General features: G+C 36.3%; 113 protein-coding genes and 1 other RNA gene (1 of these 114 running past the window's edge). 42 read left to right on the plus strand and 72 right to left on the minus strand.

What is annotated here, in order from left to right; all coding sequences use genetic code 11:
- The 21 genes from LIV57_RS15585 to LIV57_RS15685 form a co-directional block, all read right to left on the minus strand.
- Positions 1-223 (minus strand): hypothetical protein (locus LIV57_RS15585; protein ID WP_227943370.1); only part of this gene is annotated, 223 nt, incomplete at its 3' end.
- On the minus strand, positions 224-1,762 hold the full coding sequence (locus tag LIV57_RS15590) for an amino acid adenylation domain-containing protein (RefSeq protein WP_227943371.1): 1,539 nt from the start codon (positions 1,760-1,762) through the stop codon (positions 224-226).
- A 9-nt stretch (positions 1,763-1,771) separates the two neighbouring features.
- Positions 1,772-2,674, minus strand: a complete 903-nt coding sequence (locus tag LIV57_RS15595) for an AAC(3) family N-acetyltransferase (RefSeq protein ID WP_227943372.1) — start codon at positions 2,672-2,674, stop codon at positions 1,772-1,774.
- Between the two features lie 6 nt (positions 2,675-2,680).
- Positions 2,681-3,973, minus strand: a complete 1,293-nt coding sequence (locus LIV57_RS15600; protein ID WP_317259041.1) for a lipopolysaccharide biosynthesis protein — start codon at positions 3,971-3,973, stop codon at positions 2,681-2,683.
- Entirely contained in the window at positions 3,960-4,970 is a 1,011-nt protein-coding gene (locus tag LIV57_RS15605; RefSeq protein WP_227943373.1) for a Gfo/Idh/MocA family protein, read from the minus strand. Before LIV57_RS15605 ends, LIV57_RS15600 begins: the two co-directional genes overlap by 14 nt.
- 8 nt (positions 4,971-4,978) lie before the next feature.
- A complete protein-coding gene (locus LIV57_RS15610) occupies positions 4,979-5,551 on the minus strand; it encodes an acyltransferase (RefSeq protein WP_227943374.1) in 573 nt (190 codons plus the stop codon).
- Between the two features lie 12 nt (positions 5,552-5,563).
- Entirely contained in the window at positions 5,564-6,688 is a 1,125-nt protein-coding gene (locus tag LIV57_RS15615; protein ID WP_227943375.1) for a DegT/DnrJ/EryC1/StrS family aminotransferase, read from the minus strand.
- A gap of 34 nt (positions 6,689-6,722) precedes the next feature.
- Entirely contained in the window at positions 6,723-7,913 is a 1,191-nt protein-coding gene (gene lhgO, locus LIV57_RS15620) for an L-2-hydroxyglutarate oxidase (protein WP_227943376.1), read from the minus strand.
- A gap of 6 nt (positions 7,914-7,919) precedes the next feature.
- A complete protein-coding gene (locus tag LIV57_RS15625; RefSeq protein WP_227943377.1) occupies positions 7,920-9,215 on the minus strand; it encodes a nucleotide sugar dehydrogenase in 1,296 nt (431 codons plus the stop codon).
- A complete protein-coding gene (locus LIV57_RS15630) occupies positions 9,215-11,605 on the minus strand; it encodes a GumC family protein (protein WP_227943378.1) in 2,391 nt (796 codons plus the stop codon). The genes LIV57_RS15625 and LIV57_RS15630 overlap by 1 nt, the downstream gene beginning before the upstream one ends.
- Positions 11,606-11,613: 8 nt before the next feature.
- Complete coding sequence (locus LIV57_RS15635; protein ID WP_227943379.1) at positions 11,614-12,435, minus strand: polysaccharide biosynthesis/export family protein; 822 nt, start codon at positions 12,433-12,435, stop codon at positions 11,614-11,616.
- A 39-nt stretch (positions 12,436-12,474) separates the two neighbouring features.
- Positions 12,475-14,403, minus strand: a complete 1,929-nt coding sequence (locus LIV57_RS15640; protein WP_227943380.1) for a polysaccharide biosynthesis protein — start codon at positions 14,401-14,403, stop codon at positions 12,475-12,477.
- A gap of 355 nt (positions 14,404-14,758) precedes the next feature.
- Complete coding sequence (locus tag LIV57_RS15645; RefSeq protein ID WP_410673945.1) at positions 14,759-15,223, minus strand: regulatory protein RecX; 465 nt, start codon at positions 15,221-15,223, stop codon at positions 14,759-14,761.
- Positions 15,224-15,274: 51 nt separating this feature from the next.
- On the minus strand, positions 15,275-16,540 hold the full coding sequence (gene glyA, locus LIV57_RS15650) for a serine hydroxymethyltransferase (RefSeq protein WP_227943382.1): 1,266 nt from the start codon (positions 16,538-16,540) through the stop codon (positions 15,275-15,277).
- A 150-nt stretch (positions 16,541-16,690) separates the two neighbouring features.
- Positions 16,691-17,593 (minus strand): NAD(P)/FAD-dependent oxidoreductase, encoded by a 903-nt coding sequence (locus LIV57_RS15655; protein WP_227943383.1) that lies wholly within the window; start codon positions 17,591-17,593, stop codon positions 16,691-16,693.
- A gap of 135 nt (positions 17,594-17,728) precedes the next feature.
- Entirely contained in the window at positions 17,729-19,255 is a 1,527-nt protein-coding gene (locus LIV57_RS15660) for a glycosyltransferase family 39 protein (RefSeq protein ID WP_227943384.1), read from the minus strand.
- A 50-nt stretch (positions 19,256-19,305) separates the two neighbouring features.
- The gene (locus LIV57_RS15665) at positions 19,306-19,872 is read right to left on the minus strand and encodes a hypothetical protein (protein ID WP_227943385.1); all 567 of its coding nucleotides are present in this window, start codon (positions 19,870-19,872) and stop codon (positions 19,306-19,308) included.
- Between the two features lie 126 nt (positions 19,873-19,998).
- On the minus strand, positions 19,999-21,210 hold the full coding sequence (locus LIV57_RS15670; RefSeq protein ID WP_171006293.1) for an efflux RND transporter periplasmic adaptor subunit: 1,212 nt from the start codon (positions 21,208-21,210) through the stop codon (positions 19,999-20,001).
- Between the two features lie 100 nt (positions 21,211-21,310).
- Positions 21,311-22,582 carry an ABC transporter permease gene (locus tag LIV57_RS15675; RefSeq protein WP_110010041.1) on the minus strand — a complete coding sequence of 424 codons (1,272 nt, stop codon included), beginning with the start codon at positions 22,580-22,582 and terminating at the stop codon, positions 21,311-21,313.
- An 80-nt stretch (positions 22,583-22,662) separates the two neighbouring features.
- Positions 22,663-23,892: an ABC transporter permease gene (locus tag LIV57_RS15680; protein ID WP_202841049.1), complete on the minus strand. Its 1,230-nt coding sequence runs from the start codon at positions 23,890-23,892 to the stop codon at positions 22,663-22,665.
- Between the two features lie 91 nt (positions 23,893-23,983).
- The gene (locus LIV57_RS15685; RefSeq protein WP_034699055.1) at positions 23,984-24,673 is read right to left on the minus strand and encodes an ABC transporter ATP-binding protein; all 690 of its coding nucleotides are present in this window, start codon (positions 24,671-24,673) and stop codon (positions 23,984-23,986) included.
- A gap of 423 nt (positions 24,674-25,096) precedes the next feature.
- Between LIV57_RS15685 and LIV57_RS15690 the strand changes: the two genes are divergently transcribed.
- From LIV57_RS15690 to LIV57_RS15710, 5 genes are all read left to right on the plus strand, one after another.
- Positions 25,097-26,071: a ribonucleotide-diphosphate reductase subunit beta gene (locus tag LIV57_RS15690; RefSeq protein ID WP_062674779.1), complete on the plus strand. Its 975-nt coding sequence runs from the start codon at positions 25,097-25,099 to the stop codon at positions 26,069-26,071.
- Positions 26,072-26,179: 108 nt separating this feature from the next.
- Positions 26,180-26,470 (plus strand): hypothetical protein, encoded by a 291-nt coding sequence (locus tag LIV57_RS15695; protein ID WP_110010043.1) that lies wholly within the window; start codon positions 26,180-26,182, stop codon positions 26,468-26,470.
- 55 nt (positions 26,471-26,525) lie between these two features.
- Positions 26,526-28,184, plus strand: coding sequence for a ribonucleoside-diphosphate reductase subunit alpha (locus LIV57_RS15700; RefSeq protein WP_062673967.1), 1,659 nt, complete (start codon positions 26,526-26,528; stop codon positions 28,182-28,184).
- A 162-nt stretch (positions 28,185-28,346) separates the two neighbouring features.
- On the plus strand, positions 28,347-29,237 hold the full coding sequence (locus LIV57_RS15705; RefSeq protein WP_202841052.1) for a DUF72 domain-containing protein: 891 nt from the start codon (positions 28,347-28,349) through the stop codon (positions 29,235-29,237).
- Between the two features lie 114 nt (positions 29,238-29,351).
- A complete protein-coding gene (locus tag LIV57_RS15710) occupies positions 29,352-29,582 on the plus strand; it encodes a hypothetical protein (RefSeq protein ID WP_137905090.1) in 231 nt (76 codons plus the stop codon).
- 44 nt (positions 29,583-29,626) lie between these two features.
- On the opposite strand, the gene LIV57_RS15715 is transcribed toward LIV57_RS15710, so the two are convergent.
- Positions 29,627-30,220: a hypothetical protein gene (locus LIV57_RS15715; protein WP_227943386.1), complete on the minus strand. Its 594-nt coding sequence runs from the start codon at positions 30,218-30,220 to the stop codon at positions 29,627-29,629.
- Positions 30,221-30,288: 68 nt separating this feature from the next.
- On the opposite strand from LIV57_RS15715, the gene LIV57_RS15720 reads away from it, so the two are divergent.
- On the plus strand, positions 30,289-31,536 hold the full coding sequence (locus LIV57_RS15720) for an outer membrane beta-barrel protein (RefSeq protein WP_227943387.1): 1,248 nt from the start codon (positions 30,289-30,291) through the stop codon (positions 31,534-31,536).
- On the opposite strand, the gene LIV57_RS15725 is transcribed toward LIV57_RS15720, so the two are convergent.
- The 5 genes from LIV57_RS15725 to LIV57_RS15745 form a co-directional block, all read right to left on the minus strand.
- Positions 31,533-32,177, minus strand: a complete 645-nt coding sequence (locus tag LIV57_RS15725) for an HD domain-containing protein (protein WP_227943388.1) — start codon at positions 32,175-32,177, stop codon at positions 31,533-31,535. The genes LIV57_RS15720 and LIV57_RS15725 overlap by 4 nt on opposite strands.
- Positions 32,174-33,019 carry a serine aminopeptidase domain-containing protein gene (locus LIV57_RS15730; protein ID WP_227943389.1) on the minus strand — a complete coding sequence of 282 codons (846 nt, stop codon included), beginning with the start codon at positions 33,017-33,019 and terminating at the stop codon, positions 32,174-32,176. Before LIV57_RS15730 ends, LIV57_RS15725 begins: the two co-directional genes overlap by 4 nt.
- Before the next feature lie 90 nt (positions 33,020-33,109).
- Positions 33,110-34,000 carry a PfkB family carbohydrate kinase gene (locus LIV57_RS15735; RefSeq protein ID WP_110010050.1) on the minus strand — a complete coding sequence of 297 codons (891 nt, stop codon included), beginning with the start codon at positions 33,998-34,000 and terminating at the stop codon, positions 33,110-33,112.
- 67 nt (positions 34,001-34,067) lie between these two features.
- Positions 34,068-34,703 carry a DUF4241 domain-containing protein gene (locus LIV57_RS15740; protein WP_202841056.1) on the minus strand — a complete coding sequence of 212 codons (636 nt, stop codon included), beginning with the start codon at positions 34,701-34,703 and terminating at the stop codon, positions 34,068-34,070.
- Between the two features lie 86 nt (positions 34,704-34,789).
- On the minus strand, positions 34,790-37,405 hold the full coding sequence (locus LIV57_RS15745) for a valine--tRNA ligase (RefSeq protein WP_227943390.1): 2,616 nt from the start codon (positions 37,403-37,405) through the stop codon (positions 34,790-34,792).
- A gap of 128 nt (positions 37,406-37,533) precedes the next feature.
- Between LIV57_RS15745 and LIV57_RS15750 the strand changes: the two genes are divergently transcribed.
- Positions 37,534-37,998, plus strand: a complete 465-nt coding sequence (locus tag LIV57_RS15750; protein ID WP_110010053.1) for a DUF1573 domain-containing protein — start codon at positions 37,534-37,536, stop codon at positions 37,996-37,998.
- 257 nt (positions 37,999-38,255) lie between these two features.
- Positions 38,256-39,125 carry a polyphosphate kinase 2 family protein gene (locus LIV57_RS15755; RefSeq protein ID WP_227943391.1) on the plus strand — a complete coding sequence of 290 codons (870 nt, stop codon included), beginning with the start codon at positions 38,256-38,258 and terminating at the stop codon, positions 39,123-39,125.
- Between the two features lie 81 nt (positions 39,126-39,206).
- Here LIV57_RS15755 and rnpB read toward each other — a convergent pair.
- An RNA gene (rnpB, locus tag LIV57_RS15760) (RNase P RNA component class A) lies at positions 39,207-39,530 on the minus strand.
- Between the two features lie 188 nt (positions 39,531-39,718).
- Here rnpB and LIV57_RS15765 point away from each other — a divergent pair.
- The 3 genes from LIV57_RS15765 to LIV57_RS15775 are packed head-to-tail and all read left to right on the plus strand — an operon-like array spanning position 39,719 to position 42,561.
- Positions 39,719-40,210 (plus strand): RNA polymerase sigma factor, encoded by a 492-nt coding sequence (locus tag LIV57_RS15765; protein WP_002976998.1) that lies wholly within the window; start codon positions 39,719-39,721, stop codon positions 40,208-40,210.
- Positions 40,203-40,877, plus strand: coding sequence for a beta-carotene 15,15'-monooxygenase (locus tag LIV57_RS15770; protein ID WP_202841062.1), 675 nt, complete (start codon positions 40,203-40,205; stop codon positions 40,875-40,877). Before LIV57_RS15765 ends, LIV57_RS15770 begins: the two co-directional genes overlap by 8 nt.
- Positions 40,878-40,935: 58 nt before the next feature.
- Positions 40,936-42,561 (plus strand): AMP-binding protein, encoded by a 1,626-nt coding sequence (locus tag LIV57_RS15775; RefSeq protein WP_227943392.1) that lies wholly within the window; start codon positions 40,936-40,938, stop codon positions 42,559-42,561.
- Positions 42,562-42,607: 46 nt separating this feature from the next.
- Here LIV57_RS15775 and rpoN read toward each other — a convergent pair whose 3' ends face one another.
- From rpoN to LIV57_RS15800, 5 genes are all read right to left on the minus strand, one after another.
- On the minus strand, positions 42,608-44,071 hold the full coding sequence (gene rpoN, locus LIV57_RS15780) for an RNA polymerase factor sigma-54 (RefSeq protein ID WP_110010057.1): 1,464 nt from the start codon (positions 44,069-44,071) through the stop codon (positions 42,608-42,610).
- A gap of 160 nt (positions 44,072-44,231) precedes the next feature.
- On the minus strand, positions 44,232-45,680 hold the full coding sequence (gene asnS, locus LIV57_RS15785) for an asparagine--tRNA ligase (RefSeq protein ID WP_047420790.1): 1,449 nt from the start codon (positions 45,678-45,680) through the stop codon (positions 44,232-44,234).
- 741 nt (positions 45,681-46,421) lie between these two features.
- Complete coding sequence (locus tag LIV57_RS15790) at positions 46,422-48,125, minus strand: helix-turn-helix domain-containing protein (protein WP_227943393.1); 1,704 nt, start codon at positions 48,123-48,125, stop codon at positions 46,422-46,424.
- A 177-nt stretch (positions 48,126-48,302) separates the two neighbouring features.
- A complete protein-coding gene (locus tag LIV57_RS15795; protein WP_227943394.1) occupies positions 48,303-48,932 on the minus strand; it encodes a hypothetical protein in 630 nt (209 codons plus the stop codon).
- Positions 48,933-48,962: 30 nt separating this feature from the next.
- Positions 48,963-49,625, minus strand: a complete 663-nt coding sequence (locus LIV57_RS15800; protein ID WP_227943395.1) for a hypothetical protein — start codon at positions 49,623-49,625, stop codon at positions 48,963-48,965.
- A 304-nt stretch (positions 49,626-49,929) separates the two neighbouring features.
- On the opposite strand from LIV57_RS15800, the gene LIV57_RS15805 reads away from it, so the two are divergent.
- From LIV57_RS15805 to LIV57_RS15830, 5 genes are all read left to right on the plus strand, one after another.
- Entirely contained in the window at positions 49,930-50,859 is a 930-nt protein-coding gene (locus LIV57_RS15805; RefSeq protein ID WP_227943396.1) for a helix-turn-helix domain-containing protein, read from the plus strand.
- Positions 50,856-51,662: a helix-turn-helix domain-containing protein gene (locus tag LIV57_RS15810; protein WP_227943397.1), complete on the plus strand. Its 807-nt coding sequence runs from the start codon at positions 50,856-50,858 to the stop codon at positions 51,660-51,662. The genes LIV57_RS15805 and LIV57_RS15810 overlap by 4 nt, the downstream gene beginning before the upstream one ends.
- Positions 51,663-51,826: 164 nt before the next feature.
- Positions 51,827-52,666: an SDR family NAD(P)-dependent oxidoreductase gene (locus tag LIV57_RS22925; protein WP_262908362.1), complete on the plus strand. Its 840-nt coding sequence runs from the start codon at positions 51,827-51,829 to the stop codon at positions 52,664-52,666.
- A 169-nt stretch (positions 52,667-52,835) separates the two neighbouring features.
- Entirely contained in the window at positions 52,836-53,750 is a 915-nt protein-coding gene (locus LIV57_RS15825; RefSeq protein WP_227943398.1) for a helix-turn-helix domain-containing protein, read from the plus strand.
- 96 nt (positions 53,751-53,846) lie between these two features.
- A complete protein-coding gene (locus LIV57_RS15830) occupies positions 53,847-55,499 on the plus strand; it encodes a serine hydrolase domain-containing protein (RefSeq protein WP_227943399.1) in 1,653 nt (550 codons plus the stop codon).
- Between the two features lie 91 nt (positions 55,500-55,590).
- On the opposite strand, the gene rimM is transcribed toward LIV57_RS15830, so the two are convergent.
- From rimM to LIV57_RS15860, 6 genes are all read right to left on the minus strand, one after another.
- On the minus strand, positions 55,591-56,133 hold the full coding sequence (gene rimM / locus LIV57_RS15835; protein WP_227943400.1) for a ribosome maturation factor RimM: 543 nt from the start codon (positions 56,131-56,133) through the stop codon (positions 55,591-55,593).
- Positions 56,134-56,147: 14 nt separating this feature from the next.
- Positions 56,148-56,714, minus strand: coding sequence for a 30S ribosomal protein S16 (locus LIV57_RS15840; protein WP_089689918.1), 567 nt, complete (start codon positions 56,712-56,714; stop codon positions 56,148-56,150).
- A gap of 199 nt (positions 56,715-56,913) precedes the next feature.
- The gene (locus LIV57_RS15845) at positions 56,914-57,426 is read right to left on the minus strand and encodes a nitroreductase (RefSeq protein WP_227943401.1); all 513 of its coding nucleotides are present in this window, start codon (positions 57,424-57,426) and stop codon (positions 56,914-56,916) included.
- Positions 57,427-57,470: 44 nt separating this feature from the next.
- Positions 57,471-58,106 (minus strand): DoxX family membrane protein, encoded by a 636-nt coding sequence (locus tag LIV57_RS15850; protein ID WP_227943402.1) that lies wholly within the window; start codon positions 58,104-58,106, stop codon positions 57,471-57,473.
- 118 nt (positions 58,107-58,224) lie between these two features.
- Positions 58,225-58,674 (minus strand): hypothetical protein, encoded by a 450-nt coding sequence (locus LIV57_RS15855; RefSeq protein ID WP_110010070.1) that lies wholly within the window; start codon positions 58,672-58,674, stop codon positions 58,225-58,227.
- Between the two features lie 140 nt (positions 58,675-58,814).
- Entirely contained in the window at positions 58,815-59,339 is a 525-nt protein-coding gene (locus LIV57_RS15860) for an SRPBCC family protein (RefSeq protein WP_227943403.1), read from the minus strand.
- A gap of 214 nt (positions 59,340-59,553) precedes the next feature.
- On the opposite strand from LIV57_RS15860, the gene LIV57_RS15865 reads away from it, so the two are divergent.
- The 16 genes from LIV57_RS15865 (at position 59,554) to LIV57_RS15940 (ending at position 72,400) form a co-directional block, all read left to right on the plus strand.
- Complete coding sequence (locus tag LIV57_RS15865) at positions 59,554-61,572, plus strand: M3 family metallopeptidase (protein WP_227943404.1); 2,019 nt, start codon at positions 59,554-59,556, stop codon at positions 61,570-61,572.
- 17 nt (positions 61,573-61,589) lie between these two features.
- Complete coding sequence (locus LIV57_RS15870; protein ID WP_227943405.1) at positions 61,590-62,003, plus strand: hypothetical protein; 414 nt, start codon at positions 61,590-61,592, stop codon at positions 62,001-62,003.
- A gap of 86 nt (positions 62,004-62,089) precedes the next feature.
- Positions 62,090-62,512 (plus strand): DUF1801 domain-containing protein, encoded by a 423-nt coding sequence (locus tag LIV57_RS15875; protein ID WP_227943406.1) that lies wholly within the window; start codon positions 62,090-62,092, stop codon positions 62,510-62,512.
- Positions 62,513-62,675: 163 nt separating this feature from the next.
- The gene (locus tag LIV57_RS15880; protein WP_227943407.1) at positions 62,676-63,572 is read left to right on the plus strand and encodes a hypothetical protein; all 897 of its coding nucleotides are present in this window, start codon (positions 62,676-62,678) and stop codon (positions 63,570-63,572) included.
- 71 nt (positions 63,573-63,643) lie between these two features.
- The gene (locus tag LIV57_RS15885) at positions 63,644-64,027 is read left to right on the plus strand and encodes a tetratricopeptide repeat protein (protein ID WP_227943408.1); all 384 of its coding nucleotides are present in this window, start codon (positions 63,644-63,646) and stop codon (positions 64,025-64,027) included.
- Positions 64,028-64,055: 28 nt separating this feature from the next.
- A complete protein-coding gene (locus LIV57_RS15890; protein ID WP_227943409.1) occupies positions 64,056-64,256 on the plus strand; it encodes a YqaE/Pmp3 family membrane protein in 201 nt (66 codons plus the stop codon).
- 161 nt (positions 64,257-64,417) lie between these two features.
- Entirely contained in the window at positions 64,418-64,738 is a 321-nt protein-coding gene (locus tag LIV57_RS15895; protein ID WP_047378845.1) for an ArsR/SmtB family transcription factor, read from the plus strand.
- 65 nt (positions 64,739-64,803) lie between these two features.
- On the plus strand, positions 64,804-65,307 hold the full coding sequence (locus tag LIV57_RS15900; RefSeq protein ID WP_202841102.1) for an SRPBCC domain-containing protein: 504 nt from the start codon (positions 64,804-64,806) through the stop codon (positions 65,305-65,307).
- A 2-nt stretch (positions 65,308-65,309) separates the two neighbouring features.
- Positions 65,310-65,723, plus strand: a complete 414-nt coding sequence (locus LIV57_RS15905) for an SRPBCC family protein (RefSeq protein WP_227943410.1) — start codon at positions 65,310-65,312, stop codon at positions 65,721-65,723.
- Between the two features lie 218 nt (positions 65,724-65,941).
- Positions 65,942-66,673, plus strand: coding sequence for a class I SAM-dependent methyltransferase (locus LIV57_RS15910; protein WP_227943411.1), 732 nt, complete (start codon positions 65,942-65,944; stop codon positions 66,671-66,673).
- Between the two features lie 384 nt (positions 66,674-67,057).
- Positions 67,058-67,681, plus strand: a complete 624-nt coding sequence (locus LIV57_RS15915; protein ID WP_202841106.1) for a hypothetical protein — start codon at positions 67,058-67,060, stop codon at positions 67,679-67,681.
- A 164-nt stretch (positions 67,682-67,845) separates the two neighbouring features.
- Positions 67,846-68,340: a GNAT family N-acetyltransferase gene (locus LIV57_RS15920; RefSeq protein ID WP_227943412.1), complete on the plus strand. Its 495-nt coding sequence runs from the start codon at positions 67,846-67,848 to the stop codon at positions 68,338-68,340.
- A gap of 11 nt (positions 68,341-68,351) precedes the next feature.
- On the plus strand, positions 68,352-69,170 hold the full coding sequence (locus LIV57_RS15925; RefSeq protein WP_227943413.1) for a helix-turn-helix domain-containing protein: 819 nt from the start codon (positions 68,352-68,354) through the stop codon (positions 69,168-69,170).
- A 75-nt stretch (positions 69,171-69,245) separates the two neighbouring features.
- Complete coding sequence (locus LIV57_RS15930) at positions 69,246-69,836, plus strand: NAD(P)H-dependent oxidoreductase (protein ID WP_227943414.1); 591 nt, start codon at positions 69,246-69,248, stop codon at positions 69,834-69,836.
- 480 nt (positions 69,837-70,316) lie between these two features.
- Complete coding sequence (gene tyrS / locus LIV57_RS15935) at positions 70,317-71,516, plus strand: tyrosine--tRNA ligase (protein ID WP_227943415.1); 1,200 nt, start codon at positions 70,317-70,319, stop codon at positions 71,514-71,516.
- 443 nt (positions 71,517-71,959) lie between these two features.
- On the plus strand, positions 71,960-72,400 hold the full coding sequence (locus LIV57_RS15940; protein WP_227943416.1) for a GNAT family N-acetyltransferase: 441 nt from the start codon (positions 71,960-71,962) through the stop codon (positions 72,398-72,400).
- Positions 72,401-72,568: 168 nt separating this feature from the next.
- Here LIV57_RS15940 and LIV57_RS15945 read toward each other — a convergent pair whose 3' ends face one another.
- From LIV57_RS15945 to panD, 8 genes are all read right to left on the minus strand, one after another.
- Positions 72,569-74,080, minus strand: coding sequence for a helix-hairpin-helix domain-containing protein (locus tag LIV57_RS15945; protein WP_227943417.1), 1,512 nt, complete (start codon positions 74,078-74,080; stop codon positions 72,569-72,571).
- A gap of 5 nt (positions 74,081-74,085) precedes the next feature.
- Positions 74,086-75,363 (minus strand): PP2C family serine/threonine-protein phosphatase, encoded by a 1,278-nt coding sequence (locus tag LIV57_RS15950; RefSeq protein WP_227943418.1) that lies wholly within the window; start codon positions 75,361-75,363, stop codon positions 74,086-74,088.
- Complete coding sequence (locus LIV57_RS15955; RefSeq protein WP_227943419.1) at positions 75,363-76,406, minus strand: TerY-C metal binding domain-containing protein; 1,044 nt, start codon at positions 76,404-76,406, stop codon at positions 75,363-75,365. The genes LIV57_RS15950 and LIV57_RS15955 overlap by 1 nt, the downstream gene beginning before the upstream one ends.
- Positions 76,407-76,423: 17 nt before the next feature.
- Positions 76,424-77,062, minus strand: a complete 639-nt coding sequence (locus tag LIV57_RS15960) for a vWA domain-containing protein (RefSeq protein ID WP_227943420.1) — start codon at positions 77,060-77,062, stop codon at positions 76,424-76,426.
- Positions 77,063-77,149: 87 nt separating this feature from the next.
- Complete coding sequence (locus LIV57_RS15965; protein WP_227943421.1) at positions 77,150-77,827, minus strand: TerD family protein; 678 nt, start codon at positions 77,825-77,827, stop codon at positions 77,150-77,152.
- A gap of 27 nt (positions 77,828-77,854) precedes the next feature.
- The gene (locus LIV57_RS15970; protein WP_034698933.1) at positions 77,855-78,430 is read right to left on the minus strand and encodes a TerD family protein; all 576 of its coding nucleotides are present in this window, start codon (positions 78,428-78,430) and stop codon (positions 77,855-77,857) included.
- A gap of 179 nt (positions 78,431-78,609) precedes the next feature.
- Positions 78,610-79,638, minus strand: a complete 1,029-nt coding sequence (locus LIV57_RS15975; protein ID WP_227943422.1) for a lysylphosphatidylglycerol synthase transmembrane domain-containing protein — start codon at positions 79,636-79,638, stop codon at positions 78,610-78,612.
- A 3-nt stretch (positions 79,639-79,641) separates the two neighbouring features.
- Entirely contained in the window at positions 79,642-79,992 is a 351-nt protein-coding gene (gene panD / locus LIV57_RS15980; RefSeq protein ID WP_002976902.1) for an aspartate 1-decarboxylase, read from the minus strand.
- Between the two features lie 399 nt (positions 79,993-80,391).
- Between panD and LIV57_RS15985 the strand changes: the two genes are divergently transcribed.
- A complete protein-coding gene (locus LIV57_RS15985) occupies positions 80,392-80,682 on the plus strand; it encodes an HU family DNA-binding protein (protein WP_002976900.1) in 291 nt (96 codons plus the stop codon).
- Positions 80,683-80,938: 256 nt separating this feature from the next.
- On the opposite strand, the gene pdxH is transcribed toward LIV57_RS15985, so the two are convergent.
- On the minus strand, positions 80,939-81,580 hold the full coding sequence (gene pdxH / locus LIV57_RS15990; protein ID WP_227943423.1) for a pyridoxamine 5'-phosphate oxidase: 642 nt from the start codon (positions 81,578-81,580) through the stop codon (positions 80,939-80,941).
- A gap of 24 nt (positions 81,581-81,604) precedes the next feature.
- On the opposite strand from pdxH, the gene LIV57_RS15995 reads away from it, so the two are divergent.
- Entirely contained in the window at positions 81,605-82,153 is a 549-nt protein-coding gene (locus tag LIV57_RS15995) for a YqgE/AlgH family protein (RefSeq protein WP_110007966.1), read from the plus strand.
- Between the two features lie 103 nt (positions 82,154-82,256).
- Positions 82,257-82,841, plus strand: coding sequence for an N-acetylmuramoyl-L-alanine amidase (locus LIV57_RS16000; RefSeq protein WP_227943424.1), 585 nt, complete (start codon positions 82,257-82,259; stop codon positions 82,839-82,841).
- An 85-nt stretch (positions 82,842-82,926) separates the two neighbouring features.
- Here the strand turns inward: LIV57_RS16000 and LIV57_RS16005 are convergent, their stop codons facing one another.
- The 10 genes from LIV57_RS16005 to LIV57_RS16050 all read right to left on the minus strand — a co-directional run bounded on the left by LIV57_RS16005 (position 82,927) and on the right by LIV57_RS16050 (position 93,761).
- Positions 82,927-83,742: an aminotransferase class IV gene (locus LIV57_RS16005; protein WP_227943425.1), complete on the minus strand. Its 816-nt coding sequence runs from the start codon at positions 83,740-83,742 to the stop codon at positions 82,927-82,929.
- A gap of 78 nt (positions 83,743-83,820) precedes the next feature.
- On the minus strand, positions 83,821-84,207 hold the full coding sequence (locus LIV57_RS16010; protein WP_034696870.1) for an START-like domain-containing protein: 387 nt from the start codon (positions 84,205-84,207) through the stop codon (positions 83,821-83,823).
- A 188-nt stretch (positions 84,208-84,395) separates the two neighbouring features.
- Entirely contained in the window at positions 84,396-85,571 is a 1,176-nt protein-coding gene (locus tag LIV57_RS16015) for an aspartate aminotransferase family protein (protein ID WP_227943454.1), read from the minus strand.
- 97 nt (positions 85,572-85,668) lie between these two features.
- Entirely contained in the window at positions 85,669-87,408 is a 1,740-nt protein-coding gene (locus tag LIV57_RS16020; protein WP_227943426.1) for an OstA-like protein, read from the minus strand.
- 3 nt (positions 87,409-87,411) lie between these two features.
- Positions 87,412-87,885, minus strand: a complete 474-nt coding sequence (locus tag LIV57_RS16025) for a Fur family transcriptional regulator (protein ID WP_002976876.1) — start codon at positions 87,883-87,885, stop codon at positions 87,412-87,414.
- 64 nt (positions 87,886-87,949) lie between these two features.
- Positions 87,950-89,944: a KUP/HAK/KT family potassium transporter gene (locus tag LIV57_RS16030; RefSeq protein WP_110007970.1), complete on the minus strand. Its 1,995-nt coding sequence runs from the start codon at positions 89,942-89,944 to the stop codon at positions 87,950-87,952.
- A gap of 114 nt (positions 89,945-90,058) precedes the next feature.
- A complete protein-coding gene (locus LIV57_RS16035; RefSeq protein ID WP_110007971.1) occupies positions 90,059-91,039 on the minus strand; it encodes a pyruvate dehydrogenase complex E1 component subunit beta in 981 nt (326 codons plus the stop codon).
- A gap of 20 nt (positions 91,040-91,059) precedes the next feature.
- Positions 91,060-91,209: a hypothetical protein gene (locus tag LIV57_RS16040; protein WP_227943427.1), complete on the minus strand. Its 150-nt coding sequence runs from the start codon at positions 91,207-91,209 to the stop codon at positions 91,060-91,062.
- Between the two features lie 54 nt (positions 91,210-91,263).
- A complete protein-coding gene (locus LIV57_RS16045; protein WP_227943428.1) occupies positions 91,264-91,683 on the minus strand; it encodes a DUF2147 domain-containing protein in 420 nt (139 codons plus the stop codon).
- Positions 91,684-91,832: 149 nt separating this feature from the next.
- Complete coding sequence (locus tag LIV57_RS16050; RefSeq protein ID WP_227943429.1) at positions 91,833-93,761, minus strand: LTA synthase family protein; 1,929 nt, start codon at positions 93,759-93,761, stop codon at positions 91,833-91,835.
- Between the two features lie 89 nt (positions 93,762-93,850).
- Between LIV57_RS16050 and LIV57_RS16055 the strand changes: the two genes are divergently transcribed.
- The 5 genes from LIV57_RS16055 to LIV57_RS16075 all read left to right on the plus strand — a co-directional run bounded on the left by LIV57_RS16055 (position 93,851) and on the right by LIV57_RS16075 (position 96,960).
- Positions 93,851-94,564: a CDP-alcohol phosphatidyltransferase family protein gene (locus LIV57_RS16055; RefSeq protein WP_227943430.1), complete on the plus strand. Its 714-nt coding sequence runs from the start codon at positions 93,851-93,853 to the stop codon at positions 94,562-94,564.
- Positions 94,565-94,604: 40 nt separating this feature from the next.
- Positions 94,605-95,369, plus strand: a complete 765-nt coding sequence (locus tag LIV57_RS16060; RefSeq protein ID WP_131435691.1) for a 3'-5' exonuclease — start codon at positions 94,605-94,607, stop codon at positions 95,367-95,369.
- 2 nt (positions 95,370-95,371) lie between these two features.
- On the plus strand, positions 95,372-95,770 hold the full coding sequence (locus LIV57_RS16065) for a DUF2007 domain-containing protein (RefSeq protein ID WP_202841140.1): 399 nt from the start codon (positions 95,372-95,374) through the stop codon (positions 95,768-95,770).
- Positions 95,771-95,857: 87 nt separating this feature from the next.
- The gene (locus LIV57_RS16070; RefSeq protein WP_227943431.1) at positions 95,858-96,463 is read left to right on the plus strand and encodes a fumarylacetoacetate hydrolase family protein; all 606 of its coding nucleotides are present in this window, start codon (positions 95,858-95,860) and stop codon (positions 96,461-96,463) included.
- Between the two features lie 59 nt (positions 96,464-96,522).
- The gene (locus LIV57_RS16075; protein WP_062673831.1) at positions 96,523-96,960 is read left to right on the plus strand and encodes a universal stress protein; all 438 of its coding nucleotides are present in this window, start codon (positions 96,523-96,525) and stop codon (positions 96,958-96,960) included.
- An 84-nt stretch (positions 96,961-97,044) separates the two neighbouring features.
- On the opposite strand, the gene LIV57_RS16080 is transcribed toward LIV57_RS16075, so the two are convergent.
- On the minus strand, positions 97,045-97,278 hold the full coding sequence (locus LIV57_RS16080) for a DUF6341 family protein (RefSeq protein ID WP_002976854.1): 234 nt from the start codon (positions 97,276-97,278) through the stop codon (positions 97,045-97,047).
- Between the two features lie 42 nt (positions 97,279-97,320).
- Between LIV57_RS16080 and LIV57_RS16085 the strand changes: the two genes are divergently transcribed.
- Both LIV57_RS16085 and LIV57_RS16090 read left to right on the plus strand, forming a co-directional pair.
- Positions 97,321-98,226, plus strand: a complete 906-nt coding sequence (locus LIV57_RS16085; RefSeq protein ID WP_227943432.1) for a DUF6427 family protein — start codon at positions 97,321-97,323, stop codon at positions 98,224-98,226.
- 6 nt (positions 98,227-98,232) lie between these two features.
- Positions 98,233-98,817, plus strand: a complete 585-nt coding sequence (locus LIV57_RS16090) for a DUF3109 family protein (RefSeq protein WP_110007981.1) — start codon at positions 98,233-98,235, stop codon at positions 98,815-98,817.
- 78 nt (positions 98,818-98,895) lie between these two features.
- Here LIV57_RS16090 and LIV57_RS16095 read toward each other — a convergent pair whose 3' ends face one another.
- From LIV57_RS16095 to LIV57_RS16155, 13 genes are all read right to left on the minus strand, one after another.
- The gene (locus tag LIV57_RS16095; protein ID WP_227943433.1) at positions 98,896-101,739 is read right to left on the minus strand and encodes a M16 family metallopeptidase; all 2,844 of its coding nucleotides are present in this window, start codon (positions 101,737-101,739) and stop codon (positions 98,896-98,898) included.
- A gap of 428 nt (positions 101,740-102,167) precedes the next feature.
- The gene (locus tag LIV57_RS16100) at positions 102,168-102,854 is read right to left on the minus strand and encodes a hypothetical protein (protein WP_110007983.1); all 687 of its coding nucleotides are present in this window, start codon (positions 102,852-102,854) and stop codon (positions 102,168-102,170) included.
- Positions 102,855-103,083: 229 nt separating this feature from the next.
- Entirely contained in the window at positions 103,084-104,418 is a 1,335-nt protein-coding gene (locus LIV57_RS16105) for a trigger factor (protein WP_227943434.1), read from the minus strand.
- Between the two features lie 138 nt (positions 104,419-104,556).
- Positions 104,557-105,144 (minus strand): hypothetical protein, encoded by a 588-nt coding sequence (locus tag LIV57_RS16110; protein ID WP_227943435.1) that lies wholly within the window; start codon positions 105,142-105,144, stop codon positions 104,557-104,559.
- 18 nt (positions 105,145-105,162) lie between these two features.
- On the minus strand, positions 105,163-107,556 hold the full coding sequence (locus LIV57_RS16115; RefSeq protein ID WP_227943436.1) for a TonB-dependent receptor: 2,394 nt from the start codon (positions 107,554-107,556) through the stop codon (positions 105,163-105,165).
- A 257-nt stretch (positions 107,557-107,813) separates the two neighbouring features.
- Positions 107,814-108,170 (minus strand): hypothetical protein, encoded by a 357-nt coding sequence (locus LIV57_RS16120; RefSeq protein WP_227943437.1) that lies wholly within the window; start codon positions 108,168-108,170, stop codon positions 107,814-107,816.
- 147 nt (positions 108,171-108,317) lie between these two features.
- Positions 108,318-110,246, minus strand: a complete 1,929-nt coding sequence (locus tag LIV57_RS16125) for an ABC-F family ATP-binding cassette domain-containing protein (protein ID WP_227943438.1) — start codon at positions 110,244-110,246, stop codon at positions 108,318-108,320.
- A gap of 198 nt (positions 110,247-110,444) precedes the next feature.
- Positions 110,445-111,791, minus strand: a complete 1,347-nt coding sequence (locus LIV57_RS16130) for a T6SS phospholipase effector Tle1-like catalytic domain-containing protein (RefSeq protein WP_227943439.1) — start codon at positions 111,789-111,791, stop codon at positions 110,445-110,447.
- Between the two features lie 149 nt (positions 111,792-111,940).
- The gene (locus LIV57_RS16135) at positions 111,941-112,618 is read right to left on the minus strand and encodes a response regulator (RefSeq protein ID WP_227943440.1); all 678 of its coding nucleotides are present in this window, start codon (positions 112,616-112,618) and stop codon (positions 111,941-111,943) included.
- The gene (locus LIV57_RS16140) at positions 112,587-113,168 is read right to left on the minus strand and encodes a sensor histidine kinase (protein WP_227943441.1); all 582 of its coding nucleotides are present in this window, start codon (positions 113,166-113,168) and stop codon (positions 112,587-112,589) included. The genes LIV57_RS16135 and LIV57_RS16140 overlap by 32 nt, the downstream gene beginning before the upstream one ends.
- 200 nt (positions 113,169-113,368) lie before the next feature.
- Positions 113,369-113,992, minus strand: a complete 624-nt coding sequence (locus LIV57_RS16145; RefSeq protein WP_227943442.1) for a hypothetical protein — start codon at positions 113,990-113,992, stop codon at positions 113,369-113,371.
- Between the two features lie 16 nt (positions 113,993-114,008).
- Positions 114,009-114,788, minus strand: a complete 780-nt coding sequence (locus tag LIV57_RS16150) for a hypothetical protein (RefSeq protein WP_227943443.1) — start codon at positions 114,786-114,788, stop codon at positions 114,009-114,011.
- 62 nt (positions 114,789-114,850) lie between these two features.
- On the minus strand, positions 114,851-115,343 hold the 3' portion of the coding sequence (locus tag LIV57_RS16155; RefSeq protein WP_227943444.1) for a DUF5715 family protein. It continues 128 nt past the right edge of the window; the window shows 493 of its 621 coding nt (coding positions 129-621); its start codon lies off the right edge, out of view — the gene reads right to left on this strand; it ends in the stop codon at positions 114,851-114,853.

Below are 115,343 nucleotides of genomic sequence, written 5' to 3' on the forward strand. Positions count from 1 at the left end.
GATCATTAAGATCATTTGTGATAAAAAAAAATTTATAGAAGTTATCTTGTTCAATCAGGAAATACAATCCATTTTCAGAACGGTATGCAATTGTTTTTTTTCCATCAGTGAGGAAACCAAACTTTTCTTCAGACAAAAAGAAATTTGTACGAAATGTTTTACTTCTAAGTCTTACTTGATCTTCATTAATAAGATTAAAGCCAAGTGCTCCTGTTTCTTCCATTTAAGAATTGATTTGTTGATTTAATAGTGCTCTGTCTATTTTACCATTAGGATTTCTAGGCATTTCTTCAAGAAACTTATAAGAGGTTGGGATCATATATTTAGGAAGTACGTTTAAGATTTCTTTTCTGAAGACATTAGGCTCTACTTTTGTATCATTTTCATAAACCAGAACAATCTCTTTTCCTTGTCTGTCATAAACGCAACAAGCGTTTTTAACAAGCTTAAGAGTGTTTACAACAATATGCTCTATTTCGCCTAATTCAATTCTGTACCCCTGGTGTTTTACAAGGGTATCCTTTCTTCCTTTAAATATTATTTCTTCTCTTTCATTGACAGAGACAATATCTCCCGTTCTGTAAATTGTTTCAGGATAATGCTTATTAAGCGGATTGTTAACGAATGCTGCTGCTGTTTTTTCAGGAGCATTGTAGTATCCTAAAGCTAAAGAAGAACCTCTCACACATAATTCTCCCTCTTCACCTTTCTCTGCTAGTCTATTTTCATCAGTAATGATTAATACATCTGTATTTCTATAGGGAAACCCTATCGGTAATGGCTCATTATCACTAAACTCTCTGTCTATGATATAATAAGTACAGTCAAGTGTGATTTCTATAGGTCCATACAGGTTGGCAAATTTTGTATGGGACAAAGACTTGTACCAATAGTTAAATTGTTTTGTAGGGAATACTTCACCAGCAAACCAAACCAGCTTTAAAGAGGATAGGTCTATTGTTTTCAAAAGATCCATATTGGCAATATTCACCATAATGGTAGGTACCCAGAAGATAAAGCTTACCTTCTCCCTTTCAAGTACTTCGAGGATTTTTATAGGGAATGCCGCCATATGTTCCGGAAGTACTACTATTGTACTGGAATGCGCCATCAACATACATAATTCATAGCTGTAAATATCAAAAATCACAGGAGAAAGAGATCCTATAATTTCATTATCTGAAAACTTAAATATATCATTGGATATTTCAATGAAGTCTATAAAGCTTCTGTGATTCAGGGCTACACTTTTAGGTACTCCTGTTGATCCTGAAGTATTAATAATACAAGACATATCAGTGTCAATAGATCTATTCTCAAGCCTTAAATAGAGATCTTGAGGCTCTTTCTCTTGATCAAAAGCCTGGTCAAAATCAATATCATCAATGATGATCAGTTTCTCTTCGGGATAAATACTTTCAATATTCTTCTTAAAAGCATTTGTTGTAATTAAATATTCAGGTTCAACAAGATTTAAAATTGCGGAAACTCTTTGCAAAGGACTTTTAACATCCAGATTTAAATAGGCATTTCCAGAAAACATAATCCCAAGATCTGCTGTTACGCAGTGGATGGATTTGGGTAAATAAACTGCCACCGGCTTGTTTAAAATATCTTTTTTTGCCAGCAATAGCATTGCCAGAATAGCAGTTCTTTTATAAAGATTTTTAAAGCTGATTTTATCTTCATTTTCTACGACAGCTGTTTTATCAGGAAATCGCTTTGATGTGTTGATAAAATATTCAATCAGATTTTTTTTCATAAGTAATATTTATTTACTAAATGTATATTTTTTTGGATCCGGATCTGTATAAACAACAATTCCTTTTCTGCCTAATTCAATAGCACGATGAACAACATATTCAGCATCAAACATTGTGATATCAAGATTTGAAAGTTTATCTATTTTATATTTACCCGAGTCAAAATATTTTTTTACAACTCCCCAGTGCGATTTTTCGGTAAAATTATAATAAAAGTCATCTTCTTTAGTCAGATAATTTTTAGTAATGATTTCTCCATTCTCTTTTTTAATATTGATACTCGCGTTTTTTTTAAAAAAAAGATCAAAATATTCATACTCTCTCCTTAAAATACTGTCTGCACAGTGCATTATAGTTCCTACGTGATGTTTTCCTAATCCTAAAGAAAACACTTTTGCTTTTACTTCAGCAAGTTTATAATATGGAGAATTTTCATCCCAAGAAGATTCAGAATATACATGAGATTCTGTTATGTATCGGGCTAATTTTCCAAATGCAGCTACAGAGTGGTAATCAAGGCTTCTTTCTATTTTTTTATAATTTCTGAACACTTCCGGCAATAAACCTGCTAATGTAGGGGTTGTTTTAATACTAAACGTTCCCCCTTTCTTTCTTATCAATGGATATGACGGCATTAAAAGTGTTCCCTCTTCACCTATCAAATCTAGCAACATGTCTATAAAAGTTTCAGGAGTTCCATCATAATTATAAAATTCATCCCAAGAGCTATGAATAAAAACTACATTTCCTTTTTGGACACCCATTTTCCGGAATTTATCTGCTAATTCCTCAGATGTAATTTTTTTTCGATAAACTTTTTTATCGAACTTCCTTTTATATTTATTTCTTAGATGAGTTAATGATCTTACTTTCAGTTTATTCCTCAGAAGATCGAAAATTTTTCTTTTCATTGTTGTCTAAACTTTTCCAATTGCAAGTCTATACGTCATTACCATTTGAATCAAATACGTAATACTTCTTCCAACAGACAATAATAATAGTGTATAAACGACATCACTCTTAAATAAAATGTACCCTAATCCTAATGATGCTACAGTAAAAATAAGAAATAACATCTGCCATAAAAAATCAAATTTTTGTTTTTCTGCAATTACAAATAGCCATCCTGTAGGCATCGTTATAAAACTCAGTAGATACATTACACATAATATCTGTGCAAATATCCCGGAATCTTTCCATTGACTGCCAAAGAAAAACGCAAAAAGATCCGGAGCAAAAATAAAAAGAATGATGAATGGTGGTAAAGCACAGGCTATTAACAATAATGTTGTTTTTTTATATATTCCGGAACACTCTCCATTATTTCGATAATCCTCTGCAGCTTTCTGTTTAAATACATCCTTTACAGCATTTCCGATAAAGGATAACGGAACACCCAAAAATCGGTCAGTAAGTGCATAAAATCCCACTACTTTAAATCCAAATTGAGATGTTAAATAAAAAATAACAATTTGGACAGACAGTGTATTAATCAACTGGCCTGGTATATTAAATTTAGCAAAATTAATATACTTGAAAAAGAGTTTCTTCATCACTCTTTTGTCAATATTTTTGAAACTCGCTTTGTCTTTCTTTAAAACAATATAAAATCCTGAAACAACTGATAGTACCTGTCCAAAAATCTGACCTTTAATAAGTCCAAGACTTAAAATATTCACCTGAGGAAGTAATGCTGAAATTCCGGCAATTGAAGAGTTATTAATAATTTTATTCTTAATAAGGTTCTGAAAATATTTCTTCCTTACAAACCACTCATTTAAGAGGTTAAATGCTGAAAATAACAATCCTGCCAAGGGAATGTACACCAAAAAATTATTACGACTTTCAAAATTGAAAGCCAAATAAATAAATTTATCAAACAAATAAATAATTACAGAACTCAACGCAAAAAAGAAAACGCCTATTCCTAAACACAGCACGATTAAATTAGCTGCAACTGAGTCTTTTTTCGGAAGGATAACAGCCATTTCATATTTAAGCATCATAAACACCAATAAGAATGAAAGTACCGCTGAAAAATTAGAAAATACTCCAAAGTCTTCTGGAGTATATATTCTGGTTAATAGGAACGAAAAAAGAATAGGTATTAATTGTGCAAAGAAAGAACCTCCGATCATCACCAAGAGGTTTTTCCTGAAATCACTGCTAAGCATTTCTTTAAGCCGAAGAATAAGATTATTTATTGGCATAAATTCTTTCTATAATATCTACTATTTTCAACCCCTCCAAAGCATTGGTTGTAATAGTATTTCTTCCTTTTAATACGTCTACTACGTTTTCAATAATATAGTGATGATTGGCGGCAGAACCTTTATAAGCACCATAATCATTCCCAGGGTTTGTAGGTGGTAATTCTGGCATAACATAATCTTTCACATTACACACTTCAACTTTATCCATATATTGGCCTCCAATCTTTATAGCACCATTCTCTGCAATAATAGTCATTGAACTTTCAAGGTTCTGATTCCATACTGAAGTAGAATAATTTAATGCTCCCATCCCACCGTTTACGAAATCGAAACTAATAAATCCTGAGTCTTCAAAATCTGTAAGAGTCTGGTGATTAAAATCAGCAAATTTTGCCTGTATATTGGTAATATCACCGAACAACCAGTACATAATATCTATAAAATGAGAAAACTGTGTAAATAATGTTCCACCATCCAGATCTTTCTTTCCATGCCATGATTCCGGCTTATAATATCTATCATCACGATTCCAGTAGCAGTTAAGCTGAACCATATATATTTCACCCAATTTTCCACTTTCTACCATTTCTTTAACCCAGGCGGAAGGTGGAGAATAACGATTTTGCATGACAGCAAAAACCTGTTTGTGTTTGTGTAGAGCCTGAAAAATAAGTTTTTCCGCATCCTGCTTGTTCAAAGTCAGCGGTTTTTCTACAACAATATGCTTTCCGGCATCAATTGCTTTATAAGATTGTTCAAAGTGGAATCCATTGGGAGTAGCGATATTGATAACATCTGCTTCTATTCCTGATTTCAAAAATTCATCTAGTGATGCAAAGAAAGGAACCTCATAGCTTTCAATTCCTAAAGCAGATTTATCCTTTATGTCTATAAGAGCTACAAGCTCACATTCAGAATTTCTTGTGATCATCTCGGCATGTCTCTTGCCAATATGTCCGCAGCCCACTACTGCAAATTTTATTTTTTCACTCATTTGCATATTTAAATTTTTGAAACTTTATTATTTTCTAATTTGTATTTTTCTCCATTTTCTTCACAAACGGCAATATTGTCTGTGTCAAACTGAAGTTTATGCCCGAATTCGCTCATCCAACCCATTTGTCTGGCAGGGTTTCCCACTACCAATGCATAATCCGGAACTTCTTTTGTAACCACAGCTCCTGCTCCGATAAAAGCATACTGACCTATATTATGCCCACAAACAATCGTTGCATTGGCTCCTATGGAGGCTCCTTTTCCTACATGTGTTTTCAGATATTCATTCTTTCTGTTTACAGCACTTCTCGGATTTATTACATTAGTAAAAACCATTGAAGGTCCTAAAAAGACATCATCATCACATGTTACTCCTTCATAGATTGAAACATTATTCTGAACTTTTACATTCTTTCCCAAAACGACTTTAGGTGAAATGACAACATTCTGTCCAATATTGCATTTTTCGCCCAAAATGCAACCTGTCATAAGATGTGAAAAGTGCCAAATTTTGGTTCCGTTTCCTATTTGACATCCTTCGTCAATAACGGCCGTTTCGTGTGCAAAAAAATCCGACATATCTGCTTTATATTAATTAAAATAATTCTTAATCTCTGTAATAATAATATCCAGCACTTCCTGATCAAATTCTGTATGTACAGGAAGAGAGATCACTTCTTTGCAAAGCTGTTCTGTAACCGGAAGACTAAAACCTTCTTGCACATATTGAAGAAAAGCTTCCTGTTTGTAAAGAGGCAAAGGATAATATATCATACTTGGAATATTCTTTTCTGCCAGATATTTTTGTAATCCATCTCTTTTCCCATTTTTCACTCTAAGAGTATATTGATGAAATACATGGGTAGAATTCGCTGCTCTTTTAGGAGTTTGAATTTCTGATATATCTGCAAGATTTGCATCATAATAATCCGCCATTCTGTTTCGTGCAGCTGAATACTCATCCAGATGTTTAAGCTTAACTTTCAATACAGCAGCCTGAACGGTATCCAATCTTGAATTGCAGCCTAAGACTTTGTGATAGTATTTCTTTTCCTGACCATGGTTGGCAACCATTCTGATTTTCAAAGCTAATTCATCATCATTTGTCATCAAAGCGCCTCCATCACCATAGCATCCCAGATTTTTTGATGGGAAAAATGAAGTACATCCGATATGTCCGATAGTTCCTGTTTTTTTAACGGTTCCATCTGAAAACTTATAATCAGAGCCAATTGCCTGAGCATTATCTTCTATAACAAAAAGGTTGTGTTTTTCTGCAAATTTAAGAATTTGTTCCATATCAGCACTTTGGCCATATAAATGAACAGGAACAATTGCTTTGGTATTGGGGGTAATATATTTTTCAAGACCTTCCAGCTGTATATCAAAAGTATCTTTGTTTACATCTACCATTACAGGTTTTAACCCCAAAAGACCAATAACTTCAGCAGTTGCTACGTAAGTGAAAGCAGGGCAGATTATTTCATCGCCAGGCTGCAGATTAAGGGCCATCATGGCAATTTGAAGAGCATCTGTTCCATTGGCACATGGAATAACATGTTTTACTCCCAGATATTCTTCAAAATTTTGTTGAAATTCTTTTACAGCAGGGCCATTAATAAATGCTGTATTGTCTATGCATTCCTGAATACCAGCATCTATGTCTTCTTTTATTTTCAGGTATTGACCTTTAAGATCAACCATTTGAATTTTCATATTTTTAGTTTTTTGAGTGCATATAGTGGTGCGTTTAATTCATGATAAGTTCACTTATCTTCTTTCCAATAGAAAGACATGAAGTGGCTGCAGGAGAGGGAGCATTTCTAACGTGAATAATGTTTCCGTTTTTCACGATGTCAAAATCATCAATCAACCCTCCATTTCTATCGCAAGCCTGGGCTCTTACTCCTGAACCACCTGCCACAAGATCACTCTCCTGTATTTCCGGTAAAAGTTTTTGAAGCGCCTTAGTAAAAGCAGATTTAGAAAGTGAACGGTGCATTTCTCCCATTCCGGTTTTTCCATATTTTGCTACAATTTTTCTAAATCCCGGCCATAACATGGTTTGCATGGTTTCGTTGAAATTGAAATCGAAAAAGTGGTATCCTTCCTTTTTGAAAGCCAGAACTGCGTTGGGACCAGCCTCTATATTACCATCAATCATTCTGGTAAAGTGAACACCGAGAAACGGAAAACTGGGGTCAGGTACCGGATAAATAAGATGTTTTACAAGGTATTTTTTTTCATCCTTGATTTTATAATATTCTCCTCTGAAAGGAATAATGACCACATCGTTTTTTTCGTTGGTCATTTTGGTTATTTTGTCGGAATACAATCCTGCACAGGATATAAGCTTTTTGGTTTTAAATTCGGAAATATTGGTGTTTACAATAATTTCAGATCCTTTATCAATGATATTTTTTACTTCATTTTTGAATCTTACTTCACCTCCTGCTTGTTCAAAAAGTTCTTTTATTTTTTTGGCGATTCCCGGATAATCAATAATTCCGGTTTGTGGTACTTTTATTGCTTTTATTCCTTCACAGTGGGGTTCAATTTCGCGGAATTCTTCTCTTGAGAGATATTTTAAACTCTGTAGTCCGTTTTCAATACCTCTTTTATAAATATTATCTAAAAGTGGTAATTCTTTCTGTGAGGTGGCTACAATTATTTTTCCGCAAAGATCATATCGTATGCCATGTTTTTCGGCAAAGTCAATAACGGAATTATACCCTTCAATACAGTTGTTAGCTTTAAGACTTCCCGGTTTATAATAAATCCCGCTATGGATTACTCCACTGTTATGTCCCGATTGGTGCAATGCCACATCGTTTTCTTTTTCCAAAATAAGAATCTTAGAATCAGGATTTTTCAGCTTAAGCTGATAGGCTGTGGCCAATCCTACCAGACCTGCACCAATGATGATGATATCATAGCTCATGACCTTTTATAATCTTGCATCAACCAGATTTCTGTCTAAACATGCTTTGGTATCAAAAACCACAGCATTTTCTTTTTTAAGCAGATCCAGATCCATTTCCAGGAACTCATTATGAGATACTGCAATCACTAAAGAATCATACTTTTTACCTTCCTGAAGGGCATCCAGAATATCAATTCCATATTCATGTTTCACTTCATCCTTGCTTGCCCACGGATCATAAATATCAACATTTACTCCATAATCAGCAAGCTCTCTGTAGATATCTACGACTTTAGTATTTCTGACGTCCGGACAATTTTCTTTAAATGTAACTCCTAAGATCAAAGCGTTAGAGTTTTTGATAACTCCACCTTTTGCAATAAGAAGCTTCACTACTTTAGCAGCCACAAACTTTGCAATAGAATCGTTTACTCGTCTTCCGGATAAGATCACATCCGGATGATATCCCAGCTGTTCTGCTTTGTGTGCAAGGTAATAAGGATCTACGGAGATACAGTGTCCTCCCACCAATCCTGGTTTATATTTAAGGAAATTATATTTTGTTCCCGCAGCTTCCAATACATCATTTGTATCGATACCTACTCTATCAAAGATTAATGCTAGTTCGTTAACAAAAGAAATATTAACATCTCTCTGTGCATTTTCGATAGCTTTTGAGGCTTCTGCAACTTTAATGCTAGGTGCTTTGTGAGTTCCGGCTGTAATGATTTTCTTATATAGATTATCTACTTCTTCGGCAATCTTTTCCGTAGAACCTGAAGTTACTTTTTTAACACTGGTAAGCGTATTTACTTTATCTCCGGGATTAATTCTTTCCGGAGAATAACCTACAAAAAAGTCTTCGTTAAACTTAAGTCCAGAATATTTTTCAAGAACCGGCACACATTCTTCTTCTGTACACCCGGGAAAAACTGTAGATTCATAAATAACAATATCGCCTTTTTTGATAATTTCTCCTAACATTTTTGAGGCCGAAATCAGTGGATTAAGATCGGGAGCATTGTATTTATCAATAGGGGTAGGAACTGTTACAATGAAAACATTAGCTTCAGCAATATCAGATAACTGACTTGTTGCTTTATAACCTAAAGAACCATTAGATTCTCTATATTCTTTCAGTCCGGTATTTAATTTATCAACATCAGCTTCAAGCGTTATATCTTTTCCGTTATTAAGCTGATCAACACGCTGTGTATTGATATCAAATCCAAAAACAGGATAATGATCTGCAAATTCAAGAGATAAAGGAAGACCTACATAACCCTGGCCTATAACCGCTATTTTATATGTTGTTGCCATTAACTAAATTTATTTTTTATTTTTTGAAACCAAGATTGTTCTGTATGCTGGTTATAGCCATAACCGTATTTGTTACTGTATCCTAAATTTTCTCTGCTTACATCATTAAGAACAAATCCTACATTTCTGATTTTTTTCTGATCAATATTTCGGTTGGCAAATTCCAATAATGCCTTTTCTGTGTATTTAGATCTGGAAACGTAAATGGTTACATCAGAAAGTTCAGCAATAAGGAAAGTATCTGTTACAAGAAGCAATGGTGCAGTATCCAGAATAATATATTCATATTTTTCTTTCAATTCCGTCAGAAGGATCTCATAACGGCCGTTAGATAGCAATTCTGTAGGGTTCGGTGGAATCATTCCTGAATAAATTACATCCAGGTGAGGATTAAAAGATGATACATGAATGATATCTTCAAGTTTAGTCTCGTCATTATAAAGATACTCCGTAAGCCCTGCAAGTCCTTTTCTGGCTGGATTATATCTCTGAAGTTGTGGGTTTCTGATATCAGATCCTATAATAATTGCTTTTTTCTTAGGATTGGCCAATGTTAAAGCCAAGTTTACAGATGTGAATGTCTTTCCTTCTCCTTTTACCGTTGAAGTAACAAATACCACTTTTCCTTTTTTCTCTTTCGAAAGCATAAAATTCATATTGGTAATAAGAATTCTGAATGCTTCCGCCATAGGAGTAATATCATTCATTTTAACAATCTCAGAATCTCCTTTTTCAAGACTTGGTAGTTCTGCAATAATAGGTGCATGCACTAGCTTTTCAAGATCATGTTTTGTAACAACCTTGTTATTGAAAAGCATTCTTAAGTAAATAATAACAAAAGGAATTAGTAATCCCACTACCAAATAAACAATCAGAATAATATTCTTTTTGGGTGCAATAGGATTTGCTGATGCATACGCTGTATCTATTATTCTCGCTTTAGGAGCGGTAATAGATTCAGCAATTGCTGTTTCTTCTCTTTTTTGAAGTAACAACAAGTATAAATTTTCCTTGATCTGTTGTTGTCTTTCAATACTTCTGAACATTTTCTCAATAGAAGGAAGTTTAGATATTTTATCTGAAACCTTATTCTGTTCACCAAGATATTCATTTCTTGCCAGCTCAAGACCCGTTTTGTTTCTCTGCAAACTCTGCTCAATAGACTGGCGCATTGTGTTGATCTGCTTGGTAATATCTACCACTGTCGGGTTTTCTACAGTTGCAGATTCCAAAAACCTGTTTCTCTGAAGAATAAGTTGGTTATAAGTAGCAATTCCTGCAATAGCTTCAGGATTTTTTAGTCCTACATTGGAAGGTAGAGCCTGATACTGGCCCTGTTTATTTACAAAACTTATCAAAGCATTAGTAAGTTCAAGCTGTGCATCTACATCAAGCTGTTTTGCCCTTGCAGCGGCAGAACTTTCCAGATTAATTTTTGCTTCTGTTTCAAGATCTGTAAGGTTATTTTTAGATTTAAATATTTCTTTTTGACTTTCTACATCTCCCAGCTCTCCTGTAAGTCTTTTAATTCTGTCTTCAATAAAGTCCAGCGTCTTCCTAGATTCCGAATTCTTATCTAAAATGGCATCATTGTTATATGCTAAAACCAAAGCATTAAGTACGTCTTTCGCTTTTGTAATCTGTGGATAGTTCATATCCAGTTTTAATACGGTAGCATCTTTATTAATTAAGCTTACCGCCAACGTATTTTGCAGCATATCTACTTTAGCATCTACTGTTGAAATGTAAAGTTCAAGATCATTCAGATTTATTTCTTTTAAAGCGGCAGGATTATATTTATCATTTTTAGTAATGATAATATTAGCAAAAGGAAGTCCTATTGTCTTACCATAACCGGTAATAATTTCTTTTTGGGGCTTGTCTGTACTTACGATAAGTTTCTCCCCTTCTATTTTTAGCAGAACAGGAGTGGAAATCCCCCCCGGTTTCTCATTAATTACCCTTACTTCAATGGGTGAAGTATCCTTATAAAGTTCAATTTTTCTAAGTTTAGACTTTGCAAAAATATCGGTCTGAAGGTTTTTATTAATGACAACTTCTTTCATTAATCTTTTTGACTTCAGCATCTCAATTTCATTAGCAATACTGTTTGTTTTCAGCCCACCTAAATTCGAAAAGTCTGGTAAAACACCCAAATCATTATTTATGGGAGACGATGAGTTTTTAGCATCTTTTACAAGTACTGTTGTCTGTACATTGTAAACAGGAGTCATAAATTTCAATGCAACATAACCTATTACTAAAGCAATAAAGGCGCTTAGAGCAAACCATGGCCATTTTCTTAAATAGGGCTTTACTATTTCATTAATATCAATATTCCTTGAGCTATTTTCTACTTCTAAAAGTGCTGAAGACTGTTGGGTGTTCATTAATTTTTTTATTTCTTAAATAAACTTACTACTACGGCAACTGCTGTAACCGCAATAGAAATAGCGGTCAGATAAAGTCCAGTGTTGGGATTTTGTTTTGCTAAAACGTCTTTGGTATTGCTTGAGGAAACAATAATAGCATCCCCTTGTTTCAGATTGTAATAAGGAGAATTAATGAGATTAGCATCCTGAATATTAACACGGCCATGAGAAACAACACCATTTTCTGTTCTGATCACCAATATGTCTTCTCTTTTCCCATATTGTGTCAGGTCACCAGCCATACCTAATGCATTTAAAATAGTTGCCTGCCCGTTTGCTATAGTATAGTCTCCTTGCCTGTTGACTTCTCCAAGTACTGTAACTTTAAAATTCGAGAGCCTGATATTAATTGTTGGGTTAATAACATATCTCGTCATTTTTTCTCTAAGTTCGTCTTTAAAAGCGGTCAAACTTTTATCCGATGTATTCAGTTTACCTAATATAGGAAAGTCAATATCCCCATTTGCATCTACAATATAAGTTGGTCCTGACAGTATTGTAGCTCCTTGATTAGGAGTATTTCCACCGGCCATTGCATTTGTCTGGATAAGTTCTGAGGAAGAATAATTTTGATTAAAAGGCTTTACAACATCCATATCCTTCGCAGTAATCAGAATAACCAACTGATCCCCCACCTGGATCGTATTTGCTGAATTTTTAGCAGAGGCATTGATTGCAACCTGTTCTATATTCTGCATATAATTTAAATCATTCTTAGCATTAGGATTAACTTTACAGGAAATCACTAATGAAGATGCCAAAACTACTGCTAATATTTTTCCTTTCATTATCTTGTTAAATTATGCAAATATACATTTATATTTATTCTATTTATCCAGGGCCTCATAAATTGAATTATTACTTCTGAATTCAGGCACTATTGTTTTAAGAATCCTTACAACTTCCACCTTATCTCTTCTCAGTGAAGCTTTAGTAATTTGCTTGGTAAGTGTATCTATTTCTTCAAATCCCATAGAAGGGTCTTTAGAAATCATAATTTTGTCATTATGAGTAGGAAGTGTCTTTGCATCATCACTCAGGAGCTCTTCATACAGTTTTTCTCCCGGTCTCAATCCCGTATAGATGATCTTGATATCTATATTAGGTTCGAATCCTGATAACTTTATCATTCTTTTCGCAAGATCAATAATTTTTACAGGCTCACCCATATCAAAGACAAAGATCTCACCTCCTTCTCCCATTGTTCCGGCCTGAAGTACCAGTTCACATGCCTCAGGAATCGTCATGAAATATCTTACAATTTCCGGATGGGTAATCGTTACCGGTCCTCCGGCTTCAATCTGCTTTTTAAAGTGGGGAATTACAGAACCGTTGGAACCTAATACATTTCCAAATCTTGTTGTAATAAATTTGGTAACGTTACCTTCTACATTCTGTAGCGATTGTACAAAAAGTTCAGCGGCACGCTTTGAAGCTCCCATTACGTTGGTTGGATTTACAGCTTTATCTGTAGACACCATTACGAACCTGTTTACTTTATACTTGCTGGATAGTGTTGCAACAATCTTAGAACCTAATATATTAACAAAGATAGCTTCATGAGGATTTTCCTCTACTAGAGGTACATGCTTGTAAGCTGCCGCATGATATACCATTGAGAAATTATAGGTCTGGAAAAGAGATTCCATCCTGTGATGATTGGAAACATCTCCCAAAACAAATTTGAAAGCGATATGAGGAAACTTTTCTCTCATTTCAAGTTCAATTTCATAAAGCGGTGTTTCTGCCTGATCTAAAACGACAATCAATGAAGGATTGAAAAGAGCAACCTGTCTTACGATCTCGCTTCCAATGGAACCTGCTCCACCGGTTACTAATACTGTTCTATCAAAATGTCTGCTTTTAACTTTTTCGTTCTGGATTTTGATAGGTTTTCTATTTAACAAATCTTCAATCTGAAGATTTCTGATAGATCCACCCAGATCACTGTCTCTAAGTTTTTGTACTGATGGTGCTTTAAAGACATTAAGATCTTTCTCTAAAAATAGATTTACCCATGAATTCATCTCATCTCTGGCCATCATTTCTTTAACAATAAGAACGCCGTCAATAATAAGATCTTCTTTGGTGTTTTCTTCTATTTTTTCTTTTTCATAAATTGGCTTTCCTAGCAGAGATGCCCTTTTGGAGTCTGTTCTTTGTGTCAAAAAACCGACAACCTGATAAGGCAAACTCGGATTATCAAGAATAGCACGTGCAATGGCAATAGATTGTTCATCAATTCCCAATACCAGAATTCTTTTTTTCAGTGCGCTTCTTCTGTACTCCCTTACAATATGGAAAAATTCTTTTACATAAAGTCTGAAAAGAAATAATCCCATAAATGAAATTACAAAATAAAGCATCAGATAAGGAGTAAGGATAAACTTACTTCCTGTGATCCAGAAATAGCAGATGTTTATTGTTCCGATAGCCAGCATTGTGCAAAAACAGGATATCAGAAGCTTAAATAGGTCTATAAATGTGGAGTGGCGGATAATTCCGGCATAAGTCTTGAAGACATACATAAAAGCAGCATTCACAAGGATAATAAAAGCGAAAATCAGGCTTTTATCATCATGATATATAAATTCCTGCTTGGTAATTTTTGCGATAATGTAAGTGGAAAGAAATAAAGATATTACAAGAATAATAATGTCTATTACAAGAATTATCCATCTAGGAAGATATCTTACGTCTGAGAGATTGACAACATTATCCCCTCCAAATATTGTTTTTCTAAGAGAATTGTACATTGTCTGTATTGGTGTTCATATTTAATTAAGTATAATATCTGATTATCCAAATCAAAGATAATTCTGATACAATCATGCAAAAATAAATAAATTTATTTCAATATGTTGAAATCAAAAATAAATTTGATGTTATATTAATAAAATCTAACAATTTCATTTCGATACAGCTAAATCCAGAGACAAAAATCATACCATATAAACTCTTTATGAAGATGATATTTACCTGTATAAATTCCTGATATCAGCTGTTTTTCTTTAAAATAATTATTAAATGTTTATATATCAATATTTTTCAATGAACTGATTGTTTTTTTTCTATAAGTCATACTTCAAGTTTTTTTTATTTTATTAATATTTAGCCAAAAATATCGATTATTTTCTCATATTCAAAACCTTTACTCATCAAATATTTTATAGTTTTGGTTTTTTTTTGATATTCTTTCAAGCCAGTTTGTTTGGTATAATAATTATCATAAATTTTTCTGATTATTTTTTCATAATCAGCATCATCAATTTCATCAAAACAGGAATTTATCAACTTTTCAGAAATCTGTTTTTGTTTCAGATTGATTTTAATTTTGGTTTTCCCCCAATGTTTGATGTAAAATTTTCCCCGGATATAGCTTCGGGTAAATCTTTCTTCGTTGAGATAGTTTTCTTTTAGAAGAAATAAAATTATTTCTTCTTTCGCTTCATCAATAAGCAAAAACTCCCTCATCTTCTGTTCCACTTCGGCATGACAGCGATCCTGGTAAACACAGTAATTAACCAGTTTCTGTTTAATTTCGTCGAAGGTATACGATTTCTTTTCCATTTGAATAAAAAAAGAATGAGCAATCCGCCCATTCTTTATATGATATTGGAATGTCTGTTAGTAATTGAACAGAGCTTTACCTTCCATTAATTCGTTCACTTTCTTTCTTACAGATCCAAGAACCTCTTCATTTTTGATATTGTCTACCACTTCAGAAATCAATCCTGCAATAGTATCCATATCGTTTTCTTTCAATCCTCTTGTTGTAATCGCTGCAGTTCCCAATCTGATACCAGATGTTGTAAATGGTGATTTATCATCAAATGGAACCATATTTTTGTTACATGTAATATCAGCAAGTACCAATGCTTTTTCGGTTTCTTTACCGTTTACTCCTTTATTTCTAAGATCTACCAGCATCAGGTGATTATCTGTACCACCGCTTACAATATCAAAACCTCTGTCGATCATTGCTTTTGATAATGCCTGAGCATTAGCTTTAACCTGTTTTGCATAATTTTCGAACTGTACATCCAAAGCTTCCCCGAAAGCTACAGCCTTACCAGCAATCACGTGCTCAAGAGGTCCTCCCTGAATACCCGGGAATACAGCTCCGTCCAGCACCTGGCTCATCATTTTGATTTCTCCTTTTGGAGTTTTGTGACCGTATGTATTTTCAAAGTCTTTTCCCATCATGATCATACCTCCTCTTGGCCCTCTCAGGGTTTTGTGAGTAGTGGTAGTTACAACATGACAGTGTTCGAATGGTGAGTTTAATAATCCTTTTGCCACTAAACCAGCCGGGTGAGCGATATCTGCCCAAAGGGTAGCCCCAACTTCGTCTGCTACTTCTCTGAATTTAGCATAATCTAAATCTCTGGAATACGCTGAGAAACCTGCGATAAGCATTTTGGGTTTTTCTCTCAACGCTACTTCTCTCATTTGGTCATAATCAATAAGGCCTGTTTCCTTCTGAACTCCGTAAGAAACTACATTATATTGAATTCCTGAGAAGTTCACTGCAGAACCGTGAGTAAGGTGTCCTCCCATTGAAAGGTCCATCCCCATGATTTTATCGCCTGGTTTCAAAACTGCAAGATAAATGGCTGCATTCGCCTGAGAACCGGAATGTGGCTGAACATTCACGTAGTCAACTCCGAAAAGTTCCTTAGCTCTGTTGATGGCTAAAGTTTCAACCTCATCTACTACTTCACATCCTCCGTAATATCTTTTTCCGGGATATCCTTCAGCATATTTATTTGTCAGTACACTTCCCATTGCTTTCATTACATTTTCAGAAACAAAATTTTCTGATGCAATAAGCTCTAAACCATGGGTTTGTCTTTGTTTTTCCTTTTCAATCAGGTCGAAAATAATATCCATTTTACTTTTAGTTTTTGAAATTTCCACCCCAAATGTACGGAATTTTCATCGAGATTTCCCTATTGAAAAAATGATTTTTAAACACTAAAAAATGAAAAGACCCATGAATAAATCCTATATTATGATTGTCTTTATTGTACTAAAAAGCCTCTAAAATTCTTCATCTGACAGTTCCTTATTCACTACGGCTCCCGCAAAATTACCCTGTGCAACGGCATTGGCTACGGAGCGCATCATGGTTACATTATCTCCACAGGCAAAAACTCCGGGAACGGTTGTTTTCTGCATCATATCTACCTTAATAAATCTCTGTTCTGTTATTTCACAACCCAGATTATCAACATTGATATTTTGTTCAAAAGGAATTTTCGCATACAAAGCCTGTAAAGGAATTTCCTTTCCATTTTTGAAAACAATTTTTTGAATGAAGCCGTTCGTATGTTCTATACCTGCAATTTCATCTTCGTTAATAATGATTTTATTCTGCTTCAGTTTTTCAAGCTGTTCTTCGGTAAAAGCTGCTTTTCCATTTGTAAACAGCGTGAGATTTTTAGTCAGATTAAAAATCAGTTTCGAAAATTCATAAGCCATATCTCCGTTGGAAAGAATTCCTGTAACCTCGTTTTTCACTTCATAACCATGACAATATGGGCAGTGGATCACAGAAATTCCCCAGCATTCTGCGAACCCGGGAATATCCGGCATTTTATCTTTTACTCCTGAAGCCAGGATCAGTTTTTTAGCCTTAAATTTTTCACCCGAGGAAATTTCAACCTCAAAACCTCCAATCGTTTTTTGTGTTTTCGCTACAGTTCCGTTATAAAAATGCACTGTATTGTATTTTTCTACATCTTTTGTGGCAAGCTGTGCAATTTCTGATGGTGTTTTCCCATCGTGAGTGACAAAGTTATGAGAATGCGGAGTTTGTCTGTTGCAAGGTTTTCCGTTATCAATAATCAGGACATTTCTTAATGATCTTCCCAAAGCCATTGCTGCAGATAATCCTGAGTAGCTTCCTCCTGTTATGATGACATCAAAGTTTTTGTTTTCCATAGTTTAGTTGATAATTGATAATTGATAATTGATAATACAAAGTTAACCTAAAATCAATTAACGCAATAAAGTTGCAATAATATTTATCTATTAGCTTTATCCTATCTGCAAATCATCATTTACAACTATTAAAAATTATTTCCACTCATTTTTAACTTCGATAATTTCATCCTGAATTCTCTTATTGATATCTACTTTTGCACCCTGCAAACTGAAAATTGCAGTTCCTCTTTCTCTCGCGTAAGGATTGGTGATGGAATCTTTTAATGTTGCAACTTCGAAAAAAGAACCGGATTCTTTAAGTTCTTTTCCTGCTTCAGATGCCTCTTTAACCCTGATCACATTTTTATATTTTTTGCTTACATCTATCCAATTGATATAATCTGCATTAAATGACACCGCCACGACTCCCGCTTTTGAGTAATAATTAATAGCTCCGGTCTGTCCGTAATTATCACACAGTACCATGGTATTTCCGGTTTTTGACAATCTGGAATACTCTTTATCTACCTTTTGAGCCAGCTCTTTCCAACCCTGCATATCAGCAAAATCCTGTGGCAGCAGATGATCTTTTCCATCTTCCCAGCGAAGCAGTCCTAATTTTTTATACTGGCTTTGGTGGGATACGATACATTCAGGACTTTTATTTGGAAAAGCCACATTATACAAAGGCAGGAATAAAAGTATTGGAATAAGTATGCTAACCGGTTTCAAAAATCTTTTCCAGCCTTTTTCAAATACATTTCCGAGAAAAACAGCACCAAAAGCAATATAAACAGGATAAAGTCCTATCGCATAGTAATCTTTTGCTTTAAAAAACAAAAACAGAGTGATCGTGATGATATAGCTCCAAAAGAAAAACCTGTATTTTTCAAAAGGTTTGTATAACAGCAATGCTCCCCAGCCTGCAATAATCACAAAAATAACTCCGGCAAAAAATAAAATCTGGGATTTCATAAAATCCATTCTATCTACATGTACAAGCTGCCGTTCAGAAAGTTCTTTCATATGATGAACAACCGGGAACTGATTCTGATACTGCCAGAGGAGATTTGGAAAAATAATAATTAAAGCTAAAAGAGCTGCCCAATATACATTAGGCTGCATAAAAATCTTCCTTTGCTCCGTCAATAATAAGGCAGGAATAAGCCCTAATAATGAAAAGGCAATATTGTACTTATTTAATAATCCGATTCCGACAATGACGGCTCCTGTGTAAAGCCACTTTACTTTTTGGGAATTGAAATATCTGATCAGGCTGTAGTAAAGGAAAAGCCAGAGAAAGATCTCCAGAGATGTCGGCTGGAACAGCATATTGACCCGAAGAAGTACTGAAAATAGTATTCCTGTAGAAGCCAGTATTTTAGCAAACAGGCTTCCCTTGAGTTCTTCCACAACTTTCCATGTAAGGATAATCGTCAATGCTCCGAACAGGGCTGGAAAAAATTTAACCCAAAATATGGAATTCCCCAACATTTTAATGATCCAGGCTATCCAGGAATTGGCAGGCGGAACTGAAAGATATCCCCATGCAGGATGATTCGCCTGATCAAGATGCAGGTACTCATCCCGGTGAAGCTCATACTCGGGGCTTATAAGAGAGTATTGAAGGGCAAACTTTGCAACGATAAAAAGAAACAGAATCCAATAGTCTTTTTTCATGGGATATAGTTTGGAATTTTAAAGATAAGACAGTTTCAACTTCTTTTCCGTTACAATATTATTTCAAATCTGTTATCAATAATTTCAATTTTTATCTTCTGAATATTGTCAGACCAATACTTTATTTCGTCATTCTTCTCAGGACATTTATCTATAGGAGTCTTCTGGCAGGCAGCTAAATATTCCTGATATGTTTTTAATATATTATTCAGATACGTTTCATAGTCTTTAGGATTTTCAGGAATATACCCTATTCCATCACAGCCACATGAGTGAAAGCATTTCCCTGTTTTAAAAAGGCTTTCTATAATCTTCCATTCTTTGAGAGCTGTTTTTTTAGGGGCTTTAAAATCTTTCCCCATATCAGCCATCATACTGCTGCATTCAGGACATTTTACAGTCCGGTTTTCAATCTCTGAAACAATTTTTTCCAGCTCTTGTGTTCCTGCCTTTGTAAAAGCATATCCTACATTACGGACTGACTTCCCTGGTTCATGGTATACTTTTTCTTTTTCGATCCTTTTTATAATATCATAAGCATCCGGCTGTTTAAATGATTTCCGGCATTTGAAACAGACATAATGTGATTTATAAGTTTTCTGGGCGTAGCGACACATTTTTTCATGGATTTATATATTCAAATATAAGAATTTACACCTGCAAAAGATTTTGACGTAAAAAAGAATCCCCGAGAAAAAAAATTCCTCAGGGATTCACAGTTTAAAAGTGTATAGTGTAGTTTATTATTTTTTATTCGCTTTTTCTTTAAGCTCTTCTTTATCTTTATCAGATGGATTCCACACTTTAATTTCGGTGTCTTTTGTAATATTGGATCCCGGAAGAATCTGAACATTGATCCCATCACTTGCTCCCAGTTTTACATATACTTTTTTGAATTTCCCGTCTTTTTGTTTCACTTCCACGAAAGGAACATCTTTTCCTTGTTTCTTTTCATACTGAATTAAAGACTCATCCAATAATAATGCATTTTTCTGAGAACTTAAAACAATTTCACCGTTGGCAGAAAAACCTGCTCTAATATACTCATTATTAGGATTAGTTACATTACCTTCTACCGGAAATTTAATAGTTCCTGCATTATCCTTCCCTTTTGGAGCAATCATGGTTAGTTTTCCAGGGAATGTTTTATTCTGAAGAGCACCGATCACGATGTTCATATCCATACCTTCACTTAGCTTTCCGGCCTGGGCTTCATCAATTTCACCTTTAAAGATCAGAACATTCAGATCTGCCACTGAGCAGATGGTAGTTCCGGCATTAAAGTTATTGGCTTCAATCACCTGGCTTCCTGCTTTTACAGGGACTTCAAGTACAGTACCTGATGCTTTGGAACGGATTTCTGTAGTGGCCAAACCTTGTCCTTTAAGTTCAGGAGTTGCCCCTGTTTTAGCGATCTGCAATCTTTTTTGAGCGGTATTCAACTGCTGCTGGGCATTTTTCAAAGTCTGCTGCTGAGAATACAACTGCTGCTGAGCGTTCAGATACTCCTGTTTAGAAGCGACTCCCTGCTTGTATAGCTTATCCTGCATATCAAACTGCTTCTGCATGTTTCCTACATTCATCTGGGCATTACTGATCTGGATCTGTGCATTCTGAACTTCCTGCTGAGCGGCGTTTACTTCGGAGATGCTTGGAACAATTTTTACGGTAGCAATTAACTGCCCTACTTCTACCTTATCTCCTTCTTTTACTAAAATTTTATCTATAATCCCTGCAATGTTCGGTTTGATTTCAATTTCTTCTTTGGGAACGATTTTTCCTGTTGCCATTACTTTATCATCCATATTCTGAACGGTAGGCTTACGGGTAAGGAAAGCTTCTCCTTCTTTAGAGTTTGATTTGATAAGATAGCCAAGCCCTGAGAACAATGCCACTGCAAATAAAAGCCCTAATACTATATAAATGGCTTTTTTCCAGGTGAATTTCTTTTTCATATGTATAGTTTATTTTTTATTCAATAGATTGAAAGATTTAAAAAGACTGATTCTCTATATTCTCTTATTTAAATCTTAAAATTGTTTATTTTCAAATTAATTACTCTGTTCTTAATGCTTCAATAGGCCTGATCTTTACGGCTCTCTGTGCCGGAATCATCCCGATTATTAATCCCAGAATCACCATAACAGCCATTGCAGCAAATACGTTTCCGTAGTTCACTGTCGGATTATAGAAAGGAAATGAATCCTGACCCTGGGTAACCGCATTGAGAATCATTAATACAAAGATTCCAAACATGAAACCTATTAATCCCGAAGAGAGTGTAATGACAACACTTTCCAGAAGAATCTGATTTCTTACTTCCGCAGGTTTTGCCCCTAACGCTCTTCTGATCCCGATTTCTTTGGTTCTTTCTTTTACTGTAATCAAAAGGATATTTGAAATCGCGATGACTCCCGCAAGGATAGTCAGTGTACCTACAATGATTGTTAACAGCTGCATTCCCGTAAGGAAACCTGTGAGCTTTTTAAATTCTTTTCCAAGGTTGAAACTTCCGAAAGCATTGGTATCTTCAGGAGACACTTTATTTTTGCTTTTTAAAACCTGTTTTACATCTTCTTCTACGGAATTGACATTGGCATTCGGCTTACTGACAATGGCAAACATGTCTATCTGATCTCCTGCATTATACATTTTCGTATAAGTGGAAAGTGGAATGAAAGCTGTTTGGTCATTTTCAAATCCTCCTCCTTTTTTTACCCGGAAAACGCCGATAACATTGAAGAACAGCCCTTTAATATTGATTGATTTTCCTATTGGATTCTCTTTTTTCTTGGAATCAAAGAAGTTTTTGTAAATCTCTTCTCCAATAACAACTACATTTTTATTCCCGGAAACATCGGCATCATTGATATAACGTCCGAAGATCAGTTTCTTTTCTGAAATTTTATTTCCCACAGAGTAATCTCCGGTAAGCGAATAGGTTCCGTTCTTACCGTTTCTAGACATTGCTTCTCCGGGAGTTCCTGTAAAGCTTCCTCTCGCATTTTGCGGCGAGATATAATCTATGGCTGTTACTTTTCTTTTCAGCATTTCCATATCGTTTAAGTTCAGATGAACTTCTCTTCCTTTAGGAAATCCTTCATAGGGAATTGATGTTTTTTGTGCCCACAGGAAGATTGAATTGGTGGCAAAACCTGAAAATAATTTATCAAAACCATTCTCCATTCCTTTTGCGGCTCCAAGAAGGCTTACATACAAAAACATTCCCCATCCTACACCGATCATGGTAAGAAATGTCCGGAGTTTATTATTCCTCAATGAATAATAAATTTCCTGCCAAGTATCTTTTTTAAATATGATATTCACCTTGTTGAATTATGAGTTATAAATTAGTTATCAATTCCATCAATCTGCATTTTACCTTAGCAATTTGCCTTTTGTTTATATTATTCCGTCCTCAGTGCTTCAATAGGTTTGATTCTGGAAGCTCTGTATGCGGGTACAAATCCTGCGATCAGTCCAGAGAAAATCAGTGCAATGAATGCCATAATGATGGATCCCCAGCCTACACTTGGGTTTTTAATAAAAAACTCTTCAAGGCTGTTCCCGATAAGGTTTAAAGTCAAAACACCTATTCCCACTCCAACAAGTCCGGACACCACTGTAATCACAACACTTTCCTGAACAATAAGCCCTACAATTCCGCTTGGTTTTGCGCCAATAGCTTTTCGTACTCCGATTTCTTTGGTTCTTTCTTTTACGATATACACCATAATGTTACTGATCCCAATGATTCCGGCAAGCAGTGTTCCTAATCCGATAAACCCTACAATTGCTGTAAGTACCGCCATAAACATGAATGTGTCGTTCATATTTTTAGCATTATTCCAGACACGGACACCGTTTTCATCATCAGGAGAAACATTTTTCCTTGATTTCAGCTTATCTTTAAGTTCATCTCCGTATTTAATAGCTTCCTGAGGAGTCAGTTTATCACTGTATGAGATATAGGCAATATTCACCGTATCGGAACCTTTTTTCATCTGCTGCAAAGTGGTAATCGGCACCGTGATATGTCTTTCATCCCAGTCTCCACCATCATCTGAAAATACGCCCACCACTTTAAACATCGTTCCATTGATGTCCAGTTCTTTTCCTACAGGACTTCCGTTCTTGATCAAATCCCGCTGTACCATTCTTCCAATAACGGCCACATTTTGCTTTCCTTCCAGATCTCTTGGGGAAATATATCTGCCATCGATCATTTTGCGGTTCTCAATCACCTGCTCTCCGGGTTCTGCTCCATGGATCTGATAGATTCCGCTTTCTTTACCATATTTCACCATTAAACTGGCATTGTATCTCGGGCTGGAAGCTCCTACATTTTTTTTCTCAGCGTTAATAAGAAAATCATAGTCACCATTATTCAGTGTAACGGTTCGGTCTGACTGCAGTCCCTTATAGGCCAATGTCGTTTTTCCGGTAGTAATGGTGATCAGGTTTTTGGCATCACCTGAGAATCCTTCAGAAAAAGCATTCTGAAGACCTGTTCCAATTCCAAAAAGTACGATGAAAATAAACAGTCCCAAAGCTACTGTAAACCCTGAAAGCACCGTCCGAAGTACATTACTCCGGATAGAACTGAATATTTCCTGCCAACGATCTAGGTCAAACATTTTTATCGGTATTATAAAGATTGAAAAATTTAAAGATTAAAAACTGAATCAGTAAATTTTCAAATTATCTCATTTTCAAATTATCAAAATCCTAAAGCACAATCTGCTTAATAAACTCATCACTTTCAATAATCCCATCTTTCAGTACTACATTTCTTTTGGTCTGTGCAGCTACATCAGGTTCGTGGGTTACCACAATGATTGTTTTTCCTTCATTATTGATATCCTGAAGCAGTTTCATAATATCATGAGTGGTTTTGGAGTCTAATGCTCCCGTAGGCTCATCTGCCAGTACTACTTTAGGATCTGTAATCAATGCTCTTGCAATGGCTACTCTCTGCTTCTGCCCTCCGGAAAGTTCACTTGGAAGGTGGTTGGCCCACTGTGCCAATCCTACTTTCTCCAGATATTCCATAGCTTTCTGATTTCGCTCTTTTCTTGGTACATTCTGATAGTACAAAGGCAGGGCAACATTTTCCAAAGCTGTTTTATAATTGATAAGGTTAAAAGACTGGAAAATAAATCCCAGGAATCTGCTTCTGTATTCCGCAGCTTTTACTTCAGATAAATGTTCGATAGGAACTCCATCCAACTCATAGGTTCCGGAATCTTTTTCATCCAGAATTCCAATAATATTAAGAAGCGTAGATTTTCCGGAACCGGAACTTCCCATAATGGAAACAAACTCCCCTTCAGAAATATTCAGATTAATTCCTTTGAGAACATGAAGCTTGCTTTTGCCTGTATCGTATGACTTATTTAAATCCTGAATTACTAACATTAAGTGATGTATGTTTTATACCCAATAAGTAGATGATATTTTCAAATTGTTACAAGAATAAAAATTTATTCAAATATTTTTTTGTTTAAGACATGAATCCTTTATTAATAACACTTTACAAAATATTGTTTAACTGTAACTCCCTATTTGTATCTATTTATCCTCAAGATTGCTGTCCAGCCTATTATCCGAGCCAGTTTCATGTAAATGTGGAAAACTTTTCAGGCTAAAAGTCAGCCTATTAGTATTTACCTCTTTCAAAATCAGTTCTTTTTTTCGAACTTTGCTATTAGTTCTTTACAAGAAATATGAATTTGGGAAGTGAATAACTTTAATTCACAACTTCCAGATAAACAAAAAGTTAAGTATTTCCGGAACGTTATCCACAAGGATCTAAATTATTTAATTATAAAGATATTTAATATGGGAATTTTTGATAAAAGAGTAAGTTATAAGCCATTTGAATACCCGGAGGTTCTTCAATTTGTAGAAGCCATCAACAAATCGTTCTGGGTGCATTCGGAAGTGGACTTTACTGCAGATGTTCAGGATTTTCATTCGCAGTTGGAACCACATGAGAAGCATGCTGTGAAAAATGCGCTGTTAGCCATTGCACAGATCGAGGTGTCTGTAAAGACATTCTGGGGAAATTTATACAACCACCTACCAAAACCGGAGTTCAATGGATTAGGATCTACTTTTGCAGAATGCGAGTTTCGTCATTCTGAAGCATATTCCCGTTTATTAGAGGTATTAGGATATAATGACGAGTTCCTTAATGTTATCGAAATTCCTGCTGTAAAAGGGAGAATAGAGTTTCTTGGAAATGCTTTAAAACATGCTAATTCTGCAACACCTAAAGAGTATGTTTCTGCTTTATTGTTATTCAGTATTTTAGTAGAAAATGTTTCTCTTTTCTCGCAGTTTGCCATCATCCTTTCTTTCACAAGATTCAAAGGGTTTATGAAAAACGTTTCCAATATCATTGCATGGACTTCCGTAGATGAGCAGATTCACGCTAACGCAGGAATCTACCTGATCAACAAAATCCGTGAGGAACAGCCTGACTTGTTAACAGACAGCGATATCGAAGACATTTACACTTTGGTAGATGAGTCTATCGCAAGAGAAGGAGATATCCTTAGCTGGATCTTTGAACTGGGAGAAATCGACAACGTTTCTAAAGAAGATCTGTTAAACTTCATGAAATACCGTGTGGATGACAGCTTGAAGAAAATCAACATGAAAACAAAATACAACATTACTCCTGAACAATACAGACCAATGGTATGGTTCGAGGAAGAAGTTTTCGCCAATTCACTAGATGATTTCTTTGCTAAAAGACCTGTTGACTATACGAAACACGATAAAAGTATTACAGCAAACGACTTGTTCTAATATTGGGGCGCGAGCGAAGCGAGCGTCAAAGCGGTCAGTATCAGGACTACCCTTTTCTGATTAATAAGTGAAATCGTTGTTCATCAGTAAAGCACAAATACAAAAGAAATGATTAATGTAATAGTAACCTATACGGTAAACCCGGAATTTGTTCCAAACAATAAAACCAATATCCAAAAATTTCTGGAAGACTTCAAAAACTTAGATCCTTCCACTTTTGAATATAAGGTTTTTGTAAAGGAAGATGGTGTTACTTTTGTACATTATTCAAACTACATCAATGAAGAAGTTCAGCATGAGGTTTTGAATGTTCCGTCTTTTAAAGAATTTCAGAGATTAAGAGATGAAAGCGGGCTGAACGGTTCCCACAAAGTAGAAATTTTACAATCAATAATATAAAAAAACAAAATTCCGGAGTGATTCTCTCATTCCGGAATTCGAAAATATAACATCTATGGAAGAGCAAAATTCAAATATATGGTGGCTCAATGAAGAGTCTGAGCAAATGCTGAACAGAGGATATCTGTTGAAAGGTGAAACGGTAGACGGAGCTATCGACAGAATTACCACTGCCGCTGCAAAAAGGTTATACAAACCTGAACTTCAGCCGGCTTTCAAAGAGATGATCACGAAGGGATGGATCAGCTTCTCTTCTCCTGTATGGGCTAATATGGGAACGGAAAGAGGTCTTCCTATCTCATGTTTTAACGTTCATATTCCGGACAGCATTGAAGGAATTACCCACAAAATGGGTGAAGTTATCATGCAGACTAAAATCGGAGGTGGAACTTCAGGATATTTTGGAGAATTGAGAAACAGAGGAACCGCTGTAACGGATAACGGAAAATCTTCAGGAGCCGTTTCATTCATGAAGCTTTTCGATACGGCTATGGATGTTGTTTCTCAGGGAGGAGTAAGAAGAGGCGCTTTCGCAGCTTACCTGGATATTGACCACGGAGATATTGAAGAATTTTTATCCATTAAAGATATCGGCAGCCCGATTCAGAACCTGTTTACCGGAGTATGTGTACCGGATTACTGGATGCAGGATATGATCGATGGTGATATGGAAAAACGTAAAGTTTGGGCAAGAGTATTGGAAAGCCGCCAGCAAAAAGGACTTCCGTATATTTTCTTTACAGACAATGTGAACAGAAATAAGCCTCAGGTTTATAAAGACCTGGGAATGACGGTGAATGCAAGTAACCTTTGTTCTGAAATCATGCTTCCGTCTACTATGGAAGAATCTTTCATCTGCTGTCTGTCTTCCATGAACCTGGAATTGTATGATGAATGGAAAGATACAGACGCTGTAAAACTGGCAGTATACTTCCTTGACGCTGTATTATCAGAATTTATTGACAAAACTGAAGGAAACTATTACCTACAGGGAGCAAGAAACTTCGCGATGCGTCACAGAGCTCTTGGATTAGGAGTTTTAGGATACCACTCTTATTTACAGAAAAACATGATTCCGTTTGAAAGTTTTGAAGCGACTCAGTTCAACGCCAGAGCATTCAGACATATCAAAGAGCAGGCTGAGCAGGCTTCAAGAGAACTTGCCAACATCTATGGAGAACCTGAAGTATTGAAAGGTTACGGATTAAGAAATACCACAACAATGGCTATTGCTCCTACCACTTCAAGTTCTGCCATCTTAGGACAGACTTCTCCGGGAATCGAGCCTTTCTCTTCCAACTATTATAAAGCAGGTCTTGCGAAAGGAAACTTTATGCGTAAGAACAAATATCTTGCACAATTGTTGAAAGAAAAAGGGTTGGATAACGAAGAAACATGGAGAACAATCATGCTGAACCACGGATCTGTACAGCACCTGAACGAGCTTACTCCTGAAGAAAAAGCAGTATTCAAAACGTTTAAAGAAATCTCTCCAATGGAGATTATCTCCCAGGCAGCACAAAGACAGCAATATATTGACCAAGCACAGTCTCTGAATCTTCAGATTCCTTCTACAATGCCTGTAAAAGATGTCAACTACCTTTATATTGAAGCTTGGAAAAAAGGAGTGAAAACACTTTACTACCAAAGAAGTTCGTCTGTTTCAAAAGAAATGATGGTTAACTTCGTATCATGTTCAAGCTGCGAGGCATAGGACCAAGTAATAAACACGCTATATTTACAAAAGCATACCGAAAGGTGTGCTTTTGTCGTTTTTAATGCTGATTCTGCCTGATTACTTTCCAATAAAATCATGAAATGCTCTGGGATTTTTGGTTTATATTTGTGTTTATTGTTTAATACCAAAACTACAGATATGAAATTCGGACAAGTAGAAGACCCATCAAAAATAGATTTCACATTACCTAAAGATCATCCCAGAACGAAAGAAATACTGGCCCTTAATAAAAAAGGCCTGGAAAATATTTCTATCGGGTGTGCAAAATGGAATAAAACAGATCTCAAAGGATTCTATCCTAAAGGAACCAAGGATGAACTCACCTATTATGCTACTCAGTTTAATTCTATCGAATTGAATGCTACTTTCTATGGAATGCCCACTCCGGATCAGGTAAAGACCTGGAAAGAAAAAACGCCGGAAAATTTTAAATTCTTTCCTAAGATCACGAATACCGTTTCCCATTTCAGAAGACTGATTGATGTTACCGATCCTGTGACTCACTTTGCTTCCGCTGTTATCAATTTTGATGAAAAACTGGGAATGGCTTTCCTTCAGCTTCATGATAATTTTAAGCCTAAGGATTATGACAGACTGGAAAAGTTTGTAAAGGAATGGCCAAAAGAAGTTCCGTTAGCCATAGAACTCCGAAATACGGAATGGTTTACCGATGAAGAAATACTTAATACAACATGTGAACTCTTTGAAGCTCACAATATTACCAATATCATTGTAGATACTGCAGGAAGAAGAGATATGCTTCACATGCGTCTTACCACACCCAACGCATTTATCCGTTATGTGGGAGCCAATGCAGAAAGTGACTACGAAAGACTGGATGACTGGCTGAAGCACCTTACCAAATGGAAGAAAGAAGGTCTTCAGAATCTTTACTTCTTTGTACACCAGAATATTGAAAAAGCATCTCCTCTATTATCTGCTTATTTTATCAAAAAAGTGAATGAGGAATGGAAAACGGATATTCATATTCCGCAAATGGCAGCAGAAAGCACCGGAACCCTCTTTTAGTATGATATAAAGTCAATGTGGAGATAGACCGCAGCTTATTCCTTTCATAACGAAAAAATTCATATATTAGAGTATAATGTATTTCACTCAACATTATACTTTAAAACATAAATCATGGAAAAGGAAATTTGTACAATCAGTATTGCTACCAACTGGCTTGGTGATGATTATATTTTTTATGAAAATCATACGATAAAAAGAGTATACGATAATCACAGTCTTAATTTCAACAAGATTGAATGGCTTGAACCCAAAGAAATCAGTAAACAAAATAAGGATAGATTAATTAAAGCCTGTCCTGAAGAGTTTAAAGAGCGGATTATGCAGATTCTGGATTATCCTTAATAAAAACAAAAAAGGTAATGAGTATTTGAAACTCATTACCTTTTTTATTTATTTTTTCTAAGAAGCAATACGAGATTGAGAAACAGGAGCAGGAAGTCTAATGTAATCCAGATACCAAGCTTTGTATTCTCATAATTATAAGCATCCACCTGTTTTTTGGCAGCATCAGAAAGCTTCATACTTTGATTGATGTAGTTCTGCACTTCTACAATCTGGTCGATATTTTTATTGGGTACAGAATGTTGAGAAAAGTACACAAGATTTTTCTTTCCAAGATAGCCCACAATCCAATATTCGTCAGACTTATCCATTTTGAGGTACTCTATTCTGTAGTACTCCGGGCGTATTTTTCCGATATGTTTAGGTTCAAGAGTAGTGTTCTGATCTGTTTTATTTACTTTGATTAAATAAAAGTCTAATGCCTGCGGAAGCTTATTAATCACCTGGAGCCCCACAGAATTATCCACAAATGCCACAGCACTTTTCTTGATAAACCAATACGTAAAAACAGAAATTGAAAAAACTACCGTTACAATACGAAACAGCTTTGCCCATCTGGCCACGCTCCCTGATTTAACCTTAAAGAGAACTAAGGAAAGAACAGAAGCTAAAAATATTATGAAAATAATGAGTGTCATATTTTACAAAGATACTTCTTCTCTCTATTTTATCTATATTTGCGCCCATATTTTAACTTTAGATAACCATGAAAAAAACACTTTCTGGCCTTATTTTCTTTAGCATAGCTTCATTTTATGCACAAGTGAAGTTTGAAAAAGGGTATATTATAGACCAAAATAATACAAAAAAAGAGGTTCTGATCAAAAATAAAGGGTGGGTAAGCAATCCCGACAGCTTTGTTTTTAAAACAGATGAAAACTCTGCTGAAGATAAAGGTACAACCACTACAATTAAGGAATTCGGGATATATAATGATGTTAAATATGTTACTTATAATGGTGACATTGACTACTCATCAGATGATATTTCCAGTTTTTCTCATACCAAAGAGCCAAAGCTTGTAAAGAGTTCAGTATTCCTGAAAGAACTCGTTACCGGAAATAAAAAACTATATATTTATAAAGGCCATATCACAAGATATTTCTATTCTGAATCAGATGCGATCATCCATCCATTAATTTATAAAAAATATTTTTTTAATGGAAATAGTTCTCAGGTTGCTACCAATGATCAATATCTTGATCAGTTAAAAACTATTTTTTCTGATAACAGTGATGTCCAGACATTAGCAAACAGAACACAATATACAGCGTCTAGTTTAACAAAAATATTTAAGGCTTATAATAGTAAAAATTCTGATAGTTCAACAACTAATCAAATCAATGATCAAAATTTTACAGAAAATAAAAAGCAGACAAAATTCAATCTTGCTATCAGACCGGGAATTAATTTTTATGCACCGTTAAAATTAGAAGATTCTTACAACAACCCTGGTTTTTCTTCAAAATCAAATTTCAGAGTAGGGCTAGAAGCTGAATTGGTTTTACCGTTCAACAAAAATAAGTGGTCTATCATTCTTGAGCCAACGTACTCACAATATACTAATAAAAAAACAACTATCCGAACAGAGGACAATCTCTATAATATTACCATGGATAGTTATTCTTCTATTAATATTCCGGTAGGGATAAGGTATTCTATGTTTTTGAATGATAAATCAAAAATATATGTTAATGCTGCCATCAACATATTCAACATAAAAACAAGTTCCCCATCTTCTATAGATGTAGATTATGATGGAAAAGTATTTGATAATATAGCCCTAGCTTCTAATCAAAGTTTCAGAGGTTCTTCACTTGGCGCTGGATTTACTTACAATAATAAATTCAGTATAGAAGTAAGATTTAATAACCGTACCAACATTCTGTATAAGGATCTTCCTCATGCAGATCTTAAATCTTTTTCCTTAATTCTGGGATATAACATTTTCTAATCTACATTCCATTCTTTATAAAACTGGTCGAGGAAATTCAGCATATAATTATGTCTTTCTTCGGCCATTTTTTTTCCTTTTTCAGTATTCATCATATCTTTCAGAAGCAGTAACTTTTCATAGAAATGATTAATAGTGGTCCCGTTAGATTTTTTATACTCTTCTTTTGACATTCCCAGTTTGGGTTTCATATCCGGATGATACATCAGATTATTTTTAAAACCTCCAAAATTGAACGTCCTGGCAATTCCAATAGCGCCTATGGCATCAATACGGTCTGCATCCTGCACAATCTGAAGTTCAATGGGCGGGTTTACCGGCGCCTGATCTCTGTTTTTGAACGAAATATTTTCGATCACAAATAAAACCTTCTGAATGGTTTCTTCAGGTACATTTTGCCCTTCGAGAAATGCTCTCGATATTTTCGGAGCAATAGTTTCATCTCCGTTATGAAATTTAGGATCAGCAATATCATGAAGAAGGGCAGACAACTCTACAACCTCTTTGTTACAATCTTCTGTTTCTGCTATCTGAGCAGCCAGTTTCCAGACCCTTTCAATATGGAACCAGTCGTGCCCGGCTTCTGCCCCTTCTAATTTTTCTTTTACAAATGCTACAGTGTTATCAATCGTACTTTTCATTTATCTGTCAGTTCATTTAAAATAATATCCCAGAGTTTGCTGTTGTAACTTCTAAAAAAATTAATATGTCCGATTTCTTTTTTATCAGATTCTGAAGCAGCCACCAGTCTGTACGTAGGTTTAAGATTTGAATAGGTATTATTTAATAAACTTAATACCCCTTTTTCCGTTAACCATACATCATCTTCAGCCCGGATTACAAATACTTTCTGGGTTAAATTTTTAGAAAAATCATCAATTTTTTCCAACAGCTTGTTGGTTGATTTCTTGTTTAAAATTAAGGTTCTCCAGTCATATGCACAATTTTTTGGAAGACTTTCTCCCAATCCAAACCAATGCGCCGGAAAATATCCTAACAGTGAAGTAGTTAAAGGCTGCGCAATTCCAAAGCCTAAATACGCTTCAACTTTTGTTCTCCCTTTAAGGTTTCCTACAAAGGCATTTTGAGTTCCTACAAAAACAAATTCTTCAAAGATGTTGGAATCCTCATTCATTCCCAGAATCAATGCACCTACGGAGTGCCCTAAACAGTACTTTTTATAGTCTTTAAATTCTGATTTGATATATTGAGTTACCGTTTTATAATCTTTTGACCCCCAAAGTCTCATTGAGCCATGGAATCCTCTCATATTTTTCGGTTTGGAAAGTCCAATTCCCCTATAGTCATAGGTAATGACTGTAAATCCCTGTTCACAAAAGTAGCTGGCAAAAGAAAAATAGACCTGCTGCTTTACTCCTGTCGCTGAATTGATCAGTAATAATTTTCCATGGTCTCTTTCCGGTTTAAACAAATGGGCAGTTAGTGTGACATGGTCTTCTGTGGTTAATATTAGTTTTTCCATAGTATAAAAAGAAAAAATCCACTATAAAAGTGGACATTTTACTTATATTTTTATGTTAAGTTTCAGACTTTTGATATGTCGTAAATAGCTTTAGGAAAAGAAATCTGAGATTCTTGGCAATCCTGTCTGAGAGCCTTTACCTCCGGAAACCCTTGATGAAACTTCATTCCCGAATTTCACACAATCTTCAATAGAATTCCCATGGCATAATGCAATGGCAAATCCTGATGTAAATGCATCCCCCATTCCCATTTTATATACTTTTTCGTCTTTATCGTTTCTGTAATATTTCATTTCTGTACCATCAAAGTAAATGGTTGAATTGGTGTCATCCCTTACAAATACCTTATTGAAATATTTTTTAAGAACTTCTTCTCTTTTTTCTTCCCCAAAAATAACGTACAACTCATTACTTTTAGCCACAATAAAGTCAACCATTTCTAAAATTTCTTCACTGACTCTCATGGCAGGTGAGGCATATAATCCTACCTTTTTCCCATATTTTTTAGCTTTTTTAACGGTATGCTCTACAACATCCATAGAGACTTCAAGCTGTACAAGCACAAGATCGGTGGTGTTGAAATATTTCTCTGCTTCGTCTATATGCGATTTGCTGAGATATTTATTGGCTGCAGGTACTACAACAATTGCCGCATTTCCGTGAGAAGTCGTCACATAGGCAGTTCCCGTAGCTTCTTTATCTGTTTCATGAACAAATCCTACATTTACATTTTCGCTTACCAGATTCCTCATGATCTGCTGTCCAAGAGGATCCATCCCAACGCATCCGATAAAGTATACACTTGCTCCCAACCTGGCTGTACCTACTGATTGATTAGCACCTTTACCTCCAAAATAACTATCTGATTTGACAGCTAAGACGGTTTCGTTAGGCAAAGGGAGTTTTTCGGTTTCAAGAACCAAATCTATCGATGAGCTGCCCACAACAATAATACGAGGTTGTTCTGATGAGAAATTCATTGTGTTTTGTATTAGCTTTAAAATTTATAACTGACAAAATTGTGTCTCAAAAATAACTAATTTAAAATTAACTTATCTCAATAAATTCAGTAATTATTTTTACGGGTTGTTGATCTTTATCATAAGCGATATAGCTGGCATAAAATCCTTCTCCATATCCGGTTTCAAAAGCAAATATAGTTCCGGGATGGTCCTTTGCCGGCTTGAGAAAGGCATATTGATCTATGGCACCGTTTTCATCAAAGAAATAATCATGGAAAAACTCTTCATAGATTCCCATAAAATCTCCTCCTTTATTCTGATACAATCTCTGTTCCAGTTCGTTAAGACTGTTTTGGGTATCAACATCCATCAGGCATCCCATCCCGCTTTCCACAGGATATCCAAACACTTCTCCTTCTTCAAGATCTTTTATTTTCTGTCCTGCTGTGGTTGCCAGTTTCCATTCTTTAATTTCAGAATCACTGAATATAATCTCGGCATAGGCCACACAGTTACTTTCTCTTTCTTTATGAAGCATTACCGAAAAATCTCCTTTTGGAAATTCTGTAGTGAAAGGAAGCATATCATTGGTGATCAAGGGATCACAGGCAACCAGTTTCCCGCTTGAAAGATAAATCTTTCCTACTTCAAAACTTTCAAGTAACGGACTTTCTACAAAGTCTTTCGAGAATAGTTTTTGTATGTTTTCTATATGTGTCATTGTATTTATTCTTTTAAACCATCAGGCTGGATACAATTTTCATCTGTACCCAGCCTGAGATTTTGACAAAATTTATTGTCTATACTTTATAAACTTTTCAGTTTTTCTTCAAGGATCGCAATCTTATCCTGAGCATCTTTTTGCTTTTGACGCTCTACTTCTACGATTTCCGGTTTTGCATTCGCAACAAATTTTTCATTGGAAAGCTTCTTCTCTACTGAAACCAGGAATCCCTTCAAATATTTCAGTTCTTCCTCAGTTTTAGCTTTTTCCTCTCCTAAATCTAAGTTTTCACTTAAAGGAATAGAAACTTCAGTTGCTCCTACCAGGAATGTAAAACTCGGCTTATCAGTTTTCTGTCCGAAATGGATATCAGAAACATTAGCCAGTTTTCTTACTACAGCTTCATTGGCAAATTCAGATGCATTGGTATAAATTTCAGCAGCTTCTCTTGGTGAAATTCCTTTGGTCTGACGGTAATTTCTAACCCCTGAAATCAGCTCTGCTGCCGTTTCAAAGTTTTTAATAATTGCCTCGTCAAACTCTCCTGCTTCTTTCTGCTGAGCGATTACTAAAGCCTCATCAATACTTCTTTCTGAGATCATCTGCCATAATTCTTCTGTCAGGAAAGGCATGAACGGATGAAGTAACTTCATCAGCTCTTCAAAGAAATAGATTGTTTTGTTATAAACTTCTTTTGAAATCCCTTCTCCGTAGTTAGGCTTAATCGCTTCAAGATACCAACCGCAAAAATCATCCCAAATTAATTTATAGATCAAATGCAATGCATCAGAAATTCTGAATTTCTCGAATTGATCATTAATTTCAGCAATTGTTTTATTAAGCTTGTTTTCAAACCACTCAATAGCCTGATTATCGGTTTCAATAGCTGGCTTATCTTCATGATTCCACATATTGATCAGACGGAATGCATTCCAGATCTTCGTCATGAAATTTCTTCCCTGAAGCATTAAATCTTCATCAAAAAGAAGGTCATTACCCGCGGCAGAACTCAATAGAATTCCTACACGTACTCCATCTGCTCCATATTTATCCATTAATTCAAGAGGGTCCGGAGAGTTTCCTAAAGATTTTGACATCTTTCTTCTCTGCTTATCCCTTACAATTCCTGTAAAATAAACATTTTTGAACGGAACTTCTTTTCTGTATTCCAATCCGGCCATAATCATTCTGGCAACCCAGAAGAAAATAATATCCGGGCCTGTTACCAGATCGGAAGTAGGATAATAATAGTTGATATCTTTATTTTCACGATCAAGTAATCCGTCAAAGACAGACATTGGCCACAGCCATGATGAGAACCATGTGTCTAATGCATCGTCGTCTTGTCTAAGGTTTTCTGCAGTCAGATCCGAATTTCCTGTTTTTTGTTTGGCCAGTTCTAAAGCTTCATCTTTAGTTTCTGCCACTACGAAATCATTTTCTCCTTCTCCATAGTAATAGGCAGGAATCTGCTGTCCCCACCACAACTGACGGGAAATATTCCAGTCACGGATGTTTTCCATCCAGTGCTTGTATGTGTTTTTGAATTTTTCAGGATAGAACTTAACCTCATCATCCATTACTACATCCAAAGCGGGCTTGGCAATTTCTGACATTTTAAGGAACCACTGTACAGAAACTTTAGGCTCAATAACGGCTCCAGTTCTCTCGGAAGTTCCTACTTTATTTACGTAGTCTTCAGCTTTCAGCAAAAGATTTTTTTCTTCAAGTTCTTTTGCAATCTGCTTTCTTACATCAAATCTGTTTTTCCCTGCGTAATGTAAACCATGCTCATTAAGATTTCCGTCATCATCCAGCGCATCAATCATTTTTAATTGATGTTTCTGCCCTATCTCATAGTCATTGATATCATGTGCAGGAGTAATTTTCAAAGCTCCTGTTCCGAACTCAATATCAACATATTCATCCTCAATAATCGGGATTACTCTGTCAACGATAGGTACGATTACATTTTTACCTTTCAGGTGTGCATATCTTTCATCATTCGGATTGATACATACTGCTGTATCCCCAAAAATAGTTTCAGGACGTGTAGTCGCTACTGAAAGGAACTCTTCTGAACCTTCAATCTTATATTTAAGGAAATATAATTTCCCGTTTTGCTCTTTAAAGATTACTTCTTCGTCAGAGATATTCGTTTTCGCTTCCGGATCCCAGTTCACCATTCTATAGCCTCTGTAGATGAGTCCTTTATTATATAGGTCTACGAAACTTTTGATAACCTGCTGCGAAAGTTTATCTTCCATAGTGAACCGGGTTCTGTCCCAGTCACATGAACATCCCAGCTTTTTCAGCTGTTCAAGAATAGTTCCACCATATTTATTGGTCCAGTCCCATGCATGGGTCAAAAATTCTTCACGGGTAATATCTGACTTATTGATTCCTTCAGACTTCAATTTAGCAACAACTTTAGCTTCAGTAGCAATTGAAGCATGGTCTGTTCCCGGAATCCAACAAGCATTGAACCCGCGCATTCTTGCACGGCGGACCAGAACATCTTGAAGGGTATTGTTCAACATATGCCCCATGTGTAGTATCCCCGTCACGTTTGGCGGAGGAATGACCACGGTATAGGGTGGTTTGTCGTTAGGTTCTGAGTGGAAATATTTGTTTTCCAGCCAGTAATTGTACCATTTCTGTTCTGTTTCCTGTGGATTGTACTTTTCTGAAATCTGCATAAATTCTATTTCTTTGGCTTGCAATTTGCAAAAATAGTCTAAAGAAAAAAATTTTTAAGCATGAATTAAAATAATTTTTAACTTTGTTTCACAAAATTTATCTAACAAACGTATTAACATTCAAGAATATGAAAAAATTAATTGCAGGAATTGCACTATTCGGGACATTTGCTCTGGCATCTGCACAAACCATTACATTTGATAAAACGACTTTCGATTATGGTACTATCAAGCCTAATGCTGATGGTACAAGATTCTTTACAGTAACGAATTCAGGGGATAAGCCTTTGATTCTTTCAAATGTAAAACCTTCTTGTGGATGTACAACTCCTGAATTCAGCCAGGATCCTATCATGCCTGGAAAGTCTGCGAAGATCAAGGTTGGATACAATACAGCGATCCCCGGCCCTTTCAACAAAATGATTGAGGTTTTCTCTAATGACCCTGCAAACAACAGAAGTGTAATCTACATCAAAGGTAACGTAGACGCAAACGCTCCTGAACCAAAAGTACTGACTCCTGCTGAGCAGAAAGAGGCTGCCAAAGCTGAGAAAAAAGCTGCAAAACTTGCAAAAAAGACTGCTGCAAAGTAAGCTCTACTCAAAAAAAATAAAAGAACCGTCTCTATTGAGGCGGTTTTTTTATTACATTTATGTTTGATTAGGTGGAAGATGATAGGTAATAGGTGGCAGTAAATGTATGGACGCTGATCATATATATGATTTAGGTTTTAGCTCCTTGGTTTTTTTTAAAATGGCTGGGCTAAAGCCCACCCCAATTGAATTTTAATAACATCTTTACTTTTATCTTTTTACTTTATCTTTTTACTTTTATCTTTAAATAAAAAAATATGGACACCGACTTCTCAGATAACTTTAAGGTAAGTGGAAAATTTTCTATAAAAAAAGCATCAACATCTTATAATGGAAAGCTCACTAAAGAAGAAGGAGAGCAAATGCTGATTCAGGAGAAGGAAAAACTTCGTGAGCTGCAGGAAAAATTATATGCTGACGGAAGCCAGTCTTTGCTGGTGGTATTACAGGCAATGGATGCAGCAGGGAAAGACAGTATGATTGAGCATGTTTTCGGCGGAGTGAATCCTCAGGGATGTAATGTAACCAGTTTTAAAACACCAAGCTCCAAAGAATATTCTCACGATTTTTTATGGAGGCATTATCTGGCACTGCCACAGAAAGGAATGATCGGGATTTTCAACCGTTCTCATTATGAAAGTGTTCTGGTTTGTAAAGTACATCCTGAATATAATCTGAGTGAAAAGACATGGTCTTCCGTAAAAGATTTTGACAGCAAATTCTGGGAAAACAGGTATGAGAGCATCCGCAATTTTGAAAAGCACCTTTCACAGAATGGAACAACCGTTGTCAAGATTTTTTTACATGTTTCTAAGGATGAACAGAAACAAAGACTTTTAGACCGAATTGATGAACAGGAAAAAAACTGGAAATTCTCAGCCGGAGATCTTCCTGAAAGAGCGTTGTTTGATCAGTATATGGAAGCTTATGAAACCGCTATCAATGAAACCTCAAAAGATCATGCACCTTGGTATGTACTTCCTGCGGATAGTAAGTGGTTTGCAAGAGTAGCAGCTATTCAGATTATTATTGATACTTTGGAGAAAATGAATCTCAAATATCCTACTCTTTCCGATAAGGACAGACAGGAATTACAGGAATCCAAAAGACAACTGGAAAGTGAATAAATAAAGTTGGAATGTGGAGGTTTGAAGATGGAGATGTAAAAACTTCCCTCTTCCAGCCTCTGACTTCCAGCTTAAAAAAAAACCACGAGAAAATCTATAAGCCGGATTCTGTACTTCCGAAGAAGTGCCTGTTATTTATCTACGTATTACATTGCTGCAATACTTGAGCTGATTACCCCTCGGCTTTCAGGACGAGCCGCCCCTATTTTCATTGCTGAAAAGAACCGATATACTTATCATTGCACCGCAAAGAGTTTACCTGGTTTCACTACAGCCGAACTGTACCTGCTTTCTGTTGCACTTGTCCTACCCTCACGGGTGACGGATGTTATCCGCTTTGCTGCTCTATGGTGTCCGGACTTTCCTACCTCCTGTAAACAGGAAATCAACAAGCCGATTTTCTCGCGGAGACAAAGGTACACAAATTTTGTGGTAAAAAGGCAAAACTGTAAAATGGCTAAATGGTCTTAGTGCTGAGTAAACGATATGGATGTATCAATATTATTCTTGCATTTTTTTACCTTTTTACTATTTTACATGATAATTTTCCCCTAATTACCAGTTTATTATTATCTTCGTGCCATTATATATCTATGGATTCCAGAGAAAAAGAATTTGCGCAGCTTATCAAAGATAATCAGGGACTGATTATTAAAGTATCGCGTTTGTATACCAATTCTCTGGAAGATGAAGAGGATCTTTTTCAGGAAATCGTGTTACAGCTCTGGAGAAGTTATGATTCTTTCAAAGGAAACTCCAAAATTTCCACATGGATGTACCGTGTAGCGCTCAATACAGCCATTACCCTCTTTAGAAAAAAAAGCAAAAGCCTTCCTACCAATGAGCTTGATATCAACCACAGAGATTTTGTGGAAGATGATGACGAAAAACAACAGCAGGTATCACTTTTGTATACGGTAATCAAGACTCTTCCTAATGTAGAAAGAGCCATTGTCATGATGTATCTTGACGATCTGCCTTACAAGGACATTGCAGAAAACCTCGGAATTACTGAAGTTAATGCACGTGTAAAAATGAACAGATTAAAGAAAACCCTTAAAGAACAGATGGAAAAATATGCCTGAATTTGATTTAGATAGCTTTAAGAAAACATGGCAGGAACAACCTGTCCAGCCTAAATATGACAACAAGGAGATTCTTCAGATGTTGAATAGAAAATCACGCAATTATGTGAAGTATATTTTCTGGATCAGCGTTATTGAATTCCTGTTCTTTTCTGTATTTGGGTTGTTCTACTTTTTTCAGGAAGAAGAGTCGGAAAGTTTTCGTAAAATGCTGACAAGATTGGGTGCGCAGGAAGCTCCTGAAGTAGAAAGCAACTTCGGCCATGCCTATCTGGCTATAAAAATCTTAAGCTTGCTGATTACAGCTTATTTCGTCTTGAAATTCTATCAGAATTACCGGAAAATAAAGATCGAGGAAAATCTGAAAGGTCTTATCACACGAATCATCAAGTTCAAGAGAACGGTGAATGCCTTTATTCTGATCAGCATTGTACTGCTGCTGCTATTCACTTTTGTGCTGATCGCTTTTATATTATATATATTAGATTCCCAGAATATACAGCCTACCAGCTCCAGTCTCACCATCATTATTGTTGGAATTACCGTCAGCACATTACTGGCGATCTCTATGATCTGGGTTTATTACAGACTGGTATATGGCACTATTATTAAAAAGCTTGATAAAAATCTGAAGCAGCTTAAAGAGATAGATTCTCAGGAAAATTAATATACATAGGCATAGTTCGGGATATAATCATTAATTTTATTCCACCAAATCTTAAACTATGCCCTTATCTTATGTGTATGGAACTTCTGACGTTTCATTATTAGGACAGACCATCGGAGCCAATCTTAAAAGTACTGTCGAAAAATACCCTCACCAGGAAGCACTTGTCTGCGTTCATCAGAATTACAGAGCGACTTATCAGGAATTTTACAATCAGACCACAGCTGTTGCAAAAGCCTTATTGTTTTTAGGAGCAAAAGCAGGTGACAGAATTGGGATCTGGTCTTCCAACCGTTATGAGTGGGTACTTTTACAGTATGCCACTGCCAGGATAGGCACTATTTTAGTGAATATCAATCCGGCTTACAGGACTCATGAACTGACCTATGTACTCAATCAGTCCGAAGTTCGTTTTATTTTTTCTTCTTTAAGCTTTAAAACCAGCAATTATAAAGAAATGGTTGAATATGCAAAAGAAGTTTGTCCAACCCTGGAGCACGAAATATTCTTTGATGAAAACTGGGAATATTTTGTGAATAACGGCCAGGAGATTTCAGACGAAGTACTTCACAGTTTTGAAGAACATGTACAGTTTGACGATCCTGTTAATATCCAATATACTTCCGGAACAACCGGTTTCCCGAAAGGGGTTACACTTTCTCATCATAATATTCTCAATAACGGTTATTTTATTGGGATCAGATTAAAATATACTGAGAAAGACCGCGTCTGCATTCCAGTGCCCTTCTACCACTGTTTTGGGATGGTTATCGGAAATATGTGCTGCACAGCTCACGGGGCCTGTATGGTAATTCCGAATGACAGCTTTGATCCGGAGATTACTTTAAAAGCTGTTTCAGACGAAAAATGCACTTCTTTGTATGGCGTGCCCACCATGTTTATTGCGGAACTGGCAGTAAAAGATTTTGACAGCTATGATTTTTCAAGTTTAAGGACAGGTGTTATGGCTGGTTCCGTATGCCCTCCGGAGATTATGAAAAAAGTGGAAAGCCTTATGAATATTAAAGAAATGAGCATCTGCTATGGGATGACGGAAACTTCACCAGTATCTACTCAGACTTTAATAGGAACACCGCTGGAAAAACAGGTCAGCACTGTAGGAACTGTTCAGGATCACCTTGAGATCAAAATCATTGATGAAAACGGAAGGACCTTAAAACGTGGAGAGCATGGTGAACTTTGCACCAGAGGATATTCTGTCATGCTGAAATACTGGAATGATCCTGAAAATACAAAGAAAGTACTGGATGATGCCCGCTGGATGCATACCGGAGATATGGCCGTAATGGACAAAGACGGTTACATTACTATTTCAGGAAGGATAAAAGATCTCATCATCCGTGGCGGAGAAAATATTTCGCCTAAAGAAATTGAAGACTTTTTATATACGTATACCAACATCCTGGATGTTCAGATCATTGGTGTTCCGAGTGAGAAATTCGGGGAAGAAGTAATGGCCTGGATAAAGGTGAGAAAAGGATTTACCATCACGGCAGAAGAACTTCAGGAATACTGCAAAGGAAGGATAGCCCACTATAAAGTTCCGAAATACTGGAAATTTGTAGATGAATTCCCAATGACCATTTCCGGAAAAATAAGAAAGGTGGAAATGAGGGAAATTTCAATGAGGGAGCTTGGGCTGGAACATGTAAAACAGGGCTAAAATTAAAAAACAAAAAGCATTTCAGACTGAAATGCTTTTTTATATTTTAAAGTTCTTTTCTTAATCTTGCGACAGGAATATTGAGCTGTTCACGATATTTTGCAATCGTTCTTCTGGCAATATTATAGCCCTGCTCTTTCAGGATCACCACCAACGCATCATCTGTAAGCGGCTTTCTTTTATTTTCTTTACTGATCACTTCCTGAAGATGGGTTTTGATCTCTTTGGTAGAAACTTCTTCTCCATCGTCATTGGTTAAACTGTCTGAGAACAGATCTTTAAGGTATACAATCCCATTAGGCGTATCTGCATATTTGCTTTTTACCACCCTTGAAATCGTAGAGATATCAAAACCTGTAATATCAGCAACATCTTTTAAGATCATTGGTTTCAGGGACTTTTCGTCACCTGTAATAAAATAATCCTTCTGGAACTTTACAATCGCTGTAATCGTTTGTAATAAGGTATTCTGACGTTGATTAATTGCATCAATATACCATTTTGCAGCATCCAGTTTTTGCTTGATAAATAAAGCAGCCTGCTTGTGTTCCGACGAGTTTTTATCATGGGAATAGGTTGTCAGGATATCTTTATATTCTTCAGACACTCTTAAAGTAGGCGCATTTTTGCTGTTCAGCATAGGAATTACCTGTCCGTCTTTCACCTGAATTACAAAATCCGGAATAATTTCCTGATTGATCGTAATCGTCTGGGTATCAAAGTTTCCTCCAACCTTCGGAGATAATTTTGAGATTTCATCCAGCGCATCTTTCAGATCATCTTCTTCAATATCATATTTCTGAATGATCTTGTTATAGTGCTTATTGGTTAAGGCATCAAACTGATGTCTTAAGATATTGGCAGCCAAAGAAACAGCTTTATCAGAGCTTACTTTCTTTTCGATCTGCAGTAAAAGACACTCCTGAAGGCCTCTTGCTCCCACTCCCGGCGGATCCAGCTTCTGCACATAGTTTTCAAGGATATCCTCCACTCTTTCTTTAGTGGTATAGATTCCCTGTGAGAAGGCAAGATCATCAACAATTGATTTGATCTCTCTTCTCAGATATCCGTCTGTATCTAAATTTCCGATAAGGTATTCTGCAATCTTAAGATCTTCCTCACCGATATTCACCAGGTGAATCTGTTCTGTAAGATAGTCATATAAGGACTGTCCTTCCGTTAAAAGACTCTCGTTATCAAATTCTTCATCATCCGGAGAATAGTTGCTGGATGCGGTTTTATAGCTGGGTTCATCGTCATAGATATATTCGTTGACGTCGAAATCTGTTTCAATGCTGTCTGTACCCTCATCCTGATAAGCGTCTTCAAGGGAAGAATAGTCATCTTCCTTAGAATCTTCTTTTGCAATTTCCAAAGCTGGGTTTTCTTCCAACTCTCTCTCCAACTCCTCTTCAAATTCAAGAGTATGAAGCTGAATAAGCTTCATCAACTGAATCTGCTGAGGGGCCAGCTTCTGTCCTAATTTGAGTTGTAAGTGTTGTTTAAGCATATTCTTATTTGGCGTTTTAACATAACATATTCTACGAATTTAATAAATTTATTTGATAAAAAACATATTTAGCATGATTTTTGCATTACTTGTCCTAATATAATAAACTATTAAAGAATAAAAAAAGCCTTAACTTGTGATTAAGGCTTTTTTTATTGTTCTAGAATTCAGCACTTTTCGGTGTTCTAGGGAAAGGAATTACGTCTCTGATATTCGTCATTCCTGTTACGAAAAGAACCAATCTTTCCAATCCTAAACCGAAGCCTGCATGCGGCACAGAACCGAATTTTCTGGTATCAAGATACCACCAAAGTTCATGCTCATCTACGTGCATATCTGCCATTTTCTGTTTTAAGACATCTAATCTTGCCTCTCTCTCTGATCCTCCGATGATTTCACCGATACCAGGGAAAAGAACATCCATAGCAGCAACGGTTTTGTTGTCATCGTTCAGTTTCATATAGAAAGCTTTGATTTCTTTCGGATAGTCAAATAATACTACCGGGCTTTCAAAGTGTTTTTCAACAAGGTATCTTTCATGCTCAGATTGAAGGTCTGTTCCCCATTTTTCAACAGGGTAAGCAAATTTTCCTTTTTTATTTTCTTTAGAGTTCAATAAAATTTCGATCGCTTCTGTATAGCTTACACGCTTGAAACGCTTCGCTACCACATTCTGAAGTTTTTCGATAAGACCTTCTTTTGCTCTTTCTTTTTCCGGTTTTGTCTTTTGTTCTTCCGCAAAACGGTTATCCAGGAACTCAAGATCATCTTTGCAGTTATCCAATACATACTGGATCACATATTTTAAGAAATCTTCCGCAAGGTCAATGTTATCTTCAAGGTTGTTGAATGCCACTTCCGGCTCAATCATCCAGAACTCGGCAAGGTGTCTTGTCGTGTTGGAATTTTCAGCACGGAAAGTAGGTCCGAATGTATAAATTCTTCCCAATCCCATAGCTGCAGTTTCTCCTTCCAACTGTCCTGAAACGGTAAGGTTTGTTTTTTTACCGAAGAAATCCTGTGCAAAATCAATTTCACCTTCTTCAGTTTTCGGCATATTGTTCAGATCAAAGTTGGTTACCCCAAACATTTCACCTGCTCCTTCTGCATCTGCACCTGTAATTACCGGTGTGTTGATATAGAAAAACTGGTTCTGGTTGAAGAATGAGTGAACAGCAAAACTTACTGCGTGACGCACTCTGAACACCGCTCCGAAAAGGTTTGTTCTGAATCTTAAGTGAGCCTGCTCACGAAGTTTCTCAAGACTGTGTTTCTTCGGCTGAAGAATTGTACTCTGAAGTTCTTCTGTAAAGTTATCTCCTAAAATAATGATCTTTTTAGCAATAATTTCCACAGATTGTCCTGCTCCCTGGCTTTCCACCACTTCTCCTACCACTTTCAGGGAAGAAGCCGTACTGATATTCTTGATGATTGCTTCATCAAAATTTTCGAAATCAACAACTATCTGCAAATTATTAATCGTAGAACCATCATTAAGCGCAATAAAGCGATTAGCACGGAAGGATCTTACCCATCCGTAAACAGTAATGTCATGATGTAATACTTTCTTGTAATCCTTTAGGATTTCTTTGATCGTTTGCTTTTTCATTTGTTGATGATAAATTTTTTATATAAAAATTAATGTCTGCAAAGTTACAAAAAAACAGCGCAACTTGATGATTGCGCTGTCTTTAAAAATCATTTAACTGGTATTTAAACTCTCAGTTCAGGAAATTTACCTTTTCTTCTTCGGACTCTTCTGCATTTTCAGGTACATTTCCACTCAATATTATCCTGAACTTCAATAAAATCCGGAATACCCGGAATGAACACACTTACACGATCACTTTTAAAAAAGAATAAAATATGATTTTATTCTGAGTTTTCATGGAATTAGTTATTGAAATGGTTATTAGTTTTTAGGTGATGCGTTAGTGGTCATTACCGGGGCTTACATCCATTTTTAGACTATACTATACTTTTAAACTGTGGCGGATTCACCGGATTTATACTGTTTAATGATTTTTAAATAATCACTACACTTTATATTCTAAATTTCTAAACAAGTACTTCATTATTTACATTTAATTTTCTGGTTATTATTTCTGTTTTTACCCTCATTTGTTATTCTTTTTCTGATACAATTCCAGACCTGGAGTTTAAATAATCAGGAGTTTGGAACTGATATCTTGTATTGTGCACATACAAAATAAATGGTTGTGTTTTTACCTGAAGCAAAGATGCAGGAAGTGAAATAATGATACAAGGGAATGGTTTATAGATTCATAAATTTATATACCTAAAATCATGAATCTATAAACAATATTAAATTGAAAATCAGTCGATTAAATTAATCTACAGACATATTTTCAATTTCTTTCAGGTAGATAGAAAGTGGTGTTCCGGTTCTTTTTTTGAAGGCTAAAGTGAAAGCCTGTTCATTATTATATCCTAATTCTTCGGCGATAAAAGGAATTTTATAAGACCTGAATTTTTTGTCATTGGCCAGTCTGCTGATGGCATAATCAATACGGAGATCATTGAGATAGGTTGCAAAGTTTTTCCCTTTGTAAGTATTGATAATTTCTGACAGATATTTTGAGTTTGTTTTTATTTTTTTTGCCAGACTTCCCAACGTGATTCCTTTATTCAAAAACTGATCTTTGCTTTCAAATATCTCAAGTTCATGTAAAATATTCCTGGCAATATCTTCAGAAATAGTTCTTGATGTTTTATCTTCTGTATTTTCTGTGAGAAGAGGTTCTGATGAAATTTCCTTTTTAATTTCCCCGTCACTTTTTTTCCCTACCCTGTTTTCATTAACGGATTGAATAAGATCCTGAGCGATCTTTTTATAGTTCTTTTCAGATTTTTTATATTTAAAATAAACGTTGATAAACAGCAAATGCGAAATCAACAAAAGGCTCAGCACAATATAAAAGAGGCTTTTTCTTTTTGTAAGTTCATTGGTAATATCTTCTTTCTCCTGCTGCAGTTCCGGAGTATCATATCTTCTGGGAAGCTCTCTGGAAATATACCTGAACTGTGTATACAGTACCTGATCCACCTTTAAAAACCGGTCCACATAATACAGCTGCTTTTCTATATCATTATTTTCTTTATAATGATCAATGAGATAAGTATATACATCTCTCAGCTCGGGATAAATATAATTCGTTTTAAGAACCAAAGAATCGATCCTGTGGAAAAAGCCTGCTGCTTTTTCTTTTTCCTGAAGTCCGGCATAGGATTTTCCCAGGTATAAAAGAGTGTAATTCTGGTCTCTTTTATCATTAGTATTTGTAAAGAAATATTTTTCGCACTCCAATAAGGCGTTAATTGCTTTCTGATAATTTTTCAAATGCAGATGATAAGATCCCAGCAGCCCAAGATTCTGGTAATATCGGTAAAGATTTTTATTTTTTCTGGAATCCAGTAAGCCTTCCTGTATCAATGTATAAGCAGAATCCATTTTATTGATCTCTATATAGGCGTCTGCCAGATTCAACTTAAGAGATTTCTGTTCATCTTCATTCATATAATCGGTATCATACGCATAATGTCTTAAAACTTTAGCTGTCTCAGCGTGTTTACCAATATAATTATTAAGGGAGGCAATACTGATATGCGCCATGGCAATCTGCCTTTTATTTCCTTTTTCTTTTGCATATTTCAGACCTAAAATATAATTATTCAATGCAGCCTGAAGATTATCATTTCTGAAATACAGATTCCCTTTTAAAAGATAAATTCTGGCCGGATATATATTTTCTTTGGAATTCCTGGTGATCTGTTGTAAGCTGTCAAGATATTTTAATGCAATGGGCAGAGTCTCACCAAAATGGAGCATAACATATCCTTCAGCAATCTGAATTGTATTTTTTTCAGATTTTGCTTTTTTAAGATAGCTTTCTGCAATGCTTTTACTGTTCACATCCCCGACATGGCTGTAGAATTCTTTTTCCAATTTGTCATAAGACCGTTTTTCGGGAATATTTTTTTCAACATTATTGGTTTGTGCATGAAAAAACACATTCCCAATAACCAATAACATTAGTAAATATTTTAATTTCATCACTCATCCTGGCTATATTACAAAAATATTATTTTTCTTCAGTAGATACACCACAGCTTTTGCTTTTTTCGTGTATTTATCCATATTTTCATTAAAAGCAATGGTAATTTAATCAACAAAAGAGAGACAGCTTAAAAAAACTGTACTCTCTCAAAATTATTTCCATTCTATTTTACCTTCCATATAATATACCCTTCCGTTGTCTTCATAGAGAAGATCATAGCCCTGAGAGGTAAGATAGAAATGGCAGACCTTCATTTCATTGTTTCTATCTCTGAATCGGATTACAGCAGGACACATTTTTGCCCTATCCATTTTCTTCACCATGACATCAAAATTCTTCTGAATATTTTTCCTGCTGTACAAGGACAGCATTCTGTCATCAATAAAGCGGACATATTTCAAAGATGACAGAGGATAGGTAATTAATTTAAAGGGCTGTCCTGCGAGCTTTGCAGCATTCTCATTGAAAAAATTTGTGATTGAAATACTGTCCTGGGTAATACTTTTCACCACACTTGATTCATACCTTTGTCCATCCTCAAATTCCATACTGTAGATGGCTTCCATTTTAATGGCAAAACCTTTCCCTGATTTTCTTAAATCTGTCAGATCTGTAAATTCTTTTCCTTTTTTAATGACAATCAAAACATTCCCTTCTCCAAAATCACAGTCGTAATATTTTTTATAATCGAAAGGTTCTTCAATATGGGTTTTCAAGGTATCATTCACTGTATTTTGTGAAAAAACACATATTGACAGCATCAGTAAAAATAAGATTAGCATATAATTTTTCATGGCTTGATGATGTAATGGTTAAAACTTATTTTGGCGGCTCTCCTGCAGCGCCTTTTTTGTTTTCTGCTTCTTAAAATTCCAGTTGATAAGAGGAAGCTTCCTTCTTCCGTTCTCATTCCATCCACCAATCTGGATGCCCCGGAAATCCTTACATTGATTATACAAACCGATCTGGATTCCTCTGCATTTCTGCCCGATATTAGCCAATGGCGCTACAGAAACACCTTTCATCTCGTGATGCACATTAAAAAAGGGAGAAACAGACATTCCATTGGTCACCGCATACGTATTGATATTACTCGATACATTAATTTCCAGCCCGTTAGTAACTGTGGGTTCCATATTGATGAGCGACAACTGAAGTCCGTTGATTGTATTCATCTTTTCTCTGGGAACAATGACATAATCACCGTTGTTGGGTAAACTTAAATTGAACAGCATTAACGGTGGCAGGAAAACACCCATAAAATTGAATCCCATTCCCAAACCGTTTACTTTTTTAGGTTTAAAATGCTCTTCTTCATCAAAATATTTGAATAAAATCCCATTGACGTTTCGGACATTCTTTGAAGGTGAAGCGGCAATCAATCTCGGTTTCAAAGAATCTACTTTTAAATTGTCTGATGCATAAGCCAGACTGCTGAATAAAAGAACTGCTATTAATAAAATTCGTGTTTTCATAACTCTTATTTTAAAATTACAGTTCAAAATTATCTGCTGAAGATCCAGTTCCGAATGTGAAAAAAAATTAAAAAAAACATCCTGTTTGCGAAAATCGCAAAATGTTGGAAGCGGAAGAAGAAAGCTGGAAGTTACTTTGGGTGATCAATAGTGATTATAATTCCAATTACTTTTAAATTGGTATTGATTCTTTCGACCTCCAATACTTCCCTTCTCCAAGCTTCAAGCTTCCAGCCTTCTAAAAACAAAAAATCAAAAACTCTTTCCACAAAAAAAATACTACATTTGTGAAAATCACAAAACTATGCACCAGGAGGCTTTATTGAAGGAAATCCGAAGAAAAATCGGTGAGAAATCTTTGAATGATGAGATCGCCAACATTCTTAATATCAGTTATGATGCCGCTCACAGAAGAACTTCTATGAAAGCCAAGTTCAGTTTTGAAGAAGCACTGGAGCTCGCCAAATACTATCAGATCTCATTGGATCAGTTTCTGGGAACGGAAAATCAATTGGTTGTCAAAAGAACACAGCCTGTAAAAACTACAGAAGATCTTTTAAACTATTTTGAAAACTCTCTGAAGATTTTGAATGTTTTTCAGAACATTAACAATTCCAAAGTATTTTATTCTGCAAAAGACATCCCGTTTTTTTATACCATTTCAGATTCAATGTTATCCCGTTTCAAGTTTTATGTATGGATGAATTTACTGAATCAAGATAAGTTCTTAAGCCCTTTCCATGGGTTTACTATGGAATACCATTCTATAAAAAATGAGATGCTGAAAGATCTTTATGATAAACAAAATGTAACGGAAATATGGAATGACACTACCATTATGAGTGTATTGAGACAAATTTCATTCTATTATGAAATGGGATTATTAAAGAAAAATGAAGTGGATCTTATTCTGGAAGACCTAAGAAAATTACTGGAAGAACTGGAGACTAAAACACTGGAAAAAAATAATTTTCAGATCTATGTCAATGATTTAGTAATTTTAAACAACAGTATTTTATTCAAAAATGAAGAACAGTGTTCCTTTTTTGTGCCTTTCAGCATGTTTGGATATATGATGACCAATGATAAAATGACGTGCGAAGATTCTCTGAGCTATTTTGAACATCAGATCAAAAACTCAAGATCACTGAACGAATCCGGAAACAGAGAGAGGAAAATATTTTTTAATAAGATGTATGAGCAGGTCGACAGATTAAAACAAAATTTATCATGAACAGTCTTCGTAGCGGCAAATATTTTGGGGAAACCAATCAAATGGTCAATTTGGAAGGATTGACCATCACCGATACGGAGTATACTCATCCTTACGTAGACTGGCATTATCATGAAAATGCTTATTTCACTTTTCTTCTACAGGGCAACATGACCGAAGGAAACAGAAAAGAAACCTACGGCTGTTCTGCAGGGACATTATTGTATCATCATTGGGAAGATCCGCACTATAATAGTAAACCGGATATTTTCACAAGAGGCTTTCACATTGAGCTTTCGCAAAGCTGGTTTGATCGGTTTGATATTCAGAAAAATAAAGTGGAAGGAAGTTTTAACATAAAAGATCCTGCTTTAAAACTATTGGTCTATCAGATGTTCAGGGAAACCAAAACCAATGATATTTCTTTTGATCTAAATATTAATCAGTTATTACTGCATCTTTTCAGCCAATTAACTCATCAGAAGGAAGATACAGAAAGAAAGCCTTTGTGGGTAGGCCGGATCAATGAAATTCTTCATGAAAGCTTTACAGAAAATCTCAGTCTTACAGAACTTTCCAAAACACTAAACATTCATCCTGTTCATCTCAGCAGGGATTTCCATAAACATTTCCATTGCAATCTGGGGGAATACCTCAGAAAACTAAAGATTAATAAATCAATGGAACTTCTCAATTCACCTTATTCTTTAACGGATATTGCTCTGGAATGTGGTTTTTCAGATCAGAGTCACTTTATCCGATGTTTTAAAGAAAATATCGGAATTACTCCTTTGAAATACAGGAATCTGTTGAAAAATCATTGAAACTTGATTGTTGAGATTCTTCATTACATTGCATTTCATTCAGACTGACACGCGTTAAATAGCACCATTCACGATTTGGATACATCATTCCCCGATTTGGATACATTTCCCTTTTCGTAAGTTTTCATCTTTGTACCATCATTTAAACAAAAATATATTTAAAAATGGAAACAAAAAAAGTATGGTTCGTGACAGGAGCTTCAAAAGGCTTAGGTTTCGAGCTGGTGAAAAAATTACTTTCAGAAGGATTTCAGGTTGCTGCAACAAGCCGTACCGTTGAATCCCTGATCTCCAACATTGGAGAAACTTCAGAAAACTTCCTTCCGCTCAGCGTAAACATCACAGACAATAATGATATCAAATCTGCTATTGAAAAAACAGTAAACCATTTCGGACAAATTGATGTGGTGGTCAACAATGCAGGCTACGGCCAGATCGGGACGCTTGAAGAACTTACTGATGAGGAAGCAAGAGAAAATTATGCAGTGAATGTTTTCGGAACTTTAAATGTGATCCGAAACGCCATGCCTTATCTGCGTGAACAAAGGTCAGGAAACATTTTCAATATTTCTTCTGTCGGAGGATATTCTGCTAATTTTCCAGGCTGGGGAATTTACTGTTCTACAAAGTTTGCCGTAGCCGGATTTACGGAAGCTTTGGCTGAAGAGGTAAAAGATTTCGGAGTTCATGCTACCGTGGTTTACCCGGGATATTTCCGTACCGATTTTCTAACTAAGGATTCTGTGAAAACGCCCGCCAATCCTATCCAGGCTTATGAAGCGGCAAGAAATTCGGAACAGGCTCACCTTAATGAGATCAATGGAAATCAGCCTAACGATCCTGAAAAAGCAGCTGATGTCCTGATTCAGATCAGTAAAGAGAAAAATCCTCCGGTACATTTATTATTGGGTGTAGGAACGATGGAATTTCTGAATAACAAAATTGATATTTTAAAGAAAGATGCTGAGAAATGGGAAAGCCTGACTGTTTCTACTGCAATTTAATAAGATAATCATGTCTTTCGACTCCGCTCAGGATGACAATTCTAATACTGAATGTTTTAATTTATATTCCTGAATTCAATATAAAATTTTAGTGAGGTCAGTCTTAGCGGAGCCGAAGACTTTTTGAATCAATGTGTTATCATTTTGAAAAAACAACTAACTTCGTTATATGAAACAACCTGTTCGTTTTAATTCTATATCCGATTTTCATGCTTTCTGCAGTCTTCCGAATCCTGAGCATCCGCTGATCAGCCTGATCGATTACAGCAAGGTCCGCTATGTTGTGGAAAATGAAGAATTGAGATGGATCCAGAATTTTTATTCCATTGGTTTGAAAAAAAATGTCACTCCAAAGTTCAATTACGGACAACAGCAATACGACTTTAACTCCGGAGTGCTCTGTTTCGTTTCCCCGCAACAGTATTTAAGTCTGGAAATCAATCCGGATATAGAAGCAGAACCTACAGGATATTTATTGCTTATTCATCCTGATTTTCTGTGGAATACTTCATTAACCCGGAAAATAAAGTCTTACGATTTCTTTAGCTATAAGGTGAAAGAGGCACTTTTCCTTTCTGACAAGGAAGAGAAAATCCTTGTTGATCTATTTAAAAATATCGAACGGGAATATATGGCCAATATTGATAAATTCACACAGGATCTGATTATTGCCCAGATTGAATTGTTATTGATTTATTCAGACCGCTTTTATGAAAGGCAGTTTTTCACCAGAAAAAAATCAAGCCACGAATTGTTATATAAATTTGAAGACATTCTTTCTCAATATTTCGAAAGCGGAAGTCTCCTTGAAAACGGGATTCCATCAGTGAAGTGTATTGCTGAACAGATGAATATTTCTCCCAATTATCTGGGAACACTTTTACGTCTTCACACCCGGCAAAATACACAACAGCATATTCAGAATAAATTAATTGATGCTGCGAAAGAACGTTTAAGCACCACCAGTTTGTCTGTCAGTGAAATTGCTTATGAGCTGGGATTTGAGCATCCACAGTCTTTCAGCAAACTTTTTAAACAAAAAACAAATCAGTCACCAGGAGAATTCAGAAAGCTTTTCAATTAGCACCGCTTTGAAATGATCATTATAAAATAGCAATGTTAATTTCATTCTATTTCACTCTAAAGAAGTTTATTATTTTTGTTTAAATACTTCTTTGAGATGAAATCATTTCTACTATTGATCTTTATTTTTATATTTTGTCTTCACCACGGACAAAACAACAATATTGTCAATCCTGAAAAAATTGAAAATCCGGTTCAGAAAAAAAATAGTGGAAGGATTGTTTTCCTTTCACAAAATACGCCGCTGGACAACCTGAAAGATTCAGATATTCTCACTTCTGCGGTATTTCAGGAAAACGGAGATCTTGGTATTCATGCTTTTTTTGATAACTCGCTGATCAATTATCTTCATCAGCTTGAACCCGGCTTGACTGTGGATGAATTGTTGAAAAAAGGAAATTATCAGTTCTCATTTTATGTAGACGGAAAACTTATTTATGAGGAAAACCTTAATACAGGAGCGGGAACTTCCGACCATAAAAAATTCAAAACCAGCTTACGAATTCCTCTTCTCAGCAGTAAAAATGAAGATTCATGGGGAAGGTATTTATGGATGCGTTTTTATATGGCTCACGACGGAATTGATGCACTGTCAGCAGGCAATCATGTTCTAAAAATTGAAATCCGCCCTTACCTTACCACTTCAACGATCAGAACAGGATCAGTCATTGCAGAAGGACAAATCAATCTCACTGTTCCTGCTCAAAATATTCCTGAGGAACAAATGGCTGTTCAGCCTATCCGGCCTGATAGCGGATGGAAGATTTCCAAGGAAAACATCAATACAGAAATCATCAGAAACCTGAATAAGAAAATTGCAGAAAACAGGTTCAAAAATATCACCGGAATAGCTGTTATAAAGGAAGGAAAATTGCTTCTTGAAGAATATTTTAACGGATCCGGAAGAGATTCATTACAGGATACGCGCTCTGTAGGAAAATCATTTTCTTCTGCTTTAACGGGAATTGCAATCCAGGATGGATATTTAAAAAGCGAAAATCAGGCTCTGAAAGAATTTTATGATCTGAAACTTTTTAAAAATTATTCTTCTCAAAAAGAAAATATTACTATAAAAAGCTTACTGATAATGAGTTCAGGATTTGACGGAAACGATGAAGATTCTGAATCTCCGGGAAATGAAGAAAATATGTACCCGACAGAAAACTGGGTAAAGTTTACGCTGGATCTGCCTTTGGCAGGGAATAAAACCGGTAAAAACTGGAGTTATTTTACGGCAGGTGTTGTATTATCCGGAGATATTTTGGATAAAACAGTTCCAAAAGGTTTAAAAAATTATGCAGACAAAACATTATTCCAGCCACTCGGAATCACCCGCTATAAATGGCAGTTTACACCACAGCAGAAGCCTTCTTTGGCGGGAGGACTCCGTATGAGACTACTGGATCTTGCAAAATTCGGACAGTTGTATAAAAATAATGGCGACTGGAATGGAAAAACGATATTGAGTAAGGAATGGATTAAAAAATCCTTCACCAATTATTTTCCTGATCATCCTGATTTCGAAGGATATGGCTATCTGTTCTGGCGAAAGATTTACAAGGTGGGAAACAAAAGTTATGAAGCTTTCCAATCCAGTGGAAATGGAGGAAATAAGATTATTATTTTCACTCAGATACCAGTTGTCATAGTAATTACAGCGCAAGCCTACAACAAGCCCTATGCACACCAGCAATCTGAAAAAATAGTACAGGATTATCTTTTACCCGCCTTAAAAATGAGTAATGAATAATCAGTAATGAGTAATGTAGAAAAGTGAGAAAGAATAGCTTATTGCTTATTGCTTATTGCTTATTGCTTATTGCTTATTGCTTATTGCAAAACTATTCGTCTTTCTTTGAAGGAACCAGAAAAACATCAATAAGACCTTCAGGAAGTTCCATTTTGATGGTTCTTTCTTCTCTGTCTACCTCAAGAATCCAGTCTTTGATCATAGGAATTACCACTTCTTTTCCATCCAGATTGGTAATGAAATACACCTGTGCTGTCTGATCGTTTACAGATCTGATCACGCCGCAGTTATTATCATTCTGATCAAGAATTTCAAATCCGATGATTTCGTGGTAATAGAATTGTTTTCCTGAAAGTTTTGGCAGTGAAGCAAGCGGAAGGTAAACACTTTTACCCAGCACCTGATCTACCATAGCTTCAGAAGAGTTTTTGAATGCAAGATTCAGAGCATCCAGTTTGCTCCATGATGATTTTTCAATAAAAAATGGAACCAATAATCCGTTGATTTCAACGAATATTGATTCCAATTTATTGTAAAGCTCGGGTTGGTCGGTATCCAATTTAAGGATAACGTTACCCGCAAGTCCGTGTCTGCGTGTGATTTTTCCTAAAAAATAGCAATCTTCTTTACGCATAACAGGGTTTGTTCTTAAGCTTCAGTGTTTTCTTCAGTTTCAGCAGCAGGAGCTTCTCCTTCTGCAGCTTCAGCAGCAACTTCTTCAGCAGGTGCGTTAGCAGCTTCTTCAGCAGCTTTAGCATCAGCTTCAGCTTGTGCAGCAGCAGCAACTCTAGCTTCGTTTACTTTTACTTCAGCTTCTAAAGCAGCTTTCTTAGCATCAGCTTTAGCAGTAGCTAAACCTTCTACTTTACCTTGTACTTTAGCATCTTTAGCTTCTACCCAAGCATTGAATCTTTTTTCAGCTTCAGCTTCGTCAAAAGCACCTTTAGCTACACCACCTTGTAAGTGTTTTTTGTAAAGAGCACCTTTGTAAGATAAAATAGCTCTAGCAGTATCAGTAGGCTGAGCACCGTTGTTTAACCACTTTACAGCAGAATCAACGTTCAATTCGATAGTTGCCGGGTTAGTAATTGGGTTGTAAGTACCTAGTTTTTCGATGAATCTACCATCTCTTCTAGCTCTAGAATCTGCAACCACGATGTGGAAAAAAGGTTTTCCTTTTTTACCGTGTCTTTGTAATCTGATTTTTACTGACATAATGTTTGAATTTTACGGGAACTCGTCCCAGTTAAATATTTAAGAGTGCAAAGATAGTAAAAAAGTTTGAAGTAAAAAGCTCCAAGTAAAAAGTTTTATAAAATTCATTTTTTTTCAGAAGCCGGGAACCTGCTCTCGCTACTCGCTTTTTTCTTCTGCAAAGAAAAAGAGCTCAAACAAACCGCTCCATCAGTGCTATTTATTCCAGATTTCCCATATAAAATAATCCCAGACATTTCTGGTTTTCTTCAATAGTAAGAGATTCTTTCAGTTCGTCTACAATCTTGGGAGAACTCCAGTAACACCCGATATTGTTTGCTGTGCAGGTAAGGTACATATTCTGAACCGCCATTGAAGTAGCTGCTATTTCTTCCCATTCAGGAACCATTCCACTGAAATTGACTACGATCGAAACAACAACGTTGGCTTTATTGATTTTGAAACCAATATCATTGTATTTTTTTTCCAGGAAAAGCTGTTCGGGTGTACTGGTTTTATAGATAGCCTGCATTTCTGATGCCAGCTGTGATTTTTCTTCGCCTTTGAAGATTTTAAAACGCCATGGCTTGGTACGTTTATGGTTCGGAGCTAATGTTGCCGCGTGTAAAATTTCCTCCAAAACTTCGTGAGGAATTTCCGCATCAGTATAATCTTTCGGGAAAATACTTCTTCTTTCCTCTATAATTTCTTTTAAAATGGTTGCTTTACTCATACCTGCAAATTTACAACATGCAATTCAATCTTCATTTTAAAATGTTAAGGATGTATAGCCAGTTTACGATTTTTATACGCCTGATAATTGCTTATGATCAATGTTGCGGCAATAATTGCAGTAATCAGAATACTCAGCCATTTTTCATAGACCTCGCCTTTTGCCGGATTCAGCATAAATAACACAATAAAACTTATGGAATATACTACCCCGGCAATGATCCATCTGTTATCGGGATCAGGATATTCCTTCACCGTACTTGCTTTATTGTAATTAAAAACAGGAAGCAGTTTATGTTGATCCCAAATGACCAATATCAGTACGGCAACCATCATTAAGGAGGTGATTATCCAGGTCCCCGAAAAGGAAAGGCTGAGGGTAATAAGCCAAATATTACTTAATATAGCCAGAAACATCAATGCTCCCAATGTTGCAAAGCGCTGTGTCATCAGTAAAATTCCGGCTGCCACCTGTGCCAGTCCTAAAAAATTCCAATACAATCCGGATTGATATAAAGCTTCAAAAAAGTATCCGATCGGGTTATCAGTTGAAATTCTGGTAAATCTTTCTCCCATAAGCTTTATTAAACCTGATGGAAAAAAAGCAGAGCCTACTAGATAACGAAGATGAATAATGATCCACTGATTAATTCTGCCTGTTCTTAATTGTTCAAATTTCACAGTATAGTATTTTGCATAGCAAGGTACTAAATAAAAATAAAACTTCAAATATAAATCTGAAGTTAATCTTATTATGATGAATAACTATTTGCTGAAAAGAGATATCGCTGAATCTTATTTAAAGCACCTCTACAATCTTCTGATGGATTTTATTTAGGGTAAACTCGTCTCCGGGTTTCATTCCCATCATCTTTTTGGCCATAGGACTTTCAGGAGAAATGGCATAGAACCGGTCTCCTTCAAAAAAGAACTCTCCCAATGACACTGAAATATAAAACCTGGCCTTGTTGGTAATGACCAGTGAGCCGAGCTGCACTCTTACAGTAGCTGTATTGAGAACTTTTGCCATATTCCTCCTAAGATCATTCAATGCTCCGAGCTGCCGCTGCATCTGATAAATTTCCTCCTGCATCTCTTCTCTCATGCTGTCATATTTTGGTGTCTTTTTAATATCGCGGCTCGCTTCCAGGGTAAATTCGATAAAGTTTTTCAATTTTTCAATTTTCTCTGCGATGGTGGTCTTCACAAAGTCTCTGATATCACTTTTTTCAAATACAATCTTCTCCATACAATCTATTCTTTATATAAAGATAATATTTTTAGAATAATATTTCAATGACTTAACATAAAATAACGCTTCCTCAACCAACAGTATTGATAAAAATCCCTGTAATAAAAAAGCCCTGTACATTGTACAAGGCTTTCCTATTATTTTTCAGCAAGTTTCTTCAGATCTCCCAGTCCCTGGCTAAACATTTTGTCCATATTACTGTCCATCATAGGCTTCATAATTTTCATCATGGTATTCAGCTCATTATCTATCATCCAGGTCACTTTTGTACCGCTGCCCTCAGGAGTCAGTATGATATTACTTTTAGCAGTTCCCTCAAAAGGTTGTATGAAATGAAGCTGGGTTCCCAGTTTTTCATTCGGGATAATTTCTGTGATAGACTGTTCTCCTTCACTGCCGTCACCCTTCCAGTGATAAGAGCTGCCAGGCTGGTTACCCGCACCTGAATAAGTGACAGAAAAGTTTTTGATTTCTTTAGAAAAAGGATCCCAGGTATTGTATGCTTGTAAAGAGCTGGTATGCTGCCATACTTTTTCCTTTGGAGCATTAATGACAATTGATTTTTCATAGTGATAATCTTTACTGAAAGCCAGCATGGCAATGACAGCATAGATAAGAACCAGTACGATGATAATACCGATAATTTTTAAGAGTGTTTTCATAATATGTATATTTAAGGTTATTTATTTAATGATGACTTTTTAAATCTGTTCTCAAAATTAAATATTCCCACATCACTCCTTCTTTCCATATGACAAGATTAATTAAAGATAAGGTATTTTTGTCATACCACACCAGTAAGGCATTATTTTTGAGCGCTTCAGCTGTGATTCCCGATGAATCATTAAATTTACCTTATCTAAAAAAGATCAAAAAATGAATATTTTAACAGAAAAATTTAACACTCCATATCATTCGGCTCCGTTCGACAGTATTAAAAATGAAGATTACCTGCCTGCATTTAAAGATTTAATCCAAAAATCTGAAGCGGAAATTGATGCTATTGTCAACAATACTGATGCTCCCACATTCGAAAATGTTATTGAAGCATTGGCCTATTCGGGAGAACAGCTGGATGTGGTTTCTAATATTTTTTTCAACTTAAATTCTGCAGAGACCAGCGATGAGATCCAGCAGATTGCCCAGGAGGTTTCTCCGATCTTAACGGAATATTCTTCAAAAATTTCTCAAAACGAGGCCCTTTTCAACAAAATCAAGAAAGTATATGATGAAAAGGAAAAATATAATCTCAACGAGGAACAGGAAATGCTTTTGAATGAGACCTACAAAGGTTTTGTAAGAAGCGGAGCTTTACTGAATGAGGAAGACAAAGAAAAATTAAAGAAAATCAGCATGGATCTTTCTGTAAAATCTTTACAGTTCGGACAAAATGTTCTGGCTTCCACCAATGCTTATTTTAAACATATCACCAATAAGGAAGATCTTGCAGGAATTCCTGCAGCCATCATGGATCAATATGCCGAAGAAGCCAAAGAAAGAAACCTTGACGGCTGGGTGGTCACGTTACAGTATCCAAGTTATATCCCGTTCATGACCTATGCGGAAAACCGTGAACTGAGAAAAGAACTGGCTTTGGCCAATGGTAAAAAATCTTTCGACGGTGGTGAATTTGACAATCAGAATTTGATTAAAGAACTTCTGAATTTAAAACAACAAAAAGCTGAACTTTTAGGATATAAAGACTACGCTGATTTCGTTCTTGAAGAAAGAATGGCCAAGTCTCCGGTGAAAGTTTTCGATTTTTTAAATGAACTTCTTACCAAGGCAAAACCTTATGCCGATAAAGAAATTGAAGAATTAAAATCTTTAGCAAAAGCTGACGGAATTGAGGAAATGCAAGGTTACGACCATGCATTCTATGCTGAAAAACTTCGTAAGGCGAAATTTGACCTTAATGATGAAGAATTAAAACCTTATTTTCCATTACACCAGGTGCAGGATGCTGTATTCAGACTGGCTGGAGAACTTTTTGGATTGACATTTGAGGAAAGAAACGACATTCCTAAATATCATGAAGATGTAAAGGTATATGAAGTAAAAGAGAACGGAAATTACAAATCATTACTATACGTTGATTATTTTCCAAGAAAAGGAAAAAGAGCCGGCGCATGGATGACCAGCTATAAAAACCAGTATAAGCGAAACGGCGAAAATTCCCGTCCGCATATTTCAATTGTCTGCAACTTCAGCAAGCCGACAAAAGATACGCCTAGCTTATTGACCTTCCAGGAAGTGACGACTCTTTTCCATGAGTTTGGGCATGCTCTTCACGGAATGATGGCGGACACTCAATACCCTACTCTTTCCGGGACTTCTGTAAAATGGGACTTTGTGGAACTTCCGTCACAGTTTCTGGAAAACTTCTGCTATGAGCCTGAGTTCCTGAAAACTTTTGCAAAACACTATAAAACAGGAGAAGTTCTTCCTGACGAAAAAATTGAAAAAATTGAGCAGTCCAAAAATTTCATGGAAGGTTACCAGACTTTAAGACAACTAGGTTTCGGACTTCTGGACATGAATTATCATACTAAAGTGGCAGAACTGGAACATGAAAGTGTAAAAGAGTTTGAAGATAAATATACCAAAGCAACCACTCTTTATCCTTCGAATTCTGAAACAGCGATGAGCCCAAGCTTCTCTCACATTTTCCAGGGAGGATATTCAGCAGGATATTATTCTTACAAATGGGCGGAAGTCCTGGATGCTGATGCTTTCCAGTATTTCAAAGAAAACGGAATTTTCAATCCTGAGATTGCAGCCAAATATAAAGTATTGCTTTCTTCGGGCGGAACAAAAGACCCAATGGAGCTTTACAAAAGTTTCAGAGGCAGTGAGCCTAAAGTGGAAAGCCTGTTGAAAAGAGCATTTGGATAGGATATATCTTGAAAATTATGACAGAAGAAATCAACAAGTTAGAGGCTGTTTTTAATCAATCTTTAAAAACAGTTTTTGAACGTATAACTCCTGAAAAGATTGATGAAATTCTTAACAACAGAGATTCTGCAGAGTTTTCTGATGAATGGATGAAAGCCTATCAGGCAATTGAAGAAAAATCTTTGGATGAGGAAACAGAAGACAAAATAAGTGATATCCGGAAGGAAATTTTTATTTCCACCTTCAGAACCACAGGCTCTTCAGATCTTCCCGCTTATATTTCCGATGATTTCGGTTTGATCTGCTCTTACCATATTCATCAGATTGAAAACAGATGGGTAACCAATCTGCTTTTCACTTATCTTCATCATCAGATTCCGGATGGTGAACTGCTGAAAACAGAAAAATCAATAAAAGAACTGATTCAATAGATCAGAAAACACAATAAAAGAACAGCGTTTGCTGTTCTTTTTATTTCAAATTAGCCGCTCGAAAACCTCAAAATAATTCCTGATCCATGACTATTCAAGAACAAATCCACGACTATATCAACAGCCAGCCTGAAAAGAAACGTAATGATATGCTCGAGCTCCACCGCATCATTCTGGAGCTTATGCCGGATGGCCAGCTGTGGTTTCTGGATGGTAAAGACAATGAAAATAAAACAGTTTCCAATCCTAATATCGGATATGGATTTTATACATTACAATATGCTGACGGAAAAACCAGAGATTTTTACCAGATTGGGATGAGTGCCAATACCACAGGGATTTCCATTTATATTATGAATATCGGTGACAAAACATACCTTTCAAAAACGTACGGAGAAAAGATAGGTAAAGCTGTTGTAACGGGATATTGCATCAGGTTTAAAACTTTAAAAGATATTAATATTGAAATACTGAAAGCTGCCATACTGGATGGTTTTAATAGAATATAATTTTTAAAAATTGCAATTTCCAAAATACTAAAGTCCCAATCAATATAGAAAAGGCTTACAGTGCAAAAATATTCACAAAAATAATTTTTGTATAATCATCATACCTCAATAATCGTAAAAATTATCAAATAAGAAGTATATATATTAGAACACTAAATTATAAATGAAACCAAAAATAGATCTAAAAGAACCTTTTAATGTATTAGCATTAAATTTTTATCATAAAAAAATACAACACGCATTGAATGTATTTCCTAAAATAGAAAATGCTACGCTTCCTATTTTTGCAATTTTGGAGTCAGATTCAAAAAATAAAAACATCCCCCAACAAATAGGATCCGGAGTTATTGTTGCTATAAAAAATGAATATTTCATTTTTAGTGCATCACATGTTTTTGATGATATTGGAGATAAACAATTATTAATTGCAGCCGACGAAACCAATGAGGTTATTCCTGTTCCCGGTGAAAGATTTAGCAGTAAAAAGGGACTATCAGGTACACATGAAGACGATGCAGTTGATGCATCTGTTTATCATTTACAAACCAAAATTTCAGAAAGACTAAAAAAAATTGCGTTGACACTTGATGATTTTGATTGGTCTGAAAAATTAAATGATAGGTCAATATACTTCCCTTCAGGTTTTCGCGTAAGCCAATCAAAAAGAAAAGGAAATATGGTGAATTCCAAACAAGAAGTCTTTCCAACGGTTGAAATTCTCGAGCAAGATTATAAAAAATATGAACTTGACCCAGATTTTAATATTGCACTTGCATATGAAAAGGAAACAATAATTAAAGGGCGTTGGCACTTAGCACCTAAATTGAATGGGATTAGTGGTGGTCCGATTATAAGAATTGACGGAGTTAATCTAGAGCTCCCAACAAAAGACATAAAGGATTGCAAACAACTTTTAACTGCCATTACCATTGGTCAACAGTCAGAAAAATATGGAAAACCAGGAATTCTTATTGGAACAAGAATAATGGTTCATCTTGGGCTTATCAATCAATTCCTACCAGGGCTGTTTGATGACAAAACAGACGTTTTAAATAAATGAATAGGAACAATGTTCCAAGAAAGCTAAATTTGTACAGGAAACGAATAGTATCCATTTTGTAATTTTAAATAATGAGCACGATAACACAAAGATTAGAAAACGTAAAAAAACTTCAGGCCAAAAGATGGGAAAACGAAGATCACTGGGATACTTTAAACGATCTGCTGATCAGGGAACTGGATGAAATTTTACTGGTTGAGCCTGAAAACACTTCAGCTTTAATTAATATGGGTGCTGTTTATTCCGATATGGGAGAAAATGAAAAAGCACTGGAATATTTAAATACAGCATTAAATTTAGGTTCTGAAGACAAAAATCTGTTTGTCAATCTTTCCATTGTGCTTGTTTATATGGGAAAACATCAGGAAGAGTATCTTGAATATCTTGAAGAAGCTGAAGACAAAACTGAAGATCCTCTTACTTTTAAAGCACATTTTGATCCGCAATCCCTTTAAAAAATCATTTAAATTAAAACTTACAATCATGTTACTGCCCATATTATTACCCTTTTTATCTTTTATCGTCCGTGGAAAAGTTTTCACCGGAATCATCTGTCTGATTTTACAAATTACCCTTATCGGATGGCTTCCTGCGGCAATCTGGGCAGTCCTTTCCTTAAACAATGAAAGAGCTGACAAAAGAAATGACAGATTGATCAAAGCGATGCGGGAAAATAAAAAATAAAACTGCTCAAACCCATTACAAGCACCTGTTTTAAAACCAATTAACAGATATCATCTATTATTTCCTAGTTTTTGATTTATAATTTTTATCAAAAAAATTGCGAAACCGAAAAGTTGCACATATATTTGCAACCATATGGTTTCATTTAAAAATCATCGTTTATGAGAAGAGATATTTTTCAGGCTATAGCAGATCCCACACGCCGGGCTATTATTGCACTGATTGCAGTACAGGCGATGACACCCAATGCCATCGCAGAGCATTTTGATACCACCAGACAGGCTGTTTCAAAACATCTGAAAATTCTGACGGAATGTGAATTGGTAACCCAGAATCACCAGGGAAGAGAAATTTATTACTTTTTAGAAATTGATAAAATGAAAGAAATAGATCATTGGCTGGAACAGTTCAGAAAGATTTGGGAAAGCCGTTTCGAGCAGCTTGATACCTTACTGGCAACATTGAAAAGCCAGCAGAAATAAAATTCAGCAATGTAGAACCTCATATTTTCATCATTTAAGCCAAAAAAACTATAAAAAATATTATTATGAAACATCATCTTCAGTTCGATTTTCTTGCAGACAAGGAAAAGAACACCCTTACGATCAGACGTGAATTTATGGCAAACCGGCAAATGGTTTGGGACTGTTACACAAAAAGTGAACTTCTAGACCGTTGGTTTGCTCCAAAACCGCTGACCACGAAAACAAAGTCAATGGAATTCCGTGAAGGCGGACACTGGCATTATGCAATGGTAGAGCCTAATGGAACAGAATACTGGGGTTGGGTAAGCTACCACACGATAAACCCAATAGATTCTTATACATCAGGTGATGCTTTTTGTAATGAAAAAGGAGAAATCAACACCCATCTTCCTCAGGCAGAATGGACAGTAACTTTCACTGATAAAAATGAAAATACCCTTGTAGAAACAATTGTACACTATCAGTCCTTAGCTGATCTGGAAACCATTATCGAAATGGGAATGGAACAGGGAATGATGGCAACTCTTGAAAAACTTGACGAATTATTATCATCCTTAAATCAATAAAAATGAGCCACAAAATCACAGTTTCTGCAGCCATCAATGCAGATGCACAAAAAGTATGGAATTATTACACCAACCCTGAACACATCACTCAGTGGAACTTTGCAGATCCTTCCTGGCAATGCCCATCTGCTTCCAATGATATGAAAGTCGGAGGAAAATATGCCGCAAGAATGGAAGCAAAAGACGGAAGTTTCGGTTTCGACTTTGAAGCTGTTTATAATGAAATAAAAGAAGGCGAAAACTTTACCTATACCATGCCGGACGGAAGACAGGTACATGTTGACTTTAAAGAAAACAATGGCTACACCAATGTAGATGTTGCTTTTGATCCGGAAAGCGAGAATCCTGAAGACATGCAGAGAGGCGGCTGGCAGGCAATTCTTGATAATTTCAAAAAATATGCGGAATCGAATTAAAAATTTTCAATTGAGAGTTGATATAAAGCTGGATGTTCTACATTCAGCTTTTATTTTTCAGGGATCGGAAACCTCTCATCTCTGATATTGTCGTAAATTTATATTTCAAAATCTGGAATATCTGAGATTAATATCAGAAAGAACAGTAGTCTTTGATCCTTGTCAAAGTTTAAAACCTTTACAAGGATAGATAATGAAGAACCCAATTTTTTGAAGCTATGAAAGAAAATAAATACGACAACCCTTCATTTTTTGATCAATACGAGAAAATGCTCCGTTCTCAGATAGGATTAGAGGGAGCAGGAGAATGGCACACCTTAAAAAATATGCTGCCGGATTTTCAGCGAAAAAATGTTCTTGACCTTGGCTGCGGTTTCGGATGGCATTGCCGCTATGCGATAGAACACGGAGCAAAATCTGTAACCGGAATTGATCTTTCAGAAAAAATGCTGGCAAAAGCTATGGAAATCAATAATCTTGAAGGAATTCAATATGAAAGAAAAGCCATTGAAGATGTTGACTATCCTGCAGAACAATTTGACATCATATTGAGCTCTCTCACTTTACATTATGTAGAGTCATTCGATAACATTGCTCAAAATATTTATAAATGGCTTACACCCGGCGGATCTTTTGTATTTTCAGTAGAACATCCTGTTTTCACTGCAGAAGGCGGTCAGGATTGGGTATATGATAAAAATGGTGAAAAAACCTGCTGGCCGGTAGACCGTTATTTTATAGAAGGAAAAAGAAACACTACTTTTCTGGGAGAGCATGTCATCAAATATCACCGTACTTTAACTTCTTATTTAAATACATTATTAAAAGCAGGCTTTAAAATCAAAGAAGTTATTGAACCTCAACCAGGCGAAGAGATGTTGAAAGAAATTCCGGAGATGAAAGAGGAACTCCGCAGACCGATGATGTTGCTCATTTCAGCTGAAAAATAATTTTCAACCAGAAATTCCCGCATCATTCCCCTTATTATCTGATGATGTAAGAAATACTAAAAAAACAATATCATTTTCTGTTTTTCATTCGGAAGAACATCGTCCGGAACTTTAAGAATATAGATCATTACAAAAAACATACAGAGAATAGTGATCAAAAATTGGAGAAAGCCGTTCACCATGGAGGTTCTGTTTTTACCCCAAAAGAATTGATAAAAAATAGGATTTGCTGTAGCAGAGTTCGAAGACTCAGAAGGTAACAGCATTGCACTGTATGAAACAGTACAATAGCATACCATTCATTGCATATTATTTTTTTTAATACAGTTGATGCATATTTTGTATATTTAAACAACCATTTGAAATCTAATTTGGTAAATAACTATGGCGGAAGAACTATATTTCATCAAGACCAATCCCACTATTGCCAAAATTAATTTGTACAATAAACTCAGCCGTGAAGAAGAACATATTCTGAAATTTCTTCAGCCTGAAGCGAAAAACAGCCTTGAAACCATTAAAGAAAAAGTAAAAAGTTCTGTTGAAGAGCTTACTCAGGAAGAACTTCTGCTTATTTTTCAATGGTTTCACAAAGTATATTCTTCAGATCACGAAGAGACCAAAACACAGCTTTTCATCAATGGTATTGATCTTTTTTATGAAATTCCAACAACCGTTCATGCCGAGAATTTCCTTCAGATCCTTTCCGATTATGAAAAACTGCTGAAACAGGACATGAATTATATTGTGGATGCTAAAAATTTCAATCAATTTCTGATCTACGGAATATTTCTGACAGAGATGATCAACAGAAAACAAAATTCTGATAATATCCTTTGTGAATATCTGAAACCGGATAACCAGTCTTTGTACCTTCTGGCAGAAGACCAATGTGGCTTGAAAGATTTTGATCCTGCCATTATCCCGGATCTTCAGCATTACTTTACCGATCTTTATGATCTGACCAGATTTTACAAGGGATCTATCATCAAGCTTGAACAGGAATAGAAAATTATACGGTTTATGTAACATCCTGCATTCAATAATTGTCTTTTATAGTATTGAACCAGGATAAAAACTATAACATAGCCGGCAGTTTCCTTTTACGATGCGGAACTGCTTGCTTTTTTTATGAAACTTCTGACATCAGGTTAAAGAACAGCAAAAGCTTTATGAACAACTTTACATCAGATAATCAAATCATCATCAGAAAAGGAGTCAGTGATGATCTTCCGGAAATGTTACAGCTTTTTACGGCAACCATAGATGAAATATGTAAAAAAGACTATGATACTCGACAGCTTGAAGCCTGGAAATCCGGGGCTGGGAATGAAGAGAGATGGATGAAAGTGATCCGTGATCAATATGTTTTGATTGCGGTCATAAAAAATAAGATCGCTGGTTTTTGTACACTTGATTACGGAAATTATATTGATCTGCTTTTTGTACACAAAGATCATCAGCATCAAGGTATCGCAGCCATGCTTTATCGTCAGATTGAAAAACAAGTTTTGCTGAATTATGAAACGAAGGTTACTGCAGATGTAAGCAAAACGGCCAGGCCATTTTTTGAAAAAGCAGGCTTTCAGGTTGTTCAGGAAAAAACAGTCTATGTAAAAGGAGTAGCTTTGACCAATTTTAAAATGGTAAAATACCTCATCGCTTAATTTTCAGGCTTATGGAATTACATTCTGAATATAACGAGTACAGAATTTCTGTTCCTCAGGAATTTGAAAATGTATTTACTCATTTTTATTTTGCTGAAAACACTTCAGAAACATCCGTTACCAGGACTCTTGTTCCCACTTATCAAACTATTCTGCTATTCTGCTTCGGAGAAAGTGCGACCATGTCTACCCGGGAAAAAACCGTCATACAGATAGATAAATGTATGGTGTTCGGGCCGGTGAGGCAAGCTTTTGAATATACACTTCCCGCAGGATGCTCTATTTTGGTTGCCAATTTTAAGGATGATGCATTCTTCAGATTTTTTGGAAAAATATCTATTGAACAATCGGTAAAACATCCGGATGAATTACTGGAAGAAAATTGTTTTACAGACCTTTGGCATCATCTTACAAGATTAGATTCAGTCACAAAACAGGTAGATTACATTCTTGAATTCTGTAAACCTTATCTCCAGGATCGGGACATTACGGGACAGCTTTTGAGCAGTTTTGAGAATGATCTGTTAAATCCCGTTAAAGCAATTGCAGAACAGACTCAGCAGACAGAAAGAAACATCCAGCGAAAGCAGAAAGAGCAGTTTGGCTATTCTTTAAAAGAACTTAACCGTTACAATCGATTTTTAAAAGCTATACAAATCATTGAAAAGGAAACAGAAAGGCAAAACCCTGTCAGGTGGTTTACGATCATTGATGAATGTGGCTATTATGACCAGAGCCAGCTTATACACGATTTCAGACATTTTATCAACATTTCTCCGGCTCAGTATTTAAAATTCCAGCAGGAAATCTGTAATCCCAGGTCCGGATAGACCGTTTCGTTTTCTTACAATTTTTGAGAAGTACGCCACAGTACTTTTGTCTCATTAATCTTAACAACCAAAACAATGAGACATTTAATCATTTACGCGCACCCTAATGAAAACAGTTTAAATTATCATCTTTTAAACACAGTTGTTGAAACCCTTCAGCTCCGTAACGAGGAAGTTGTTGTGAGAGATCTTTATACCATAGGCTTTGATCCTGTACTTTCACTGGAAGACATGCAGGGACAGCGTGTGGGAAAAGTTTCAGATGATGTAAAAACCGAACAGGAATACATTTCGTGGGCAGAGCAGATTACTTTTATCTATCCTATTTGGTGGACCGGACTTCCTGCGATGATGAAAGGATACATAGACCGTGTTTTCAGCTATGGATTTGCCTACCGTTATGATCAGGGGATACAGAAAGGGCTTCTGAAAGGTAAAAAGACTGTGATTATCAATACCCATGGAAAATCTCATGAAGAATATGAAAAAACAGGAATGGATAAAGCATTGACACTAACTTCTGACAATGGTATTTTTATCTATTCAGGGTTTGAAATTATCAGGCATTTATTTTTTGATAAAGCAGATAAAGCTTCTCCCGAAAATCTGGAAATCTGGAAAGGCCAGATTAGAAATTTATACTCTGAACATGCTCTTAACTATTAATTTTTTTCATGAAAACAATGATAGAAAAGCAGATAATAAGCCCTATTTTAAAGACTTCTTATCAGGTGACAAAGAAAATAATAAAATACAGTTTTTACATCTTTGTCCTGTATTTTATTTTTAAGGGATTTATGGCATGAAATTAGCTTCAAAAACCGCAAGTAAAATTGTTTTGAACCATTATTTTAAGCCATTAAGATTGATGGATGGTTAAGTTTTTCTTTTAAAACAAATCTTGTTATAACCCTGCAATGCGTCTTAATGGTTTAAATATTGGATCCTCAGGAATTCCCTGTATATTTGCATCACAATGAAACATCTGAACAGTATATTACGTCTTCCATTCTTCAGTGAATATTACACTCCGGGCTATCGTTCGGGAAGACTTTCTATATCTGTAATCCAATAAAAATAATCTAACGTATATATAGAGCCCGGACATTACCTGTCCGGGCTTTTTTCATTTTAAAACTATTCAACATGATTCATCCATTACAAGAAAATGTGGCTATCATCCTACCGGAAAACGGTCTGGAAGAAAAACTGACTCTGGCCTCTAAAGAAAACAGAAAACTTTCCATCAAACTTGGTTTTGACCCCACAGCTCCGGATCTGCATCTGGGACATGCGGTAGTCTTAAAAAAATTAAAACAGTTTCAGGATCTGGGACATCAGATTATTATTGTTGTGGGAAGTTTTACAGCAAGGATTGGCGATCCTACAGGAAAAAATAAAGCAAGAAAACCTTTAAGCTCTGAAGATGTACAGCATAATGCTCAGACTTATATCAATCAGCTTTCAAAGGTAATTGATGTACAGAAGACAAAGATTGTTTTCAATTCCGACTGGCTGGATGCCCTTACTTTTTCTGAGGTGATCCAGCTTCTTTCAAGAGTTACCGTTGCACAGCTGATGCACCGAAATGATTTTAATAAAAGGTTTACAGAAAATACACCTATTGCCATGCATGAACTGGTTTACCCGATTCTTCAGGGTTTTGATTCTGTAAAAATTGAGTGCGATATTGAGATGGGTGGCACAGACCAGCTGTTCAACTGCACAATGGGAAGACAGCTTCAGGAGGTGCATCAAATGCCTGCTCAGATTGTGATGTGCATGCCATTGCTGAGAGGTCTTGACGGAAAAGAAAAAATGAGTAAATCCCTGAACAATATTATCGGACTGACAGATGCACCCAATGAAATGTTTGGAAAAACCATGTCTATTCCTGATGCTTTGATTGAAGAGTTTATCAATCTGACCACAGATTTTTCGATGGAAGAAAAAACAGCGATTTTTTCCCGGTTAAACGAAGGCGAAAACCCAATGAATATTAAAAAAATCATCGCTAAAAATATTGTCAGCCAGTACCATGATTCTGCTTCAGCTGAAGATGCAGAACAGTTCTTTATCAACCAGTTTCAGAATAAAAATTTTGAAGAGAAAATATACGAACCTGTTGCAATTGGTTCCCTGAAAAGTACCGACAACAGGATTTCTATTGTTGAGCTTTGCTACCAGCTTAAAAATGATCTCAGCAAATCCGCCATCAGGAGATTGATTGAGAGTGGAGGAATTCAGATCAATACCATTAAAATAACGGATGCTGATGAAGAAATGGAGCTGATCCCTCAAACGAAAATTAAAATCGGGAGAAGGAACTTTTTTGAGCTGGTGTAAGGCTGGAAGATCGGAGCTGGAAGATGGAAGTTTCTGGCAGACATGAAACTTCTGAAGTTTTTTGACTGGAATATTTTTTAACAAAAGCTAAAATTATAAGGCGGGAAGATGGAAGATGGAAGATGGAAGTTTCTGGCAGACGTGAAACATCTGAAGTTTTTTGACAGGAATATTTTTTTTACAAAACCTAAAATTATAAGGCGGGAAGACGGGAGCTGAAAGATGGAAGTTTCTGGCAGACATGAAACTTCTGAAGTTTTTTGACTGGAATATTTTTTAAAAAACAGAAGTTACAATAAAAAATGCAGAAGTTCTCTACAGCACAATAGTAACTTCAAGCTTCCCTTCCTCCAGCTTCCGACCTTTACAACCTTTAACCTATGCAAGAAAAAATGGGACTGAAAATTGCATTCAAGTAAGAGCTTAATTTTTTATTTTTGACTATGGATCTTAACCTGCGCTATCAACAAGCTGAGGATACTGATATTGATTTTCTTCTCGATCTCAGAATGAAAACCATGAATCCTCATTATGAAAATTCCGGGCTTTCTACCGACAGGGAAACAACTTTGCAAAGAGTTCTGTATCAGTTTGAAAAAGCTAATATCATTTTTTTAGATGACCAACCCATCGGGCTGTTAAAAGTAGACAGAACATTTACCAATATTGAGGTTCTGCAGCTTCAGATTGATCCCAGTCAACAGGGCAAAGGACTTGGAAAAAAAATCTTGTCAGATATTTTAGAAGAAGCTTCTTTAGCAGGGAAAACGGTTTCATTAAGTGTTTTAAAAACGAATAAAGCACAGCATCTTTATAAAAGTCTTGGGTTCAGAATTGTGGGGGAAGACCAGTATTCTTATTTTATGGAAACGGAAAGGCAATAGATGCTTTTTTAAGTTTTGAATAAAGCCGTTGAATGTTCTCTTTGATTTAAACACAAATCTCACAAATAGACGAACACAAATGGCCACAATCATCTGTGAGTTTCTTCATTATATTTCATTCCATTCAGAATGACACTCCGGAAACAAGCCTTGATTATCCGTTAGATTTTACTGGTTTGCCATGGTTACGTAAATCAATCTTCCGCCTTCTTCTGAGGAAAGCAGTATTTTTTTACCATCAGTAAGTTCTACCATAGAGCCTGGTGGAATTTCTTTCTGTTCTGTGACATCCTTCATTCCTGATAAGCTTTGGTTGACCAATACCCATCTTCCCTGATGGAACGTAAAATATCCTACCGGCATTTTATCCTGCATCGTCAGATTCTCGTTGCGGATCACTTTCCTGGAAACATGCCATTTGAAAAGATACTGATTATGATGAACCATTAATCTATGATTTTCCGGTTTCCAGACCTCATCATCAAATTTAAAATATAAGTCTAAAACGGGTAATGTTCCCTGATGTGGTGTTCCGCAAAACGGGCATTTGGGATTACTCGTATTATCAAAGACGTACCATTTTTCTGTACAATCCGGATTAAGACATGGTTGGATCAGATCTACGGTTTTCAATAAAGCAGTTTCCCACTCATTGGCAGTGGGACGTCTGATGGGATCATGTAATCCGTCTACGAATGTTTTCCTGAACAGTTCTGAAATATATGGCCCTGTAACGGTATATGGAATCTTTTGAGGATCTCCCCAGAATGCATCCCATTTTCTGAGATGATCTGATTTTACATGGTTGGAATTATTTTGCGGATGTTCTACAAACATCGCTTTTTCTCCCATGGACAGAATTTCATCTTTTTCAGAATCCAGATCCCATATTTTACCTCCACGCAGCGGATGCCTTCTCAGCAGATACATATAAATGAGAACCGCAAGAGCATGCAGATCTGTTTTTTGATTGGGTAAATGCCTGTCCGGATCCTGAAGTTTCAGATGTTGGGTTTTTAAAACTTCGGGGGCAATAAAATCAGAAGTTCCTATAACTTCCGGCGGAAAGAGTTTGGGTACCACAAGGCCGTCAATATCGATGATACAGGCAGATTTTGTGACAGGGTCCACCAGAATATTATTGTAAGATAAATCGGAATGTGCAAGCCCCATCTGATGCAGCTTTTTCACTCCTCTGCTGATATTGACTGCAATCTGAAAATAGCTCAGCCAATCTCCAAGCTCCGACTGATCCAGTCTTAAAGGGTATTGCTGATTCCTGAACATGGGAGCTGTAAACCACTTCCCCACTTTATCCTGTCCCCGGATATTATCCGAACCGATATATCCTTTAGCAAAATAAAATTTATGGTGATAAACAGGAACTACAATTCCTGTGAGTTTATTTCTTTCAACAATATCATAAGGCCATCTGAATATTTCGTTCAGGAAGTATTCTGAAGCATTTCCACTCTGTATACTTTGCAGATACGTGGAAACAATTCTCATGATCCTTTCTTTTTGCCCTTCATCCAGCGGATTCCGGTAAAAAGCAACTACATATTCTTTATCAGGCGAAAAATAAACATCTTTCACACCGCCCCGGATGGGGTTTTCATCTACATATTCATAGGATTTGGCTGTGTCCAGAACAGAAACAACCTTAATGGTCTTTTTCATTCGTATTAATAGATTATTGCCAATGTACGGTCATCGTGGTTTCCCCTGCTCCAGAAATCGCTCCAGATTAAAAGTTCTTTATCAATCTTTTCATCGTTGATAAAATCTACTTTCGCCCTGTCATCATTATTTCCGGCAAGGTCTTCAAAAAGTGTTTTCCAGCTTTCTGTATCTTCCAGTTTATTTTCGGTGGTAAATTTAGGATCATAAATGCCATCCGTCATCAGCACCAGATAAGAAAAATCCTTTACACAGGTGATCCGGAAACGGGAAGCTATTGTATCGTTGAAAATTTCTTTCATGGTGATGAAACGGGTACCTCCGCCAAACTCTCCTACATCCATCCGGTTTAAAAGCTTAACTTCAGAAAAATCCGTGTTAATCAGATTCATCGGGCAGTCTCCCACTCCAAAACTCAGAATGACATATCCGAAACTGAACTTTTTAAGTAAAGTAAAAATAAGAGTAGCGTGCAGATCATTTACTGAAAAATCATTTTCCACTGCTGTTTTTTCCAGTGTGTGATAAACATGTAAAACACCTTCCGATAAGATATTGATGATTTTCTGTTTAGATTCCGACTCATTTTCTACGGAAGATTGGCCGTTATACAGAATGCTGACGTTATTTTCAATCTGGTTTAAAATTTCCTGTGAGTTAAAAAAACGGTTGATCGTTTCCGTTGCCAGTCTGGAACCTTCTCTTGCAGCTTTTGCTGAGCCCGCTCCATCTGAAACAGAAATAATATTCCAGCCATCGGGAAGCCTATTTACAGCAAAATCGTCTTCACGAAATTTACCTTCATGGGCATGGGAACGTCCTCTTTTGGAAGCCACCACAATTTTTTTGTCTGAAAAAGTACCTTTGAATGATTCTTCTTCCGGTTTATAAAAGGCTGCATTTCTATCGCTTGGAATGTTTTTCCACAGGTCTTTCGGATCTGCATTGACAAACAGCTGTATTTTCTTAGTCTCCATCTGATGCTGATCGTGAATATGATAAAACTGAACATCCAGATGGTACATATTATTGGTAACCGGGATTCCTGAGATTCTATTGTTTTCAAAAGTAAGCCCTGTTTCTTCAATGTTTCCGATATTCTGAATCCTGATGTTGGGAAACTCTTCCATCTCGAGACTGAACTCATAGAACTGCTTTGCACTGGCATTCTTTAAAACCCAATGCACGTCTTTGAATTCTTCTTTTTCTTTATAAATAAGAGACTGTTCCATCGTCTTTGGCTGGGATTCTGCGACAGACTTCCTGAAAAATTTGCCCATCATTAGCCCAGCGTTCTGTTAATATCAAATCCTCCTCCGGAAAATCCGTAATAATCAGAAGTTCCACACCAAGGACATTTGCTGTACCCTTCTCCTCTCAGACAGTGAATTCCTCCACACGAGCAGGTAGCTAATGCAATGGGATTGACACAATGAGGACATGCAGTACCTCCGTCCAGTTCTTCGATATTGATTTTAAGATGCGTTTTCTGATGGGAAGAAAGTCTGTAGTAGGCTTTTTCATCAATTTTATACGCTCCGTCCAGTCTGTAATATCTTGTGGCCATTCCCGGTATGCTTGATTCTGCGAATGCTTTTTTAAACTTCATCAGATAAAGCTTTTCCGTTTCCTGGCATTTTCCGTTCAATACTACAAAATTATTATCCGGGAATCTCTGTTCCATTTCAGGATCCACTTTTTCAAGAATGAGAGAATCAATTTTTGATAAATTAATTCCTTCTTTTTTGGCTTCCGTTACGCTCTGGCTGGTTGTTTTAATAGAATCCGTTACCCACTTGAAAAACTCTTTGTAAGAATTTTCATCGGAATTATTGAAGAGTAAAACGTTATCTGCCAGAGAACCGAGAAGTTTATAGTTCGTATTTTCTCCAATAGAAACGGCAATAGTGTTAGATTTTCCATTGTATTTGGTATTCCATCTTTCGATAGCTTTGGTGGCATCATCAGTGGGCACTCCGTCTGTAAACAGGAAGACGATAGGTTTCCAGTCGCCTTTTCTTTCATACGTTGTTTTCACAATATCCCTGTCAATACAATCCATTAGTTTAATTAAACCCTGGGAAAGTGATGTTCCACTTCCGACCGGAATTTTAGGCGGATAAAAACTGATAATATCCTGCATCGGCGTAATGACTTCAGCTTCTCCCGCGAAACCAATCACGGAAATATAAACGGTTTCAAGTGAATAAGGATCTTTTTTTAATTCCCTGATGATATTGGCGATCCCTTCCTGCACCTGCTCAATAGGTTCTCCTACCATAGATTCGGAGACGTCTACTAAAAAATAAATAGGCAGTCTTCTCATGCTGTAAAGACAATTTTTTAAATAATAATAGTAAGCTCCGATGGTGGCGGAGGTAATGTGATGTTTTCTCCTGTATTCTGTGATTGTCCTCCCTGAGTAATGGAAGAACTCACCCATTTGAAAAAGGAAGAAAGGGTAATGGCATCCGTAGTATCAAGCTTCACCACATGATCTGTGAGTTCCTTCAGAAACTTTTCATCAGCTTTCGGGCCTGCTGCACATCCTACGATAGCACCAAATTCCAGTCCTCTGATCACCGGGATCATCTGCCTGTATTTCTGAATATCAGAAGGTTTTCCATCTGTAAATATAAAAAGCAGCGGCTGCCAGTCTCCCTTTGTCTCGGCAGATTCTTTTACAATTTCTTTCTGCATCAATTCTGAAACCATTTCCAGCGCTGCTCCTGTATGCGTCGGGCCACTGTCCGGACAGGTAATTTCCATGGGATAAAAGCTCGCCAGGTCTGTTAAGGGTATCATATTTTTAACATCTCTATCGAAGGTAATAACACTCAAATGCAGACTGTCCATTGCCTGCGGATCTGCACGGAGCATACTGATAAGGCCGTTGAAACCATTATTCAGTGCTTGAATAGGCTCTCCGTTCATGGAACCTGAAGTATCTAATAAAAAATAAGCTAATAATCTCCTGCTCATTATAGACAAGTATTAATTCGAAGCCGTCGGCGGAAGTCTCCGACTTCCGCCGACGGCTTTTATTATGGTTTAATAAAATTCAAGAATTTAGTTGGAATACGCGTATTGCTGTCTCAGAATATCGATAAAATTATCTGTATGATGCGGTTCTCCTACGGCGCGGAATTTCCAGTCTCCGTTGTGGCGGTATGCTTCTGCAAAAACCATTGCACACATTCCGTTCATACTTGAATCACCTGAAAGGCTGTATTTTGTAATTTCTTTTCCTGTAGCATCTACGGCACGGATAAATGCATTTTCAATCATTCCGAAGTGCTGGTTATTGGTTCTTCCCTGATAAATGGTAACAAGGAATACTATTTTCTGATAACTCTGATCCAGCTGATCCAATCTTACAATGATCTGTTCATCATCTCCATCTCCTGCTCCGGTTCTGTTGTCTCCGGTAAGCCATACATTTCCGCTTGGATGCTGCATGGAGTTGAAGAAAACCACATCTCCCTGGTAAAGCCCCATCTGTCTTCCGTCATTGGTCTGTACCGTTCTTCCGAGATTGGCTACTTTTCCGTTACCATCTAAAAGAAATGCTACTGCATCAAGGTCGTACTCGGCTTCTTTACTGAATAGTTTTCCAAAAAAACCGCTGCTTTGTTTTCTTACATCCCATCCTAAGCCGATGGTTACTTTTGAAAGATCATACACGCTTTCACCGCGGTCATTCTTTCTTAAATCTATCGTTTGTCCTTTCTGTAAATTAATTGCCATAGTTATAGTTTTTGTGAATTTGACGATTTATTTGATGATTTGTCCTTTGTAGTATTTTTCAAGAAAGAAACCAAGATCTGCTCTGTATCCTATTCCTGAAGCTTCAAACTTCCAGCTGCCGTTTCTTTTGTACAGTCTTCCGAACTCTACTCCTGTTTCAATGGAGAAATCTTCATCCAGTTCGTATTTTGCAATCTCCTGATTTGAATGGTTATCAACTACTCTGATATAGGAGTTTCTTACCTGTCCGAAATTCTGCCTTCTTCTTTCAAAGTCTTCTATGGTGACCACAAAAAGGATCTCTTCCACTCTTGAATCTACTTTATCAAGGTCTATAATGATCGCTTCATCATCGTCACCATCACTGTTTTTACCACTCGGATCATCTCCTGTATGGGTAAGGGCTCCATCCGGAGAATTTAAGTTATTGTAAAAAACAAAGTATTCTTCGCTTACTAATTTTCTGTCAGAATCAATCATGATTGCAGAAGCATCCAGGTCAAAATCGTAGCCGGTTCCTTCATTCGGATCCCAGCCTAATCCAATCGTCATTTTCGTCAATCCTATCTCGATCTTTTGTCCTTTCTGTAGATTAATTGCCATAGTGTTTTATATTATGATTATTTTTTGCATTAAGATAGAAGTGATTTACGAATTGACCAAATTTATTGATGAAAAAATGTTCCATACCGCTTAATTTTAAACTCTTTAAATCACAAAATTCTCATAAAAAAAGGTCCAATTAAAAAATTGAACCTTGTATTATATAAAAATGTATTGAATTAATTTTCAAATTCTTTATCCGAAACTGCTGTATTTCTTGCTTTGGCGAGCATAGGAATAGAGATTAATCCCATTACCAGCATAATTACAATCTGCAGCGGTAAAGAAATAAAGGAGTACGTAAGTCCCATTTCACCGCCAAAATCTGCACTTTTCCCTACTGAAATAAAAAGAGCCATAAAACCATACTTCATGGCAAGGTTATACGCTCCGATTCCTCCACTGGCAGGGATAATCATACCTAATGTTCCTACTACAATAATAAAGAAACCGTCTGCAAAGGTAAATGCTGAAGTTTCAGGAAGAGCAAAACATACCAGATATGCAGCAAAGTAATAGCAAATCCAGATTCCTAATGTATAAAGAATGAATTTTCCTTTTTCTTTTAATTTAAAAATAGAAGTAATCCCCTGAAAAATCCCGTCAATAAAGCTAACCACTTTTCCTAAAAAAGGAATTCCTGAAAGTTTCTTTTTAAAAACAAAAAATACAATTGTTCCAATTACCAGAATGGAAAGGATCAATATTATTTTATTAGAATTAATATTTACTCCTGAATTTTTATAGAATGACAGAATGGCTTCGTATTTAAACAATAATGTCAGTCCTAAGAAACCAAGCATACAGATCAGATCTACTACTCTTTCCAGAATAATAGTTCCGAAAGATTTATCTACAGGTACTTTTTCCACGCCATATAAAGCGGTTGCCCTTGCCACTTCGCCACTTCTGGGAATCGTAAGATTCATCAGGTAACCAAATGAGATGGACCAAAGCGCATTGGAATTGGAAATTCTGTGTCCCATCGGCTCCAGCATCAGATTCCAGCGGATCGCCCTGAACCAGTACGCCAGAAGACCAAATACGGAAGCAAACAATACCCAGATATAATTCGCTTTTGCCAATGACTTTTGAATGACTTTAAAATCCAGACCTCTTAAGGCAAGCCATAAAAAAAAGCCTGCAAAAGCAAGCGATATTACTATTGTAAGTATTGATTTTACCGGACTTTTTGATGTTTTCTCCATGTACTACGTAAGAAGATTTGTTTTTTCATCCGGGAAAACGATCTTTGGCTGGAAGTCTTTTGCTTCTTCCGGAGTCATCTGAGCATAGGCAATGATGATAATGATATCATCTTTCTGTACTTTTCTTGCTGCAGGACCATTCAGACACACTTCTCCTGATTTTCTTTTCCCTTTGATCACGTAGGTATCAAAACGTTCTCCGTTGTTCACATTCACGATATAGACTCTTTCTCCCACTACCAGACCGGCAGCTTCTATAAGATCTTCATCGATCGTTATACTCCCTATATAATTAAGGTCAGAGGCAGTTACTCTCACCCTATGAATCTTAGACTTGAAAACTTCTATTAACATGTTGCAAATTTATTAATAAAAATTAATAAAACAGGCGTTTATTGTCATTTTAAAACTCCCACAAACACAGGGGGTTAATTTAACAAAACACAAGAAATATAAAAATTACTTGTAAATTTAATAATCATATGGTCAAAAAAATTAATTCTTCATACACAATTTAGGATTTAATAAATACGAAAAATAATATTAACTTTTTGCTAAAGTCAATACACATAAGCATTTGGCATGATTTTAGTAACCTGTAACGTAGATTTTCTGTGAAAAGTGGAATTATCATATTTTAACTGATTTCAGTGAAATGCAAAAAAATTGCACAAGTTTTAATAAAAAAATTGCACAATTAGAAAATAGTACTATATTTGCTATAATTACGAACTAACTTTAATATTAAAAATTATGAACAAGTCTGAATTAATCGACGCAATCGCAAAAGATGCAGGTATCACTAAAGTTGCAGCAAAAGCTGCTCTGGAGTCTTTCATTGGTAACGTTACAACTACATTAAAGAAAAAAGACGGAAAAGTTTCTTTAGTAGGTTTCGGTACTTTCTCAGTAGCTGAGAGAGCGGCTAGACAAGGTATTAACCCTGCAACTAAAAAACCGATCAAAATTGCTGCTAAAAAAGTTGCTAAATTCAAAGCTGGAGCTGATTTATCAAATGCAGTTTCAGGTGCTAAGAAAAAATAATCATTCAGATTACAAAAATTCACGGCTGTTTCTTAGAAACAGCCTTTTTTTATGTCAAATTGTGACCGGAAATTCAACCATTAAGAAGCTTTAAGTGGTTTAGAATTATTAAGTTTTGGCTAGAGCCGTATCATCATATCTAATAAAAATAAGCGGGCTAAAGCCCGCTTCTATTGATATTACAAATTTTATATTTTCAAGCGCCTTATCTCCTATTGGAAACCGCCACTTCTAACTTCTAACTTCTAACTTCCCATTACGGAGCCAGTCTCGAGATTTTCCAGTCAAGATCTTCAAGCTCATAAATAATCCTGTCATGAAGGCGATTGGGTCTTCCCTGCCAGAATTCAATTTCATAAGGTCTTGCAAGATATCCGCCCCAGTGGGCTGGTCTTGGAACTTCCGTATTTTCATACTCCTTTTCCAGCTCTTTTAACTTATCTTCCAGAAATTCTCTATTGGGAATTACCTGGCTTTGCGGAGAGACCACAGCGCCGAGCTGGCTTCCTTTCGGCCTGGAATGGAAATAACCGTCGCTAAGGTTTTCTGCCACCTTTTCAAGATCAGCTTTGATGATAATCTGCCTTTCAAGATTAGGCCAGAAAAAATGCAGGCAGGCTTTATGGTTGTTTTCTATTGCTTTTCCTTTTTTGCTGTTATAATTGGTATAAAAAATAAATCCTTCATGGGTATATGCTTTAAGCAGTACCATTCTTGTTCTTGGGCACCCATCTTCTTCTACTGTAGAAACCGCCATAGCATTAGCTTCTGAGATCATCGGACTCTCATTGGCTTCCAAAAACCAGTCTCTGAACTGTTCAATTGGATTTTGTTTTATCTCACTTTCAATAAGTTGGGATTTCTCGTACACTTTTCTTCTGTCGTGCAGGTTTTCCATAAATATTTTTTATTAAATTTGAGTATGAATCACTCATACAAAGGTAAAATATTAATCTCGACACCCGACATTTCCGGCGATATTTTTTCAAGATCGGTAGTATTGGTTATTGAACATAATGAAAGTGGTGCATTTGGTTTGATATTGAATAAAAAGAACAGCCAGATGAGTAGCAAATTCAAAGATTTTTTTGACTTTAAAATTGAGGTATATGATGGAGGACCTGTAGAAAACGACAAGGTATTTTTCATTGTAAAAGGCAAAAGAGTTACAGAGATCTATACAGACATTACTGATGAATACTATCTTACAGAAGATATCGAACGTATTATTAATGCGGTTTTAAGCAGTGAACTGGATATCAACCATATCAAAATCTTTTCAGGATATTCCGGATGGTCTTCTCATCAGCTGGATACTGAAGTTCAAAGAAAAATGTGGACGGTAGTGGATGTTTATAATCTTGATTATACGCTTCCCAATGATCAGACACTCTGGAAATCTATTATGCAGAATCTTGGAGGAGAATTTCTTCTCTGGGCCAACTCCCCTGAAGATATTTCCCTGAACTAAAAGTATATTTTTCGTATCATTCTGATAATTAACAAACTTTAAGATTCTTTTAACCAATTTTAAAGAAAGTTTTTCCGTTCTTTGAAAAACTAAAATCACTGATATGAAAGGTATTACACTACTTGCTTTATCAATATTTTCTACAGCGTTTTTATCATTTACTCCTATCAGCAAAAAATACATTGTCATTGATGCCGGACATGGCGGAAATGATTTTGGGGCTGCTTATGGTGAAATTCTGGAAAAAAATATTGCATTAAGCATTGCTAAGGAAATCCGGAAAATCAATGAAAACCAGGATAAGTATGAGGTCATTTTAACAAGGGATTCAGACAGTTCTCCTACCCTTGCTGAAAGAACAGATCAGATCAATAAGCTGAACCCTGAAATGGTCATTTCTCTTCACGTTAACAGTTCTCCTCAGAAGGAGAGATCTGACAACGGATTTGAAGTTTACGTTCAGAATTCTGACGTATCAAAGGAGTTGGCCGGAAAAATCTATAAGAAATTCAATGCCCGTAAAATTGAAGAACGCCAAAATCTTCACATGCTAAGAGAAACCAAAGCACCTGCTGTATTGGTAGAACTTGGTTTTATCAATAATTCCGATAACAGGAATTATATTACCAGTGAGAAAGGGCAGAAAGAAATCGCACAAAAATTTGTTGAGATTATCAACGAATATTAAATAAAGAAACAATTTCTGATTTTACTCAGAATAAAACCCGGTAAAGGACTTCTGGAACTTTGTTGTTTACCGGGTTTGTCAATTTTTATGAATTAAAACTTTTCTTCCAGCTTTCTACCAATCCGGAGAAACGGGAAGTTTCAAAAGTCTTGTTTCTTATCTTACCTACAGAAAACATACCTTTCTCATCAGAAATCATTAAAATTTCTTCAGCCTTCTGAGATTCAAATGCGATAATCTCGTGTTCCTGAATATCTGCAAGATTATTTTTATGTAAAAAAGTAACAAAGTTTTCCATCAAAGGAGAAATGTAAGCTCCTTCCGTCTGCTTTGGTACTTTGATAATATCACCTTCTAAAAAGAGAAGATTTCCGGCAGTGGTACGCGCTATTCTTTTGTTTGGATTCAGAAGGATCACATCGTCAAGATCATTTTCCTGCGCATAGATCACTCCGTAAATGTTTTCCGGACAGTGAACCCGGATATTGCTCAAAAGGTTGTTATTAACATTAATTTCCTTAATCAAATCCAATTCCAGAGGTCTTTGATGAACAACAAGCACATCAGCCATTTCCGTCACCTCGTAAAAATAGGAAACTGAAGATTTTGCCAATGTCATTCCATCATTATTTCTGAACACCTGGAAATTGATAATTCCATTGCTTATTCCTTTGCCTTCAATAATTTCTTTTTGAAAAAGGGTCTGGAAAAACTCCAGCGTGTAAGTCAAAGGAATATTCAGTCTCATCTTTCTCATGGAAGCCATCAGAAAAAAATAGCATTCTTCGTCCATGATCAATCCACCATTTCTTAGAAAGAAAGAAACTTTTACTGAGTCTCCCCAAAGAAAAGCTCTGTTCTTTACATGTAACTCGTCTGATGTAAAATATTGATTTTCCAATTTTTGATGTAATTTATTTACAAAAAAATAATGAACGATAAATCGTTCATCAGTTTTATCATTTCATATAGCCCGGTATTATGCCGCACCTAGTTTTATTCTCAGGTTTTCGATAAGATTTTCCCAATACATTGCATTTTCCTCTTCATCACCTTCTTCACAGAAGTCTGTAATATTTAAAGCCAGATCTTCTGTAATATCATCGATAGTGATCGTCATTTCAAAGAAATTTTTTGTTCCTTCATCTTCTTCCCATCTGAAACGCACGAAACCTTCAGGCTTATATCTGATCAAAGTGGCCTTCTCAGCAGGACCTCCACCCCAGCTAAAAAAGAAATCATCGCCTTTCTCTGTTACCTCATCCGCAAACCATTCAGACAATCCCTCTGCAGTCGCCAGATATTCGTACAAAATCTCTGATAAACAGTGCATTGGAAATTCGTAATGGACTTTATGTTTCGCCATATAATCTTTGTTTTATCGTCCCGCAATATATAAATTAATTTTTTTATTACGCAAAAAAACAATTACTTTTTTATAGAATCTGCATGATATTTATCACTGGCTTTACATCCCTGTGATGGTAAGTTTTAAAGCTAAAAGTTACCATGCAAGACATAAAAAAATCTCTCCTTTCCGGAGAGATTTTATCTTTAGTTTTCATTCAGTATGTCGATAATAATCTGACATCCTTCTCTTATTTCATCCAGAGATAATGTAAGAGGCGGAGAGATTCTCAGGTATTCATTTCTGTACAGCTGCCAGAAAACAATAAGTCCTCTTTCCATACATTTTTTAGCTACTTCCAGAGTATATTCAGGAGTTCCGAGATTGACAGCCAGCATCAAGCCTTTACCATTGATATTTTTGATTTTTGGGTGAACCAAAAGTTCTCTGAACAATTTCTCTTTTCCCTCTACTTCGTTCATTAAACCGCTTTCCAGCACTTCTTTCAATGTAGCATAACTTGCCGCTGCAATGAGTGGATTTCCTCCAAAAGTAGTAATATGCCCTAATTTAGGAGAATGTGAAAGCGTTTCCATGATTTCTCTGGAACTCATAAAAGCTCCTACAGGAACACCGCCTCCCATTCCTTTACCCATGACAAGAATATCAGGAACGATACCAAAGTGCTCGAAAGAGAATAACTTCCCTGTTCTTCCAAATCCCGGCTGTATTTCGTCTAAAATTAAAAGCGCTCCTACTTCTTCACATCTTCTCTTCAGTTTGATCAGGTAATCGTTATCCGGAACGAGAAACCCTGCTGCTCCCTGAATGGTTTCAAGGATAACACAAGCCGTCTTTTCTGTGATTTTATCGAAGTCTTCTTCATTATTAAATTCAATAAAAGAAACCATCGGTAATAAAGGACGGAATTCTCTCTTGTGAGTTTCATTTCCTGAAACACTTAAAGCGCCGTGGGTATTTCCATGGTAAGAGTTTTTAAAGGAAACAATTTCTTCTCTTCCGGTATATCTTTTGGCTAGTTTTAAGCTTCCGTCAATGGCTTCTGCACCGCTGTTCACAAGGTAAGTAACTTCCAGCGGATCCGGAGTAGCTTCTGCAAGCAGTTTACATAACGCAACAGGTTTTTCCTGTGCATATTCACCATACACCATGACGTGAAGGTATTTATCCGTCTGCTCTTTGATAGCATCCACAACTTTAGGGTGTGAATGTCCCAGCGTATTGGCAGAAACTCCTGCTACAAAGTCAAGATATCTTTTTCCGTCTGTACCGTAAATATAGCTTCCTACTGCCTTCTCCACTTCAAAACCTGCAGCAAATTTTGTGGTTTGAGCCTGATATGTAAAAAAATCTTTATGCATTTCCATTGTCTCCAAAAATTTCAGCAAAGCTATAAAAGATTCATTAAACGCTAAAATTAATCCACAAAAAAGACCAGTACTTTACTGGTCTTTTCTGTTATTTTCTGGTACGTTTAGGTTTTTTGGCTTCTTCTTTGGCCTTTTCATCATCTATGGCTTTCTGTGCTTTATCGAAGAGCTCATTATCTGCTGTATATTGTATTTCTTCGTTATTCGGAGTGTCTACAAGGATATCCTGCCACTTCCGGATCCGGTCTCTGGTATTCCAGTTAAAATCCGGGAACTTTCTTTTCGACGGTTCTATCATACTCATCGGATAGGTATCGGAAACAGCTCCGATACTGCAGGAAATAATCTGTAATGCTCTTTCTTCAAACAATGCTCCGATAATTCCGCAGGTAGACAAGGTAATCCCTATTCTTTCCGGTTTTTTGGTTTCCTGATCGGTATCATCAACATAAACGATAGATTGGGCGTTTCCAACTACTCTTGCTTCTTTAATAGCATTTTTCTCATAGTACACCGTCATGAATTTCCCTTTCACCTGATTGAACTCATCTTTCAGGTTCAGGGAGTCTACTTTACTGATGGCAAAGGCATTTCCAATTACTTTTAAGGAATCAATATCTTCCGTTTTGGTATTGAAGTAGGCTTCTACTTTATCTCCGGTTACCTGCTTTTCACCGCTCCAAAGAATCGGGTTGGTATACATATGCATGATTCCGTCTGTTTCGTTGAAAGCAATGGAATCTGCTCTTCCCTGTGCATTGGATTTATAAATACGGGCTTTTTTGAAGGCTCTAAGATAGCTTTTCTTCACTTTGATATCCAGTGAGTCCGGTCTTTGATAAGAGATGATTTTTTCTGCAGCGAAATAAATGGAGTCTTTTTCCATCACTTTTACAGCATACGGACTTTTAGTCATCATTGCGGAGTCTTTTTTCTCGAAAATCTCTCCGTATCCTCCTTTTATGTATCTTCTTTCTTTAGGATCATCCAGGGTTACATTGCCTGTTGCTTTACCAAACCCTGAAATCTGATTGTAGTACATATCATCACCGGTAAGGATTTTTTCATTGTAAAATATCCTTGAGTTTTTGGTTAAATATGCCTCCTTGGAATCCATTTTATAGGTTCCTCTTTCCGTATAGATTCTGTTTCGTGGATTGGTTTTGCTGGTAATGGTTGTAGGACCATTAAAATCGGCAATTTTTGTATTTTGATTCTGCTTGATATTTGGACCCTCTATAGTATACTGAGGGGTTTCAATCTTTACATTCCCTGTAAGATCCACCACTCTTGTATTGAGAAAATAAGTTCCTACTTTAGCATAGGTAACATTCTGGCCGTCCGAAATTGTTCCTCCTGTATTAAAATAAGCCTGATTTGCCAGTCTGTCGTAATACAGAATATCTGTTTTTATGGTCTGTTTAGGATCCGTCAGGACCACATTTTTTCTGGCAACACCTTTCTGGGTATTGGCATCATATTCCATTTCTCCTGCTGTGATTACAGAGCCGTCTGTATTTTGAAGTCTTGTATTGCCTATTGCTTTTACAAAGTTTTCTTCATTATACAGAACTACTTCATCTGCAGTAAGAATGGATCCCTGATGTTCTATCTGAACATGACCGGTAAAATATTGATTTCCGTCATATTTTTCAGGATCTTTCTTGATTTCGTCTGCGTGGATGATCTTTACTTTATCTTCAGGTCTCACCTGTTGAGGCTGAGTGGGTGAAGGAGCCTGCAGATAAGGATCTCTCTTCACAGGAGTTTTATCCTGCGCAAAGTTGAGCGTAGAAATAAAGAGTAACAGAAAAAGGGCTATTCTCATTAATTAGTCATTCTTAGTGCCATAAAAATATAGCGAATGAGAATCAATTTTTACGCCAAATGCTTCTTCAATGGCTTCTTTGATTCCTTGGATTCTTGGGTCACAGAATTCAATAATTTCCTCAATCTCTTTATCAGAGTCTTTTTTGTAGATCACCAGATGGTCATGCTGTTTGTCAAAATAAGACTTTTCATAAGACGAAGAAGTCAATGTCTTTTCTCCGAACTGATGCTTACGGATTAAACCTGCATCAAGGAAAATTTCAATCGTGTTGTAAATCGTTGCTTTGGAAACATGATATTTTTTCTGCATCATCAGAAGATACAGATCATCAACGTTGAAGTGATGATCCATATTATAAATTTCTTCCAATATCGTATATCTTTCAGGTGTGTTTCTGAACCCTTTTTCTAATAAGTAGTTTCTCAAAACATCCTTGATCAAAGCTATATTTTTTTCTTTTTGTATTGTATCCATTAAAAAAATTATCTACAAATTTATTGAATTTTATTTAAATAGATAGTATGGTTAATACGAGTGGCTACGAGTTGTGACGGAAATATCCGGACTGCTCGATCTTATTGTCATAAACTGTTAATTCTGTGATCGGTGCAGATTCTACCTCAACATTGTGCGAAGATACTCCCCAGGCCTTAAAGTCGTCACTTCCGATATACTTCACAAAGTTGTAAATGTTAAGAGTAATCTTCTGTTTAACAGTTAAAAGGATATCGTTGATATAGGTGTTATCTATGATCACATATTTAAGATCCGGTGGTATATCATGAGCTCTTAAAGATGGATGGCTGCTTCTTGAAGGAATGGTTCCGTCCGCCATTAAATCTTTGAGGACCATATTGAAATAATCGTTGATTCTTCGGTCTACTTTAAATCCTAAAAGGAAGTTGATTTTATAAACGGTTCCCGGAAGAATCTCGTCTACAGTATATCTGAAAGTATAGGGATCTTCCTGATTGACAATACTCAGGATAAAATAATGATCTGCTCTTTTCGGCTGTTTTTTGATGATGGAATAGATAATTTTTGATTCCACTTCATCATTTCTTTTTGCCCTGCTCAGGTAAGCAAGGTTGGTAGCATATTTCGGAATAGTTTCGTCCAGCTTCATGTCTTTAAGGATAGACACATATTTTTCTATTTTCACAAACTGAATAAATCTTGTTTTGATCAGTCTTCCGTTGTACCATGCATACATAGAAACTCCGATAGAACCTGCCAATACAACGGTAATCCATCCACCTTCCATGAACTTGATGATGTTGGCACTGAAGAATCCTAATTCGATAGCCATGTAAACCATTGCGAAAACCAGAATCAGTACCTTGCTTACTCTGTGCTTCAGCAGCCAGAATACTAATAAAACGGTGGTCATCAACATCGTTACGGTAATGGAAAGTCCGTAAGCGGCTTCCATTTTTCCTGATTCTTTGAAATGCAGAACAACAATGATACACAGGATAAGAAGTCCCCAGTTGATTCTTGGAATATACATCTGTCCTTTTACTCCGGAAGGGTAATCAATTTTCTGATTCGGCCAAAGGTTAAGAGACATTGCTTCTGAGAATATGGTAAAAGAACCCGTAATCAATGCCTGGCTGGCAATAATTGCAGCGGCTGTTGCTAAAATTACTCCCGGAATGATCATCCATTCCTGCATGATTCCGAAGAACGGGTTTATTACAGAGAAACCAGGTTTGTTATGATTGGTCAGAAGCCATGCGCCCTGTCCAAGATAGTTTAGAATAAGCATGATCTTAACGAATGCCCAGCTTACTCTGATGTTTTTAGCTCCGCAGTGTCCCAGGTCAGAATACAGCGCTTCTGCTCCGGTAGTACAAAGGAAAACCGCTCCTAAAATAACAATGGCACTCGGAGAGTTCACAATAAGCTTATAAGCGTAATAAGGGTTGAAAGATCTTAAAATCTCAAAGTTTTCACTTAAATGCATTACTCCAAGACCTCCCAATACCAAGAACCAAACTACCATTACCGGACCAAAAAACTTTCCGATAAAGCTGGTCCCGAACTGCTGTACCACAAAAATAGCAATCAGAATTCCGATGGTGATTGGAACAACAGGAGTATGGGGATTATAAATTTCAAGACCTTCAATAGCTGACATTACCGTCAGTGATGGGGTAATTACTCCGTCTGCAATAAGTGCCGCAGCACCAATAATTGCAATGAGGTACAGCCATCCTTTTTTAAGGTTTCTTACCAGTGAAAACAAGGCAAGAATACCTCCTTCACCTTTGTTGTCTGCTCTCAAAGCAATGATCACATATTTGATTGTGGTCTGCAAGGTAAGGGTCCAGATAATACATGAAAGAGCTCCTTCTATGTATTCATTGAAAGGCATATTGCTTCCCTGAGATCTTGCATTCACAATTGCTTTCATTACGTAAAGCGGAGAGGTACCAATATCTCCAAAAACAATTCCTAGAGACACTAAAACTCCTATGAAGGAAAGTTTCTTTATGTCGAAGTGGTAGCCATCTTCTGTAACTTCTGCCATATCAGCTTAATTTATTTTAAAGGCGCAAATTTATACTAATTTTATGACGTCAAGAATTTTTCTTCATGAATATAATAAATGAAAAAACTTCCTTTCGGAAGTTTTTTTCTATAACTATTTTACGTACATCGCTTTTTTGATCTCCTCTTTTACTTTTTCAAGTTTTGGGAACCATTCTGCAAATAATGCTGCAGAGTAAGGTGCAGGTGCATCAGGAGTAGTAATTCTCTTGATAGGAGCATCTAAATAATCAAATGCTTTTTGCTGTACCATATAAGTAATTTCTGAAGATACTGATCCGAATGGCCAGGCTTCTTCTAAAATAACCAGTCTGTTTGTTTTCTTTACAGATTCTAAAATTGTATCGAAGTCAAGAGGACGAACAGTTCTAAGGTCGATAACTTCTACAGAGATTCCTTCTTTAGCCATATCTTCTGCTGCCTGTAAAGCAAGCTTCATGATCTTTCCGAAAGAAACCAGAGTAACGTCTGTACCTTGTCTCTTGATATCTGCTTTTCCTATTGGTAAGTAGTATTCTTCTTCAGGGATTTCCATTTTATCTCCATACATCTGCTCAGATTCCATGAAAATAACAGGGTCATTATCCTGGATTGCTGTTTTCAACAATCCTTTTGCGTCATAAGGGTTAGAAGGTACCACCACTTTAAGCCCAGGGCAGTTGGCAAACCAGTTTTCAAATGCCTGAGAGTGAGTAGCTCCTAATTGTCCTGCAGAAGCAGTAGGACCACGGAAAACAATTGGACAATTCCACTGTCCACCACTCATCTGACGGATTTTCGCTGCGTTATTGATAATCTGATCAATTCCTACCAATGAGAAATTGAATGTCATAAATTCTACGATGGGTCTGTTACCATTCATTGCGGCTCCCACAGAAATTCCTGTAAATCCAAGTTCTGCAATCGGTGTGTCAATTATTCTTTTTGGACCAAATTCATCCAGCATTCCTTTTGAAGCCTTATATGCACCATTATATTCTGCAACTTCCTCCCCCATCAGGTAGATGGATTCGTCTTTACGCATTTCCTCGCTCATTGCCTGTGCAATTACCTCACGAAAAGTATATTCTGCCATATTTTCTTGAAAAATTTAGACTACAAAAGTAGTGTTTTTTTATTATACACATCATAAAAACGCTCTTCATTTCCATGAGAAGTCATAATATTAACTGTATTTAAAATAAATTTTTCTTCCTGATGTCCCGTTCTTGTGGATTTTCCCGCTTCCTGAGATTTTTTGTTCATAAAAAATGACATCTCATTTCTGAAATGTCATCTAAAATTCTATTTAAACTTAAATTAATTAGCTTTTTCCCAAATCTGGGTTCTTCCTAATAAAGATAATCCCAAATACCCTCTTACGTTCAGTTTATCACCGCTTCTTGTAATGGTACATTTGTATGTTTTTCCTGTTTTGGGATCCGTGATAGTTCCTCCTGTGAACTCATCGCCGTCTTTTTTCAGCCCTCTGATGATTTCCAATCCTAAAATTGGTTTTCCTTTTCTGTCATCTTTACAAGCCGTACAGTTTGATTCAGCTGGTTTTATTAATAACTGAGAAACTTTCCCATAGTATTTTCCGTCTGATTTTTTGTACACTTCAACAATAGATTTTGCCTGTTTTGTTTCATCATCTATCGTTTTCCACTTACCTTCTATCTGTGCAAATGTAAGTACGCCACATAAAGAAAGTGCGAACGTTAACAATATTTTTTTCATATTTTTTATAGTTTTAATTTTTATACAATACTTTTATCTACGTATTGATAAAAATATAAATTAATTTTCAACGAACAAAAACTTTTATTATACAAAGCATAAAGAGACAAAGAAAAGTAAAAAAACAATCCAAAGTTGCCTCTTTCTCATTAATAAAGTTTCCTGTTGATCACCCTATCCATATAATCCTGATACCAGGCTTTTGCAGTTTTCTTTCCTTGTTCTGTTTCAGGATTTCTAACTTCATTCATGATATTTTTTTCCAGGCTCAGATCAGATTTATCATAGACTCCGATGATTTCTTTTCCGTCAAAACGGTAAATATAATTTCCGATCATGAACTGATCCGTACTTCCATCTGAGTTGACAACGATGAAAGGATATTTTTTATCACTCACAAGACTTCTTCCCCAGCTTCTGATTGGTTTATTGTACCCGATAAGGTCAGCCAGTGTAGGATAGATATCTGCCTGCTGCGCTATTTCCTGACTGACTCCTTTTAACTGATAGGCAGGATTCGGAGAATAGAAAACCAACGGAACGGCATAACGGTTCATGGCTCTTTCATATTCAGGATAATATACCTGGTTGGTGTGATCTCCTGTGAAAACAAAGATTGTATTATTATACCACGGCTGTTTTTTAGCCGTTTCAAAATATTGTTTGATTGCATAATCCGTATACTGCATAGGCTCATGGATTTCAATTTTTCCTTTTTTAAATTTACCGTTATATTTTTCAGGGATTTTAAAAGGGTGATGGGATGATGCCGTAAATACAGTAGTCATAAAAGGCTGCTTCTTTCCGACATTTTTCGCAAAATACTGAAGGAAAGGTTCGTCCCAGATGGCCCACATTCCATCAAAATCTTCATCATGATTATATTCTGTTTTCCCGAAATAATGTTTAAATCCTAAGATATTTCCGAACCCAAGGAATCCCATAGAACCATTGGGCGCCCCATGATAGAAAGAAGTATCATAGCCAAGATCATTACATACGGAAACAATAGACTGAATTTTCTGATTGGAATACGGAGACCCTGTAAACGCATCCGTCAGGCTCGGAATTCCGGCCAATACACTGCTCATCCCGTGAATCGACTGTCTTCCGTTCGCAAAAGTATTCGGGAAAATAAGGCTTTGGGTAGCCAGGCTATCCATAAACGGAGTGTAAGAAACATAATCTTTGATATTTTTATCTTTATTAAATGCTCCGGAATATTCTCTCCCGAAAGATTCTACGATGAAAATAACAATATTCGGACGGTTCTCTACTTTTCTGTCGTATACTTTATAAGGCTGAACATTTTCTTCAATAAACTTTTCATCTACAAAATGTACTTCCTTGAAATTATTGGTATTTAAAGTCCTGAAAAAGGAAAACGTACTATTGAGCACCATATTGCCCTGCAGAGGATTGGTTACAAAACGGGTTGCATCCACCATATTAATAGGTCTGGTACTGTGTTTAAAATCTCCTCTGATTCCTCCCACAACCAGCACTGCTGTGATGCATAAAGTAATAATGGAGGTAATAAAATAAGGTAGTAATTTCAAAGGTTTCACCTCTTCTACTTTCACCTTTTTGTAAAGGAAAACCCATAAGATCATCAGAATCACATACCATATCAGTACAAAAGGATGTTGCCCGATAGAAATCATCAGCACTTTAGAAACGTTAGATTCGTGCTCTGCCACCTGAAACACTGCCGAAGTAAGCCTTGCCTGTGAAAATTTATAGTAAATAAAATCTCCGAAGTTCATGGCATAAGCAATCCCGTTGGTAATAAAATACAGCCAGAAAAGAACTTTCTGAAAAGTTTTCTTTGTGTTGATGACCAATGGCAGTAAACTAAGCAATATAAACAGTGCATTAACATACAAAATGGCTGTGGTATCAAAAGCAGTACCATGGAAAGCAAGCTTTATATATTCTGAAACGGAGTCTACTTTAATCAGGTCTTTATTAAAATACCAGAATAAAAGTCTGGCAATCTGATAAAAAACATAGGCCAGAAAAATCCTGTAAACCAATGCCAGAACTTCCTGTTTTCTAAATCCTTTTAAAAATTTCATGGGGCAAATTTACATCAAAATCACTTTAATGCCTTTTTTAGTTCAGATTATTTTGAGTTAGAATTTTTAAAAACTGTAATTTTGTGTTTATGGATTTTATAAAGAATAATCTGGCCAATGCTTTAACTCTGGCTAATTTATTTGCAGGCTGTGTAGGTGCAATACATTTAATATTAGGAGATTATCAGACAACGGCAATCTGCCTTATTCTCTCTTCGGTTTTCGATTTTTTTGACGGCTTTGTAGCCAGAGCTTTAAAATCAAATTCCAATCTTGGCCTTCAGCTGGACTCGCTTGCGGATATGGTAAGCTTTGGAGTGATCCCGGGACTTACGATGTATAAAGCCCTTGAACCTTTTGGAGCTGAGCTTTTGGGAATGCATTACCCATTTGAGATCAAATATCTGGGACTCATTGTCACTGTATTTTCCTGCCTGAGGCTTGCCATTTTTAATCTGGATGAAGAGCAGCGTTATTATTTCAAAGGGTTGAATACACCTACCAATACCGTTTTACTGTTCGGTCTTTATTATGCCTTTAAAGAAACCGGAAATTTCAGCTTTTTATTTGATCATGAATTGCTATTAATCCTGCTTACTCTTCTTACGTCATGGCTTCTGATCAGCCCGATCAGGATGATGGCTATGAAATTCAAATCAAAACAATTAAAAGATAACTACCCTAAAATTGTATTACTGGTGGGAGGAATTGTTATTCTTGCGATATTCCAGGTTGTTGGAATTCCAATGCTGGTTATTTATTATATGCTGGTGTCACTCATTTTTCAGGGACAGCTAAAATAGTTATTAAAATAAAACACATTTCAAATTATTAATCATTAACATGAATTTAAAACTCCATAAACCGCTTTGTATTTTTGACCTGGAAACCACAGGAACCAATATCGGAAAAGACAGAATTGTTGAGATCTGTATCTTAAAAGTAAACCCGGATGCCTCAAGAGAGAGCAAAACATGGCGTGTAAATCCTGAAATGCCGATTCCAAAAGAATGCAGTGAAATCCACGGGATCTATGACGAAGATGTAAAAGATGCTCCTACTTTCAGAGATATTGCCGCTAAAATTATGGAAATGATTTCAGGAAGTGATCTGGGAGGATTCAATTCCAACAGGTTTGATGTTCCGCTTTTGGCTGAAGAGCTTTTAAGAGTAGGAATGGATTTTGATCTGAGTAAGTTCAGACTGGTCGATGCACAGACTATTTTCCATAAAAAAGAGCCCAGAAATTTAGGTGCAGCTTACCAGTTCTACTGTGGAAAAACATTGGAAAATGCCCACTCTGCAGAAGCTGATGTAATGGCAACGTTTGAAGTTCTTGATGCTCAGGTTGGAAAATATGACGATATTCCGAATGAAATAGCACCGTTAAGTGAATTTACATTCCATAATAAGAATGCAGACCTTGCCGGATTTATCGGATATAATGAAAAAATGGAAGAAGTTTTCAACTTTGGAAAATATAAAGGACAAGGCGTGAAAGCGGTATTCCAAAAAGACTTAGGATATTTCGGGTGGCTTCAGAACGCTGATTTCCCGTTGTATACCAAAAAGATTTTTACAAAAATTCAATTATCAAGCAGGTTTTAAAAATGTCTGATCTGGTTCGTTTTAAATTTTATGAAACTGCCCTTGAAGCTAACAGGGATAAGCAGATACTGGCTGAAAACGGTATCAACAGTTTCATTGCTAATGAGCAGCTTATCCAGTCGGATTGGCTTCTGTCTCAGGCGGTAGGCGGCATACAGCTTCAGGTATTTGAAGAAGATATGGAAAAGGCCCGGCAGATCCTGCAGGACTATAAAGACAATGAACAATACTCGCTGGAAGTAGAACATACCATTGAAGATCCCGAGTTTGATTTTGTCTGCCCGAAATGTGGCTCCAATCATATTTACAGGGATGACAGTGCTACCAGTTTCTTTGGAATTTCATTTCTGACGAGCCACAAATTCAAATGTTATTATTGCGGGAATGAGTTTACGCATTAATCTATTCAGGAATCAATAGTCTTAAACGATCTAAAAGATTGCTTCGTCCCTCGCAATGACGGGGTTAAAAAATATAAAAAAAGAGTTATGAAAATAATCTGCATAGGAAGAAACTACAGTGAGCATGCAAAAGAATTAGGAAATGAAATTCCTGAAAATCCTGTTATCTTCATGAAACCGGATACGGCAGTTCTAAAGGGAAATGATTTCTACATCCCTGAATTTTCCAATGATATTCACTACGAGCTTGAAGTGGTATTAAAAATTTCAAAGGGAGGAAAATATATTCAGAAAGAAACAGCGCACAAGCATTATGAAGAAATTGGTCTTGGAATCGATTTTACAGCCAGAGATCTTCAGAGTGAACTGAAATCAAAAGGGCTTCCATGGGAGCTTGCCAAAGGTTTTGACGGCTCTGCTGTGGTAAGCAGTTTCTTCAAAAAAGAGAAGTTCAGTCTTGAAAACCTTCAGTTTTCGTTATTAAAAAATAAAGAAAAAGTACAGGATGGCAATACAAAAGATATGATGTTCAATTTTGATGATATTGTAGCTTTTGCTTCTCAGTATTTTACGTTAAGGGTAGGTGATCTTATTTTCACAGGAACTCCAAAAGGGGTTGGCAAAGTAGAAGAAAATGATATTCTGGAAGCTTATCTTCAGGAGGAAAAAATCCTTGATATCCGAATATTATAAGTATTTAATATCAAAGTCTGACAAATTTTTCCTATCTTTAGGTAACAAAATTAGAGGTTATGATAAATATTGTATTACCCGTAGATTTTGGCGACAAGACAGACCAACTGGTAGACGGTGCCATAAAATTTGCAAAACAGCTTAACGGCAGAATTTACCTGATCCACGTAGCGCCATCAGATATCGGCTTTGCTATTGGTGACATGGGATTTCAATATTTTCCGGAAGTGGAAGCCAACGAAATCAGGGAAGAGCTGGTGCAGCTTAATAAAATTGAGCAAAGAATCATCAGCCATGATATTGATTGTGAACACCTTTTAAAACAGGGACTTGCAAAAGATATTATTCTTGAACATGCAAAAGCCAAAAATGCTGATTATATCGTGATGGGATCACACGGCAGAAGCGGAATTTATGATGTATTCGTGGGAAGCTTAACCAAAGGGATTACGAAAAGTTCAAGCATTCCTGTGCTGGTACTTCCGATTCACGACTAAGAAAAAGAAAATTTTAATCGTTAGTAATAAAAAAACCGATCAAACCCTATTGTTTGATCGGTTTTTTACTATATAACCAATTAATTAACCTTCTTTTTTATAGATATTCGGATCGTAGTAAGGGTGCTTACCTTCCGTTGGAGAATAATAGTCTTTATCTTTATCGCCACCTAGTGTAACCACCAGTACGTAGCACCAATAAGTGAATAGTACACAGCAAACTATAAATAGAATCCAGTTTAAAACATTACCGAAAGCATCAAAGAAACCGAAAGACCATTTGAAAACTTTGCTTAAGAATAGAAAGAAAGACGTCATTATTTTCCTTTTTTAAATTAACTTTGTACAAATTTATAAAAAATGTTTAAATTACTTTCAAAAGAAAGCAATATTTTTTCAATTCCTGTTTATATTGGTTTTCTTCTTTTAGTAGTCATAATATTTAACATACTGAATTTCAATACTTACGAAGCCATAGTTGCCGGAATAACTTTTCTGGGAATTGCTTTGGGATATTTTTGTTTTCACAGTGTTGCCCTTAATTATCAGACCCATCTGCCCTTATTTTTATACACGTTTTTTATTTTCGGGCTGTATCCCGGAAATCTGGATATAGGAATTGCAGTTTCTCTGCTTACCAACTCTTTCCTTATCCTGCTTCTGACGAGTGCAGATGAAGATATCAGGAAAAAATCCTATGTATTGGTAGGATCTATTGTAGCCCTGAACTTTATTTTTCTTCCTACCACCTGGCCAATGGCTGTTTTTGTGATCATTCACGTGATTGCCACCTCTGCCAAAATAGGGTTGAATCTTTTCAGATTCCTTCTGGGAATTGTTCTGATTACATTCAGTTATTTTTCTGTCATGTATTTCGTTCAGTTCACTTCATGGAATATCGATTATTTTCCGTTTGGAAAAATGAAGCCGGTAACAGATTACACGGAACTTCTTCCGCTGATTCCTGTGATTCTGATGCTTATTTATGCAGTGTATGACCATTTTAAAAATTATAACAAGAAAAGTCCGATAAGCAGATATAAATACACTTTCCTGCTGGTCTTTTCAGTAGCACAGCTTGTTACCATCATTCTATATATGAATAAAAGCTATGAGTATTTGCTGCTCCTGGCATTTCCTTCAAGTATTATTCTGAGCAGAATGATGAGATTTTTACCTAAATACTGGATGCGTGAAGCCAGTGTTTGGCTTATTATTATTAGTTTACTGACCTTCAAAGCGGGTACAGTTTTTGATTTATTTTAGAAAATTATGATTCAGATAGACGATAAATTGATTTCTGAGGAAATTTTTTCCGAAGAATTTGTTTGCAACCTTACGAAATGTAAAGGTGCATGTTGTGTGGAAGGAGATGTGGGAGCTCCGTTGGATAAAGACGAGCTTGAAATATTGGACAGTATTTTTGACAAAATAAAACCTTACCTTACTCAGGAAGGTATTAAAGCCCTTGAAGAACAGGGAACATGGACTACTGATCCACACGACGGAATGTATGTTACTCCAATGGTGGAGAACCGCGAGTGTGCCTATGTAACCTTTGATGAAAAAGGAATTACCAAATGTGGTATTGAGAAAGCATATGAAGATGGTGCAGTAGACTGGCAGAAACCTATTTCATGCCATCTTTACCCAATCCGTGTTACGGAATACTCTTCATTTACCGCATTGAATTATCATGAGTGGAATGTATGCAGCGATGCCTGTACGCTTGGAAAAGAACTTCAGGTTCCTGTGTATAAGTTTTTAAAAACTCCACTGACGAGAAAGTATGGTGAAGAATTTTATACTGTTCTGAGCGAAGCTGCTGAAGAATGGAAAAAAGAGTATGGTTCTTAACCGATACGCATTCGAATGAAATAATAAAAACCGCAGATCCCTCTGCGGTTTTTTATTTTTGTTGTCAATAAAAATGAATTAGTTCGTTGTACCTCCTTTTTGGATTTCATTTTTTTTAGCATTCTCCCAACCGTCTTCAGGCATAAGTATGGCTACATTTTTTTCTTTTGTCAGATATTTTCTGGCAACATCCTGAAGGTCTTTTACCGTAAGTGCTTTTACTTTATCCAGGTAATTCAGAATATTATATTGATCACTACCGTCTAATTGATTTTGAGCAATTCCCTGTAACCAGAATCCATTGTCTTTAAGACTTGTTTTATATTCATTGTATTCTCCTTCTTTGTATTTATCGAGATCTTTTTGTTCAGGACCCTTGTCTATCAGTTTTTGTAGTTCGGCCACTGCACTTTTTGTAAGCTGATCTACATTTTCAGGACCACAAGGGAAATTAATGCTAAAATCATAGGCACTGTAAGGAATTTTACTGAAGCTTCCGCTTGCGCCTCCGCCGTAAATACCGCTTTCGTCTTCTCTCAGTTTTTCGAGAACTTTAATCGTAGCGACGTCTCCAAGAGCTGAAAGCGCCATAGCTTCCTTCTCATTATAAGGCGCTTCTCCGCTGTAAGAAATGGTGACAAGGCTCTTCGGTTCTTTTCCTTTTTTATAAACCTTTGTATATCCTCCTTTCACTGGTCTGTAGCCCGTATCTTTAAATGTAGACGATTTTCCTGTAGCAGGAAGGGAAGCAATATACTGCAGGATCTCACTTTTAAGCTGCCCTTCATCTATATTCCCCACAAAATAGAAGTGGAAATTACCTGCATTGGCAAACTTATCTTTGTAAATATCATATGCTTTTTTATAATCTGTATTCGCCCAGTCTTTTTCGGTAGGTTCTAGGCCGGTAAATCTTGGATTCTTCTGATTGATAAATTTGGAATATTCACTGGAGAAATAGTATTCCGGATCAGAATCCACATTCGCCAGCATGGCAGATTTCTTTGTTTTATAGGTGTTGAATGATTCCGGGTTATAATTTAAGTCTGTAAAGCAGGCATAGATCAGTTCCATGGCAGTCTTCAGATCTTTTTTCGAACTTGTTCCTGAAATACCTTCTGTAAGGCCACCGACATAAGAGCTTACACTCACCTGTTTTCCTGCAAGATAGTGAGCAAGATCATTTTTTGAAAGCCCTGCTAATCCGGCTTCCAGTAAAGCATCAAATGCAAATTTTGTTTTATTGTAATCGGCATCCGGAATGACAGACAGTCCTCCCAGGCTTATTGCTGCAAAAACAATTTCATCATCTTTAAAATCTGTTTTCTTGAAAGTAACTTGAGCTCCGTTGTTCAAAGTCCAGGTGGTCGTTCCTAATTTGGCGTCTGCTTCTGTTTTAGTAATTTTCCCTTCGGATTTAAAAGGCTTTACTAAGCTTTCAGTTTTCGTTTTTTCTTCGTAAGGTTTAAGATCAGCTAGTTTCACAGCATCAAATGTCTTCAGAACCATCGCCTCTGTTGGCATGGTTATACCTTCCTTTTTTGGACCTGTAATAATAATGACCCTGCTGTCATCCTTTACCCGCTTTTTGATAATTTCATTGGTCTGTTCCAGCGCTATGGCCGGAAGAACTTCTTTAATATGTTCATATCCCCAGGTAATTCCAGGTATTGGTTCCTGTCTCAGGAAATGGTTCACGTAGCCATCGATAAGTTCACCGCTTTGGTTTTTGTCTTTGTTGTTGTAAGCCCATTCATAAGAGGAAAGCATCCTGGCTTTTGCCCTGTCCAGTTCAGATTGGGTAAATCCGAATCTTTTGGCTCTTTCCACTTCTTCCAAAAGAACTTTCAGCGCATTCAGCTGGTCGCCGTCTTTTGTAGCTGCGGCACCCTGAAATGCTTCTTTGTTTCTTGCGTAAGTTCCTCCATGGTATACTGAACCATAAGTAAAAGGAGGATTCGGAGAATTAACCAGTTCTGCCAGTCTGCTGTTCAGCATTATATTCACAAGGCCTTCAACAATACTTTTATCATATTGCTGCACTGTTACATCCGGCTGGTATACTTCAGAATCTTTGATGATGAACTGCACTCCCGAAGCCGTAGCATCAGGATCTGTCTCAATAGCTACCAGTGCTTCTTTGTGATTCGGAAGATCAAATGATTTTCTTTCTCTGGGTTTTGAAGGGTTTTTATATTGGCTGAAGTTATTCCTGATCTTTTTTTCTATTTCATCCACATTGATATCTCCTACTACCACAATTGCCATCAGATCCGGACGGTACCAATCCTGATGGAACTTCCGGATAAGATCAGGTCTGAAGTTTTCCAGCACTTCTTTTTTACCGATAGGAAGTCTTTCTGCGTACTGAGATTGGTATAAAAGCTTTGGCAGGTATTTATCCATCATTCTCTTATCCGGTCCGAGACCTAATCTTAGCTCTTCCAGTACTACTCCCCTTTCTTTATTGATCTGTTCGTCAGAAAGTGTTGCATTAAATGCCCAGTCTTCCATCACTTTCAATCCGGCATCCAGATTTCCCGGTTTATCCAACGGGACAGGAAGCATGTAGACGGTTTCGTCAAAGCCGGTGTAAGCATTAAGGTGCTGCCCGAATTTCACTCCGATCGATTGTAAAAAGTCTACTAATTTATTGTCAGGAAAATTTTTGGTTCCGTTGAAGTTCATATGCTCCATAAAGTGAGCCAGTCCTCTCTGATTTTCGTCTTCAAGAATAGATCCGGCATTGATTGCCAGACGGAATTCTACTTTTTTTTCCGGTAAAACATTTTTTTTGATATAGTACTTCATTCCATTGGAAAGTGTACCGATTCTTACGGACGGATCCACAGGGATGTTTTGTCCATAGATATTAACAGACATCAGAAAGATGGCTGAAAACGAAGATAACATTCTTTTCATCTACATTATTTTTTGACCTTTCAAAAATATCAATTCTCCCAGTGACCAGGCTTTAGTAGAGGGTTAAATTCAAGTTAAAAAATTTAATTATTATAAAATGAAAACAAATTGTTTCTTTTATATTACTTATATTAATTTTTAATTAAAAACATTCATCGATTATTTAAAATAGACTAATTAAAAATAAGCTCATCTGATTCATTTTTCTTGAAATTACGGTTAATACATCAATATATTCTTCTTTTAAACCAAAAAACCGTTGTAAAACACAAGAGTCTTATTGTTTTGATTAAAAAAAATTCAGTTATTAACCCTGATTTCTGACACGCTGAAATAGTACATTAAGAAAACTTATCAGCATTCGGTTCATATTTTCTACCATAAAAAAACCGGGAATTCCCGGTTTTGATTACTTAAAAAGTATTTTCTTATTTAAAATCAGCATCCGTCACTCCGGAGTTGATGACTACTTTTGTAGTTTTAATGGTCATTTTCTGACCTCCGCCTTCGGCTTCCACTTCAGCAGGGAACTGTATTCCGTCTACGGCCATATAGCTTTTAATGGTTGCTTTACCTTCTCCTGCATCTGTCTTGTACAAAAGTCCTGTTCCCGCATCGAAATAGAATTTTCCTTTGTCTGAAGACAATACATTATAATCTTTTCCGTCAAGTTTTTCTGTGGAAACAGTCTTGAAATTAGAAGCATCAAATGCTAAGGCATCCATTGGCTTTCCTTTTTTCAGGTCGGCAATTTTGTCAGCAGGAATATCTGTTTTAGTTCCCATCTGATCAAAATATCCTTTCTCACCGTCAAAAAGCTGCACCATTTCTTTTCCCATGAAGGATTGTACAGATTTGAATTTATTTCCTAATTTCTTAGTTGTCATTTGGATTTCCATTCCCTGCACAGCAACAGTGTTATCAGTAATGGTAGATTTTACAGCGTCTAGTTTATCTTTTCCACCTAGTGCTTTGAAATAATTATCAACAACCTCTTTAGGTGTAAGTTTTGATTGTACGGCTTCTGTTTTAGCAGATGCAGCCCCTTTCTTCTGAGCTGCTGCAGGCACTGAGAAAAGTACAGCGCAGAAAAATGGAATGATGATCTTTTTCATATTTATAATAAAGTTTAAAGGGTAAATATAGGAATATTGGCGGACATATAAATAAGTAATGAGTAATGAGCAATTAGTAATGATTAATGAATGCTCTATAAGAACTTTGAAAACAAAAACCCGGCCAATTAGTTTACCGGATACATCTGACGTAATTCTTAGAAAAGATTTACAACAAAAAAAACCGCCAAAGAATTGACGGTTTTCAAATATTTATATCTGAGTATAATTACTTCTTAAGTTCTTCTAAAAATTCGTCGTGAGAAATTTTAGTTTCTTTTTTAGTCGCTTTTTCAAGAATTACATCTTTCAGTTTAGCCATCGCTACTTCAGAAGAAATTTGTCTTACCTGCTCCTGGTCTTTCAACATTTCAACAGCATATTTCTGGATTTCTTCATCCCCTAAGTGGTGGATTCCGTAGATAGCCAATTGGTTTTTCACCAACTGTTCTGCCTGAGCCAATACATCAGCATAGTCAAGGCTGATTTCGTTCTCAGTCATCAATTTACCTTCGATGATCTGATATTTCAACTGGTTTTTCTCAGCTTCAAGAATTTCTTTAGCCTGTTCTTCAGACTGGATATTCTGGTTAGAGAATAATAACCACTTCACAAGGAAAGATTCAGGAAGTTTTACTTCTTCTTTCTCAGTTACCTGCTCCAATACTTTATTCACAAAGTGAACATCAGCATTCTGCTGGAAATACTCGTCTAATTCAGTTTTTACTTTATCTTTAAGCTCTTCTTCAGACTTGATGTTTCCTTCTCCGTATACTTTGTCGAACAGATCCTGGTTAAGCTCAGCTAAGTTTAATGAATAGAAATCTTTTACTTTAACTTCTACCTCATTGTGGTGCAGGTGCTCAACTTCTTCTTTGCTGAATCCTAATTCTTTAGCTAATTCTTCGTCACCTGCAAGAGTTTCTTTAGTCACTTTTACAGATTCATCCATTTTCAAACCTTTTACCAACTTGAAAGCTTCTTTGTTTTCAGCTGTAATAGTAAGGTTTTTTGGGTGGTGGTGGTGCTCACCTTCAGCATCTTCTTCCACAACCTGAGAAACTTCTAAAGCAATGTAAGAATCTTTAGTGATTTTATCTTGAGGAACCTGCTCAGCGAAACGCTTCTGCATGTTTTCAATGCTCTTACCGATTTCTTTGTCAGAAGCTTCTACTTTGTAGTGAGGAGCTTCATATTTAGCTAAATCTATAGTGAATTCAGGCTCAAATCCTACTTCGAAAGCAACTTCTAATTGATCAGCATTGTAATCGAATTCGTTTACTGGCTGAGGAACAGGCTGACCAACTAATCTTAGTTTGTTTTCATTAACATAGTTGTTTAAAGCATCAGAAACTTGTCTGTTGATTTCTTCAAATGCAATACCTGCTTCATATTGTTTTTTAACCATACTCAAAGGCACTTTCCCTTTTCTGAATCCAGGAACTTGCGCATTTTTAGCATAATTAATCAACTGCTTCTCTACTTTTTCTTTGTAGTCAGATTTTTCCAATGTTACTGTAAGCAATGCACTTACATCATCATGGTTTTGTGCGGTAACCTTCATTATTGATTAAAATTTTAGGTTGCAAAAATAGGAATTTTTTATGAAAAAAACTCATTTAAAATCAACTTATAAAGCCAAATATTGTTAAATAAAAAACCACCGGAAAATTCCGGTGGTCCAAACAAGATTAAAGGTATATTAATTAACAATATTATAGTTGGCCTCTGCGTCTGTTTCTCCTCCTGTATGAGTTCCGTAAATCACTCCGTTTCCACTTACAGCAGAAGCTTCAGAAACCGTTACCGGCTCATGGAACAAGGTAAGAACCAGCTGACTAGGTGCAGAAGCATTTTTTACAGCAGTATTGACTACCCATTTTGTTTTCAACCCAACACGGTTTCCATCATCTCTTTTGGAAGATTCATCATCTGTACGGGTTAAGGTGATATCAGAATTGGGAAAGTTATACACCAGGAAATGTGCATTTTTTGCTTCCTTAATTTCCTGAGTAGTATCTTCATCACCATTCTTGAAAATAACTTCCACATTATAAGTATGTCCATTGATCAGTTTAACATTAGGGTTCGTGGTACTGTTCACCTGATAATCATAAACTACGGGAACTCCTGTAGCTTCATCCGTTACTCTTAAAAGGACATCTGACAATTCTTCCTGAGGAAGGTCATCTGCTTCATCATCGCTTCTGTTACACGATGTTAAGCTTAAAGAAACAGCTAAGAATAAAAGTCCTAAGATAAGTGTTGTATTTTTAAAAATATTTTTCATGCTTTTGATTTTAAGTAATTAAAATTGATATTTAAGAGTTAAAATGAAGTTTCTTCCCATTTCGTTGGAAAAGAAACGTAGTCTGTTCAGATAATCTCTGTAAGACTTGTTGAATATATTTCGGACTGAAAAATCAATTCCGAAATTTTTAGACAGATTTACCCCTGTCTGAAGGTTCCAAAGGGAATATCCGTTTGGAGGTGTAGAAATATCCACTTCTTCATTGTAAGGATTTCCGTCTGAATCAAATAATCTGATCGGAACGTTATAAACAGGAAATCTTGTCTGTTTCAGATAAGTATTGTTACTCACTGTGAAATAGAAGTTTTTCCATTCTTTTTTACTGAATTCCAAGGAATTGTTAAAATTCGGCGGCATCATTAAAATAAGCGGTACATCATGAGTAGTATCCTGTCCATACACATAGGAACCGCTTCCTTTGTACGTCAGATTATCTGTAATTTTAAGCTGAGCATCGATATCCAATCCATACATTTTTGCATTGATCTGCTGATAACTATACTCTACAAAAGCTCCACCCCATTGTGTATTCAGATAACCTGTAGGAATCTGATTGATGAAATTCTGAGTATAAAAAAAATATGGGTTTACAGAAATATTCAATCCTTTCAGGACATTTACTTTTACGTCTGCCACCAAATTAAACTGATTTCCGGTTTCACTTTTCATTCTCATATCCCCTCTCTCAATGATCGCTGCAGAATGGTGAAGTCCGTCTGCAAAAAGTTCTGCGATATTCGGAGATCTCGAAACCCTGGCATAATTGAATTTCAGGTTAAAATATTCGGATGGATGATAAACAATTCCCCCGTTTACTGAAATATTATTATAACTTAAAGACGGCTTGGTAAGAATTCTGTTTTGGTTGATTCTTACTACAAAATCTGAATAATCTGCTGCATATTTTTTATTCCAGTCACTCAGATCAAACCATTTTGTTACTTCGTAATGATCATAATCGTATCTGCCTCCCAGTTCAAGATCCAGCTCCGGTGTAATTTTATATTTCAATACGGAATAAATTCCTGCATAGTATCTGTCATAGTTCGGAACAAGACGTCTCGCCTCGGTCTGGGTATTGGAATAATTGTTTTGATATCCTGCATTAATTCCTGTTTCAAGATTCCAGTTTGCTCTTTCTATCAGGTGGTTTACATTCAGATCATTGGTGATCAGTTCAAGGTCCAAAGCAGGTTTTTTACTTAATGCTTCTGTACGTCGGATATCATATTCTTTTCTATGATTGTACTGAAAGCTGTAAGTAGCCGTTATTTTCCCAAAATTTTCAAACCTTTTGTAAGCCGAAACTTTAGCAATATGATGTTCAATTTCCTGTCGCGGGTTATCGATATCATAACTAAAATCTCTCTGATAGATTGGTTCCGGAGATGTAAGGGCATTACGAAGATCTGCTGAATTCCCCACGTGAGAACTTCTAAGAATTCCTACGGTACTTTTGGTCAGATAATAATCAAAAGAAAATCCTTTTTCAAATGTCATTTTCTGCACCCCGAAATTAAATCCCGAGCTCTCAAGTCCTGTATTCATCAGGCCGTAATCCGGAGCTTCAAGATCTCCAAGTTTTTTATAACTTCCATTGGTTTTTATAGCCCATCCGTTCTCCCATGTTTTTGCAAGTTTTACATTAAGATCAGCACCTCTTCCGTTTGAAATCCCGGAAAGAGAAACATTTCCCATAATGGTATCTTTCTTAGGCAAAACCTGAGGCTGTAAAACAACGACTCCACCTACGGCACCTGCTCCGTATTTCAAAGCTGATGCCCCTTTGATGACATCAATATGTTCAAAATTGTTGACATCTACGTTAGGAGCGTGCTCTACTCCCCATTCCTGTTCAGCAAGCTTTACCCCATCATTAAGGATGGAAACCCTGCTTCCATAAAGACCGTGGATAATAGGCTTAGCTATGTTATTTCCTGTTTTCAGAACATTGACACCAGAAATATTGGTTAATAAATTTCCTAAGTTCTCAGTAACATTTCGTGAAAGCGTTGATTTATCAAGTGTTTTCACCACCATACTTCCATTATTCTTATGACTTCCATGAATAGTCACAGTTTCGATATCTTTAATATGGTGTTCCAGTGTAATCACTAGCTGAACATCCTTATCAACTCCTATATTTTCAGTATAATCATTGCAATCAGGATGTTGAGCAATGAGTGTATACTTTCCTGCAGGAATTTTGTCAAAAGAAAATTGACCTTTCTTATTGGTTTTAGCTGTAAAGTTCCCGATTTTAATCACTGCATTTTCCAGCCATGTTTTATCATGGAAATCCTGAACGGTTCCCTCTACAGTATAAGTTTTTTGTGCACTTGTAAATACTGATCCACAAAAGACCAGCAGCAGGCAATATATCAATTTCATTGTAAACAGATTGATTGCGCACCCTTTTCAACAGGGTACATTTTCGTTAAAATTTGTGAGAAGGGCTAGTTTTAAATGTACAATGTAAAAGTCTAATGTCTGATGAGAAGTTAGAGGTTAGAAGCTAGAAATTAGTAATTGAACATTATTTAAATACCAATTACAAATTAACAGTTGTTTTTCCAGCAACTCTAAACCTTAAACTTTAAACATTGAATTTTAAAGTACAGAACTTTAAACCCTATAGAATCTATGAATTATGCCAATGCGGGCGGTCCCCGAAGCTGGAAGGTGAATTTGGTCTGTGACCAGATTTTCTCCTGAATGGCGATGATTTGTTTTACTTCATGGCTGTAATGCTCAAAAGTAAAGTTGAATTCTTCAGGAGCTAATGTATGTCCGGTAACCAAAAAGTGGCAGGCCAGACAGTCGCCAGCTTTCTCTTTAGTAACGGCTTTCGTCATTGTATTCTCTGCTTTTTTAAGATGAAAAGCCTTAAAATAGTCTACAGAATCATGATGGTGAAAGCTTTGAGAAAGCAGGGCAAGGAAATACACTCCAAACAACAGTTTGGAGATAAAACTCTTTAGGTTTCTGCTTTCTTTAAAAATCATGGTTCAAAATTATGAAAATAATTTAATTGTTTCCTTAAACTTTTATTAAATTACTTAATAACTGTTGACAATAGGTAGAAGTTAATACGGTTTTGTTACAAAAAAAATGCTTCATCATTTTAGTTGATAAAGCATTTATATTTTGGTTTAATCCAGTTGGGTTCCAAGATATTCCCACTCCTGTAAAGCTGTATCCAGCTCCTCCTTAGCATTGTTGTATTCTTCTAAGGTTTCATCTGAAGGATTTTCTTTGGCAAAAGATGCTTCCATCTGCTCTACTTTTGTTTCAAGCTCAGAAATTTTCTCTTCCACTTTCTTGATTTTATTCTGAATATTTTTCTGTTCTTTACTTACAATATTTGAAGACTGGCTGCTGCTTACAACAGGTTTCTCCTCTACTTTCTTAGGTTCCACCTTTACTTCCGTATGAAGTTTGGCTTTTTCTGCAGAAATCTCTCTGATGGTTTCTTTCTGTCTGTACTCAAGATATTCGTTGATATCACCAAGGAATTCTTTCATTTTCCCGTCACGGAATTCGTAGATTTTATCACAAAGTCCCTGAAGGAATTCCCTGTCGTGAGAGATTACGATTAAAGTTCCTTCAAAATTCTGCAATGCCAGCTTGATAATTTCCTTAGACTGGATATCAAGGTGGTTGGTAGGTTCGTCCATGATCAGCGTGTTGAAAGGACGAAGCAACAGTTTACAAAGTGCCAGACGGTTTCTCTCTCCTCCGGAAAGTACTTTTGTTTTTTTAGTAACGGCATCTCCCTGGAAAAGGAAAGATCCTAATAAATCTCTTACTCTTGGTCTTGTTTCTTCTGTGGCGGCATCTTCAGCTTCTTCCAGAACCGTTTTGTTAGGTGTCAACACTTCTTCCTGGTTCTGAGCGAAATATCCGATATTGACATTATGGCCAAGATTCCATGTTCCTGAATAGTCTTTGATGTCTCCCGCCAGGATTTTAGCCAGCGTAGTTTTTCCCTGACCGTTTTGCCCCAGAAGAGCAATTCTGTCTCCTCTCTGAACGATAAAATCTACATCATCAAAAATCTGCTTCTGTCCGTAGGCTTTTCCAAGATTGATGGCTTCGAAGATCACTTTCCCCGGAACCATAGACTGTACGAAACGGATATTGAATTTTGAAACGTCTTCGTTATCCACTTCGATACGTTCGATTTTATCTAATTTTTTAATAAGTGACTGCGCGAAAGAAGCTTTGGTTGCACTTGCACGGAACTTATTAATATTATCTTCCATCTGCTTGATCTCCGCATCCTGATTCTTTTTAGCCTGAATCAGTTTTTCACGGCGGTCTTCTCTCATGATCAGATACTTGGAATAGTTGGCTTTGTAATCGTCAACTTTTTTGTTGTTGATATCAAAAGTACGGTTACATACCGCTGTCATAAACTGTTTATCGTGGCTTACCAGAACAATAGCTCCGGGATAATCCTTAAGGAAGTTCTCCAACCAGATGATAGATTCCATATCCAGGTGGTTGGTAGGCTCATCGAGAAGCATAATGTCGTTCTTCTGAAGAAGTAATTTTGCCAATTCGATTCTCATTCTCCATCCTCCGGAAAATTCATCGGTGATTTTCTGGAAATCATCTGCTTTAAATCCTAAACCGAATAATACTTTTTCCATGTCACCCTCAAGATTGTAGGCATCATGGTTCATCAAAAGGTCGTTCAGCTCGGTCATTTTATTAATCAGATCCGTATAGGAATCACTTTCGTAATCTGTTCTTACAGTCATCTGGTGGTTCACTTCTTCAAGCTCATTCTTCCAGGCATTGATCTGTTCAAAAGCCTGCATAGTTTCTGCCCATACCGTTCTTCCTTTTACGAAATCAAGATCCTGCTTCAGGAAACCAATGGTAACACTTCCTTCAGTGACAACTTCTCCCTCGTAGAAATTAATTTCTCCGGAAAGCATTTTCAATAAAGTGGACTTTCCTGCTCCGTTTTTACCCACGAGCCCCACTTTATCATCCTTTTTAATGGTGAAATTGACATTTTGAAATAAATAATTTCCTGAATGATGTAATCCTAAACTTTGAACCGAAAGCATCTTAATTAATAATTAGTAATGAATAATGAATTTTCGGGTGCAAAAATACGGAAAAAGAAATGAATAGCCGAGAAATAAAAAAACAGGCCAGAATTTAGCAGTTTTTCCTTATCTGTACTACATTAAACCAAAAAAGGAGACACCATGAGATGTCCCCTAACCTAAATTTAAAACTGAGAAGTATTTTCACGAATGCTTCTATTCATTTACTCTAACAGCTGCCGGTGTTTTTACAATAGAGCGAAGCCAGATATCATTGTTCGGAACGTTTGTTCCATAAAGAAAATCAGCAACAAAGCTGTCTTCCGGCAGATGAAGTTCTGCGGAAAGCCTTTTTGTCCGGCTTGTTTCATCAACGGAGGTACTGCTTGAGACATTTAATCCGTTATTGATCAGCTCAATATTAATTTCACGCTGGGTTCTATACCGGAAACTATCACTATACAATCCGAAGTTTGATGAAATATGCGTATACTCTGCAAATCTTCCGAAATCATATATTGGCTTTTTGCTTACGGAGAGGTCCCTCAGATATTCTTTCATTTTCAAATAATACCTGTTGAGAAAAGAATGTTTATTATAATCTGTCCCGAAGTAGGCTTCATTTTCTGCACTAAATACTGACAATATGGTATTGGTCTCATCCATCATCAGTTTTCCATATACTTTTGAGAGGTCGTTATATACTTTATCACGGCACACAAATGCCTGCGAAAGTCCATTCACCGTTTCCACTTTATATCCTGAGAGCAATGCATCCCAGATTTTATTTCCATCAGCACTGGTTTTTGCATTTCTGATATCTGAAACATAATTATGCAGATCATCAACATTCGTGAAATCTGTAGAAATATAAACAGATTGCGGTCCTTCAAGATAGCCGCCTCCAATATCGGCATGATCTCCGGGGACAAATACTTCTTTCCAAACTGATGATTGTTTTTCTGATTTCTGATCCTGCATTGTTTTTGAATTCTCAAATAAACCGGTAAGCGGAAAGAAAAACCTGCCCTCATTAACTGCACAAAAATGCAGAGCATTCTCTATCTGTACAGACATATTCATATTATAGGTATTAAAAGGTTTGGACTCTACCGTATCAAAAAGCCCCAGAAATTTTATTCTGCAATTTCCCACAGCATAATGAGTCAGAAGCTGATTACAGAAGGTTCTTGCCAACATACCTCCCCGGCCGAATCCGTATATAAAAAAATGGTATTCTTTGGTGTCATCATGGGTTATTTTTTGCACAAATTCCCCGGCTTTCTGAAGTTTATCATCAGATGAATAACCACTTCCATAGGGTGGGTTTGCACAGGTTGCCATAGCAAAATTATTATCTTCATGACCTTTTACAGTACCAATTCCTTCAATATATATCTTTTCATCTCCAACGAACAAACTGTATAATTTATAGATATTGCTGAAAGTCCCGTAATAGCTTTCATTATTATTCAGCGGTTTATCCGGAGAAAGAATATTGCCCCCATTATTTCCTGTGCCGTCAAAGAAAATCCCGACGGAAATCACTCTGTTACCATCCATGTTTCTACTTTAATTTTTTATTACAGATCCTGTTGTGTTTTTTTCAACTTATATCCCTTAAAGAGACATTCCAAAATAACAGAAGAAAAACAAGGTTAGCTAGAGTGAAAAGTACCAAATAAAAAATTCCGTATTTCTACGGAATCAATTTATATTTTTTCAAGGGAGTAAATATTGTTGACAATAGCATAGATGACTATTCCTACTGTATTTCTGGCTCCGATTTTTTCGAGAATACGCTGTCTGTGGCTTTCTACAGTTCTCGGGCTGATAAAGAGTTTTTCTCCGATTTCGTTGTTGGTCAGTTCCTGGCAGATCAGTTTTACCACATCTTTTTCTCTTTCGGATAATTCATCTTCTGTTTCAAAAAGAGAATTTTTCTTGGCAGAACTGTTCATATAAGTAAACAGCATCTGATGATCTTCGGCCGTAAAAAAAACTCCGTTTTTATCTACCATTGTAATGGCATCAATAAAGGTTTTCTTATTCGAATTTTTCGGCAGAAATGCAGATACTCCCAGCTTGACCATATATCCGAGAATTGAGGTTTTATAATGGGATGACAGGATAATAATTTTGAGATCAGGATATTTTTCTTTGAGGATTTCTACCAGTTCAAAACCGTTCATGGGTTTCATCTGAACATCTACAAGAGCAATATCAGGGAATTCATCTTTTGAAAGTTTTCCGAGGTCTTCGATAAAACCGGGGCCATTATCTGCGGTAAGGGTTACCGATATATTTTTCTCATTGGACAGCAGCATTTTTACCCCTTCGAGGATCAGCTGTTCATCATCAATCAGTGCTAGTTTGATTTGGGAACTCATGATATTTTGGAATTTTTATGATTAAACGACTTCCTTTGTTTGAAAATGTTTTTTTCCATTTGTGTGTGGCATTCATAGATTTGATGCGGGATTCGATATTTTTTATCCCCATTCCTTTTTTCACTTCTTCATATTCAAAGCCCTGCCCGTTATCCGAAATCACTACAGCCATATTTTCAGGATAATCTTTCATGTAAATCCAGATATCCGTTGCGTCCGAATGTTTGATCACATTGGTAGTAAACTCCTGAATAATTCTGTACAGCTGTACTTCTACAAAAAGATCTTTCTTTTCATATCCCTGCATCACCTGCAAAGAGATATTGATTTTGTGGGAAAGGTTGGCTATTAATTCTTCAACATATAAAACCAGCCCTACCGACTCCAGGTTTACAGGGTATAATGAATGGGAAATACTTCTGGCAGCATCAATCAGGGAAGACATCTGGCCGTAGATATTTTTTTTGATCAGCTCATCGCCCTGAGTATCCAGATTATTTAACCATAAGGAAAGGATATTGAGACGGTTTCCGATATCATCGTGAATCATGACCGCAATTCTTTTTCTTTCTTCTTCCTGGGCTTTGATGTTTTCCAGTACTAATTTCTTCTGATGGAGAACTTCCGCCTCATGCTGTACATTTTTCTCCTTAATGATTCTGGTTATAAAAGCTCTGTATGCTAACAGAATAAAGGATACTATAACTGTTATGGTAACAATTATAAGGATCAGCAGATTGATATTTAAAGTTACTTCTTTAATCTGATAAAAGTGTATAAAAATGAACAGTACAAAATACCCGAAAGAATATTATTGGCACTGAGAATTGTATAGTAATCGTTTTCCGACAGATTGGCAATCTGATGCTGGACGATAAAAATAAATACCGAAACGGAATAGTAGAAAAAAATACTGGCATCTACGAGAAGAAAACGATTCTGTAAAGAGGTGTTCTTAATCTCACGGATCAGCGTAAACCCGGAAAGACAGATGATGATGATATTGGAAACTACTTTTGCAATATCGGCATTGGCAGGATAATCGAATCCGTATTTCGAGATCATAAAACCCGCTGCCAATGTACCTGTAATCCACAGAACAGCTTTTGGCCAGTCCAGTTTTCTGACAAATAAGCCCGTCAGAAGGAAAAATTCTCCTGCGATATATAAAGGATAGAGGAATGAGGTATCATTCAGTCTGAAGATATAAGGCAGCGCCAGATTCAGCAGCTCAATAAAAAAAAGAAAAGCAATACAATGAAAATATTGCTTTTCTTTATGATTTAATATGCGGTATTTTGCTGCTCCCAGCAGTATAACAGATAGAAGCAGTGCATAATTCAGGAATAAAATTGCCTTATAAAGTCCAGCCATTCCTCAGTATATCATTTTAAAACTCGCATCCTACATCTACATCCGGAATACGGCAGATAGGAGGACACGGTTTTGCCCAGTCATAAGTATTGGAAATCACTTCTGCTCCCAGTTCTGCATTCCTGAGATTTTCACGGAAAGAGATAAAAATAAGGGTTACCAGCATTTTTCCATAGATATCATTGTATCTGATACCAAAAGAACAGGTAATACCGGCCAGCCCTTCATCTGAAAGGCAAAGATCTGCTATAGGAACATAGAATTTTCTGAAAATTCCGCTGCCTTCATTTTCTCTGCTCTCTTTATAAAACCAGTCCATTCCCTGGTTTCTCCAGCGTTCAATGGCATCTACAGCTTTGTCCTGCTCAAGAACCGGTGTATTGGAAACCGGGAATCCCATATTGGCATTCTTCTCCATACTCTCAAGATCTCTGGAAAGAACCGCATTTCTGATGACGGTATATTCCTGGATTTCCTGCAGCCTCAGATCTTTATCAAGTTCGGTAAGGAAGCTGTATGGATATTCTTTTACATCTATTTTTTCCCCGTCGTTATTCATAGGATAAAAAATAAGAATCAACCGGTCTCTGTAAATTCCTACTGCAGCACAGAAGTCTTTATAATCACTGAACCCTTTCATCCATTCAAGGTGTTCTCTGGAAATATTAAAAACATAGTTGGTAGGGATAAGCTTTTGAATCCTGGAAAAGTCTGAAAGAGATGCTTTCCACTCATTTGATGCTGTCCTGCATTCTTCTACAGGCAGCATATAGTCTACAATGTTTAATGTTGACATAAGCATAGTTTTTAGTCGTATAAAAATATAGAAACTAAATATGCTACGCAAGAGGATTTTAATTAATAATTTTTCACAGTAATATGATAACAGCTCTGTTGTTTCTCTTTGATGAAATATATTCTACCGGCTTTCTCATAGTACTTTAAAACTTTCTCCAATGCCAATTCCATTTTCGGATTGTACTTTAAAACGTTGTTGAATCTTACATAAGAAATGTCAAAAGAATTACCATAATTGTGTGAACTAATCCCTAGTGAGGCGTTGGAATTCACTCTTCTAAGCCTGCATTGGTCTTCAAGCGTTCTGGTAATGGATGAAACAGTAAATGTACCGCCTTTTGTATCCTTGCTGAACTTAGAACCTATTTTTTCCAGCGTGGTTTTTGCCTTGGATACCATATAAGCCCTGCTGTAATCAAGTTTTTGAACGCGATATCCTTTACCTGATTTTTTTATTTTGTGGAATTTGCCGCTATTGATGTATCGCTGCACTGTTTTGGAATCTTTCAGCAGCTGTACCCCAAAACTTTTTGAGGCATCAAGATGAGATTTA

The sequence above is a fragment of the Chryseobacterium sp. X308 genome (assembly GCF_020733145.1).
Classification (GTDB): domain Bacteria; phylum Bacteroidota; class Bacteroidia; order Flavobacteriales; family Weeksellaceae; genus Chryseobacterium; species Chryseobacterium cupriresistens.

Bases quoted from the DNA above. Each gene is read 5' to 3' on its own strand.
- LIV57_RS15825 (WP_227943398.1), top strand. From the start codon at position 52,836: ATGAAACAACCTGTTCGTTTTAATTCTATATCCGATTTTCATGCTTTC.
- LIV57_RS15905 (WP_227943410.1), top strand. From the start codon at position 65,310: ATGAGCCACAAAATCACAGTTTCTGCAGCCATCAATGCAGATGCACAA.
- LIV57_RS16045 (WP_227943428.1), bottom strand. From the start codon at position 91,683: ATGAAAAAAATATTGTTAACGTTCGCACTTTCTTTATGTGGCGTACTT.
- LIV57_RS15880 (WP_227943407.1), top strand. From the start codon at position 62,676: ATGAAACCAAAAATAGATCTAAAAGAACCTTTTAATGTATTAGCATTA.
- LIV57_RS15770 (WP_202841062.1), top strand. From the start codon at position 40,203: ATGCCTGAATTTGATTTAGATAGCTTTAAGAAAACATGGCAGGAACAA.
- LIV57_RS15940 (WP_227943416.1), top strand. From the start codon at position 71,960: ATGGATCTTAACCTGCGCTATCAACAAGCTGAGGATACTGATATTGAT.
- LIV57_RS15600 (WP_317259041.1), bottom strand. From the start codon at position 3,973: ATGCCAATAAATAATCTTATTCTTCGGCTTAAAGAAATGCTTAGCAGT.
- LIV57_RS15950 (WP_227943418.1), bottom strand. From the start codon at position 75,363: ATGATGGGCAAATTTTTCAGGAAGTCTGTCGCAGAATCCCAGCCAAAG.
- LIV57_RS16055 (WP_227943430.1), top strand. From the start codon at position 93,851: ATGGATTTTATAAAGAATAATCTGGCCAATGCTTTAACTCTGGCTAAT.
- LIV57_RS16090 (WP_110007981.1), top strand. From the start codon at position 98,233: ATGATTCAGATAGACGATAAATTGATTTCTGAGGAAATTTTTTCCGAA.
- LIV57_RS16035 (WP_110007971.1), bottom strand. From the start codon at position 91,039: ATGGCAGAATATACTTTTCGTGAGGTAATTGCACAGGCAATGAGCGAG.
- LIV57_RS15590 (WP_227943371.1), bottom strand. From the start codon at position 1,762: ATGAAAAAAAATCTGATTGAATATTTTATCAACACATCAAAGCGATTT.
- LIV57_RS15860 (WP_227943403.1), bottom strand. From the start codon at position 59,339: ATGAAAACACTCTTAAAAATTATCGGTATTATCATCGTACTGGTTCTT.
- LIV57_RS15725 (WP_227943388.1), bottom strand. From the start codon at position 32,177: ATGAAAAGTACGATTGATAACACTGTAGCATTTGTAAAAGAAAAATTA.
- LIV57_RS15610 (WP_227943374.1), bottom strand. From the start codon at position 5,551: ATGTCGGATTTTTTTGCACACGAAACGGCCGTTATTGACGAAGGATGT.
- LIV57_RS15830 (WP_227943399.1), top strand. From the start codon at position 53,847: ATGAAATCATTTCTACTATTGATCTTTATTTTTATATTTTGTCTTCAC.
- LIV57_RS15695 (WP_110010043.1), top strand. From the start codon at position 26,180: ATGATTAATGTAATAGTAACCTATACGGTAAACCCGGAATTTGTTCCA.
- LIV57_RS16135 (WP_227943440.1), bottom strand. From the start codon at position 112,618: ATGAGTTCCCAAATCAAACTAGCACTGATTGATGATGAACAGCTGATC.
- LIV57_RS15665 (WP_227943385.1), bottom strand. From the start codon at position 19,872: ATGTGTCGCTACGCCCAGAAAACTTATAAATCACATTATGTCTGTTTC.
- pdxH (WP_227943423.1), bottom strand. From the start codon at position 81,580: ATGGAAAACCTGCACGACAGAAGAAAAGTGTACGAGAAATCCCAACTT.
- LIV57_RS15745 (WP_227943390.1), bottom strand. From the start codon at position 37,405: ATGCAGATTTCAGAAAAGTACAATCCACAGGAAACAGAACAGAAATGG.
- LIV57_RS15615 (WP_227943375.1), bottom strand. From the start codon at position 6,688: ATGAAAATTCAAATGGTTGATCTTAAAGGTCAATACCTGAAAATAAAA.
- LIV57_RS16080 (WP_002976854.1), bottom strand. From the start codon at position 97,278: ATGACGTCTTTCTTTCTATTCTTAAGCAAAGTTTTCAAATGGTCTTTC.
- LIV57_RS15865 (WP_227943404.1), top strand. From the start codon at position 59,554: ATGAATATTTTAACAGAAAAATTTAACACTCCATATCATTCGGCTCCG.
- LIV57_RS15910 (WP_227943411.1), top strand. From the start codon at position 65,942: ATGAAAGAAAATAAATACGACAACCCTTCATTTTTTGATCAATACGAG.
- LIV57_RS16145 (WP_227943442.1), bottom strand. From the start codon at position 113,992: ATGGCTGGACTTTATAAGGCAATTTTATTCCTGAATTATGCACTGCTT.
- LIV57_RS15845 (WP_227943401.1), bottom strand. From the start codon at position 57,426: ATGAGTAAAGCAACCATTTTAAAAGAAATTATAGAGGAAAGAAGAAGT.
- LIV57_RS16015 (WP_227943454.1), bottom strand. From the start codon at position 85,571: ATGCATAAAGATTTTTTTACATATCAGGCTCAAACCACAAAATTTGCT.
- LIV57_RS15625 (WP_227943377.1), bottom strand. From the start codon at position 9,215: ATGGCAACAACATATAAAATAGCGGTTATAGGCCAGGGTTATGTAGGT.
- LIV57_RS16115 (WP_227943436.1), bottom strand. From the start codon at position 107,556: ATGAAATTGATATATTGCCTGCTGCTGGTCTTTTGTGGATCAGTATTT.
- tyrS (WP_227943415.1), top strand. From the start codon at position 70,317: ATGATTCATCCATTACAAGAAAATGTGGCTATCATCCTACCGGAAAAC.
- LIV57_RS15920 (WP_227943412.1), top strand. From the start codon at position 67,846: ATGAACAACTTTACATCAGATAATCAAATCATCATCAGAAAAGGAGTC.
- glyA (WP_227943382.1), bottom strand. From the start codon at position 16,540: ATGGATATTATTTTCGACCTGATTGAAAAGGAAAAACAAAGACAAACC.
- LIV57_RS15775 (WP_227943392.1), top strand. From the start codon at position 40,936: ATGCCCTTATCTTATGTGTATGGAACTTCTGACGTTTCATTATTAGGA.
- LIV57_RS15895 (WP_047378845.1), top strand. From the start codon at position 64,418: ATGAGAAGAGATATTTTTCAGGCTATAGCAGATCCCACACGCCGGGCT.
- LIV57_RS15635 (WP_227943379.1), bottom strand. From the start codon at position 12,435: ATGAAAGGAAAAATATTAGCAGTAGTTTTGGCATCTTCATTAGTGATT.
- LIV57_RS16065 (WP_202841140.1), top strand. From the start codon at position 95,372: ATGTCTGATCTGGTTCGTTTTAAATTTTATGAAACTGCCCTTGAAGCT.
- rpoN (WP_110010057.1), bottom strand. From the start codon at position 44,071: ATGCTTAAACAACACTTACAACTCAAATTAGGACAGAAGCTGGCCCCT.
- LIV57_RS15800 (WP_227943395.1), bottom strand. From the start codon at position 49,625: ATGAAAACACGAATTTTATTAATAGCAGTTCTTTTATTCAGCAGTCTG.
- LIV57_RS16110 (WP_227943435.1), bottom strand. From the start codon at position 105,144: ATGAAAAATATTTTTAAAAATACAACACTTATCTTAGGACTTTTATTC.
- LIV57_RS16070 (WP_227943431.1), top strand. From the start codon at position 95,858: ATGAAAATAATCTGCATAGGAAGAAACTACAGTGAGCATGCAAAAGAA.
- LIV57_RS16020 (WP_227943426.1), bottom strand. From the start codon at position 87,408: ATGAGAATAGCCCTTTTTCTGTTACTCTTTATTTCTACGCTCAACTTT.
- LIV57_RS15680 (WP_202841049.1), bottom strand. From the start codon at position 23,892: ATGTTTGACCTAGATCGTTGGCAGGAAATATTCAGTTCTATCCGGAGT.
- LIV57_RS16000 (WP_227943424.1), top strand. From the start codon at position 82,257: ATGAAAGGTATTACACTACTTGCTTTATCAATATTTTCTACAGCGTTT.
- LIV57_RS15715 (WP_227943386.1), bottom strand. From the start codon at position 30,220: ATGACACTCATTATTTTCATAATATTTTTAGCTTCTGTTCTTTCCTTA.
- LIV57_RS15885 (WP_227943408.1), top strand. From the start codon at position 63,644: ATGAGCACGATAACACAAAGATTAGAAAACGTAAAAAAACTTCAGGCC.
- LIV57_RS16105 (WP_227943434.1), bottom strand. From the start codon at position 104,418: ATGAAGGTTACCGCACAAAACCATGATGATGTAAGTGCATTGCTTACA.
- LIV57_RS15660 (WP_227943384.1), bottom strand. From the start codon at position 19,255: ATGAAAAAAGACTATTGGATTCTGTTTCTTTTTATCGTTGCAAAGTTT.
- LIV57_RS15875 (WP_227943406.1), top strand. From the start codon at position 62,090: ATGACTATTCAAGAACAAATCCACGACTATATCAACAGCCAGCCTGAA.
- LIV57_RS16120 (WP_227943437.1), bottom strand. From the start codon at position 108,170: ATGATTTTTAAAGAAAGCAGAAACCTAAAGAGTTTTATCTCCAAACTG.
- LIV57_RS15730 (WP_227943389.1), bottom strand. From the start codon at position 33,019: ATGGAAAAACTAATATTAACCACAGAAGACCATGTCACACTAACTGCC.
- LIV57_RS16060 (WP_131435691.1), top strand. From the start codon at position 94,605: ATGAATTTAAAACTCCATAAACCGCTTTGTATTTTTGACCTGGAAACC.
- LIV57_RS15690 (WP_062674779.1), top strand. From the start codon at position 25,097: ATGGGAATTTTTGATAAAAGAGTAAGTTATAAGCCATTTGAATACCCG.
- LIV57_RS15995 (WP_110007966.1), top strand. From the start codon at position 81,605: ATGAATCACTCATACAAAGGTAAAATATTAATCTCGACACCCGACATT.
- LIV57_RS15805 (WP_227943396.1), top strand. From the start codon at position 49,930: ATGCACCAGGAGGCTTTATTGAAGGAAATCCGAAGAAAAATCGGTGAG.
- LIV57_RS15855 (WP_110010070.1), bottom strand. From the start codon at position 58,674: ATGGAGAAGATTGTATTTGAAAAAAGTGATATCAGAGACTTTGTGAAG.
- LIV57_RS15705 (WP_202841052.1), top strand. From the start codon at position 28,347: ATGAAATTCGGACAAGTAGAAGACCCATCAAAAATAGATTTCACATTA.
- LIV57_RS22925 (WP_262908362.1), top strand. From the start codon at position 51,827: ATGGAAACAAAAAAAGTATGGTTCGTGACAGGAGCTTCAAAAGGCTTA.
- LIV57_RS15900 (WP_202841102.1), top strand. From the start codon at position 64,804: ATGAAACATCATCTTCAGTTCGATTTTCTTGCAGACAAGGAAAAGAAC.
- LIV57_RS16150 (WP_227943443.1), bottom strand. From the start codon at position 114,788: ATGTCAACATTAAACATTGTAGACTATATGCTGCCTGTAGAAGAATGC.
- LIV57_RS15925 (WP_227943413.1), top strand. From the start codon at position 68,352: ATGGAATTACATTCTGAATATAACGAGTACAGAATTTCTGTTCCTCAG.
- rimM (WP_227943400.1), bottom strand. From the start codon at position 56,133: ATGCGTAAAGAAGATTGCTATTTTTTAGGAAAAATCACACGCAGACAC.
- asnS (WP_047420790.1), bottom strand. From the start codon at position 45,680: ATGAAAAAGCAAACGATCAAAGAAATCCTAAAGGATTACAAGAAAGTA.
- LIV57_RS15685 (WP_034699055.1), bottom strand. From the start codon at position 24,673: ATGTTAGTAATTCAGGATTTAAATAAGTCATACGATACAGGCAAAAGC.
- LIV57_RS15630 (WP_227943378.1), bottom strand. From the start codon at position 11,605: ATGAACACCCAACAGTCTTCAGCACTTTTAGAAGTAGAAAATAGCTCA.
- LIV57_RS16075 (WP_062673831.1), top strand. From the start codon at position 96,523: ATGATAAATATTGTATTACCCGTAGATTTTGGCGACAAGACAGACCAA.
- LIV57_RS15710 (WP_137905090.1), top strand. From the start codon at position 29,352: ATGGAAAAGGAAATTTGTACAATCAGTATTGCTACCAACTGGCTTGGT.
- LIV57_RS16025 (WP_002976876.1), bottom strand. From the start codon at position 87,885: ATGGATACAATACAAAAAGAAAAAAATATAGCTTTGATCAAGGATGTT.
- LIV57_RS15975 (WP_227943422.1), bottom strand. From the start codon at position 79,638: ATGGAGAAAACATCAAAAAGTCCGGTAAAATCAATACTTACAATAGTA.
- LIV57_RS15965 (WP_227943421.1), bottom strand. From the start codon at position 77,827: ATGGCAATTAATTTACAGAAAGGACAAACGATAGATTTAAGAAAGAAT.
- LIV57_RS15810 (WP_227943397.1), top strand. From the start codon at position 50,856: ATGAACAGTCTTCGTAGCGGCAAATATTTTGGGGAAACCAATCAAATG.
- LIV57_RS15955 (WP_227943419.1), bottom strand. From the start codon at position 76,406: ATGAGAAGACTGCCTATTTATTTTTTAGTAGACGTCTCCGAATCTATG.
- LIV57_RS15790 (WP_227943393.1), bottom strand. From the start codon at position 48,125: ATGTTATTGGTTATTGGGAATGTGTTTTTTCATGCACAAACCAATAAT.
- LIV57_RS16125 (WP_227943438.1), bottom strand. From the start codon at position 110,246: ATGCTTTCGGTTCAAAGTTTAGGATTACATCATTCAGGAAATTATTTA.
- LIV57_RS16140 (WP_227943441.1), bottom strand. From the start codon at position 113,168: ATGATTCACGATGATATCGGAAACCGTCTCAATATCCTTTCCTTATGG.
- LIV57_RS15870 (WP_227943405.1), top strand. From the start codon at position 61,590: ATGACAGAAGAAATCAACAAGTTAGAGGCTGTTTTTAATCAATCTTTA.
- LIV57_RS15595 (WP_227943372.1), bottom strand. From the start codon at position 2,674: ATGAAAAGAAAAATTTTCGATCTTCTGAGGAATAAACTGAAAGTAAGA.
- LIV57_RS15795 (WP_227943394.1), bottom strand. From the start codon at position 48,932: ATGCTAATCTTATTTTTACTGATGCTGTCAATATGTGTTTTTTCACAA.
- LIV57_RS15890 (WP_227943409.1), top strand. From the start codon at position 64,056: ATGTTACTGCCCATATTATTACCCTTTTTATCTTTTATCGTCCGTGGA.
- LIV57_RS15765 (WP_002976998.1), top strand. From the start codon at position 39,719: ATGGATTCCAGAGAAAAAGAATTTGCGCAGCTTATCAAAGATAATCAG.
- LIV57_RS16030 (WP_110007970.1), bottom strand. From the start codon at position 89,944: ATGGCAGAAGTTACAGAAGATGGCTACCACTTCGACATAAAGAAACTT.
- LIV57_RS15720 (WP_227943387.1), top strand. From the start codon at position 30,289: ATGAAAAAAACACTTTCTGGCCTTATTTTCTTTAGCATAGCTTCATTT.
- LIV57_RS15960 (WP_227943420.1), bottom strand. From the start codon at position 77,062: ATGAGCAGGAGATTATTAGCTTATTTTTTATTAGATACTTCAGGTTCC.
- LIV57_RS15700 (WP_062673967.1), top strand. From the start codon at position 26,526: ATGGAAGAGCAAAATTCAAATATATGGTGGCTCAATGAAGAGTCTGAG.
- LIV57_RS16010 (WP_034696870.1), bottom strand. From the start codon at position 84,207: ATGGCGAAACATAAAGTCCATTACGAATTTCCAATGCACTGTTTATCA.
- LIV57_RS15640 (WP_227943380.1), bottom strand. From the start codon at position 14,403: ATGTACAATTCTCTTAGAAAAACAATATTTGGAGGGGATAATGTTGTC.
- LIV57_RS15605 (WP_227943373.1), bottom strand. From the start codon at position 4,970: ATGAGTGAAAAAATAAAATTTGCAGTAGTGGGCTGCGGACATATTGGC.
- LIV57_RS15970 (WP_034698933.1), bottom strand. From the start codon at position 78,430: ATGGCAATTAATCTACAGAAAGGACAAAAGATCGAGATAGGATTGACG.
- LIV57_RS15930 (WP_227943414.1), top strand. From the start codon at position 69,246: ATGAGACATTTAATCATTTACGCGCACCCTAATGAAAACAGTTTAAAT.
- LIV57_RS15735 (WP_110010050.1), bottom strand. From the start codon at position 34,000: ATGAATTTCTCATCAGAACAACCTCGTATTATTGTTGTGGGCAGCTCA.
- LIV57_RS15655 (WP_227943383.1), bottom strand. From the start codon at position 17,593: ATGGAAAACAAAAACTTTGATGTCATCATAACAGGAGGAAGCTACTCA.
- LIV57_RS16095 (WP_227943433.1), bottom strand. From the start codon at position 101,739: ATGAAAAGAATGTTATCTTCGTTTTCAGCCATCTTTCTGATGTCTGTT.
- LIV57_RS16130 (WP_227943439.1), bottom strand. From the start codon at position 111,791: ATGGATGGTAACAGAGTGATTTCCGTCGGGATTTTCTTTGACGGCACA.
- LIV57_RS15740 (WP_202841056.1), bottom strand. From the start codon at position 34,703: ATGACACATATAGAAAACATACAAAAACTATTCTCGAAAGACTTTGTA.
- LIV57_RS15755 (WP_227943391.1), top strand. From the start codon at position 38,256: ATGGACACCGACTTCTCAGATAACTTTAAGGTAAGTGGAAAATTTTCT.
- LIV57_RS15840 (WP_089689918.1), bottom strand. From the start codon at position 56,714: ATGTCAGTAAAAATCAGATTACAAAGACACGGTAAAAAAGGAAAACCT.
- LIV57_RS15985 (WP_002976900.1), top strand. From the start codon at position 80,392: ATGAACAAGTCTGAATTAATCGACGCAATCGCAAAAGATGCAGGTATC.
- LIV57_RS15750 (WP_110010053.1), top strand. From the start codon at position 37,534: ATGAAAAAATTAATTGCAGGAATTGCACTATTCGGGACATTTGCTCTG.
- LIV57_RS16085 (WP_227943432.1), top strand. From the start codon at position 97,321: ATGTTTAAATTACTTTCAAAAGAAAGCAATATTTTTTCAATTCCTGTT.
- LIV57_RS15670 (WP_171006293.1), bottom strand. From the start codon at position 21,210: ATGAAAAAGAAATTCACCTGGAAAAAAGCCATTTATATAGTATTAGGG.
- LIV57_RS15915 (WP_202841106.1), top strand. From the start codon at position 67,058: ATGGCGGAAGAACTATATTTCATCAAGACCAATCCCACTATTGCCAAA.
- lhgO (WP_227943376.1), bottom strand. From the start codon at position 7,913: ATGAGCTATGATATCATCATCATTGGTGCAGGTCTGGTAGGATTGGCC.
- LIV57_RS16100 (WP_110007983.1), bottom strand. From the start codon at position 102,854: ATGAAAAAGATCATCATTCCATTTTTCTGCGCTGTACTTTTCTCAGTG.
- LIV57_RS16050 (WP_227943429.1), bottom strand. From the start codon at position 93,761: ATGAAATTTTTAAAAGGATTTAGAAAACAGGAAGTTCTGGCATTGGTT.
- LIV57_RS15945 (WP_227943417.1), bottom strand. From the start codon at position 74,080: ATGAAAAAGACCATTAAGGTTGTTTCTGTTCTGGACACAGCCAAATCC.
- LIV57_RS16040 (WP_227943427.1), bottom strand. From the start codon at position 91,209: ATGAACAAAAAATCTCAGGAAGCGGGAAAATCCACAAGAACGGGACAT.
- panD (WP_002976902.1), bottom strand. From the start codon at position 79,992: ATGTTAATAGAAGTTTTCAAGTCTAAGATTCATAGGGTGAGAGTAACT.